At 62.1% G+C, this 115343-nt stretch carries 95 protein-coding genes and 1 pseudogene (2 of these 96 running past the window's edge); 47 read left to right on the top strand and 49 right to left on the bottom strand.

Going from position 1 to position 115343, the window contains the following annotated elements:
- Both ggt and FHX11_RS18440 read right to left on the bottom strand, forming a co-directional pair.
- A protein-coding gene (gene ggt / locus FHX11_RS18445; RefSeq protein ID WP_184359154.1) for a gamma-glutamyltransferase crosses the window boundary here: on the bottom strand, positions 1-73 show its 5' end (the start). It extends 1517 nt beyond the left edge of the window; 73 of the gene's 1590 nt are visible here — the first part of the coding sequence; the start codon lies at positions 71-73; the stop codon falls past the left edge of the window.
- A 60-nt stretch (positions 74-133) separates the two neighbouring features.
- A complete protein-coding gene (locus FHX11_RS18440) occupies positions 134-1336 on the bottom strand; it encodes an ROK family transcriptional regulator (RefSeq protein ID WP_184359152.1) in 1203 nt (400 codons plus the stop codon).
- 370 nt (positions 1337-1706) lie between these two features.
- On the opposite strand from FHX11_RS18440, the gene FHX11_RS18435 reads away from it, so the two are divergent.
- Positions 1707-2501 (top strand): aldolase/citrate lyase family protein, encoded by a 795-nt coding sequence (locus tag FHX11_RS18435; protein ID WP_184359150.1) that lies wholly within the window; start codon positions 1707-1709, stop codon positions 2499-2501.
- 96 nt (positions 2502-2597) lie between these two features.
- Here FHX11_RS18435 and FHX11_RS18430 read toward each other — a convergent pair whose 3' ends face one another.
- The 12 genes from FHX11_RS18430 to FHX11_RS18375 form a co-directional block, all read right to left on the bottom strand.
- Positions 2598-2747 (bottom strand): hypothetical protein, encoded by a 150-nt coding sequence (locus FHX11_RS18430; RefSeq protein WP_184359148.1) that lies wholly within the window; start codon positions 2745-2747, stop codon positions 2598-2600.
- Positions 2748-2927: 180 nt separating this feature from the next.
- The gene (locus FHX11_RS18425) at positions 2928-3989 is read right to left on the bottom strand and encodes a class I SAM-dependent methyltransferase (protein ID WP_184359146.1); all 1062 of its coding nucleotides are present in this window, start codon (positions 3987-3989) and stop codon (positions 2928-2930) included.
- 178 nt (positions 3990-4167) lie between these two features.
- Positions 4168-4719: a glutathione peroxidase gene (locus FHX11_RS18420; protein ID WP_184359144.1), complete on the bottom strand. Its 552-nt coding sequence runs from the start codon at positions 4717-4719 to the stop codon at positions 4168-4170.
- A 78-nt stretch (positions 4720-4797) separates the two neighbouring features.
- Complete coding sequence (locus tag FHX11_RS18415) at positions 4798-6648, bottom strand: ABC transporter ATP-binding protein (RefSeq protein ID WP_184359142.1); 1851 nt, start codon at positions 6646-6648, stop codon at positions 4798-4800.
- A gap of 48 nt (positions 6649-6696) precedes the next feature.
- Positions 6697-7455, bottom strand: coding sequence for a DUF1028 domain-containing protein (locus tag FHX11_RS18410; RefSeq protein WP_184359140.1), 759 nt, complete (start codon positions 7453-7455; stop codon positions 6697-6699).
- Positions 7456-7459: 4 nt separating this feature from the next.
- Positions 7460-9247: a gamma-glutamyltransferase family protein gene (locus FHX11_RS18405; RefSeq protein WP_184359138.1), complete on the bottom strand. Its 1788-nt coding sequence runs from the start codon at positions 9245-9247 to the stop codon at positions 7460-7462.
- 21 nt (positions 9248-9268) lie between these two features.
- Positions 9269-10147 carry an ABC transporter permease gene (locus FHX11_RS18400; protein ID WP_184359136.1) on the bottom strand — a complete coding sequence of 293 codons (879 nt, stop codon included), beginning with the start codon at positions 10145-10147 and terminating at the stop codon, positions 9269-9271.
- Positions 10144-11091: an ABC transporter permease gene (locus FHX11_RS18395; protein ID WP_184359134.1), complete on the bottom strand. Its 948-nt coding sequence runs from the start codon at positions 11089-11091 to the stop codon at positions 10144-10146. Before FHX11_RS18395 ends, FHX11_RS18400 begins: the two co-directional genes overlap by 4 nt.
- Positions 11092-11162: 71 nt before the next feature.
- Entirely contained in the window at positions 11163-12671 is a 1509-nt protein-coding gene (locus FHX11_RS18390) for an ABC transporter substrate-binding protein (protein WP_184359132.1), read from the bottom strand.
- Positions 12672-12747: 76 nt separating this feature from the next.
- Positions 12748-13485, bottom strand: a complete 738-nt coding sequence (locus FHX11_RS18385) for a FadR/GntR family transcriptional regulator (RefSeq protein ID WP_184359130.1) — start codon at positions 13483-13485, stop codon at positions 12748-12750.
- A gap of 140 nt (positions 13486-13625) precedes the next feature.
- Positions 13626-15068 carry a M81 family metallopeptidase gene (locus tag FHX11_RS18380; RefSeq protein ID WP_184359128.1) on the bottom strand — a complete coding sequence of 481 codons (1443 nt, stop codon included), beginning with the start codon at positions 15066-15068 and terminating at the stop codon, positions 13626-13628.
- Between the two features lie 230 nt (positions 15069-15298).
- Entirely contained in the window at positions 15299-15793 is a 495-nt protein-coding gene (locus tag FHX11_RS18375; RefSeq protein ID WP_184359126.1) for an Lrp/AsnC ligand binding domain-containing protein, read from the bottom strand.
- Between the two features lie 171 nt (positions 15794-15964).
- On the opposite strand from FHX11_RS18375, the gene putA reads away from it, so the two are divergent.
- Positions 15965-19669 carry a trifunctional transcriptional regulator/proline dehydrogenase/L-glutamate gamma-semialdehyde dehydrogenase gene (putA, locus tag FHX11_RS18370; RefSeq protein WP_184359124.1) on the top strand — a complete coding sequence of 1235 codons (3705 nt, stop codon included), beginning with the start codon at positions 15965-15967 and terminating at the stop codon, positions 19667-19669.
- Between the two features lie 61 nt (positions 19670-19730).
- On the opposite strand, the gene FHX11_RS18365 is transcribed toward putA, so the two are convergent.
- The 6 genes from FHX11_RS18365 to FHX11_RS18340 all read right to left on the bottom strand — a co-directional run bounded on the left by FHX11_RS18365 (position 19731) and on the right by FHX11_RS18340 (position 24739).
- The gene (locus tag FHX11_RS18365; protein ID WP_184359122.1) at positions 19731-20942 is read right to left on the bottom strand and encodes an MFS transporter; all 1212 of its coding nucleotides are present in this window, start codon (positions 20940-20942) and stop codon (positions 19731-19733) included.
- Between the two features lie 137 nt (positions 20943-21079).
- Positions 21080-22132: a hypothetical protein gene (locus FHX11_RS18360; RefSeq protein ID WP_184359120.1), complete on the bottom strand. Its 1053-nt coding sequence runs from the start codon at positions 22130-22132 to the stop codon at positions 21080-21082.
- A 5-nt stretch (positions 22133-22137) separates the two neighbouring features.
- On the bottom strand, positions 22138-23304 hold the full coding sequence (locus FHX11_RS18355) for a SagB/ThcOx family dehydrogenase (protein WP_184359119.1): 1167 nt from the start codon (positions 23302-23304) through the stop codon (positions 22138-22140).
- A gap of 88 nt (positions 23305-23392) precedes the next feature.
- Positions 23393-23734: a hypothetical protein gene (locus tag FHX11_RS18350; protein WP_184359118.1), complete on the bottom strand. Its 342-nt coding sequence runs from the start codon at positions 23732-23734 to the stop codon at positions 23393-23395.
- Positions 23735-24060: 326 nt separating this feature from the next.
- Positions 24061-24276 carry a DUF2945 domain-containing protein gene (locus FHX11_RS18345; RefSeq protein WP_184359115.1) on the bottom strand — a complete coding sequence of 72 codons (216 nt, stop codon included), beginning with the start codon at positions 24274-24276 and terminating at the stop codon, positions 24061-24063.
- Between the two features lie 148 nt (positions 24277-24424).
- A complete protein-coding gene (locus tag FHX11_RS18340; RefSeq protein WP_184359113.1) occupies positions 24425-24739 on the bottom strand; it encodes a hypothetical protein in 315 nt (104 codons plus the stop codon).
- A gap of 41 nt (positions 24740-24780) precedes the next feature.
- Here FHX11_RS18340 and FHX11_RS18335 point away from each other — a divergent pair, with 41 nt between their 5' ends.
- From FHX11_RS18335 to mqo, 8 genes are all read left to right on the top strand, one after another.
- Positions 24781-25005 carry a hypothetical protein gene (locus FHX11_RS18335; RefSeq protein ID WP_184359111.1) on the top strand — a complete coding sequence of 75 codons (225 nt, stop codon included), beginning with the start codon at positions 24781-24783 and terminating at the stop codon, positions 25003-25005.
- Positions 25006-25061: 56 nt separating this feature from the next.
- Positions 25062-25961, top strand: a complete 900-nt coding sequence (locus tag FHX11_RS18330; RefSeq protein ID WP_184359109.1) for a LysR family transcriptional regulator — start codon at positions 25062-25064, stop codon at positions 25959-25961.
- A gap of 51 nt (positions 25962-26012) precedes the next feature.
- Positions 26013-27134 (top strand): HPP family protein, encoded by a 1122-nt coding sequence (locus FHX11_RS18325; RefSeq protein WP_184359107.1) that lies wholly within the window; start codon positions 26013-26015, stop codon positions 27132-27134.
- Positions 27135-27666: 532 nt separating this feature from the next.
- Entirely contained in the window at positions 27667-33933 is a 6267-nt protein-coding gene (locus tag FHX11_RS18320) for an FG-GAP-like repeat-containing protein (RefSeq protein WP_246781067.1), read from the top strand.
- Positions 33934-33944: 11 nt separating this feature from the next.
- On the top strand, positions 33945-39257 hold the full coding sequence (locus tag FHX11_RS18315) for a type I polyketide synthase (RefSeq protein ID WP_184359103.1): 5313 nt from the start codon (positions 33945-33947) through the stop codon (positions 39255-39257).
- Between the two features lie 175 nt (positions 39258-39432).
- Positions 39433-40410 carry a hypothetical protein gene (locus FHX11_RS18310; RefSeq protein ID WP_184359101.1) on the top strand — a complete coding sequence of 326 codons (978 nt, stop codon included), beginning with the start codon at positions 39433-39435 and terminating at the stop codon, positions 40408-40410.
- A gap of 267 nt (positions 40411-40677) precedes the next feature.
- On the top strand, positions 40678-41160 hold the full coding sequence (gene greA, locus FHX11_RS18305; RefSeq protein ID WP_184359099.1) for a transcription elongation factor GreA: 483 nt from the start codon (positions 40678-40680) through the stop codon (positions 41158-41160).
- Between the two features lie 154 nt (positions 41161-41314).
- On the top strand, positions 41315-43027 hold the full coding sequence (mqo, locus tag FHX11_RS18300) for a malate dehydrogenase (quinone) (RefSeq protein WP_184359097.1): 1713 nt from the start codon (positions 41315-41317) through the stop codon (positions 43025-43027).
- A 162-nt stretch (positions 43028-43189) separates the two neighbouring features.
- On the opposite strand, the gene ugpC is transcribed toward mqo, so the two are convergent.
- The 6 genes from ugpC to FHX11_RS18270 form a co-directional block, all read right to left on the bottom strand.
- The gene (ugpC, locus tag FHX11_RS18295; protein WP_184359095.1) at positions 43190-44257 is read right to left on the bottom strand and encodes a sn-glycerol-3-phosphate ABC transporter ATP-binding protein UgpC; all 1068 of its coding nucleotides are present in this window, start codon (positions 44255-44257) and stop codon (positions 43190-43192) included.
- Positions 44258-44286: 29 nt separating this feature from the next.
- Positions 44287-45141, bottom strand: a complete 855-nt coding sequence (locus FHX11_RS18290; protein ID WP_184359093.1) for a carbohydrate ABC transporter permease — start codon at positions 45139-45141, stop codon at positions 44287-44289.
- Positions 45131-46060, bottom strand: coding sequence for a sugar ABC transporter permease (locus FHX11_RS18285; protein WP_184359092.1), 930 nt, complete (start codon positions 46058-46060; stop codon positions 45131-45133). The genes FHX11_RS18290 and FHX11_RS18285 overlap by 11 nt, the downstream gene beginning before the upstream one ends.
- Positions 46061-46137: 77 nt before the next feature.
- Positions 46138-47352 (bottom strand): sugar ABC transporter substrate-binding protein, encoded by a 1215-nt coding sequence (locus FHX11_RS18280; protein WP_184359091.1) that lies wholly within the window; start codon positions 47350-47352, stop codon positions 46138-46140.
- Positions 47353-47435: 83 nt separating this feature from the next.
- Positions 47436-48221, bottom strand: a complete 786-nt coding sequence (locus tag FHX11_RS18275) for a DUF4037 domain-containing protein (RefSeq protein WP_184359090.1) — start codon at positions 48219-48221, stop codon at positions 47436-47438.
- Between the two features lie 33 nt (positions 48222-48254).
- A complete protein-coding gene (locus FHX11_RS18270) occupies positions 48255-49577 on the bottom strand; it encodes an alpha-L-fucosidase (RefSeq protein WP_184359089.1) in 1323 nt (440 codons plus the stop codon).
- Between the two features lie 205 nt (positions 49578-49782).
- Here FHX11_RS18270 and FHX11_RS18265 point away from each other — a divergent pair, with 205 nt between their 5' ends.
- The 7 genes from FHX11_RS18265 to FHX11_RS18235 all read left to right on the top strand — a co-directional run bounded on the left by FHX11_RS18265 (position 49783) and on the right by FHX11_RS18235 (position 56450).
- Positions 49783-50790, top strand: a complete 1008-nt coding sequence (locus FHX11_RS18265) for a LacI family DNA-binding transcriptional regulator (RefSeq protein WP_184359088.1) — start codon at positions 49783-49785, stop codon at positions 50788-50790.
- 246 nt (positions 50791-51036) lie between these two features.
- Positions 51037-52002 carry a biotin synthase BioB gene (gene bioB / locus FHX11_RS18260; protein WP_184359443.1) on the top strand — a complete coding sequence of 322 codons (966 nt, stop codon included), beginning with the start codon at positions 51037-51039 and terminating at the stop codon, positions 52000-52002.
- The gene (locus FHX11_RS18255) at positions 51999-53144 is read left to right on the top strand and encodes an 8-amino-7-oxononanoate synthase (protein ID WP_184359087.1); all 1146 of its coding nucleotides are present in this window, start codon (positions 51999-52001) and stop codon (positions 53142-53144) included. Before bioB ends, FHX11_RS18255 begins: the two co-directional genes overlap by 4 nt.
- Positions 53141-53779, top strand: a complete 639-nt coding sequence (gene bioD, locus FHX11_RS18250) for a dethiobiotin synthase (protein WP_184359086.1) — start codon at positions 53141-53143, stop codon at positions 53777-53779. Before FHX11_RS18255 ends, bioD begins: the two co-directional genes overlap by 4 nt.
- Positions 53776-55044, top strand: coding sequence for an adenosylmethionine--8-amino-7-oxononanoate transaminase (locus FHX11_RS18245; RefSeq protein ID WP_184359085.1), 1269 nt, complete (start codon positions 53776-53778; stop codon positions 55042-55044). Before bioD ends, FHX11_RS18245 begins: the two co-directional genes overlap by 4 nt.
- The gene (locus FHX11_RS18240) at positions 55044-56030 is read left to right on the top strand and encodes a beta-ketoacyl-ACP synthase III (protein ID WP_184359441.1); all 987 of its coding nucleotides are present in this window, start codon (positions 55044-55046) and stop codon (positions 56028-56030) included. The genes FHX11_RS18245 and FHX11_RS18240 overlap by 1 nt, the downstream gene beginning before the upstream one ends.
- A gap of 162 nt (positions 56031-56192) precedes the next feature.
- Entirely contained in the window at positions 56193-56450 is a 258-nt protein-coding gene (locus FHX11_RS18235) for a DUF982 domain-containing protein (RefSeq protein ID WP_348649716.1), read from the top strand.
- Positions 56451-56489: 39 nt separating this feature from the next.
- Here FHX11_RS18235 and FHX11_RS18230 read toward each other — a convergent pair whose 3' ends face one another.
- The gene (locus FHX11_RS18230) at positions 56490-57092 is read right to left on the bottom strand and encodes a dimethylsulfoniopropionate lyase (protein ID WP_184359084.1); all 603 of its coding nucleotides are present in this window, start codon (positions 57090-57092) and stop codon (positions 56490-56492) included.
- A 48-nt stretch (positions 57093-57140) separates the two neighbouring features.
- Positions 57141-59177 carry an NADH:flavin oxidoreductase gene (locus FHX11_RS18225; protein WP_184359082.1) on the bottom strand — a complete coding sequence of 679 codons (2037 nt, stop codon included), beginning with the start codon at positions 59175-59177 and terminating at the stop codon, positions 57141-57143.
- Positions 59178-59323: 146 nt separating this feature from the next.
- On the opposite strand from FHX11_RS18225, the gene FHX11_RS18220 reads away from it, so the two are divergent.
- The 6 genes and pseudogenes from FHX11_RS18220 (at position 59324) to FHX11_RS18200 (ending at position 64099) form a co-directional block, all read left to right on the top strand.
- Positions 59324-59953 (top strand): TetR/AcrR family transcriptional regulator, encoded by a 630-nt coding sequence (locus tag FHX11_RS18220; RefSeq protein ID WP_184359080.1) that lies wholly within the window; start codon positions 59324-59326, stop codon positions 59951-59953.
- Between the two features lie 23 nt (positions 59954-59976).
- Positions 59977-60146, top strand: a pseudogene (locus tag FHX11_RS30140) (TetR/AcrR family transcriptional regulator); the annotation flags it as partial.
- 13 nt (positions 60147-60159) lie between these two features.
- Positions 60160-60954 carry a pyrroline-5-carboxylate reductase dimerization domain-containing protein gene (locus tag FHX11_RS18215; protein ID WP_184359078.1) on the top strand — a complete coding sequence of 265 codons (795 nt, stop codon included), beginning with the start codon at positions 60160-60162 and terminating at the stop codon, positions 60952-60954.
- 66 nt (positions 60955-61020) lie between these two features.
- Entirely contained in the window at positions 61021-62022 is a 1002-nt protein-coding gene (locus FHX11_RS18210) for an ABC transporter substrate-binding protein (protein WP_184359076.1), read from the top strand.
- A 93-nt stretch (positions 62023-62115) separates the two neighbouring features.
- The gene (locus FHX11_RS18205) at positions 62116-63003 is read left to right on the top strand and encodes a proline/glycine betaine ABC transporter permease (protein WP_184359074.1); all 888 of its coding nucleotides are present in this window, start codon (positions 62116-62118) and stop codon (positions 63001-63003) included.
- The gene (locus FHX11_RS18200) at positions 62996-64099 is read left to right on the top strand and encodes a glycine betaine/L-proline ABC transporter ATP-binding protein (protein WP_184359072.1); all 1104 of its coding nucleotides are present in this window, start codon (positions 62996-62998) and stop codon (positions 64097-64099) included. Before FHX11_RS18205 ends, FHX11_RS18200 begins: the two co-directional genes overlap by 8 nt.
- Before the next feature lie 162 nt (positions 64100-64261).
- On the opposite strand, the gene FHX11_RS18195 is transcribed toward FHX11_RS18200, so the two are convergent.
- From FHX11_RS18195 to FHX11_RS18185, 3 genes are all read right to left on the bottom strand, one after another.
- Positions 64262-65044, bottom strand: coding sequence for an isoprenylcysteine carboxylmethyltransferase family protein (locus tag FHX11_RS18195; protein WP_246781065.1), 783 nt, complete (start codon positions 65042-65044; stop codon positions 64262-64264).
- Between the two features lie 94 nt (positions 65045-65138).
- Entirely contained in the window at positions 65139-65672 is a 534-nt protein-coding gene (locus tag FHX11_RS18190) for a cytochrome b/b6 domain-containing protein (RefSeq protein WP_184359070.1), read from the bottom strand.
- On the bottom strand, positions 65659-66129 hold the full coding sequence (locus tag FHX11_RS18185) for a MarR family winged helix-turn-helix transcriptional regulator (protein ID WP_184359068.1): 471 nt from the start codon (positions 66127-66129) through the stop codon (positions 65659-65661). The genes FHX11_RS18190 and FHX11_RS18185 overlap by 14 nt, the downstream gene beginning before the upstream one ends.
- 97 nt (positions 66130-66226) lie before the next feature.
- On the opposite strand from FHX11_RS18185, the gene FHX11_RS18180 reads away from it, so the two are divergent.
- The gene (locus FHX11_RS18180; protein WP_184359066.1) at positions 66227-66595 is read left to right on the top strand and encodes an antibiotic biosynthesis monooxygenase family protein; all 369 of its coding nucleotides are present in this window, start codon (positions 66227-66229) and stop codon (positions 66593-66595) included.
- Between the two features lie 193 nt (positions 66596-66788).
- Positions 66789-68147 carry a polysaccharide pyruvyl transferase family protein gene (locus FHX11_RS18175; protein WP_184359064.1) on the top strand — a complete coding sequence of 453 codons (1359 nt, stop codon included), beginning with the start codon at positions 66789-66791 and terminating at the stop codon, positions 68145-68147.
- Here the strand turns inward: FHX11_RS18175 and FHX11_RS18170 are convergent.
- From FHX11_RS18170 to FHX11_RS18150, 5 genes are all read right to left on the bottom strand, one after another.
- On the bottom strand, positions 68053-69531 hold the full coding sequence (locus tag FHX11_RS18170) for a lipopolysaccharide biosynthesis protein (RefSeq protein ID WP_348649715.1): 1479 nt from the start codon (positions 69529-69531) through the stop codon (positions 68053-68055). The two genes, FHX11_RS18175 and FHX11_RS18170, sit on opposite strands and share 95 nt — an antisense overlap.
- A complete protein-coding gene (locus tag FHX11_RS18165) occupies positions 69528-70703 on the bottom strand; it encodes a glycosyltransferase (protein WP_184359063.1) in 1176 nt (391 codons plus the stop codon). The genes FHX11_RS18170 and FHX11_RS18165 overlap by 4 nt, the downstream gene beginning before the upstream one ends.
- 104 nt (positions 70704-70807) lie before the next feature.
- Positions 70808-71881 carry a glycosyltransferase gene (locus FHX11_RS18160; RefSeq protein WP_184359061.1) on the bottom strand — a complete coding sequence of 358 codons (1074 nt, stop codon included), beginning with the start codon at positions 71879-71881 and terminating at the stop codon, positions 70808-70810.
- 214 nt (positions 71882-72095) lie between these two features.
- Entirely contained in the window at positions 72096-73379 is a 1284-nt protein-coding gene (locus FHX11_RS18155; protein ID WP_184359059.1) for a cystathionine gamma-synthase family protein, read from the bottom strand.
- 163 nt (positions 73380-73542) lie between these two features.
- Entirely contained in the window at positions 73543-74172 is a 630-nt protein-coding gene (locus FHX11_RS18150) for a hypothetical protein (protein ID WP_184359057.1), read from the bottom strand.
- A 537-nt stretch (positions 74173-74709) separates the two neighbouring features.
- Here FHX11_RS18150 and FHX11_RS18145 point away from each other — a divergent pair.
- The 4 genes from FHX11_RS18145 (at position 74710) to FHX11_RS18130 (ending at position 78033) form a co-directional block, all read left to right on the top strand.
- Positions 74710-75690: a TerC family protein gene (locus FHX11_RS18145; RefSeq protein WP_184359055.1), complete on the top strand. Its 981-nt coding sequence runs from the start codon at positions 74710-74712 to the stop codon at positions 75688-75690.
- 52 nt (positions 75691-75742) lie between these two features.
- Positions 75743-76048: a hypothetical protein gene (locus tag FHX11_RS18140; RefSeq protein WP_184359053.1), complete on the top strand. Its 306-nt coding sequence runs from the start codon at positions 75743-75745 to the stop codon at positions 76046-76048.
- A gap of 53 nt (positions 76049-76101) precedes the next feature.
- Entirely contained in the window at positions 76102-76710 is a 609-nt protein-coding gene (locus tag FHX11_RS18135; protein ID WP_246781064.1) for an exopolysaccharide biosynthesis protein, read from the top strand.
- A gap of 93 nt (positions 76711-76803) precedes the next feature.
- Complete coding sequence (locus tag FHX11_RS18130; protein ID WP_348649721.1) at positions 76804-78033, top strand: MFS transporter; 1230 nt, start codon at positions 76804-76806, stop codon at positions 78031-78033.
- A 42-nt stretch (positions 78034-78075) separates the two neighbouring features.
- On the opposite strand, the gene FHX11_RS18125 is transcribed toward FHX11_RS18130, so the two are convergent.
- Complete coding sequence (locus FHX11_RS18125) at positions 78076-82119, bottom strand: Pls/PosA family non-ribosomal peptide synthetase (protein WP_184359047.1); 4044 nt, start codon at positions 82117-82119, stop codon at positions 78076-78078.
- A 231-nt stretch (positions 82120-82350) separates the two neighbouring features.
- Between FHX11_RS18125 and FHX11_RS18120 the strand changes: the two genes are divergently transcribed.
- Genes FHX11_RS18120 through FHX11_RS18110 form a run of 3 tightly spaced genes read left to right on the top strand, consistent with a single transcriptional unit; the run spans position 82351 to position 84676 of the window.
- A complete protein-coding gene (locus tag FHX11_RS18120; protein ID WP_184359046.1) occupies positions 82351-82614 on the top strand; it encodes a hypothetical protein in 264 nt (87 codons plus the stop codon).
- A 2-nt stretch (positions 82615-82616) separates the two neighbouring features.
- Entirely contained in the window at positions 82617-83288 is a 672-nt protein-coding gene (locus tag FHX11_RS18115; protein WP_184359044.1) for a response regulator transcription factor, read from the top strand.
- A complete protein-coding gene (locus FHX11_RS18110) occupies positions 83285-84676 on the top strand; it encodes a HAMP domain-containing sensor histidine kinase (RefSeq protein WP_184359042.1) in 1392 nt (463 codons plus the stop codon). Before FHX11_RS18115 ends, FHX11_RS18110 begins: the two co-directional genes overlap by 4 nt.
- 30 nt (positions 84677-84706) lie before the next feature.
- Here FHX11_RS18110 and FHX11_RS18105 read toward each other — a convergent pair whose 3' ends face one another.
- Positions 84707-85615: a LysR family transcriptional regulator gene (locus FHX11_RS18105; protein WP_184359041.1), complete on the bottom strand. Its 909-nt coding sequence runs from the start codon at positions 85613-85615 to the stop codon at positions 84707-84709.
- Positions 85616-85733: 118 nt separating this feature from the next.
- Between FHX11_RS18105 and FHX11_RS18100 the strand changes: the two genes are divergently transcribed.
- Positions 85734-86243 carry an SRPBCC domain-containing protein gene (locus FHX11_RS18100; RefSeq protein ID WP_184359040.1) on the top strand — a complete coding sequence of 170 codons (510 nt, stop codon included), beginning with the start codon at positions 85734-85736 and terminating at the stop codon, positions 86241-86243.
- Between the two features lie 36 nt (positions 86244-86279).
- Here FHX11_RS18100 and FHX11_RS18095 read toward each other — a convergent pair whose 3' ends face one another.
- Both FHX11_RS18095 and FHX11_RS18090 read right to left on the bottom strand, forming a co-directional pair.
- The gene (locus FHX11_RS18095) at positions 86280-86810 is read right to left on the bottom strand and encodes a chromate transporter (protein ID WP_184359039.1); all 531 of its coding nucleotides are present in this window, start codon (positions 86808-86810) and stop codon (positions 86280-86282) included.
- Positions 86807-87373: a chromate transporter gene (locus FHX11_RS18090; protein WP_184359038.1), complete on the bottom strand. Its 567-nt coding sequence runs from the start codon at positions 87371-87373 to the stop codon at positions 86807-86809. The genes FHX11_RS18095 and FHX11_RS18090 overlap by 4 nt, the downstream gene beginning before the upstream one ends.
- Positions 87374-87483: 110 nt before the next feature.
- On the opposite strand from FHX11_RS18090, the gene FHX11_RS18085 reads away from it, so the two are divergent.
- Entirely contained in the window at positions 87484-88422 is a 939-nt protein-coding gene (locus tag FHX11_RS18085) for a LysR family transcriptional regulator (RefSeq protein WP_184359037.1), read from the top strand.
- 90 nt (positions 88423-88512) lie between these two features.
- On the opposite strand, the gene FHX11_RS18080 is transcribed toward FHX11_RS18085, so the two are convergent.
- Positions 88513-89847, bottom strand: coding sequence for an aspartate aminotransferase family protein (locus tag FHX11_RS18080; protein ID WP_184359036.1), 1335 nt, complete (start codon positions 89845-89847; stop codon positions 88513-88515).
- A gap of 143 nt (positions 89848-89990) precedes the next feature.
- On the opposite strand from FHX11_RS18080, the gene FHX11_RS18075 reads away from it, so the two are divergent.
- On the top strand, positions 89991-90539 hold the full coding sequence (locus FHX11_RS18075) for a cupin domain-containing protein (protein WP_184359035.1): 549 nt from the start codon (positions 89991-89993) through the stop codon (positions 90537-90539).
- A 32-nt stretch (positions 90540-90571) separates the two neighbouring features.
- Here the strand turns inward: FHX11_RS18075 and FHX11_RS18070 are convergent, their stop codons facing one another.
- Both FHX11_RS18070 and FHX11_RS18065 read right to left on the bottom strand, forming a co-directional pair.
- Complete coding sequence (locus tag FHX11_RS18070) at positions 90572-91021, bottom strand: DUF1801 domain-containing protein (protein ID WP_246781063.1); 450 nt, start codon at positions 91019-91021, stop codon at positions 90572-90574.
- A 10-nt stretch (positions 91022-91031) separates the two neighbouring features.
- Positions 91032-91460: a DUF1801 domain-containing protein gene (locus FHX11_RS18065; protein WP_246781062.1), complete on the bottom strand. Its 429-nt coding sequence runs from the start codon at positions 91458-91460 to the stop codon at positions 91032-91034.
- 431 nt (positions 91461-91891) lie between these two features.
- Here FHX11_RS18065 and FHX11_RS18060 point away from each other — a divergent pair, with 431 nt between their 5' ends.
- From FHX11_RS18060 to FHX11_RS18040, 5 genes are all read left to right on the top strand, one after another.
- Positions 91892-92758 carry an ABC transporter ATP-binding protein gene (locus tag FHX11_RS18060; protein WP_246781061.1) on the top strand — a complete coding sequence of 289 codons (867 nt, stop codon included), beginning with the start codon at positions 91892-91894 and terminating at the stop codon, positions 92756-92758.
- Positions 92755-93522: an ABC transporter permease gene (locus FHX11_RS18055; RefSeq protein ID WP_184359033.1), complete on the top strand. Its 768-nt coding sequence runs from the start codon at positions 92755-92757 to the stop codon at positions 93520-93522. Before FHX11_RS18060 ends, FHX11_RS18055 begins: the two co-directional genes overlap by 4 nt.
- 24 nt (positions 93523-93546) lie before the next feature.
- Positions 93547-94578, top strand: a complete 1032-nt coding sequence (locus tag FHX11_RS18050) for an ABC transporter substrate-binding protein (protein WP_184359032.1) — start codon at positions 93547-93549, stop codon at positions 94576-94578.
- Between the two features lie 283 nt (positions 94579-94861).
- Positions 94862-96394 (top strand): aldehyde dehydrogenase family protein, encoded by a 1533-nt coding sequence (locus FHX11_RS18045; protein ID WP_184359031.1) that lies wholly within the window; start codon positions 94862-94864, stop codon positions 96392-96394.
- Positions 96395-96403: 9 nt separating this feature from the next.
- The gene (locus FHX11_RS18040; protein ID WP_184359030.1) at positions 96404-97642 is read left to right on the top strand and encodes a pyridoxal phosphate-dependent aminotransferase; all 1239 of its coding nucleotides are present in this window, start codon (positions 96404-96406) and stop codon (positions 97640-97642) included.
- A 178-nt stretch (positions 97643-97820) separates the two neighbouring features.
- On the opposite strand, the gene FHX11_RS18035 is transcribed toward FHX11_RS18040, so the two are convergent.
- The 3 genes from FHX11_RS18035 to FHX11_RS18025 all read right to left on the bottom strand — a co-directional run bounded on the left by FHX11_RS18035 (position 97821) and on the right by FHX11_RS18025 (position 103391).
- Complete coding sequence (locus tag FHX11_RS18035; protein WP_184359029.1) at positions 97821-99815, bottom strand: glycosyltransferase; 1995 nt, start codon at positions 99813-99815, stop codon at positions 97821-97823.
- Positions 99797-101029: an HlyD family efflux transporter periplasmic adaptor subunit gene (locus FHX11_RS18030; protein WP_184359429.1), complete on the bottom strand. Its 1233-nt coding sequence runs from the start codon at positions 101027-101029 to the stop codon at positions 99797-99799. The genes FHX11_RS18035 and FHX11_RS18030 overlap by 19 nt, the downstream gene beginning before the upstream one ends.
- Positions 101030-101456: 427 nt before the next feature.
- On the bottom strand, positions 101457-103391 hold the full coding sequence (locus FHX11_RS18025) for a methyl-accepting chemotaxis protein (protein ID WP_184359028.1): 1935 nt from the start codon (positions 103389-103391) through the stop codon (positions 101457-101459).
- A 275-nt stretch (positions 103392-103666) separates the two neighbouring features.
- Between FHX11_RS18025 and FHX11_RS18020 the strand changes: the two genes are divergently transcribed.
- Genes FHX11_RS18020 through FHX11_RS18000 form a run of 5 tightly spaced genes read left to right on the top strand, consistent with a single transcriptional unit; the run spans position 103667 to position 109593 of the window.
- Positions 103667-104653 (top strand): BMP family protein, encoded by a 987-nt coding sequence (locus FHX11_RS18020; protein ID WP_184359027.1) that lies wholly within the window; start codon positions 103667-103669, stop codon positions 104651-104653.
- A 15-nt stretch (positions 104654-104668) separates the two neighbouring features.
- Positions 104669-106093, top strand: coding sequence for an amidase (locus FHX11_RS18015; RefSeq protein WP_184359026.1), 1425 nt, complete (start codon positions 104669-104671; stop codon positions 106091-106093).
- Positions 106090-107616, top strand: coding sequence for an ABC transporter ATP-binding protein (locus tag FHX11_RS18010; RefSeq protein WP_184359025.1), 1527 nt, complete (start codon positions 106090-106092; stop codon positions 107614-107616). Before FHX11_RS18015 ends, FHX11_RS18010 begins: the two co-directional genes overlap by 4 nt.
- On the top strand, positions 107606-108655 hold the full coding sequence (locus FHX11_RS18005) for an ABC transporter permease (protein WP_184359024.1): 1050 nt from the start codon (positions 107606-107608) through the stop codon (positions 108653-108655). Before FHX11_RS18010 ends, FHX11_RS18005 begins: the two co-directional genes overlap by 11 nt.
- A complete protein-coding gene (locus FHX11_RS18000; RefSeq protein WP_184359023.1) occupies positions 108652-109593 on the top strand; it encodes an ABC transporter permease in 942 nt (313 codons plus the stop codon). The genes FHX11_RS18005 and FHX11_RS18000 overlap by 4 nt, the downstream gene beginning before the upstream one ends.
- Positions 109594-109620: 27 nt before the next feature.
- Here the strand turns inward: FHX11_RS18000 and FHX11_RS17995 are convergent, their stop codons facing one another.
- Entirely contained in the window at positions 109621-111702 is a 2082-nt protein-coding gene (locus tag FHX11_RS17995) for a carboxy terminal-processing peptidase (protein WP_184359022.1), read from the bottom strand.
- Positions 111703-111828: 126 nt separating this feature from the next.
- Positions 111829-112413 (bottom strand): YigZ family protein, encoded by a 585-nt coding sequence (locus FHX11_RS17990; protein ID WP_184359021.1) that lies wholly within the window; start codon positions 112411-112413, stop codon positions 111829-111831.
- A gap of 62 nt (positions 112414-112475) precedes the next feature.
- Between FHX11_RS17990 and FHX11_RS29850 the strand changes: the two genes are divergently transcribed.
- Positions 112476-112658 carry a hypothetical protein gene (locus FHX11_RS29850; RefSeq protein WP_210292502.1) on the top strand — a complete coding sequence of 61 codons (183 nt, stop codon included), beginning with the start codon at positions 112476-112478 and terminating at the stop codon, positions 112656-112658.
- Positions 112659-113100: 442 nt separating this feature from the next.
- Positions 113101-114162, top strand: coding sequence for a porin (locus tag FHX11_RS17985; RefSeq protein ID WP_184359020.1), 1062 nt, complete (start codon positions 113101-113103; stop codon positions 114160-114162).
- Between the two features lie 308 nt (positions 114163-114470).
- Here the strand turns inward: FHX11_RS17985 and FHX11_RS17980 are convergent, their stop codons facing one another.
- Positions 114471-115343, bottom strand: partial view of a LysR family transcriptional regulator gene (locus FHX11_RS17980; protein WP_184359019.1) — the 3' portion only. Its footprint extends 54 nt past the window's final position; 873 of the gene's 927 nt are visible here — the last part of the coding sequence; its start codon lies off the right edge, out of view — the gene reads right to left on this strand; it ends in the stop codon at positions 114471-114473.

Here is a 115343-nt window from a genome sequence, read left to right as displayed (position 1 = left end):
GCGAGGTTGCGGCCATGCCCTTGTCGGAAACGGCGACCGAACGGCCCGGTTTGAAAAAATCCCGCTGCTGCATGTCCTTCAGTATCCTCTGCCTGTCTTGTTCGCTTCCGCGACGATGCGCTCGGCTACCGTTTTACGATGTTTTTCCCGCCATGGAAGCCTTGGCGAGCTCACTGTGACCGGGAATTTCGAACAATGTCCGGCGGAAGCGGTCGAGCGCGGCGGCGATGGCGCCGTAGAGACCGGCCTTGCTGCCGAGCGGGCTGATGCTGCAGGCCGGCGGCGCCGGCATGCAGCGCGGAAGATGAGAGATAATGCGCTCGACGAGCTCCGGCCGGGCGCCGACGCTGCCGCCGAAGATGATCCTCTCCGGGTCGACCACGGCGGCGATGGCGACCAGCGATGTTGCGACGATGCGCGCTACCTCATCGATCACCATGAAAACGAGTGGGTCGTCCTTGCGCTCGAACATGTCCCGCACGGTGAGGCCCGGCGTTCCTCCGAGCGCTTCATAGCGCCCGCGGATGGCGACGCTGCCGATGGCCGATTCCAGGGCGCCAGCGGCAAAGCTGCGTGGGTCGAAAGGATCGGCGCCGAGCGGCAGCGTCGAGATCTCGCCGGCGCCGCCGCGTGCGCCATGGATCAGCCGGCCTTCATTGATGATCCCCATGCCGATGCCGGTGCCGAGCGCCACAAAGACGAAATTATCGATGTTGCGGCCGTCGCCGAGCCATTGCTCGCCGAGCGCGGCCAGGTTGACGTCGTTGTCGATCAGGATGTCGTGGCCCAGCCGGTCGCGCAGGCCGTCCTCCAGCGCCAGTTCGGTGAGGCCGGCGATGTTCGGCACCATGGTCAGGCGCCGGGTTTTCGGATGGATAGCGCCGGGAATGCCGATCACGCCCATTTCCACCGCGGTTTTCGCGATACCGGACTGCTGCAGCAATGCGGTCTCGATGCGGGCGAGCTGATCGGCGATATGCTCGCCGCCGCGCGGGTCGGTCGGTTCGATGGTCTCGGCAATGATGTCGCCGGCAAGATCGGCGAGCGCGGCGTGGATTTTCGTGCCACCGACATCGGCGCCGAAGACGAAGGCTCTATGCGGTTCCAGCTCGTAGGTGACGGCGCTGCGGCCGATGGCGCCCTGGGTTCGGCCGCTCACGCGCAGCCAGCCTTCGCTCTCCAACTGGCGCACGATCTCCGACATGCTTTGCTTGGAGAGGCCCGTCAGGCGCGCCAGTTCGGCGCGCGAGATGGGGCCGTGTTCGAAGATGGCGCGCAGGACCGTGCGCGTGATGATCTGTCGGGTGAAGGGTGCTGGGGTCGCAATATCCGTCATGGTCAATTCGTTACATTTGTGAACAAAGTATGCTAATATAAGCCGCGTATGCGATGCGAAAGAAAGGGATTTGGCTAAATATCAGCGATATTAGTTATTAAATGGAACGATCTTGGAGAAGTCAATGTTTTCAGCGGTTCTTCGTGAGATTCGCCGGAGTGTGAACATCGGGCAGGCGAGCTGTTGGCGGCAATTGCCTTGGGGTTCCATGGACAGCGGGGTCTCCGATGTAGGGAGAGTTGTATTTTTCGGGTAGCCGAAGCGCTGGAATTGAGTATTGTCGTCAGCGGTTGGGGGCCTGCTCACGCTGTTGGAGGAGGCCTGAAGGGAAATATCTTGCTCGTTTCGAGCTTGGTCGCTGAGGAACATCATGATGACGACTGATATTGACGATTTCGCCGGGCGCCTGAAGCGCCGGGAAAATGGCGGCATGATCTCCGCCTGGGTCGGGACGCCCGATCCGTTTCTCGTCAATCACCTGTCGCAGGAAGACTTCGATGCCGTCGTGCTCGACATGCAGCACGGCATGTGGGACATGACTGCCGCCGCCCAAGGCATCGCGCTGGTACGGCTGGCCGGCAAGCCGGCGATCGCGCGCATCCCCGTGGGCGATTTCGCGTCGGCGTCTCGGCTTCTGGATGCCGGCGCTTCGGCGATCATCGCGCCGATGATCAATTCCGCCGATGATGCCCGCGCCCTGGTGAAGGCGACGAAATATCCGCCGCTCGGCGAACGCAGCTGGGGTCCGTCGCTGGCCGTCAATCATTTCGCCATTGCGCCTGAAGACTACCTGCAGCGTGCCAACAGCCTGACGGTGACGCTCGCCATGATCGAAACCCGTCCGGCACTCGACGCCATCGACGAGATTCTCGCGGTTGACGGCATCGACGGTGTTTTCATCGGCCCGGCCGATCTGTCGATCGCGCTGTCGAACGGCGCCCGACTGGCGCCTGAAAGCGCCGCCATCGATCAGGCCCTGGAGCATGCGCTGACCCGCGCCCGCGCGCATGGCAAGCTGATCTGCGCCTTCGGCGGCGACGGCGATCGCGCCGGCCGATATTTGAAGCTCGGCCTGGATCTGGTCATTGCCGGCACTGAGACGGCGCAGCTTCGCTTCGGCGCCCGCACCGCGATCGCCGCCGCCCGCAAGCTCGCCGCGTCCTGACGGTTCGGTCAAATATCGAACTCATAGCTGGATCGAACTTGCCGCCAAACGGTGGCGGTCAGGCGCGTGGCGTCGCCCGACCCCGAGCCGCTTGCCTCATCGGGTGATCCGAACCCAGCAGGCATTGTAGTCCATGTCGCCGCAGGCTCCGCTGACAGCCTTGGCGGGGGTGATCGCGTTCTGCGTGGCAATGACGACGAGTGCAAATGCGATGACGGTCAAAACGGTTTTCGTGTATCTATCCATGTCGATTCTCTGAGGTGTATAGTTGTGCGATTAAATCTTATAGTTGAATTCAGGCAAGTCAATGCCCTCCCGAACAGTTGCGTTTTCGGGCGTGTCGGAGTGATAGCTGCGCGTAAGATCTATCCGGCAAAGGCGGTCGGAGCCTCTGCCGGATGAGTTCGGCGTTCACGATATGCGCGCTTATGCCCGTACTTCGAAAACCATGTTGAACGGCGTTTCCGTCGCCTTGCGGAAATGCGAATAGCCCGCATCCATGGCGACCTTGCGCAGTTTCAGCTCGCCGGCCTGCGCGCCCAGTCCCAACCCGACCTCCTGCGCCAGCGAGGCCGGCGTGCAGATCATCGTCGATGCGCCGTAGAAGACGCGGCCGACGGGGTTGAGGTTGTCCTTCAGGCAATCATGCGCAAAAGGTTCGACGATCATCCAGGTGCCGTCGTCGGCAAGGCTTTCCTTGACATGCTTGCCGGCGCCGACGGGATCGCCCATGTCGTGCAGGCAGTCGAACATCGCCACGAAATCGTAGCCGGCTGCCGGAAAATCCTTCGCTGTCGCCTGCTCGAAGGTGATGCGCCCGTCGACGCCCGCCTCCTTCGCTGCCGCGCGCGCGCGCTCGACGGAGGGCATGTGGTAGTCGAAGCCGAAAAATCTGGAGTTCGGATAGGCTTGCGCCATGAGGATCGTCGAGGCGCCATGGCCGCAGCCGACATCCGCGACGGTGGCGCCGGCCTGAAGCTTCTCATGCATGCCGTCCAGCGCCGGTATCCATTCCGAGACGAGGTGGCTGTTATAGCCCGGCCGGAAGAAGCGTTCCGTGCCGCGGAACAGGCAGGCGCTGTGTTCATGCCAGCCAAGGCCGCTGCCGGTCTTGAAGGCATTGGCGATCTTCGGTTCGTCGAGCCACATGGATTGAACGACATCGAAGGCGCCGGTGAAGAAAGCGGGGCTGTTTTCCTCGGCAAAGACCATTGCCTGTTCGGGCGTCAGATAGAAGCGTTCGGTCTTGTCGTCATAGCTGACATAGTCCGCGGCAGCCTGCGCCGAGAGCCATTCGCGGGCATAGCGCTCCTTCACGCCGGTCTTTTCGGCAAGTTCCGCCGAGGTCATCGGCGTTCCGTCCGCCATGGCCTTGAACAGGCCCAAATGGTCTCCGAGTGTGACCAGCACACCGGAAACCGCTGCGCCGAGATCGCCGACCAGGCGCCCGACCAGAGCATCGAGTTTCTGCATATTGGGTTCACGCATGACATCCTCCTCCCAGAATTGATGCAGCGTTCCGTCCGATAATTCGGAAACGCCAGAATACTCCTGGGCGAGGGGGCAAGCAATGACGCAGCGGGGCGACGCAAACTTCGCTCCGCCGGCAAAGACGATATTAAAGCATTGAATTAATGGAATTATCTGTCGAAAATCATCCGGCCGATCAGCCGGCGCGGGCCAGCTCTTTTTCCAGAACGGACAGCAGCCGGGGATCGTCGGCGGTCACATCCGGCGCGAAGCGGGCGGCGACCTCGCCATCGCGGCCGATCAGGAATTTTTCGAAGTTCCAGACGATACCGCCATCCTGGCCCGTCTCGAGACCATGCTTTGCGAGGCGCTCGCGCATCGGCCCGTCACCGGTCGTCTCGACGCCGGAAGCGATCAGGCCGTCATAGAGCGGATGGCGATCCTCGCCGGTGACGACGATCTTGGAAAACATCGGGAACTGCACATCGTAGGTCAATTGGCAGAAGCTCAGGATTTCCTCGTCGCTGCCGGGCTCCTGGCCCTTGAAGTCATTGGCGGGGAAACCGGCGATGACAAGGCCGTCACCGCGCTTGTCCTCATAGAGCTTTTCCAGCCCCTCATATTGCGCGGTCAACCCGCATTTGGAGGCGACGTTGACGACCATGATGACCTTGCCGCGATAGTCGCCGAGCGTCGTCTCGCTGCCGTCGATCGTCTTCACCGGAATATCAAGTACGCTGTCTGCCATCGCGGTCGCTCCAAATCATCTGAATGGGAGTGCGGATATCACGTCCAGCCTTTGCCGGTGTCAAGGTCACGAATCGGCCTATGCGGCCTCTTCCATCCGGACCAGATGGCCGTCGGCAACTTCGCGGTAGCGCCGCATCGGCGTGACGTAGCCGACCGGGCGCACCGGGCTCTTCAGCTCGTCGACCCCGAGATTGCGCCGAATGCCGCGTCTGGCCGGATCGGGCACGGGCACGGCCGCCATCAGCTTCCTGGTATAGGGATGCTGCGGGTTCTCGAACACGGAGGCGCGGGGCCCGATCTCGACGATCTCGCCGAGATACATCACCGCGACCCGATGGCTGACGCGCTCGACCACGGCCATGTCGTGCGAGATGAAGAGATAGGCGAGATTGAGGCTCTGCTGCAGATCCATCAGCAGGTTGCAGACCTGTGCCTTGATCGAGACGTCGAGCGCCGAGACGCTTTCATCGGCGACGATGACCTTCGGGTCGAGCGCCAGCGCGCGGGCGATGCAGATGCGCTGGCGCTGGCCGCCGGAAAACTCGTGCGGGTAGCGCGACATCATGTCCGCCTTCAGGCCGACGCGCTCCAGAAGATCGGCCGCCTTTTCTCGGGCCTGGGCGCGGGTGCCGAGATTGTGCTCGATGAAGGGCTCGGCAACGGCGGCGCCGATGGTCATGCGCGGGTTGAGGCTGGCGAAGGGGTCCTGGAAGATCATCTGGATGCTGCGGCGCATGCGGCGCAATTCGAGCGCATCGAGCTTCAGCACGTCATAACCATCGAGCCGGATCTGGCCGGCATTCGGATTGATGAGGCGCATGATCGAGCGGCCGGTGGTCGATTTGCCGCAGCCGGATTCGCCGACCAGCGACAGCGTTTCGCCCTGGGCGAGATCGAAGGAGACGTTCTCGACGGCGTGGATGGCACCGGTGGTGCGCCCCAGCAGTCCGCCATGAAGGTTGAAGCGGGTGACGAGGTTCTTCACCTCGAGGATCGGCGTCTTGCGGTGGTCGACCGTGTCGGTGAGGGCCACGGGCTCGCTGCGCTCGCCGGTGCGCACGTCGACGATCGGGAAGCGCAGCGGCTGCGGCTGGTCTTTCATCGAGCCGAGACGCGGCACGGCGGAAAGCAAGGCGCGGGTATAGGGATGCTTGCCGCGATGGAAGATATCGTCGGTGGTGCCGGTCTCTACCGCCTCGCCGCGATACATGACGATGGTGCGGTCGGAAATCTCCGCGACGACGCCCATGTCGTGGGTAATGAAGAGAACGGACATGCCTTCCTCTTCCTGCAGCACCTTGATGAGGTCGAGGATCTGTCCCTGGATCGTGACGTCGAGCGCTGTGGTGGGCTCGTCGGCAATCAGGAGCTTCGGACGCGAGGCGAGTGCCATGGCGATCATCACGCGCTGGCGCATGCCGCCGGAGAATTGATGCGGATATTCGTCGAAGCGCGAGGCGGCGTTGGGGATGCGCACCTTTTCGAGCAACCGGATCGTTTCGGCCTTGGCTTCCGCCTTGGAGATGTCGCCGTGGCAGGTGAGCGCTTCTGAGATCTGCCGGCCGATGGTGAAGATCGGGTTGAGGCTGGTCATCGGCTCCTGGAAGATCATGGCGATGTCCTTGCCACGCACCTTGCGCATCTCATTGTCGGAGAGCGACAGGATCTCGCGGCCATTAAGCTTGACCGAGCCTTCGATACGGCTACTGGCCTTGGCCAGCAGCCGCATGATCGACAGCGACGTGACGCTCTTGCCCGAGCCGGATTCGCCGACGATCGCCACCGTCTCGCCCGGCATCACGTCGAAGGAGATGTTCTTCACCACCGTGCGCCATTCGCCATCGGCCAGGAAGGATGTCGTCAGGTTGGAAACGGAGAGGACAGGCTTTGCGTCGGATTGCGTCTGCTGCGCGGCTGTGATCGTCATGAGTTCCCCTTTTTGGTTTTTCGCATCGTATCAGGCATCCGTCATCGCTCAAGATGCTTTCAGCGGCGTGGCGTAGGAGGCCGACGGGCGGCCCTCCGCTTGTCTTGCGGCCTCCAGCGCGGCGATCTTCTCGTCAATGTCGCGGCGATCGATCATGCCGCTCGGATTGCTCCGCGTCGGCATTGTCTCGGCAACATGGAGATAGCGCTCCTGCGCCACCGCGTAGAGCCGTTCGAGCTCGGTCAGCGGATCGGCGCTGTCGTCGACGCGGATGTTCAGCCAGGGATAATCCTCGGTGCGGTGGATCACCAGCGCAGCCGACTGCCTGCCGCGCTTGTCGCCGCCGGCATCCTCGCCGGCGCGCATGGCCTCGAGCAGCCGTTCGGCAAGCGGCTTGCCCGTGGTTTTCTGGAAGGTCGAAAGCGTTTCGGCGATCACCTGCGGGCCGGCCAGCATATTGCCGGCGACCGAGACATTGTCATCGATCAGATGACCGGCCCAGTCGATGCATTTGGCACCGGTGAAGGCGGCATTGTTGCCCTTGGCGTCGATCAGGTGGAGCTGGCGCTGTTCCCGGCCTTCGTCGCGCATCGTCAATGCCTTGATGATCTCGTCCGGCGTCTGGCCGGCGGCCAGCATCGCAACCCCGTCGACGCCATAGAGCGGGCTGACGAAGGCTTGCGTCGCGACCGCGCCGATGCCGCCGCGAATATGCGGCACCAGACTGCCGACCGCGAAGAAGCGGGTGGCGACGGCGATGGCGAGATGGCCGGTTTCAGGCTCGCGGGCAACGATCGACCAGGTCATCGTTCTATCTCCCGACCGCGTAGGCCTGCATCAGGCGCGGTGTGGCGGCGGCACGCAGGAGGCCGCTGGCGTCCCGCCGCGCGGCGGTCAGCCGTCCGACCGTCCATTCCGGCGCAACGGTCAGCTTGTGGCCTTTCCGACGCAAAGTATCGAGCATTTCGGGGCTGAAATTCGCCTCCGCCGTCAGGCCGCCGGGCTCGCGCGTACGAGGATAGAAGGAACTCGGGAAATGCGTGCTGTGGAACAGCGGCTTGTCGATCGCTTCCTGCAGGTTGAAGCCATGATGGACATAGCGCAGGAAGAAGGCGAGCTGCCATTGCTCCTGCTGGTCTCCGCCGGGTGTGCCGAAAGCGAGGGTCGGACGACCCTCATGCAGTGCCATCGTCGGGGTCAGCGTCGTGCGCGGCCGCTTGCCGGGGGCGAGCGACGAGGGCAGGCCGGGCTTCAGCCAGAACATCTGTGCGCGCGAATTCAGGCAGAAACCGAGGCCGGGAATGATCGGCGAGGATTGCAGCCAGCCGCCCGAGGGCGTCACTGAGACCATATTGCCTTCGCGGTCGATGACGTCGATATGCACGGTATCGCCACGCTTCTCGGTCAGGTGCGACATGGTGGGCTCATAGACGGCACCGGTCTTCGCTTCCGGTGCGTCCAGAATGTCCATGGTGAGGTCGTACTGGCTCTCGAAACCGGCGAGCTTGCCGGGACGAAGATCGAGCGAGGCTTCTGAGGTGATCAGCTTGCGGCGCTCGGCGGCATAGGCATCCGAGAGCAGGATATCGAGCGGCACTTGAGAGAATTTCGGATCACCGTAATAGACCTCGCGGTCGGCGAAGGCGAGCTTCATGGCTTCGGTGACGGTATGAACGAAATCGGCGCCGGCCGGGTCCATGGCGGCGATGTCGAAGCCCTTCAAGAGCGACAGCGTCTGCAGGAAGGCAGGTCCCTGGCCCCAGGGGCCGATCTTGGCGACGGTCCAGCCGTGATAATCGTAGGTCAACGGCTCCTCGATCGTCGCTGACCAGCCCGCCATGTCGTCGGCGGTCAGCACGCCCTTATGCTTGCTGCCGCTGGCATCCATCACCTCGGTCTTGCGGACGTAGCGATCGATCGCCTCGGCGACGAAGCCGCGATAATAGGCGTCACGCGCCGCCTCGACCTGCGCCTCGCGGCCGCTCTTCGCCTCTGCTTCGGAGACCACCCGCTTCCAGGTTTCGGCAAGGACCGGGTTCTTGAAATTCGACCAAGGCTCGGGCGCCGCGCCGCCGGGCAGCCAGGTCTCGTGAGACGTCGGCCATTCCTTGCGGTAGAAGTCGGCAAGGCCGGCAATGGTTGCGCAGACGCGGGGCAGGACGGGATGACCGTGCTCGGCATAGTGGATCGCCGGCTCCAGCACGTCGCGGACGGTGAGTTTGCCGTAGTCGCGCAGCATCAGCATCCAGCCGTCGAAGGCGCCGGGGATGACGGTGGCGAGCAGGCCGTCGCCAGGGATCAGCGACAGGCCCTCCTTCCTATAGTGCTCGATCGTCGCGCCGGCGGGGGCGGGGCCTTGGGCGCAGATGACCTCGACCTTGTCCTTCTTCTTCGAATAGATGATCGCCGGCATGTCGCCGCCGGGGCCGCAGAGATGCGGCTCGACGATCTGCAGCACGAAGCCGGTCGCCACCGCCGCGTCGAAGGCGTTGCCGCCTTTCTCGAGAATGCTCATGCCGACGGCCGAGGCGATCCAGTGCGTGGAGGTGACGACGCCGAAGGTGCCGAGGATTTCCGGGCGTGTCGTGAAGGCGGTCATTGCGGATGTCCTTTCAGATGATCATGCTTCGCGCGGATCGAGCGCGTCGCGCAGGCCGTCGCCGAGGAGATTGAAACCGATGACGACGAGAAAGATGGCGACGCCCGGCCACATGGCCATCCAGGGCGCCTGTTCGAGATAGTTCTTGGCGACATTCAGCATCGAGCCCCAGCTCGGGGCGGGCGGCTGCTGGCCGAGGCCGAGGAAGGAGAGGCTGGCCTCGGCGATGATTGCCGTGGCGATGGTGAGCGTTGCCTGTACCAGGATCGGCGCGAAGACGTTCGGCAGGATGTAACGGGTGATGATGCTGATATGGCGCAGACCGATCGAGCGGGCGCCCTCAACATAATCCTCCATCTTCACCGCCAGCACCTGGCCGCGCGTCAGGCGTACGAAGACGGGCGTCGCCGAAAGCCCGATGGCGATCATCGCATTGGTGAGGCTCGGGCCGAGGAAGGCGGCGAGTGCGATGGCGGTAATCAGGAAGGGCATCGCCAAAAAGGCTTCGGTGATGCGCGAAATGATCTGGTCGATCCAACCGCCGTAATAGCCGGAGATGAGGCCGAGGGGCACGCCGATCGCCACGGCGATGGCGACCGAGAAGATGCCGGCCATCAATGATGCCCGCGCGCCCCAGATCATGCGGGAGAGAACGTCGCGGCCGATATCGTCGGTGCCGAACCAGTGGGCCGCCGAGGGCGCCTTGCGGATCGCCGACCAGCTGGTGGCCACCGGATCGGGTATCGGCAGGATCGGGGCGAGGATGGCAGCCAAGGTAAAGAACAGGATGATGGAAACGCCGGCGAGCGCACCCCTGTTGGCCTTGAACTTGCGCCAGGCGCGGTTCGGCGCGCGCTTGGCCGGGGTGGGGGCAACAGCCGCCTGTACGATCGCGTTCATAGGGCTGCCCTCAGACGTGGGTTGAGGAGGACATAGAGGATGTCCGCGATCAGGTTCATGGCGATGAAGCCGAAGGCGGTGCAGAGCACGACGCCCTGGACGACGGCATAGTCGCGGTTGAACACCGCATCGACGATGAGCTTGCCGAAGCCGGGAATGGTGAAGATCTGCTCGGTGAGCACCGCGCCGGCCAGAAGCTCGCCGAAGAGCAGCGCGCTGACGGTAACGACGGGCAGGATGGCGTTGCGGAAACTGTGCTGCAGGATGACGACTTTTTCCGACAGGCCCTTGGCGCGCGCCGTACGGATGTAATCGGCGCTGAGCACGCTCAGCATGGAGGAACGGGTGTGGCGCATCAGCGTGGCGGCAAGTGCGTTGCCCAGCACGAAGGAAGGCATCAGCATGGTCTGGATCGAGCGCCAGGGATCGTCGAAGAAAGGCTGGTAGCCGGAGGCCGGAAGCCAATGGAGTTTGACCGAAACCAGCAGGATCAGCATGATCCCGAGCCAGAAATTCGGCACCGACAATCCGCAGAGCGCGATGATATTGGCGAGGAAGTCGACCACGGTGTTCTTCTTCACCGCCGCCAATATGCCCATGGGAATGCCGATGACGAAAGCGAAGATCATCGACATGACGGCAAGCTGGACGGTCACCGGCAGCTTTTCTGCGACCAGCGTCAGCACCGGCTGGTTGGTGCGCAGCGACGTGCCGAGATCACCTTTCAGCACACCCTGCAGCCAGTAGCCATATTGATAGATGACAGGGTCATTGAGGCGGTATTTCTCACGCAGGAATTCGATGACCTGCGGGTCGCGCTCCTCGCCGGCCATCGCCAGCACCGGATCGCCCGGCAGGAGCTTTTGCAGCGAGAACACGAAGACGGAGATGATCAGCAGCGTCGGTACAGCGACCAGCAGCCTTTTTGCGATGTAGGTGTACATGAGCGCATCCCGATGTCGTCACGCCGCAACCGGTGGCCCGCGGGGGAGATCCTCCCGCGGGCCGTTTCGAACTAGCTGCCCTTCTTCACCCCGGCGAGGCGGATCATGCCGTCAGGCGAGGCCGTGAAGCCGCTGACTTTCTTGTTGTAGGCCCAGATCCAGGCTTGATGGCCGAGGAAGACGATCGGCAGGTCTTCGTTGAGAATGGTCATGGCCGCATCGTATTTCTGCCTGCGCACCGCGTCGTCCTGCGACTGGCGAGCCTCCAGCAGCAGCTTGTCGACCTCGGGATTGCTGTATTTGGAATCGTTGAGGCCGGCGCCGGTCGTCACGAATTGCTGGATATTGCCATCCGGATCGGGACGGCCGGACCAGTCGGAGCGGCTGAGCTGATAGTTGCCGGCGGTTTGGGCGTCGAGCAGCGTGGCGAATTCCGTGGTTTTCAGCGATACGTCGAAGCCGGCCTCGGCGACCATGGACTGGATGATCTGCATCATCTGCATCGAGACAGGATTGTTGGCGACGGCCAGTTCGACGGGGATGCGGTCGTAGCCCGCCTCCTTGATCAGCGCCTTGGCCTTGTCGACGTCGCGGGTCGGCACAGGAATGTCCTTGTCGTACCAGGGGCTATTCGGCGCGAAGGGCTGGTTGCCGGCAAGACCGGTGCCGTCATAGACGACCTGCATGGCCGCGTCGCGGTCGATGGCGAGCGAAAAGGCCTGGCGCAGGCGCTTGTCCTTGCCGAGCGGATTGTCGGCGCGCGCGCCATTGCCGATATTGGCATAGATCCCCAGCCAGCCGGTGCCGACAGCATCGGCATAGACAAGGTTGCTGTCGTTCTTCACCGTGGCGGCGTCGGAGGCGGCGAGGCGCTCTATCATGTCGAGATCGCCCGAGCGCAGATTGGCGAGGCGCACTGTCGTGTCGGGGATCGGCAGGTAGGTCACCTTGTCGATGAAGATATTGTCCTTGTTCCAGTAGTCCTGGAATTTCTCCAGCACGATGCGGTCCTGCTGCACGCGTTCGACAAACTTGAACGGACCAGAGCAGACGGGGTGATCGCCGAATTTGGCGCCTGCCGCCTTGGCCGCCGTCGGCGAGACCATCATGCCGGAGCGGTCGGAAAGCTGAGCGAGCAGCGTAACGTCCGGCGCCTTCAGCGTGAAGGTGACTTCATATTCGCCCGATGCCTCGACCTTGGCGACGGAAGAAAGCTCGCTCTTGCGGCGCGATTCCGGCAAGGTCTGGTAACGCTGGATATTGTCGACCACCGCTTGCGCGTTGAACGGCGTCTCGTCCTGGAACTTGACGCCCTGGCGCAACTCCATCGTCAGCTGTTTGCCGTCTGCCGACCATTTCCAGGAGGTGGCGAGCTGCGGCACGAATTTGAGATCCGGTGTCACATCGACCAGCTTGTCGCAGAGCGCGGTATAGACGATGCGGCCGACGAAGGTGCGCGATTGCGCGGGATCGAGCACATCGGCATCGTCCTGCAGGCCGATCTTGAGTTCGACGGCGAAAGCGGGCAGGGCGATCAGCGCGCCGGCGGCCAGAGATGTCAGAAATTTGGCGATCTTCATCCTGTTCTCCTGATTATATTTTTATCTTCAATGCAGTTCCGGCCGGTTTCCCCTCCGGTCGGTCAGTCTTGATGCGTCAGCCGAGTTCTTCGGCCATTTCCTTTCGAGGCTGCTCGGCATCGAGCGAAGTGACGCGGATCAGGCTCTCCTGCAGCATCAGCAGATGCTGACGCATGGCCTCGGCCGCCTTCATCGGATCGTGCGCCGCGATTGCGTCGATGATCGCCATGTGCTGAGCATAGGAAGCCGGGCGCGTATTGTTGGTGCTGCGGGCCAATTCGCGAATGGTTTGCCAAGCCTCGTCCTGGCGAACGTGGTTGATCACGTCGAAAATGGTCAGGAAGAACTGGTTGCCGGCGCTTTGCGCGATCAGGCGATGCAGCGCCCCGTCCCATAATTCGCGGCTGTCGGCATCGTCGCTGGCGACGATTTTCTTCGTCAGCTCATACATGCGCTCGATGTCGTCGGACCTGGCGCGCATGGCCGCCAGCTGGGCAAGCTGCGGCTCGACGCGCAGGCGCACCTCCATGATCTCCATGAAATTGGTGCCAGCGACCATCGATCCGACATGCTGGCTCCAGTCGTCCGGACGCTGGCCGGCATAGGTGCCTGAGCCCTGGCGCCGCCAGATGCGGCCCTCGGCTTCCAAGACCTCCAATGCCCGGCGAATGGCGCGGCGGCTGACGCCGAACATCTCCGACAAGGTCCGCTCGGTCGGCAGCTTCCCATCCGGCGGCAGTCCGTTCGAACCGAGCAGGCCCCGGAGCTTCTCCAGGGCATAGGTCGAATTTTCAGGAAGGCCGCTGGTTGCCATGGGGCGAATGGTCCGAACCAATTTCAGATTGGTTCAATACAAGTTCAACTCCATGGCAGCGTCAAGCTCTTTTTTGAGCAGTCTGTCGCAGTGCATAATGTTTGTGCGATTGCGTGGTCGCTCGGCTCTCGTGCCGCAGATTAGCGGCCGGTCGAGCGCGCCGAGAGCGCCACTTGCGGCGTGAAGGCGAAGTCCTTGTCGAAGGGATAGGTCGGCTTCTGCTTGCGCAGCCGCGGCAGCCGCTCGACGAACTGGTCGACCACGCCGGGCGACAGCGCCATCAGGTTCGGATTGGCGATGGGGGCGAGGTCGGGCGAGAGGTAGCCGGACTTTACGACGATGATCTTTGCCCGATGCGGATCGAGGCCCAGGCGGGTGAAGTCGGCGATGTTGTGATAGGGGCGGCGCTTGGCCGACAGGACGAGATCGATGCCGCCGACCGTAACCACGGCCTGAGCGTCGCTCTCGTCGGTAGTCTCCAGCAGGAACTTGACGGTGAACTGACCCTTGACCGGCTTGCTGCCCTGGGTGTCCAGCGAGGCGCCGACCGTAAGATCGAGCCGGGCGCCGGCGCCGGCGGCATAGCAGGCCTTGGTCGCCGCCTTGTCGGCGATCCCGGCGAAGACGACGCCGCGCGCATCCTTGGCGATCAGCTCGGCCAGGACATCGGCGCGGTCGCCGACTCCGCCGCCGGTGGGATTGTCGCCGGATTCGGCGAGCACCACGGGCGCCGTCGGGCTGGCGATCGCCTTGGCGACGCAGTCCTCGATCGAGCCGGTCTCGCAGCCGAAGACGAAATCATGGCGGGCATCCCAATAGGCCTGCGCCAGTCGTTTCGCCTCGCGCTCCAATACGGCGCGGTCCGTGCCGGTCATGATGGCGGCGGCGGTGGCGCGCGGTTCGTCGGCCCAGACATAGCCGACCATCAAAGAGGCATCCCAGACGCCGTCGATGGCGTCGATGCCGGGCAAGAGGTCGTAGAGGCTCTTGGCCGGCTCGTCGACCGTGCTGGTACGCTCACCCGGCAGCAACACCGGGATCGGCGCCCAGAGCAGGATCGGCTTCACGCCGGTCTTCAGGCTCTGGGTCAGCATTTTCACCGCGCGGCGCATGGTTTCCTCGACATCGATATGCGGCGCGGTGCGGTAGGTGGAATACATGTCGAGTGCGTCGATGATGCGCTGGGTGACGTTGCCGTGCAGGTCGTAGCTGGCTGAGACCGTGCAGTCGTCGCCGACGACGGCGCGGGCGGCCGCGATCCAGTCGCCCTCGGCGTCTTCCATGCCCTCGACATACATTGCGCCGTGCATGGCGAGATAGAGTCCGTCGAGCGGCAAGAGCGCTTTCAGCCGTTCCAGAAATTCCGCCTTGAAAGCCTCGTAGGTATGGCGGGCGACCGGGCCGCCTGCGATGGCCCGTGCATGGATCGTCGGCAGGAACTCGACGTCGTAATCCTTCAGAAAGGCGAAATAGGGGGATGCGGTCAGCGCCTCGCCGCGCAGGATGCGGAAATCCTTTTCTTCGGCCAGGACCGGATTATACGTGCTGCATTCGGTATGAATGCCTCCGACGGCGATGCGCATGGGAAACCTCAATTCGGGTTGGGAGCAATTCAGGAAAGGATGGGCGGCATGGCGCGACAGCCCATTGGCTTCGACCGGTCGGATTGGTTGATGATGCGCAGGAGCTGACGCTGCGGGGAGCTAAGCAATGCGATGATCCGCCGGGCTATGGGGTTATCTCGGCGGACGTTAAGTTTAGAACCTGAACAAATCAATCGGAATAAATAACACACGGGCTTCGGCTTTCGCCGTCACGCGCCGCCTGTGCTGAAGCCGCCCCGCGCTTCCTTCACGGTCTCCATCGCGACGCTTGTCGAGGTGCTGGCCACATAAGGCAGGGTGGAGATCCTCTCGCCCAGCACATGGCGATAGCGCCGGATGTCGCGTGTGCGTATTTTCAGGAGATAGTCGAACCGGCCGGCGATCATGTGGCATTCCTCCACCTCCTTGATCTTTCGGACGGCCAGGTTGAAGCTACGAAGCGCATCTTCCTGGGTGCTCGACAATTTCACCTCCGCGAAGGCGATATGATCCAGTCCGAGCTTTGCGGGATTGAGAATGGCGGAAAAGCCTTCAATATATCCTTCGTCCACGAGCCTTTTCAGGCGAAGCTGGCAGGGCGTTTTGGACAATCCGATCCGGGCGGCAAGATCTGTGATCGATATGCGCCCGTCCTCGGTGACGACTTCGAGGATCTTGAGATCGAAATGGTCCAAATCACCATGGGATGGCTTTTCTGTAGTCATTATGCGCATTCTTTCGAGAAAAATAAGTCGATGTGGAAATGATTACATGCAAATGAAGTCTGAATGCAATGCACTCGTGATTTATGATTGAGCCGATGCAATACCACGACGGGGACGAGCCTCGTCATTGCCTTGATCCGCCAACACGCACGTCATTCCAGAGGCTAATAGATGCTGAACATAGTGGCCGATACCCATCCGCAAGAAGACGGCGGTGCCTCGCCATTTTCCGCTTTCGCTCCCCCGGTCCGCCCCCAGAGCGAGCTTCGGCAGGCCATAACCGCCGCCTACCGCCGGTCGGAGACCGAATGCCTGCCGCCGCTGGTGGCGGCGGCGCGCGTATCGGAGGCGAAGCGCTACGATATCCGGATGACGGCCCGTACGCTGATCGAGGCGCTGCGCGCCAAGCACAAGGGTACCGGCGTCGAAGGGCTGGTCCAGGAATATTCGCTGTCGAGCCAGGAAGGCGTGGCGTTGATGTGCCTGGCCGAGGCGCTGCTGCGGATACCGGATGTCGCGACGCGTGACGCCCTGATCCGTGACAAGATCGCTGAGGGCGACTGGTCGTCCCATATCGGTGGCGGCAAATCGCTCTTCGTCAACGCCGCCACCTGGGGGCTGGTGGTGACCGGGAAGCTAACCTCCACCGTCAATGACAGGGGGCTTTCCGCCGCGTTGTCGCGGCTCATCGCGCGGGCCGGCGAACCGGTGATCCGTCGCGGCGTCGACATGGCGATGCGGATGATGGGCGAGCAGTTCGTCACCGGCGAAACCATCAAGGAGGCGCTGGAACGTGCCCGGCCGCTGGAGGCCAGGGGCTTCCGCTATTCCTACGACATGCTCGGAGAGGCGGCGACGACGGCCGCCGACGCGGAGCGCTATTACAAGGATTACGAAAAGGCGATCCATGCCATCGGCAAGGCGGCCGGCGGCCGTGGGATCTATGAAGGTCCGGGCATTTCGATCAAGCTTTCCGCACTCCATCCACGCTACAGCCGCGTGCAATTGCAGCGGGTGATGGGTGAGCTGCTGCCGAAGGTGAGAGCTTTGGCGCTGATCGCCAAGGCTTACGATATCGGGCTCAACATCGACGCCGAGGAAGCCGACCGGCTGGAGCTCTCGCTCGATCTCCTGGAGGAGCTTTGCTTCGATCCGGCATTGGCGGGCTGGAACGGCCTCGGTTTCGTCGTGCAGGCCTATGGCAAGCGCTGCCCCTTCGTGCTCGACTACATCATCGATCTCGCGCGCCGATCCGGCCGGCGCATGATGGTGCGCCTGGTCAAGGGCGCCTATTGGGATGCGGAAATCAAGCGCGCCCAGCTCGACGGTCTGGAGGGCTATCCGGTCTATACCCGCAAAATCTATACCGACGTCGCCTATATCGCTTGCGCGCGTAAGCTGCTGGCCGCCCCGGACGCAGTCTTTCCGCAATTCGCTACCCATAATGCGCAGACCGCCGCCGCCATCTACCATCTGGCGGGGCCGGATTTTCAGGTCGGCAAATATGAGTTCCAGTGCTTGCACGGGATGGGCGAACCGCTCTACGACGAGGTGGTCGGCAAGGACAAGCTCGATCGCCCCTGCCGGATATACGCGCCGGTCGGAACCCATGAGACCCTGCTTGCCTATCTCGTCCGGCGGCTGCTGGAGAACGGCGCCAATTCCTCCTTCGTCAACCGCATCTCCGATCCCGGCGTATCGGTCGACGCGCTGATCGCCGACCCGGCCGAGGTCGTCGCGGCCATGCCGGTCGTGGGTGCGCCGCACGATCAGATCGCTCTGCCGAAGGCCATATATGGCAATGCGAGGCAGAATTCGGATGGGCTCGATCTTTCCAGCGAGTCGACGCTTACCGGGCTTTCGGCCGCGTTGATCGGTTCCACCAAAACGCAATGGCATGCGTTCCCCATCCTCGCGGACGGCCCCGTGGATGGCGACACGCGCCCCGTTCCAAATCCGGCTGATCATGGCGATAGCGTCGGCCTCGTCACGGAATTGAAGGTGGAGGATGCGGACAGGATCGTGGAAATGGCCGCGGCCTTTGCGCCGGAATGGGCCGCCGTCGCCCCGGCCGATCGCGCCGCCTGCCTCGACCGGGCGGCGGACATCATGCAATCGCGCATTGAAACCCTGATGGGGATCATCATTCGCGAGGCGGGCAAATCTGCCGCCAATGCGATCGGCGAGGTGCGCGAGGCAATCGACTTCCTGCGCTATTATGCCGAGCAGGCGAGACGGACGCTCGGACCGTCCCATGCTCCTCTGGGACCGATCGTCTGCATCAGCCCGTGGAATTTCCCGCTTGCCATTTTCACCGGGCAGGTCGCCGCGGCTCTGGTCGCGGGCAATCCTGTCCTGGCAAAGCCCGCCGGCGTGACGCCGATCATTGCCGCGGAGAGCGTGAAAATCCTGCATGAGGCAGGCGTGCCCGTCGGGGCGCTTCAATTCGTTCCCGGAAGCGGCCGGCTCGGCGCCGCGCTGGTCGGCGCGCCGCAGACTGCCGGCGTGATGTTTACCGGCTCGACCGAGGTTGCCCGCCTCATTCAGGCGCAATTGGCCGAACGCCTCTCGGTAACCGGAAAGCCGATACCGCTGATCGCCGAAACCGGCGGCCAGAACGGCATGATCGTGGATTCCTCGGCTCTCTCCGAACAGGTCGTCGCCGATGTCATCGCCTCGGCCTTCGACAGTGCCGGCCAGCGTTGCTCGGCGCTCCGCGTCCTCTGCCTGCAGGAGGAGGTTGCGGACAAGACCATCACCATGCTCAAGGGTGCGCTGCGGGAACTGACACTTGGACGCACCGACGCGCTCAGCGTCGATATCGGTCCGGTTATCAATGACGGCGCGATGCGCGAGATAAACGGGCACATCGAGAAAATGCGCGGGCTCGGATGCGGGATCGAGCAATTGCCGCTGCCGGCCGACGCGGACAAAGGCACCTTCGTCCCGCCGACCCTGATCGAGATCAAATCCCTGTCCAGTTTGACGCGCGAGGTCTTCGGGCCGGTGCTGCACGTCATCCGCTACCGCAGGAACGATCTCGATCGCCTGATCGATGAGATCAACGCATCCGGATATGGCCTCACCTTCGGCCTGCATACGCGCCTGGATGAGACCATCGCGCATGTCACCAGCCGCATCAAGGCCGGCAATCTCTACGTCAATCGCAACATCATCGGCGCCGTGGTCGGCGTGCAGCCATTCGGTGGCCGTGGCCTGTCGGGAACCGGCCCGAAGGCCGGTGGGCCGCTCTATATCGGCCGCCTCGTCCAGCAGGCGCCGGTGCCGCCGCATCAGGATTCCGTCCACACCGATCCTGTGCTGCGCGAATTCATCCAGTGGCTCGATGGCAAGGGCCTGGTCGCGGAAGGCGAGGCGGCACGCAGCTTTGCCGGCCGCTCGGCGCTTGGACTGGAGAGGGAGCTGGTAGGCCCGGTTGGCGAGCGCAACCTCTATGCTCTGCATCCGCGCGGCAAAATTCTGCTCGTGCCCGAGACCGAGCAGGGCCTGTATCGGCAGATCGCCGCTGCCTTGTCGACCGGCAATAGCATCGCGCTCGATGCATCGGAGGCCATGCGAACGGCGCTGGCGGACCTGCCCTCGACCGTCAGGACGCGCATTGCCTGGACCTCCGATTGGGAAAAGGATGGCCCGTTCTCCGGTGCGTTGGTGGAAGGCGATCACGACACGGTCCTTGCCGCCAATCGCAGACTCGCGGCTCTTCCGGGCCCGTTGGTCCTTGTGCAGGCGGCAACGACCGATGAACTCATCGGCAATCCCGAAGCCTATTGCCTCAACTGGCTGCTGGAGGAAGTGTCGACATCGATCAACACCGCTGCCGCCGGCGGCAACGCGAGCCTGATGACGATCGGATGAGGCGGTGCTGCGCGGAGGACGCCGCCGGCGTCCTCCGCCTGTCCCGGCGGCCCGGCTTTGCCTACGGCCGGCTCTCGGATACGATCTGGCGGGCTGCCATTTTTCCGAGGCCGAGGACGAGCGCGGTGATGATCGTGAGCGCGGCGCTGCCGAGCCATAGTGCTTCCGGGCTGGCTTGAACATAAATGAAGGTTCCGACGATCGGCGCGGCGACGCCGGCAACCGCCTGCATCGTTCGATAGAAGCCCATATAGGCCCCGCTCTTCCCGTCATTCTGCGCGGCCTGCCCCATGACGATCGCCATGATGGCGGGGTAGAACAGCAGCTGTCCGAACGTGATCAGCATGTAGAGCATCACGAGCGTCGCGACACTCGATCCGAACGGCAGGGCCCCAAATCCGAGCGCGACGACGCCCATGCCCAGGATTGCCATGTTCAGCTGGTTTTTCGACTTCACCCAGTTCGAAAGCGGGAGAATGGCGGCGGCGAAGGCGATATGGCCGACGGTCAGGAGATTGCCGAAGGCCTGTGGCGTCATGCCATAGTCCGAACTGACATAAAGCGGCAATGTCGACGACGATTGCTTGCCGATCGCCTCCAATATGCAGGCCGCCAGGCATACGATGAGAAACGATGCGCTCCTGTAGGGCGCCTGGGACGGCTTCGCCGCCTTGCCGACATCGGCGGCGGCGGTCTGGCGCAGTGCATCGCGATCGAGAAGCAAGAACACCGCCGCGGCGGCAAGCAGCGATGTCAGCGCGTCGACATAGAAGATCATGCTGGGATTGAACCCGTAGAGGTGCCCGCCGATGGCGGCGGCAATGCCGGCGCCGATATTGATGGCGACGACATAAACAGCATAGGCGCGCGGGCGTTCCTCCTGCGGGCACAGACGCACCACGCAGGCATCATAGGCCGGGCGAAAGGCGCCGTTGGCAAAGGCGAGCACGAAGAGAACGCATCCGACGGACACGGCCCCCGAGAGAGCCGGTATGGCCGACAGGAACACCGCGCTCGCGGTGAAGCTCGCGATCAGCACATTGGCCGGGCCGATCCTGTCGCTGAGCTGTCCACCGATCCACGCTCCCAGAATGTTGCCGGCACCGAAGAGGGCGAGCATCACGCCGGCTGTCTCGACGGAGAAACCGGTCACCTGGGTCAGATAGAGAACCAGGAAAGGCATGACCATGAAGCCGAGGAAGTTCACGAAAGCGGCGGCCGCCAATAGCCAAAGCTGTCGCGGCAGTTGTGGAACGACGGTGCTCCAGCTCATTCAAACCTCTTTTCTGTTGGCAGGCCCTCGAAGGAGGCTAAAGCGCGTCGCGATCCTTCGGATTCGCCTCTCGCGCTTTAGCTCTTTGATTTTGCGCATGTCGCGCAAAACCGCTGCACACTTTTGCGCGCCATGCGCTAGACCTTGGCGAGCGTTGGCCAGCGGGTTGTCCGGCAAAACCATTCGGCAAGTATAAGCAGGCGAGCGGTCAGCTGGACGGGCGCTGCAATCGTCAGGCCCATGGGCAGGCCTTCGGCCGAATAACCGTTGGGGACCGTGACCATGGCATAGTTGCCGAGGACCACCGGCATGATCGTCTCGAAGGGGTCCGGATCATAGCGGCCGACGGAAAGCGGCCAGTCCCTGATCGCCGGCGCCGGAAGTCCGCTGGTGGGAAGCAGGATGATCCCATCGTCGACCGGCAGTCGGTAGGTGGCCCGGATCTCCTGGAACTTCTGTTGGGCGGCACCGTCAGGCCGGGTCTGCGCCGCAAGCAGCGCTGCCTCGCGGCATTCGTCGGTAATGACGTCTTCGGTTGGGATGATCTCGATCCCCGCCTTCTCGAATTCGCGGATGGCCAGGGCGTAGTTGGTGCGGGCATCGAAATGGACGGTGTCCCAGAACCTGCCCTTGACGAGATGAGCGCGCGGCACGATGTCCGCGATCGCGGCGCGAAGATCAAAATCGTCGTCCGCCTCGTACAGCTCCAGGATCGCGTCGCCGATCTCGAGGCTCTTCATCCAGGAATGCCTGATGTCCCGGACATCGTGGCCAAGAAAGCAGAGACGTCCGCGCCCGACCGTTTCGGCCGTCCGCGGCGCATAAAATCCAATGACGCCCGACATGGAGGCGGCGACCAGCAGCTGGCCGTTTCTGTCCTCGCCGAGGCCGACGACCTCCGGCCACGTCGAAATGGCATGCGCCAGCGGCGAGCCCAAGGGCCCGGCGATGCAGCTCGGATTCCACGCATTCGGCAGGACGGTCCCGTCCGCGCTTTCAGTGACCGCACCGGCAATATGGGCGGCATTGTTTTCAAGCTGGCGCAGGGCCTGATATAGGATCTCGTCGTCCGATGTTTCGAACGATTTTTCAGGGCTTTTCTCGTAGCGAAGATAGATGATCGCCCTGCTTGGTATCAGATGCGGCGGCACCAAAGTTTCGTGCTCGGATTCCGTGTCGAACTCTTCCATCCGTGTCACCCTTGGAACTTTTGATCTCGGATCATGGCGAGTAGTTCGTCGCGAATCTTGAACTCCGGCGCAAGCCAGGAAACGGAATCGTCCTCCCTGTCCGGATAGCCGACGGCAAGGGCGTAGACGACGCTGTGGGTCAGCTCGTTTTCACCGATCGCCCGCTCGATCAGCGAATGGGAGATTGCGCCAGCGGGGTTCACGACCAGCCCATGCTCGCTCAAGATCAACATCATGTTCTGGGCAATATGCCCTGCCTCGACAAAGACATGCGCATAGGCGCTTCCATTGATGTATTTCCACATCACGCGTTCGAAATGCGCCACGAGAAAGACGAGGAGGCTCGCCTTTTTCACCCATGGCTGATTTTCCGCGAACATCGCGTCCATCGATGGCAACGGATCGTCTGAATCGACGGGCTCCAGCCGATGCTCGTAGGCGGCATAGTGATAGAACTTGTTTTCAGCCAGACCCGGCACGTTCCGCGCGAAAATATAGGCCTCAAAGGCATTGCGCGCGCCGGGCGAAGGGGTCATGCGAAGCGGGTGGTCGCCGATTTCGGTCGATACGATGCCGGTAACACCCAGTCCGGCATATAGCGCATCGGCAATGGGCGGCAATTCGACGGGGTGATCCAGAAAGGCCCGGATGGTGCGCCGCGTGCGCATGACGGCCTTGAGCTCGCTGTCCATCCTGAACGGCGGGAGCGCGACGCCATCCTTTGGGTCGCCATGCCTGATCAGCTGCGGCGAGGGCTGGTCTTTTGCGCGGAGAATCTGGATTTCCGCGGCCATCTGATCGCTGACCGTCAGATTGTCCTGCGAGGAAAAATGAAGTTGGGCCGTGACCGAACCCCATTCCCACGTATCGGCATATTCGGTGTCCTTCGTCGCGATCAGGTCTCCCTCGACCACAAGGGCGGTCAGCGAGAAGAGCTGGGCGATTTCCTCCACGAGCGATGAGGTGCGATGCTCCTCGGTCATCGCAAACAGGTCTTCCAGCGGTCTCCAGTCCTCCGATTGCATCAGGACATCCAGACAGCGGGCATTGCAGGCGAAGGAGCGGTTGGTCAGGAAATTGAAGACGACGATTTCGCCATCCGAAATGAAATAGGAAAGCGCGCGGGCCCTGCGATAGCGGTAGGCGCCGTTGGCTTTGGGGTGGACGTTCATCGAGCTCTACCCAAACGATGGTCTTGCCATGCGACGCAACAACGACCGACATGACGGCCGTTGTTGCGGATAATTATGCGGATGAAGACTATTCTTCGCCGGCGGAATGAACGCGCAATGCGGGTTTGACGAAGGGCATGCTCTTGTTCATGCCGAGGGCGCAATAAACGATTTCCTGGGCGGCTTGGTCGATCTTGGAAATGGCAAAGACCGCCTCGTTGCGCGCCGCGCCTTCCGGCAATTCAGCGGCAAGATTACGCAGGGTCTGCTGAACCTCGGAGAGGAGCTGGTCGCCGACCTGGTAGCGAGCGATCGCGCTCTTGTCGATTTCGGCCGAAAGTTCATCTTCGGTCATCGGAATGGATTTGGCCTTGTGGTATTGCAGCATCTTCGATTTCAACTCAGCAGGCGTAACGCGTGAGGATTGCATCCTAACCTCCAAAGGCTGTGAGATTTTCTACCAAAAGTGGTTTTCGTGTCGGATTATCACCGGCAGTTTAGGGTAGCAAAATGAGTGGAGGAGTAAATGCTCCTTCCGTATTTCACATGCATATTGTTTCCAGAATATGTGCAATTCGGAAAATGCCCCGACGTTTGAGAGGGGCGATCGGCGATCTCGCCACCGGTCGATTGCCGGGCATTTGAAGGCGCTGATGCTGGTAGTCTCAGATCGGCGAATGGTTCGCGCCTTGTGTCGGAGCGTTGGCCTGTGCCAGAAGCAAACGGTGCGCAGCTCGCCCTGAAATATCCGCGACTTCAATTCGGCAGCCTGTGAAGCGCATGCCCCTTGTGGGCGGCGATGTGTTCCGTCTTGTCGCTCTTGATTTCATATTGCGGATCGTCGGCGCTGGCGCGATGCGTATGGCCTTTATAATCGAAATCATGGGTGTGGATTTTGATGATCGTTCCGCTGACCCGGCCTGCTTCGGAGTTCCAGCTGACATGATCGCCAATCTTGAATGTGCTTCCCATCGTGCTGCCCTTCCTTGCCATCGCTGTTAACGCAGACCGGGGTTCTTTTGTTCAGCGAATGGGAAAGCCGCGCTGAAAAGTGACGGATGCGCGGATCGTGATCGGGGCAGTTGGACTGCGTCTTCAGGCGTAGCGGCTGGAAGGGCCACTAGGACAGATGCATGCTGACATGCACATAGGCGGCGAGGCTGAGGGCCGATAGTCCGACGATGACAGCGGGACGGGAGAGGCCCTTGCTGATGACGGCGAGCGCCAGGCCGAGCAAGACGATCGCCCCTCCCAGCAATGGTCCTTTGTCGGCGACCGACAGCGCAAGAGCGGACAGGCTGACGGCAGCAGCGACCATCGTCACCGGCATCTGGTTTTGCAGACTGTCGCCTTTACTCGAAAATGTGAGCAGGAACCTGTTCCAGCTCAGTCCGAGGGCAATGCTCAGGAGCAAGGAGGGCAGAACTTGCAGCATGGATATCCATCTCTTCTAGCGTCGGCTTGGAGAAGCAATCCATGTGCCAATGGCAAAGCGACGATCCGCGTGACGAAATCGAGGTGCCGCTATCCATCATTGCCGGTTTGAAGGGCGATTTGCCCTTCTGTTCGGCACTCAGACCAGCCGACGCGTGCATGAAGCGCGCAGGCAAGGCGGATATTCTTGTGAAGATATCAGCAGCTGACCGGATGTTCCCCCCAATGATGGATTCGATGAGGCAAAACCCGCTTGAGCAGCGGTGATGATTTTTATATAGAGAACGAAATGTCCATTTTATTCCAAAATTGAGATCTTTTCCTTGGACCTTTCATCGATCGAGATATTTCTTGCCGTCGCCGCCGACCGCAGCGTGACCAAGGCGGCGAAAGCCGTCGGGCGCGTGCCGTCGAACGTGACGACACGCATCCAGCAGCTTGAGGATTATCTTGGTGTCCTGCTCTTCAGCCGCGACGGCAAGAAGATGACGTTGACGCGGGAAGGCGAGACGTTTCTCACCTATGCCGATCGCCTTGCCGCGCTGGCGCTCGAAGCGCGGCAAGCGGTCAGGCCTATGCGCCCATCGGGCACATTGCGCGTCGGAACGATGGAAAGCACCGCGGCGAGCCGGCTGCCGGCCGCGCTCAGCCGGTTCAATCAAATGTGGCCGGACGTGTCTCTTCAGTTGAGCTTGGGTGCTTCCCGTGACCTTGCCCGGGATGTCCTGCGCGAGGCGCTGGACTGCGCGCTGATCGCCCGCCCTCCCGGGACCATGCTGGACGAGGATGCCGGTTTCGAGGCTGAACTCATGGAGTTGGAGGCCGAGCCCGTCTTCGTCGAGGATCTGGTGCTCGTCCTGCCGCCCGGCCATCCATCGATCCGCTCCGCCGCAGACTTGCGGGTCGGGTCGCTCGCCGCCCTGGAGCCGGGATGCACCTATCGACGGATCGCCGAAAGCTGGGCACGCAAGTCGAGCGCCCTGCACACGACCGAGCTTGGCTCCTACCATGCGATCCTGGCAAGCGTGGCGACAGGGAATGCAGCAGGTGTCATGCCGAAATCGGTTCTCGATCTCATGCATTGGCCGGTGGCTTCGCCTACCCATCCGCTGGCAAAGGTCGAGACGATCCTCATCTACCGAAAAAGCGACCGCTCGGGCGCCTTCGATGTGTTCCATGAGGTTCTCGAGGCCAGCAAGGGCTCACGGCTGATGGCGAGCTAGCTGGCCGCCCTCCGATCACTCCCGAAACATTCGTCTCAAACTGGTTTCATCATGCAGCATCCAGACTTCCAGAAGGCAGGCTCGAACCGCTTCCGCTTGTTTTCCCCGATTCTTGCCGGAGCAACCCTGCGCGAGCGATTGATTGCCTGCCTCGGCGCCTTGATCGGCATCGTGCTGACCGGCGTCATCAGCGGCTATCTTTTCGGGCAGGGGCCTCATCTTCCGCTGATCGTCGCGCCGATGGGGGCATCGGCGGTGCTTCTTTTCGCGGTTCCGGCAAGCCCGCTCGCGCAGCCCTGGTCCATTGTCGGCGGCAATACGATTTCCGCGATGATGGGCATCATCGCAGCCTATTTCATTCACGATCCGATCATCGCGATCGGGGTCGGCGTTTCGCTGGCGATCGGCGCGATGTCCTTCACGCGGTGCCTTCATCCGCCCGGCGGCGCGGCGGCCCTGACGGCCGTGCTTGGCGGCCCGGCCGTTGCAAGCTGGGGCTTCTTCTTTCCCTTCGTGCCCGTGGCCCTGAACTCCTGCATCCTTGTCGGCCTCGGCCTGCTGTTTCACAGGCTTTCCAAGCGCAACTATCCGCATGTCGCGGCAAAGCCCGTGGAGAATACGCATCAGACACGCGACCTGCCGCCGCCCTTGCGACTGGGCTTCCGGGAGGAAGACGTCGATGCGGCTCTCGAGGCGCTCGATGAGACCTTCGATATCGACCGGGCGGACCTCAGCCGCCTGTTGCGGCAGGTCGAGTTGCAGGCGGCCGTGCGGTCGCATGGAGACATAAGCTGCGCCGACATCATGTCGCGCGACGTCATCGCCATCGACGAGGACGCCGCGCCGGATCATGCGCGGCATCTTCTGTTGAAGCACAATATTCGCACCTTGCCGGTAAAGGATCGGGAAGGCCGCCTGATCGGCACGGTCGGTTTACGCGAATTGTCGCAAGACACCGACACGATCGCACGGTCGATATCGAAACCGGCCCTGGCCGTTGCCGCCGATCCGGCCCTGTCGCTGCTGCCGGTCCTGACCGATGGGCGCACCCATGCGGTCATCGTCGTGGATGCCGACCATCGCATCCTCGGCCTGATATCGCAGACGGATCTTTTGAGCGCGATGGCGCGCCTCCTGCCAGGCCAAGGTGTCACGGCGTTGGTGAAGGCTTGAAGCGGAGAGCGTGAGCCTCGTTGCGCGCGGGGAAAGGCCGCTCGCGATCACTATCGACCGTCTTTCACAATCTTGCCGTGGGGGCATCCGGAACGTAGGCCGTTGTGATTTCGCACGGCTGACCTTCTGGCGCATTCGTACATTTCAAAACATAAGATGTTGCTAATTTAACTGGCGCCGTATACACTCCGCAATTGTATCGGCATATTCACTCTCTTTTGCCACGGAGCTGTTTTATTGCGGCCCGCGCCTCGTAAAAGCGTGTCTTGACGCGTGCACAGAATGCCGCCCAGACAGACGAATTGGCAGCTTGTCGTTCGATTTTTCACGCCTTTGCTCATTCAATTTCTGTTCCACATGCCAAATTGTCGAATAGCGGCGCGGCCTTAGCGTCTCACTACGGAAACGCGCCTGTAAAGGTCAATAATTTTGCACCTCAAAATAGCATTTTTTCGTTGACACTGAGTTGTTATTAAAATATTAGTACTACTTAATATTGAGGAGTAAGGCAGCACTCTCAGGGGAGGGCGGGATGTTCAGGTCCGCAATCAATGATGATTTGCCTTTTGATTTCGTGCTCTTTCAATTCAAGCTCCAGAAAAGATATTTCAGTCATAAATGGCTGAATATATTGAATTTTCTGTTGACTCTCTCGCTGTTCTCCGTTTTCGGATTCGACCTGCCGGCAGCCGCGCAGTCGTCAGTTCCCGGGACGTTGAAGGAGAGGGCAGGCGTCGATCAGAATGGCGCCTTCAATTTTGTCGTGCCGATCGATCTGCCGCCAGGGATTAACGGATCACAACCAAGGATTACTATTTCTTACAATAGCCAGCAGTTGAGCGGAATCCTGGGTGTTGGATGGACGCTGACCGGATTGCCGACCATCGAACGCACCAAGCGAATTGAAGTGATCGACGGGGTAAACGGCACGATTGCCTATGACAGCAACGATCGTTTTGCCCTCCAGGGCCAACGGCTTATCGTGACGGGTGGGGATTATGGCGCCGATCTGAGCATCTATCGGACCGAGGTGGAGAGCTGGCAGGTTACGACGGCGAGTGGGACGGCGGGAAGCGGACCGGAATCCTTTTCCGTGCAGGCGTCCGACGGCAGCGTGATGCAGTTCGGTGCCACCAGCGACAGCCGTATTCTTGCCCAGGGTCGGGACGACGTGCGCTCCTGGGCCATCAACCGCAAGACCGATCCGAATGGCAATATCGTCGATTTCACCTACACGACCGATCCGCTGAACAGCGGCAACTCCGACTACAGGGCCTATCCGCTGCAGATCGCCTACACGTCGAACGGCTCCCATCAGGCGGACCGCTTCGTTCGGTTCCTCTATGAGGCAAATCCGGAGGCGCAGCGTATCTATATCGGCGGCTCGGTGGTGTTGATGAACGCCCGCGTCAGCCACATACAGACCTTCGTGGGGGAAAGTCTCGTCAGCGACTATCGGCTGACCTACGATACCAGCGCCGCGACCAATCGCTCCCGGCTGACGTCGGTTACCCGCTACTCGTCGACGTCAACGAATGCCGTGCCGCTGTCTCCGGCGACATTTACCTACAGCAATGGGGCTCTCGCCTATACCGGCAAGCAAAACTGGCTCAGCAACGCCTTCAGCAAGTCGCAGGGCTGGAACGGCACATCGGTGCCGTTCACCGTCGCCGACGTCAACGGCGACGGTTTCCTCGATATCGTCGGCTTCAGTTTTTCCAGCGGTGTGCAGGTGTCGCTTGGCAGCGCATCCTCCTTCGGCGCACCGACGCAGTGGATCGATAATTTTTCGGCCAGTCAGGGCTGGTCGAGCAACCAGCGGATGGTCGCCGACATCAATGGCGACGGCCTCGCCGATATCGTCGCGATCTCGAGCAAGGGCGTGGTGACAGCTCTATCCGATGGCACGAAATTTACAGAGACAGGCTCGACCCTACCGTATTTCAGCTCGTCCCAGGGCTGGAGTTCAAGCGATCCGGTGATGCTGGCCGACGTCAACGGCGACCACATCATGGATATCGTCGGCATCAAGAACGAAACGGCATGGGTGGCCCTCGGGGTCGGCGATGGGACATTTGCCGCGCAGCAGAGCTGGATCACCGGTTTCGGGGTGTCCGGCGGCAATTACAAGCTGACGGATATGAACGGGGACGGCAGCGCCGATCTGCTCGTCGTCGGCAACGACCAGGCCATCCAGGTCGCGCTGTCCACGGGCAGCAGCTTCGATATCAACAGCTGGGGAAGCCAGAGCTACAAGGCATTATGCGGTCAGCAGCCTGTTACGTCGACCACACCGCTGATGATCTCCGATGCCAATGGCGACGGCCTCTCCGACGTCATCGCCTTTTGCGACAAGGTCTATGTGACATTGTCCACCGGCGCGGCCTTCGACAGCACGGAACCCTGGAACACCACCTTTGCCGGCGGGACCTGGAGCGCCTCCAATCAGCGCATGCTCGCTGACGTCAACGGCGACGGACTGGCCGATCTCGTCGGCGTCACCGCAAACGGCGTCATCGCCGCTCTGTCGAACGGTCATGGCTTCATCGACAATCTCTGGAACGATACGTCGTTGCCCTGGCCGAACACCGGCGGCGGGGCGGCAGCGACCACCACCCGCCTTCTGGGCGACGCCAATGCCGACGGGCTGAGCGACATGGTCGGCATAGGCGATACGAACGTCTATGTCGGGGTCGCGGGCGGTCCGATGCCGGATATGATGACGGGCGCGGTGCGCTCCGCCGGCGGCAGCTATACGGTCGCCTATGCGCCCCTGTCGGATGCCTCGGTCTATCAGGAAACGCAACCGACCGCGCTCAGCCAGTTCCAGAACTATCCGCCGATCCAGCAGGGCGGCACGGTTCCGACCTTCCGGTCGGCCGCGCAGCTCGGTGGCTTCTATCACGTCGTCAAGACGATGCAGGTAACGGACAATCCGGCCGTGCCGAGCAATCTCGCATTCAGCTACGCGCACCAGTTTTCCTATCGCGACGGGCTTTTCGATACCGGCGGCCGTGGCTGGATGGGCTTTGCCAGCACGGTGGTCGATAGCGGCTCGGGCAATCGGCGCAAGGTGCATTCCTATCTGCAGGCCTTCCCGTTCACGGGCAAGAGCGCGGGCATGACGATCTACGATCATAGCTCCACCACCTGTGGCTCCGATGGGACACCATTCGGCGGCGGCGCAAGCGCCTACCAGCAGGTCCAGACCGCCACCAGCACCTCGCCCCAGGCCACGCCGATCTGGCTGATCAACAAGACCAGCGATCAGAAGATCGCCTATAGTCAATGCGCGGCCGCGAACCGGGTCGGCACGGCCTATACCTATGACGATTACGGCAACGTCACGGTCAAGACCCAGCAAAATCTGGTCGATGCCAACAACAACCCGCTGGATTCCACCAAGGTCGTCTATACGCTCGGCGCCTACATCAACGATACCGACAATTGGCATCTGGGGGTGCTCACCTATCTCAAGGTATCGTCGGCCAACGATCTGACCACGATCAGCGAGTTCAATGGCAATACCGACTTCTCCCTGTCCAGCAGAACATATGATGCGAACTACAATCTCCTGTCCTTGGGGAAGTGGGACAATCAGAACAACGTCTTTCTCACCAACAGCTATACGTATGACGGGTTCGGTAACCAGCTGACGGCGACGACGCCGGCCGGTGCAGTGACCACGACGACCTATGATACGACCTATCAGACCTATCCGATCACCAAGGCGACGACGACAAGCACCACCGGCTCCCTGACCTGGCAGTACGGTTACGATCCCCGCTTCGGCAAGGTCTCGGTCAGCACCGATCCCAATAATGTCACCAGGGTGACCTGCCTCGACGACTTCGGGCGGCAATCCGCCGAACAGGGACCTTATCCCGACAATCGGACGACCGGCAATTTCGATACTGCGTGCGCCTCGTCCCTGGTGGTCGGTCAGGCGCCTTCGAACAACCTCTTGACATTGCGGTCATATGCCTACGCCTGGTCCGGCGGATTGCCCGCACTGACGGTGAGCCAGCTCAGCGCCTGGCCGGCGGGCAGCGAGCGCAACATGCTTTCCAGCAGCTGGTCCTTCGACGGCTTGGCACGCAAGAGCGTCGGCGTCACGACCAATCCGGGCGAATCCGAGACGATCATCGGCGCCTTGGCCTATTCCGAGGGCAACAAGATCCGCAAGGCCGCGGTTCCCTATTTCGAAGGGGATACGGCCCCGTTCGTCGACAACGAGTATGACGTGCTGGGAAGGCCGTCGAAGACCATCCAGCCCTTCGGCGAGGACGGCAGCGACCAGGTGGTGACGACCAAGAACTATACCGCCACGGCCACCGGCTCTCAGGTTGTGACCACCTCGGCTGCCGGAACCTCGGACGCCAATGCCGTAACCGTCGGCTACGGCTACGCCAAGAACAAGCTGCTGCCGATGACGGCGGCGTTCCAGGGGATCACGAGCCAGGCGACGTTCCAGTACAATCTGATAGGCCAGCAGACGGGGATGACATCGCCGCTGACACAGGACGGCACGGCGCTCAGCTATAGCGCCGGCTATGATTCACTGGGTCGCGTGCTCACCCAGACCGATCCGACGCGCGGCACGACGACCAGCTCCTATCTGACATCGGGCTTTCTCGGGGGGCAGACGCAGCCGAGCGGAAGCTTCACCTATTCCTATGACCTGATCGGCCGGCTGCAGACAACCGTCGATTCCGACGGGCAGCAGCGATCCTATACCTATGACGATTCCGCGGTTGCCTTCGGCCAGAATCGCCTCACCAGCGCCCTGCTGCAAAACGATCAGAAGGTGACCGAAAGCCAATATGATTATGCCTACACAGCCTATGGAAAGCGGGCCGCGACCAAGTTGCAGGTGGCGGGCGTCTCCAGCAGCTACGAGACGGATCAGGTCTATGATCCGATCGGGCGGCTCACTCAGATCACCAATCCGGACAGCAGCGTGGTGAACCGCAGTTTCTCGGGACTGCGATTGTCAGGCGTCGGTCTCGTGGATGGGGCGGGAGCGACCTTCTCCGATTACACGGCTTCCGGAGGGGTGGGCACGGCGACCTATGGCAATGGCGTGACGACCAGTTACACCCGCAACATCGACAATTCCCTCCGTTCGTTGACCGTCACGGATGCCGATAAGAACGTCTTGCTCGGACGCGGCTTCGAATGGAACAAGCTCGGTCAATTGACGGCGGCCAACGATACGAGTAGCGGCCAGGCGAAGTCCCTGCTTTCCTATCAATATACCGGCCTTCGCCTGACCGGCGTCACCGATGCCGCAAGCAGCAATACGACAAGCTTGTCCTACGACGATGCCGGTAACATGACGGGTTACGAGGGCAATAGCTACAGCTATTCGGGCAGCAAGGCGCTATCGGCGCAAGGTACGAACGGCTTTGCCGCCACCTATGACGATATGGGGAACATGAAGACGCTGACCCCTTCGGGCCAGTCGGCCATGACCATGACATTCGACATGCGCGGGCAGATGACCGGCGCGCTCAAGGACGGAGACCAGACGGGTACCGCCTATAGCTATGATTATGCCGGCCGGCATCTGACGTCGACGCTCTCCGACGGCACGGAGAAAGTCTACGTGTCGCCCTGGTATACGGATGTCATCACGAACGGATCGTCGTCGCCGGTGAGGACGCTGTCGGTCAAGCAAGCCGCTTTTGCACAATGGTCGACCAGCTCGGATCAGGACGGGCAGGTCTATCTGCATACCGACGACCAGCGCAGCACGCTCCTGACGTCGGACGGATCGGGCAAGGCGGTGTCCAGCTTCACCTATTCGCCGCTCGGAGAGGTTACCGCCTCCGGCAGCGCCAACCTGCCGTTCTATCTCTATACCGGCAAGGAGCTGGATTCCTATACCGGCCTTTACTGGATGGGCAGCCGCAGCTTCCATCCGGTTTACGGGCGCTTCAACAGTGCCGACGACAGGCTGGCGGGGTCGCCTTCGCGGCAGGATGCGCTGAACGACAATGCCTATGTGTTGAACAGCCCGGCGAGCTATATCGACCCGAGCGGACATGTCCCGGTCGGCGTGGCCGGCGGGGTGTGCTGGATGCTCTCGGGCGTTGCGGCGACAGCCAGCGTCACCCTTTCGGCGGTTGACAGCAGCTCCGGTGCCAAAACGGCCTCCACCTATCTTGGCATTGCCGCAGGGGGCGCCACCATTGCCTGCGGCGCCATGAATGTCCGTGAAGCCTATCAAAATGCGGCGGCGGCAAATAATAACCCTCCGGCTCCCAACCCCAATAACGGCAATCCTGCAAACCAACCCCCGCCCGGTGACAATAACCCCAATCCGGGAGCTGATCAGAACCCCGAACCCGGTCCGCAGCCCAACGGCGATCAGAACCCTGATCCCGCGCCGCAGCCCAACGAGGATCAGGGCGCGCCGAACCTCGACGCCAACGCCAATCCTAATCCCGCTGCCGACCTCAATCCTAATCCCAATCCCAATCCCAATCCCGATTTGCTCGCGCAGGATATCAACGCCGCGGAGAATCCAGCCGGGAGCTCCGGTTCCAGCAATGTCGCTTCGATCGATACGGTCATGAACCAATCAACCACGACTGAGATTGTCGCGACGGAAAATGGTTTGGTTCCCGCCAGCACGAGCGCATCGACGTCGACTGTCGCGACGACCAGCAGCGTCACCACCGGAGTGGGCGCGGAAAGCACGACGGCCTTGACGACCGAGGTGGCGACCACAACCACCGTTACCGCGGCGGAAGACGAATTATTGCTGCTATTACCACTCGTATTGGTGCCGTAGCGAGGTCAACCATGACAAGGATCGCCATTCTCGCCATGGCTGGACGTTTTCCGGCCGAGGCGCATGATCTCGGGGCGTTCTGGGCCGCGCTGGAACAGGGGCGCGACCTGATCCGGCCCGTTCCGGCGGATCGCTGGCGCGCCGAGCGTTATCAACATGCCGGCGCGGTCCGTGGTTTGACGCATCTGTCCGCCTGGGGCGGGTTTCTGGATGATGTCGACCTCTTCGATCCGGTGGCGTTCGGCATATCACCCCGCGAGGCGCAGACGATGGACCCGGCGCAGCGGCTCCTGCTGGAGGCGGCGCAGCGTTGCTGGGAGGGAGCGGGATTCCGGCCCTCCCGATGGGCGGGGCGTCCTGTCGGCGTTTTCGTCGGTGCTTTCACCCAGGATTATCTTCTGCTGCAGCTCGGCGACCGGGAAAGCAGCGTTGCGACCGCCCATACCGCCACGGGTACGACCCAGACGCTGCTGTCGAACCGGCTGTCCTATTGCTGGCGGCTGACGGGGCCGAGCATGACGGTGGATACCGCCTGCTCGTCGTCGCTGGTTGCCGTTCATCTGGCAATCAACAGCCTGGCGGCCGGCGAGAGCGAGCTGGCCTTTGCCGGCGGGGTGCAGCTGCAGCTTTCACCCTATTACACGGCGTTCGAGAGCCGTGGCGGATTTCTGTCGCCGGATGGCCGCTGCCGTGCCTTCGATCATCGCGCCAACGGCTATGTTCGGTCCGAGGCGGCGGGCCTTATCCTGCTGGCGCCTCTGGAGAGAGCGCTCGCGCAGGGGTGGCCGGTGCTTGCCGTCGTCGAGGCGACAGCGGTCAACCAGAACGGCGGATCGGTCGGCGTCACCTTCCCGAGCACCGAGGCGCAGGCGGCCCTGATCACCACCAGCCTCGATCGATCCGGAGTGTCCCCGGATGCCATCGGCTTTGCCGAGGCTCACGGAACCGGAACCAGGGCGGGGGATCGGGCGGAGCTTCTGGCGCTCGGCAAGACCCTCGGCCAGCCGCGCCGCAATGGACCGCTTCTGGTCGGCTCGGTCAAAACCAATATGGGGCATGCCGAAGCCGCCGCGGGGATTTCCGGCCTGATGAAATCGGTTCTCAGCATGCGCCGCGGCATGGTTCCGCGTCATTTGCATTGGGAATGCAGCCCCGACGATCTAGCCTTGGGCGATCTTGGTCTGCGACTGCCGCTGGAGGCGGCGGCGTGGCCGCAGGGCCAGCCCTATGCGAGCGTCAGCGCCTTCGGCTTCGGCGGCACCAACGCCCATGTCATTCTCGGCCCGGCGCCGGTGCGACATGCTTCCGTATCACATCGGCCGTCCGCTTCGGCGCCTGAGCGAGGCGCGGCATTGCCGCTTGTCGCGCTCCTGTCGGGGCCGACGCAGGAACATCTTCCGTTGCAGGCCGCCGCCTTTGCCGATTTTCTCGAGGCACAGTCCGAAGCCTTCGATGCCGCCGCGGCCTGTTCGGCCATGGCCGTCCAGCGCGATTGGGGCCGTTCCGGTCTTGCCATCGCCGCCGAAACCCCTCTGGAGCTGGGTGCAAAGCTGCGGGACTATTGCCGCCGTCCCCAGGCGAAGGCCTGGATACAGGGCGATCGCGACCTTTCGGCGACGGGCGGAATGGCTTGGGTCTTTTCCGGTATGGGGCCGCAATGGCGCGACATGGGGGCCGCACTTGCGCAGACCTTCCCGGTATTCGCCGAAACCCTCGAAGAATGCGACGACGTTTATCGGCGGATCGGCGGGCGATCGCTTTTCGCCGAGATAGCGGCACTTCCCGAAGATGCGGAAGGGTTGCCGGCGCGTCTCGCCCAGCCGATCAACCTGTTTTTCCAGATCGCGCTGACCCGCCTTCTCATCTCCTTCGGCCTGCGTCCGGACCATGGTGTCTGCGGGCACAGCGTCGGCGAAATCGCGGCCTTTCATGTCGCCGGCGCGATCGATCTGGAGACGGCCGTCACCCTGATCTTTCATCGCGCCCGCCTGCTCGGTCAGCTTTCCGGCCACGGCCGCATGGCGGCAGTCAGCGCCGGGCAGGAGGTGGTCGCCCCGTTCGCTGAGGCGCGCGGCGTGTGTCTTGCCGCGATCAACAGCGCATCGGCTGTCACGGTATCAGGAGGGAGTTCCGAACTTTCCGCCTTGCTGGATGACCTGCAGCAGGCGGGCATCCATACGCGGATACTCGATGTCGATGTACCCTATCACAGCACGCTGACCGCGCCGCTGGAGGCGGAGTTCCGCGCCGCGATTGCGGATCTTCGTTTCAAGCCCGCGCGTCTGCCGCTCTATTCCAGCGTGACGGGAGGTGCGATCGAGGCGGTGGAGACTCTGGAGTTCGGACATTATTGGTGGCGAAATCTTCGCGAGACGGTGGCCTTTCTTCCGGCGTTCCGTCAGCTGGTGGCCGAGGACGTGTCGGCCGTGCTGGAAATCAGCGCGCATCCGGTTCTCGCCGCCTATCTGCAGGAAACATTGGCCGGTTCGAACGTCAGCTTGATCCGCACGCTGCGCCGCAACTATCCCGAAGCTCTGGCTTTCGCCGAATGCCTGGGGCGCGTCCAGGTCAGTGGTGCAGCCCAGCCGGATTGGCCGGCCTTGTTCGGCAGTCCGACCGCGCCGGACGCACTTTCGCCGCCGCTTCCGGGGCTTCAATGGCTGAAGGCGCGCTATTGGAGCGAAAGCAATGACAAACAGCGGCTGCGGCTGGCGGTACCGACCTCCGCCTTTCTCGGTTATGCGCGGCCGGGAAGCGCCGATATCTGGGATGTCGATGACGTCGATCTGACGCGCTTTGCCCTTGCGGATCATGTTGTCCTGGGGCGGCCGCGCATGCCGATGGCGGCATTCGTCGAGATGATGCATGCGGCGTTGCGGCAAGCCATGCCGGAGGGAACGGTTGGCCTGTCGCAGCTGCGCCTGTATCGCGGCGTCATCCTGTCGGAAGAGGCCGATGTCAGGCTGACGACCCGGCTCGACGCGAAGAGGGGCGTGATCGGCATCCAGAACGGCGAGGATGAGCTGATCGCCGAGGCGCATTGCGTCGCGTTGCGGCCTCGTATTGCAGGCAATGGCCAGGGCATGGAGCGGTTCGCCGGCCTTGCGGGGACCGAGAATTGGGCAACGCAGGATGCCGGCGAATATTACCAAACCCTGGCGGCGCTCGGATTTGAATATGGTCCGGCCTTCCGCCGGCTGCGCTGGGTGAAAACCGGACCGGCCGGCGCCATCGGATCGATTGATGGTACTGCGGCCGTCGATTGCTTCATTCCCCCGGCGGTTCTGGATGCCGCCTTCCAGGTCATGCTGGCCCTGGAGCTGGCTCGCGGAAATGCTGAGGGGCAGGAAGGTTATGAGCGTCTTCCCGTCGCGATCGCGGAGGTGACCTTGAACCGGGCGTTGCGCGATACCGATTTTCCGCTCACGGCAGTGGCCAGCCTGCTGCGCCGGGATGAGCGCGAATCCGTCGCCGATCTGGAGCTGCGGGCCGTCGATGGCACGCTTGTCGCCCGGTTTCGCGCCGTCACCATGCAGACCGTTCCGATGCCGTCGGCGCTTCGCGGCGGAAAGAGGCCGGCGGATCTCGCCTTCTGCATCGAATGGAAGCCGGTGGACGAACGCTCGTTCCCGCCGCCAGTCGTCAAACCGAGGCGATGGCTGATCTGGCGGGATCGCCAAGGCGCGGCGGCGGCGTTTGCCGATTATCTGAGGGCAGAGGGAGAGGACGTCTTTCTGGCCGACGCGGCCGCCTCCCGCGCCGATGCCATCAGGCAGCTCGATGCTTCGGATCACGCCAGGACCCTGACGGTGCTGGATTTCCAGGCACTCGACTGGCGCGGGCTCGCGCTGGCCGATGAGCTTCAGGTCTTGACCTCGTTTGGGCAGCATTGTGCCGAACAGGCGGAGATAGCCGCCGCCGATGCCGAATTCTGGCTGATCACACGGGGCGCCTATGATCCGGCCGCTCCGGAGCCCGCCCAGTCCGGCTTGTGGGGACTTGGCCGGACGCTGATCGATGCCGAAGGAAACGGCCGCTGGCGGGGCCTCGTCGATCTCGAGGACGGGGATGCCGCTTCCTGGTCGCAGGCGCTTTTCAACCTCGTGAACACACGGACCGGGCAGACACAGTTCCTGCGGCGGAAGGGGTTCTGGTGGCGACCCGAGTTGGTGCGGGCGCCGGCCACGGAGGGTGGCGGTCCGGTCTGGCTGCGGCCCGATGCGAGCTATCTGGTCACGGGCGCCTTCGGCGCGCTCGGCCGGCTGAGCGCGGAATATCTCATCGACCGCGGCGCCCGCTTCCTGGTGTTGTGCGGACAGACGCCGTTTCCGCCGCGCTCCGGCTGGCGAGAGGAAACCGATCCCGTCTTGCGTGAGCGCATCGACTGGCTGACGGAATGGGAAGCCCGCGGGGTCAGAATAGCGCCGCTGGGCTTTGACCTCGCCGATACCGTCGCGTGCAGGGCCGCCTTGCTCGATGTCTCGCAAGCGGAGTTTCCCGCCGTTCGCGGCGTGGTGCATGCCGCCGCCGCCATCGCCGATCGTCCGCTTCGCGAGATGCGCCGCCGCGATTTCTCCCATGTCTTCGGCGCCAAGGTGCTGGGTCTTTCGAATCTGATCGACGCTCTCGACGCGGTTGAGCCCGCGGGCGCGGCACTCGATCTTTGCCTGGTGCATTCCTCGATTTCCGGACTGTTCCCGGCCTATGGGCAGTCGGCCTATGCGGCTGCGAACTGCTATCTCGACGCGTTTGTCCGACGGCTGGAAATGCGGGGCATTCCGGCTCTCAGCATCGGCTGGGGGCCGTGGTCGGTCGGCATGGCCGCCGACGACCGTCTCGCGCATGTCTTTTCCCTGCAAGGCCTGCTGCCCATCACGCCCGAGGAGGGAAAGCCTCTTTTGGCGGACCTGATCAGCCGTCCGCAAGACATGCTGTATTGCGCTGGCATCGATTGGGCAAAATTCGCACGGAGTCATCGGCGGCATGCCTGGATGTTTCCGACGCTGGCGCCCGACGATCGTACCCTGCAGCCGACGGCGGCTGCGATCTCGATCGATGACCGGGCGGCTCTGAGCCGGGAGGAGCGCTCTCGGCTTGCGTTTCGCGACCTTGCCGATTGCGCGGCGCAGATCCTGGGTCTGCCGGCCACCGCCTTTGCAGAGCAGGACGTGCTGGTGCGCAAGGGTATCGATTCACTCATGGCGGTCGAGTTGCAGCTGCTCCTGCGGGAGCGCTGGGGACGGGAGCTCCCTCTGGCGGAGCTTCTCGGGCGTTCCAGCCTTGGCGAACTTGCCGGCCGGATCGCAGTCGACACCAAGGGATAGTCTCCCGGCGAGACCGGGAGGATGCAGTCGCAAATACCGACGGAAGGGCGCCGCTCCGGTCGGGAGAGCTGGTTTCAGCTATCGAGGCGATCGATCCATATATGAGGAGGCTATCATGTCAGAGAATATGCAGTGCCACATGAATCTCCAGAACAATTCTGGTGGAATCCTTACCTTGACCAGCAGCTCCCTTTCCTGGGGAAAGTGGGCCACCAATCCACCCACTCAGATTGGGAACGGCAATACCGCGAACTTCTATGCCGAAGGGGCGAAGGGGTCCGCCACTGGAACCCAAGGATCTGTCGTCTACTATTTCAGCGACAATCAGACCTATCTGACGATCAGTTTCGACATCCCTTATACCGGAGCGAATTCCGGAGGGCTCACCCTGGACGGTACGGGGATGAGCAATTATACCGCCCAGGAAACGGATGACAGCTATTCGACCGTCGTTTCCTTTCCCAGTTCCGGCAGCTCCGTCACCACCTATTTTGCCATCGGCCAGGCTTCGAGCAACGCCGCATTCGCGGAGACGGATTTCTCGGCGTCTATCAGACGCCGTCTCACACTGCCGAAGGCTGCCGCGCTGCCATCGGTCGATATTGCCACCGCGGCGAGGGCGATCTCCTGCGGCGCCATCCCCGGTCCCGAGCTGGTCAAGCTCTTCGACGGGAAGACAGAAGCCACCGCGCTCGACGTGCTGACGTCGGCGCCGCCGAACGTCGACAAGGCCGATGTCATCCGTTTCGTGGCCCTTTCCAATATCGTGCCGACCCAGACGGCATTCTCGGTATCGGTCGATTTTGCCAACCATGTCGTGGATGTTCTCGAGCCCAATCCCGAGGCCTATGGTGCGGCGTTGGACATCATCGACGACCTGAAAAAATATCCCGGCGGCGGTTCCGGCAACTTGACCAAGCTGGTGGACGAATTGGAGAGGGTGAAGGCGACGATGCTGGTCAGCCGGACGGCGGCGGCAAACGCGCCGAAAATAGCCGCGATCGAGGCCGTTCTGGCCTGCGTTCATATGGGCACGGGCGCCGCATTGGCGCAATCGGCTTCCTGCGCCCAATTGGCGGTCGAAGGGACCGACGAGGAAAAAACGATCGTGAAGTGGGAGTATGATTATCTCCTGGAAGCCCTGAAGGTGTAAGCCTTCAGCCGTTTGCGCATGGTTGGCCGCCGGACCCTTGGAGGTGCGGCGGCCAGGCCAAATCGAAGGAGACGGCGCGCGGACGAAGCGGGGCCTTCGTGATCAAGACAGGCTCTCTCCTCGACATGGATCCGGAGCGGCACTGGCCGCCGATGGCAGAATATTGCCGGTTGATCCATTGTTACCTTATATTGGGTTCTGACAGACGCGAGGCCGCCGTCCGATCATGGGCCGCCGGAGCGCATCACCCCCAAACGGAGTTTGAGATTGGCCGTTGCCTTCACCAAGGAAGAGAGTTTCGAAACCGCTTCGGAAACCCTGATACCTGACCGCCCGATTTCGCCTCATCCGAACCTTGTGACGGAAGCGGGATTGAAGGATCTCGAGGCGCAGCTTCAACACGCGCGCGAAGCCTATCATGCCGCAAGCGCGATCGAAGACGTGAACGAACGCCGGCGTCAGGCCGCACCTTCCTTGCGCGATCTGCGCTATTTCGCCGAAAGGGCGCGCACCGCCCAGCTCGTTGCGGACCCTAGTTCATCCGACGTCGTGGCGTTTGGCAATACGGTCACCTTCAGCCGCGACGATGGCCGCGTGCAGACCTATCGCATCGTCGGAGAGGACGAGGCCGATCCCAAGGCAGGGTCGATTTCCTACGTGTCTCCGGTCGCAAGGGTCTTGATGGGCAAGGCTGTCGGGGATGTCGTCAGCGTCGGCGCGCAGGAACTTGAGATCATCGCGATCTCGTAGAGCCCGATCAAGCATCATGATTGCCTCAAACATGGGCGGCCGAGCCCGCATGTCGCGTCTGGGCATAATGTCGCATGCCGCCTTGTCACAGTATGACGGATAGCTTATAGGCCTGCGCCGGGAGGATCGACAGCCGAATGATTTGAGGTTTGCGATGCCTAGCAATCACAAGAACATCCACACGTCTTCCGAACGCTCTCTCAACATTGCGATCAGCCGGCGCCAGCTTCTCGGTTCCGCAGCGACCAGCGTGGCTGTTCTCAGCCTTCCCGCATTGCCCAGTTGGGCGGCTCCCGCCGAAAAGGCGGTCGATGTCCTTCTCGTTGGCGGCGGTATCATGAGCGCTACGCTTGGCGTTCTGCTGACCGAGCTGGAGCCTTCCTGGACCATTGAAATGATCGAGCGGCTCGACGATGTCGCGATGGAAAGCTCCAACGGCTGGAACAATGCCGGGACCGGCCATTCAGCCCTGGCTGAGCTCAACTACACGCCCGAGGACGACAAGGGCAATGTCCATATCAGCAAGGCGGTCGAGATCAACGAATCCTTCCAGATCTCGCGCCAGTTCTTCGCCCATCAGGTGAATGCCGGTGTCCTGAAGAACCCGCGCTCCTTCATCAATTCCACCCCCCATATGAGCTTCGTCTGGGGCGACAAGAACACGGACTTCCTGGAAAAGCGCCATCAGGCGCTGAAGGCGAGCCCGCTCTTTTCCGGCATGCAGTTCTCGCGCGATCACGATGAGATCGCGAAATGGGTTCCGCTGATGATGGAAGGCCGAGACCGCTCGCAGAAGATCGCGGCCACCTGGTGCCCGCTCGGGACTGATGTGAACTTCGGCGAGATCACCCGGCAATATGTCGCCCATCTCAAGAGCCATCCGACCTTCAAGCTGCACACCTCTTCGGAGGTGCATGCGATCGAGCGCAACGAGGACGGCACCTGGCGCGTCACCTATGCGAACACCAAGGACGGCACCAGCAAGGGCACGATCAACGCGAAGTTCCTGTTCCTCGGCGCCGGCGGCGCTGCGCTGCCGCTGCTGCAGATGTCGGGCATTCCCGAGGGCGACGATTATGCCGGCTTCCCGGTCGGCGGCTCGTTCCTCGTTTGCGACAATCCCGAGGTGGTGAACCAGCATCTGGCAAAGGCCTATGGCCAGGCGTCGACCGGTGCGCCGCCGATGTCGGTGCCGCATCTCGACACCCGCATGCTGGACGGGAAGCGGGTGGTTCTGTTCGGACCGTTCGCCACCTTCTCCACCAAGTTCCTGAAGGAAGGCTCCTATTTCGACCTTCCGGCCTCGGTGACGCTCGACAATATCTGGCCGATGATCCGGGTGGCCCTGGATGAATTCAGCCTTGTCGAATATCTGGCGGGTCAGCTCATGCTGTCCGACGAGGACCGGCTGGCGGCGTTGCGCGAATATTTCCCGCAGGCCAAGGCGGAAGACTGGCGTCTCTGGCAGGCAGGCCAGCGCGTTCAGATCATCAAGCGCGACGAGGAAAAGGGCGGCGTCCTGAAGCTCGGGACCGAGATCGTCGCCTCGCAGGACGGCAGCATCGCCGCGCTGCTCGGCGCTTCGCCGGGTGCGTCCACCGCGCCGCCCATCATGCTCGATCTCCTCAAGAAGGTGTTCGCCGAGCGGCTCGCGACGCCTGAATGGCAGGAGAAGGTCCGCAAGATCGTGCCGAGTTACGGCATGAAGCTCAACGAGAATCCTGAGGCGCTTGCCCAGGAATGGGCCGCCACGGCCGAGCGGCTACAATTGGCGATCGCGTCTCCGGCGATCGATCCGTCCGTGCTTGCAAAGCCCGATGGCACTGGCAACGGTACGGTCCGCAAAGTTCCGGACATGGCGCTCTAATACACGGACGGATTGCTTTCGACGGCGTGAGAGGCTGGCGGTTCGTGCCAGCCACGGAAACATGATCGACGGCGGGTTGCGGGAATGCGCAACCCGCCGTCATTCGCTGATCGTTCGATATCGTGTCGGGCGCAAGCATGCATGCGCCGCCGGAGAGGCTGCTCAATGCAGCCGCTTGCCGCTCGCGGGATCGAATAGATGTGCTTTCCTGGCATCGATGCCGAGTGTGACCGATTGGCCTGGTGACACGGATGGGCGGTCTCGGACGGCGGCGACGATCGGCTGCGAGCCTGCCTGCAATTGCAGATGCGTTTCGGAACCCGTCGGCTCGATGATGGTTACCTTGGCTTTTACGCCGTCCGCACCGACGGTGATATGTTCGGGCCGAATGCCGAGTTGGACGGGCTGGCCGATATGGGGGCGGGCACTTTCCGGCAGGGGCCAGTCGATACCTTCCGCGGTTGCCAGTTTGAGCGTGCCCTCTCGTTCCACGACACGGCCGTCGATGAAATTCATCGACGGCGATCCGATAAAGCCGGCGACGAAGCTATTGGCGGGAGTGTCGTAGATTTCAAGGGGAGAGCCGACCTGTTCGATATGGCCGGCGCGCATCACGACGATACGGTCGGCCATGGTCATCGCCTCCATCTGATCATGGGTGACATAGACCATGGTGGTGCCCAGGCGCTGGTGCAGGGTCTTGATCTCGGTGCGCATCTGAACGCGCAGCTTGGCATCGAGATTGGAGAGCGGCTCGTCGAACAGAAACACCGAGGGATCGCGCACGATGGCGCGGCCCATCGCCACGCGCTGGCGCTGTCCGCCCGACAATTGGCGCGGATAGCGATCGAGGAGCGTGGTCAGGTCGAGAATGCTGGCGGCATCGTTCACCTTCCGCTCGATCTCCTGCCGGCTTCTGCGTGCGAGCTTCAGCGAAAAGGCCATGTTGTCGCGGACGCTCATATGCGGATAGAGCGCGTAGGACTGGAAGACCATGGCGATATCGCGCTCATTGGGTTCGAGGTCGTTGACGATGCCGTCACCGATTTCGATCTCGCCGTCGCTGATGCTTTCCAGCCCGGCGATCATCCGCAGCAGGGTGGATTTGCCGCAGCCGGACGGGCCGACGAGCACCACGAATTCTCCGTCCTCGGCGGCGACGGAGACGCCATGCAGCACTTCGAGCGCACCGTATCGTTTGACGGCGTTGCGGATCGTCAGTTTTGCCATATCTCTAGCTCCCCCGAGTCTGCAGGCGCTTAGCGCCCGCCCATGCCCGCATTGAGGGCGATGCTGTTGTAGATGAGCTTCTGGAGAATGATTGCGAGGAATATCCCCGGAAGCATCGATAGGGTGGCGCCGGCCATCAGATAGTTCCATTGCGTGCCCTGCTGCGTCTGGAACATGGTGAGACCGACCGGCAGGGTGGCATTGTCGGCGCCGGTCATGACGATCAGCGGCCAGAGGAAATTGTTCCACTGCCCCATGAAGGTGAACAGCGACAGAAGTCCGATCGCCGGCATCGACAGCGGCACGATGATGCTGACCAGGATGCGCAGCCGCGAGGCGCCGTCGATCCTCGCAGCCTCTTCCAGCTCCATCGGGATGGAGAGAAAGAACTGCCGCATCAGGAAGGCGCCGAAGGTGCCGAAGGAGATCGGCAGGATCACGCCCGGAAAGCTATTGACCATGCCCAGCCGATTGACGATCAGGAACAGCGGAATGATCAGCATCAGCGGCGGCACCATCAGCGTGCCGATATAGCCGAGCAGCAACATCTCGCGCGCCCGGAATTTCAGCCGCGCGAAGGCATAGCCGGACAGGCAGGACACCACGACGGTGATCGCAGTGACGCAGACGGCGATGATGGCACTGTTGAGGAAGAAACGGCCGAAGGGCAGTCTCGTCCAGGCGGCCGCGAAATTCCCCCATTCGAAGACCTCGGGCAGGATATGCACCGGTATGGCCGTCACCTCGGCATTGGAGCGCACCGCGTTCGAAACCATCCAGAAGAACGGGAACAGGAAGGCAAGCGCCACGAGGCCAAGCGCGGCGTGATTGAGTATGTCGAGCGCCAGCTTCCGGCGCGCCCTGGCGTTGGATTTAGCTGTCATAATGCACCCATTTGCGCTGAAGCCAGAATTGCAATGCCGTCAGCGCCATGATCAGCGCGAACATCACCCAGGCGATGGCCGAGGCGTAACCCATCTGGAAGTTCTGGAAACCGCGCTGGTAGATGGCATAGCCAAGCGTCGCGGTCGATGAGCCGGGTCCACCCTTGGTCATGACGTAGATCTGGTCGAAGACCTGCAACGAGGTGATCGCCGTCATCACCGTGCCGAAGAACAGGGTCGGCGAGATCAGCGGCAGGCGGATTTTCCAGAAGCGGTCCCAGGCCGTCGCGCCGTCGATGCGCGCGGCTTCCAGATAGCTCACCGGCACCATGTCGAGCGCGGCATTGAAGAGCACGGTATTATATCCGACCCCGGCCCAGAGCGAGGTGACGATCACGGCCTGCATGGCAAGCGTCCGATTGTTGAGGACGCCCGAAAACGGCAGCGAGAGCTGCGCCATCAGGCTGTCGAAAAGACCGCCGCTGCTGAAGATCAGCATCCAGACGATGGCGACCGCAATCAGCGGCGTGAAGGTGGGCAGGAAGAAGATCACCCGGAACCATCGCTGCCCGATCTTCAGGCTGGAGATCCATGTCGCCAATCCCAGTGACAGCACGATGTTGAGGATCAGATATTCGATCGTGAAGAAGATGGTGTTGCGCATGACCGTCCAGAATTGCGGATCGGTCGTAAACAGCCGCGCATAGTTGGAAAGGCCGACGAAACGCGGCGTGCCGAGCAATTGCCAATTGGTGAAGCTGAGCACGATCGACGCCAGGATCGGCAGGACGAGAAACAGCACGATGCCGATCAGGCCCGGCAGCAGAAAGAACAAAGCCGTCCACCCTTCGCCCCTGAACCATCTCGTCGCGTGCGGCTTTGCTCTCTTGGCCACGTCGGTGTCTTTGCCCGATATCATCAGGCTCCTCCTTTCCGGCGAGGGGCGCTGCGACCGGACCGATGGGCCCGGCCGCGGGCCGGCAATGCGCGCCGGGATCATGGAAGCTGGCTCTGAATGTCGGAAAGCACGCCTTCGGGCGTCGAATCTCCCGTCAGCGCCAGCGGCACATATTGCATCACCAGGTTCTCGAACTGGTTCCATTTCTCGTTGATGCGGAAGGGAGTGGTGTGGGCGAACATATATTGCAGCGTATCGCGGGTGCCACTGACATTCTTGGCTGCCCCGTCATACCAGGAGGTTTGCTGGGCTAGCCGCGCCGGTAGGGCGCGACCGGCCGAGCCCAGGATTTCGGCCGCCTTCGGACCGCTCAGCACCTGCAGCGCCTTGAAAGCCGCGTCCTTGTGCTGGCTGGCGGCGGAGATGCCCCAGCCCGAGCCGGCGGTGATGAAGCGTGACGCGCCGCTGCCGCGCGGCAGCGGCGCGATGCCGATCTTGAAGTTGACGTTGGCCTGCGCCGAGATCAGCGTCCATGGACCGTCGATATACATGGCGACGTTGCCGGAGGCGAAACGGCCGCTGGCCGCCGACGCGTCGGCGGCCGATGCAAAGACGGGGGAGAGCTTGTCCTTGGCGGTGAGATCGGCATATTTGCCGAAGGCTTCGGCAAAGCCCGCATTGGTCAGGTCGAATTCATTGTCGGAATTGAAATATTCCGCGCCCAAGGCAACCGGGCCGGCGATGAAGTCGAAGGCCTGCGTTCCGTAACCGTAGGTCCCGTCCTTGGTCAGTGCCTTGGCATCCGCCTTGAAATCGTCGAATGTCCAATCCTTGGCGGGCTCCTTCAGGCCGGCCGCGGCGAATTTGTCGCGATTGTAGAACACCATCCACGGGCCGACGTCATAGGGCAGCGCATAGAGTTTGCCGTCATAGGAAAGGCCCGACATGATCGAGGTTTCGAAGTCCGCGACTTTCACGTCGCTGGCCTTCACATAGCCGTCGAGCGGCTCGAGGAGCGAATAGAAATTCGGCATGCGCATGGACTGCATCGAGACGATATCGGCGACCTGGCCCGATGCCGCCAGAACCGGCAGGCGGGTCCAGTAATCCGTCCAGCCGGAAAGCTGCAGCTTGACCTTGATATCGGGATATTGCTGCGTGACGAGATCGGCCAGCTGCTGCCAGAGCTGGGCGTCGTTCGGCTCACCCCACATCTGCCATGTAACGGTGACCGGCGCGTCCTGCGCCTGGGCGCCGATGCCGGACAGGGAACTTGCCGCCAGAGCGGCCGCAAAAATCAGCGAACGGTTCATGATGGTTCCTCCTCCTTAAAGACTTTGGTTGCGTGCGGTCTTCAGTGCCCGGATCTCCCCTCCGGTTTGGTCTTGCAGCCGCCTCAGGCTGCGATCATGGCCTCCAGGTCGGCGATCATCCCGATCAGTTCGCTTCGCTGGCGCCGCCAGGCATCGGGATCGTGTCCCGGTTCCAGGATTGCGGTCATCCGCTGGAGGAAGTCGGGTGGCAGCCGGTCGAGTTCGCCCGCCATGGGCAGGTTCCAGCCGTCGCCCGGATAGTAGACCCGGTTGAAGGCAAAAACCGTCTGCAGAATGGCATTGGCAAGCTTTCCGGTCAGGCCCACCAGAAAGACGAGATCGCGGCGAACGACCTTGCTCTCATAGTGATAGTCCTTGGCCCAGTAGTGCAGGATCTCCATGTGCTGGCGCAGGACCGAGGCCCGGAGCGCCTCGGGATATTGCGCCAGCTGCTGTTTCCAACCGGCCAGCAGGCCGCGTGGATCGGCGATGATCTGCTGGCTGGCAAGGTCCGTCGGCAAATGATAGCCCCAGATCGTCCATTCGAAATTCTTCGGGACGGCGATGCCGGCAAGCCAGGCGTCCAAATCCTGCTGCACGCCGGCATAGCGCCGCATCCACACCCCGTCCATGCGGATGCCCTGCGCCTGCCAGCCGCGCATGGCGTCCTCGAAGCGTTTCCATGAGCCGGTTTGCCGGAGCTCCGGCCCACGATAGGCATCGGCATAGACGCGGAAGTCGAAATCCGATTGCGCGTCGGATCGTCCCTTGCCGCGCGAACCGGCCAGCGCGACGGCACCATCGCCGTCTTCGGCCAGATCGGCGATCAAGGGCGCCATCGCGGCAATGAGTTCGGCTTCGCGGTTCATGACGGCACCGGGCGGCTGGGCTTTGCTATCTCCTCAGTCCTTGAGGATCAGTTCGATGACCGGCGTCACGACATCCGGCTTGAGCACGGGCAGTTCCAGGCTCAGCATGCCGTCACCGACGGCAACACCGATATTGGAATCGACGTCGGCATCCGGGTCGAGCCAATGGATCTCGCTGGCGTCATGCAGGAACTGCGCATACTTCACCTTGCGGCCCAGCCCTTCGATATGGATGTGGCGGAATGGCCAGGTCTGGATGTGGAGATAGAGCCGATTGCCCTTCTGGGTGAAGCGGCAGCCGTTCGGAGCCTTGTATGTCGAGGGGCCGGCGCCGTAGATCGCCCGACCGTTCAGCCGCATCCAGTCCCCATAGGTGTCGAGCGCCTTGATCGCGCGGGCATCGAAGGTGCCGCGTCCCGTCGGGCCGACATTCATCAACAGGTTGCCGCCGAGCGAGACCGTGTCGATGAGGATGTTGATGAGCTGGCCGGCATCCTTCCAGCTCGTCTCGTCGCGATAATAGCCCCAGGAGCCGCTGAAGGTATGGCAAGCCTCCCAGCGGACGGGCAACCCGGCAACGGTCGGCGCGACGCGCGGCGTATATTGCTCCGGTGTCACCAGATCGGGCATGTGGTCCGCATCGCGTGGCAAGTCGAGCCGGTCGCCGACGATGATGTCGGGCTGCAATTCGCGCACCAGCTTGATCAGGCTCTCGCTCTCCCAATCGGCGCGGCCCTTGCCGGCAAGTCCCTTATATTCCCGGCGCGGGTAGCTGAAATCGAACCAGATCACATCGATCTTACCGAAATCCGTCAAAAGCTCGGTCACCTGATCGCGCATATATTGGGCATAGCGCCTGACGTCGCGGCCCTCGTTGAGCTTGGCGGCGTCGGGATGGTTGCGCTGCGGGTGATGTCCGTCGATCGGGAAATCCGGGTGGTGCCAGTCCAGCAGCGAATAATAGAACCCGACCTTGAGCCCTTCGGCGCGAAGCGCTTCGACATAGGGGCCGATCAGATCCTTGCCGTAGGGTGTGTTGGTGACCTTGTAGTCCGTGACCTTGCTGTCCCAAAGGCAGAAGCCTTCGTGATGCTTGGCGGTGAGGACCACATATTTCATGCCGGCGGCGCGGGCGCGGCGCGCCCACTCGCGGGCGTCATAGAGGTCGGGATCGAAATTGTCGAAATATTTCTGATAGGCCTCGGTGGTGAATTCCTCGCGGTTTTTCAGCCATTCGTGCCGCGCGCCGAGCGCATAAAGCCCGAAGTGGATGAACATGCCGAAGCGGTCGTGCGTAAACCATGCCTTGCCGCCGGCTGCCTCGCGGCCGCCGCTGATCATTCCTGCGTCGCTCATACTATCCTCCCAGGATCTCCAGTTTGATCGAACCGGTTCGATTTAATCATTGAATCTCCCATCCAGGATGTCAAGCGTGCTGTTGAAATCATTCGCCGGCATATTGCTTGAATTCCTGTAGATGTTAGATATGTGACAAAGGGTTGCATTGAGAATGCGTCTTCGCTACGCCGGCGGAAGGCGATAGAAACGGTTCGAAAGTCTGATGGCCACAATTCGCGATGTCGCCAAACTCGCCGATGTATCCGTATCGACGGTGTCGCTGGCCCTGAGCAATCCGGCTCGCGTCAGCCCGAAGACGCTGGAAAAAATCCGCCAGGCCGTGGCGGCGGTCGGCTATGTTGCCGACCCGCTGGCCCAGAGCCTGGCGCGTGGCCGCAGCCGCATGATCGGCTTCGTCGTCGGCAATGTCGGCAACCCGTTCTTCGGCGATATCCGGCGCGAGCTGGAAAACTATGCGCTCGATCACCAGCACTTCGTCGTGGTGACCGATTCTTCCGGCAAGACGGATCGCGAGAGGGCGATGGTCGAGCACCTGATTGGCCTCAAGGCCGCGGGTCTGGCGCTTGCGCCCTCCGGTTACGATCGGGACTATATCGACTTCATCGGTGGATTGAATGTGCCGATCGTCTGCTTCGACCAGAAGGTGGCTGGCATCGAGCGCGACTTCGTCGGCTCCGACAACCATCTGGCGGGAGCGATGCTGACCGAGCATCTTCTGCAGCTCGGCCACCGGCGCATCGCCTTCATCGCCGGCCCGAGCCATATGCATACGGCGACCGAGCGCTATCGCGGTTTCGTGGATACGATGGCGAATGCCGGCGTCGAGGTGAATCCGAATTTCGTCGTCGACGGACAGTTCACCCGCACCGCCGGCTACGAGGCGGCGATGCGCCTGCTGATTCAGCCCGAGCGCCCCACCGCCATCCTCGGCGCCAACAATGCCGTGGCCTTGTCCGCGCTGCAGGCGATGCAGGAGCTGGGCTTCCGTTGTCCCGACGACATTTCACTTGCCATGATCGACAATGTGCAATGGAGCTCGGTCATCACGCCGCGCATCACCATGGTGGTTCAGGATACCCTGGCTTTGGGCGGCATTATTGCCCGCCGCCTCATGCATCGGATCACCAGTCCGCAAAGTGCTGTCGAGCCACCGCAGGATTTCGTGCTGACCCCCAAGTTTGTCCCCGGCAATTCCTGTCGAAGGATCTGAATTTTCCGTCTGGTCTCGGTTGCTATGGCGTTGGGGTTTGATGCGCCCTGCGAGTGCGCGTGGCTGCATTTTCGATAGCCTCGCGGCAGGCGGAGTTCCCGATTTCGCGTCCGATGTTTCACGCCAGGATTGTTGGATCTTCCGATCTTCGCCGACTGGTTTGTTGCCAGAGGCTTGCTCTTATAAATTATAGATAATTAGATTCTATAATCTATCTAATGATGAGGATGAGATCATATGAAACCAATGAATGTTGCAAATGATGCCAAAATGACGATTCATGAGGCAAAAATTATCTATAATTTGCCATTCAACGATCTCATCTTCCGGGCGCAGCAGGTTCATCGCGAGAATTTCGATCCCAATGCCATTCAGATGAGCCGTCTCCTGTCCATCAAGACAGGCGGCTGCGCCGAGGATTGCGGCTATTGCAGCCAGTCTGCCCACTATCCCACCGGGCTCAAGGCCTCGAAGCTGATGGAAGTGGAGCGCGTTCTGGCGGAAGCGCGCAAAGCCAGGGATGGCGGTGCGACGCGCTACTGTATGGGGGCCGCTTGGCGCAATCCGAAGGAGCGCGACATGGAGGCTCTGGCGGCCATGGTCGAGGGCGTCAAGGCGCTGGGCATGGAGACTTGCATGACGCTCGGCATGCTGACGCCGGCGCAATCGGAGAGGCTCGCCGACGCCGGTCTCGATTATTACAACCACAACATCGATACGTCGGAACGCTATTATTCCGAGATCATCACTACCCGCACCTTCGAGGACCGGCTGGAGACGCTCGCGAATGTTCGTGACGCCGGCATCAAGGTCTGTGCCGGCGGCATTCTCGGCATGGGCGAGACGGTCGAGGATCGCATCTCGATGCTGGTGACGCTCGCCAATCTGCCCACGCCGCCCGAAAGCGTGCCGATCAACATGCTGATCCCGATCCCCGGCTCCAAGCTCGCGGATGCCGCCGCCATCGATCCGATCGAATTCGTGCGCACCATCGCGCTGGCACGCATCCTGATGCCGGGCTCCCATGTGCGGCTGTCCGCCGGCCGTACCGACATGAGCGATGAAATGCAGGCCCTCTGTTTCTTTGCGGGCGCCAATTCCATTTTCGTCGGCGAAACATTGCTGACGGCAGACAATCCCGGCGAGGATCACGACGCCGCGCTCTTCCGCCGGCTCGGTCTTCAGCCGATGGCGCTGGAATCCGCCCGTTGAGTTCGCCGGCACTTGCCCGCTACGAGGCCAAGCTCGCCGGTCTGCAGCGCAGGGGGAGGGCGCGAGCGCTCTTGCCACAGCAGGGAGTGGATTTCACCTCCAACGACTATCTCGGGCTTGCGAATGCGCCGCGCGTGAAGGCGGCGATATCGGCTGCCATCGAAAGAGGCGTTCCGGCCGGGGCCGGGGGCTCGCGACTGTTGCGCGGCAATCACGCCGAGCATGAAGCGCTCGAAGAGGAAGCGGCATCGTTCTTCGGCGCCGGCAAGGTGCTCTACTTCGGCAGCGGCTATGCCGCGAATGCGGCGACCTTTTCGACCCTGCCGCAGCGCGACGATCTGATCGTCCACGATGCTCTCATCCATGCCAGCGCACATGAGGGCATATCGGCGAGCAAGGCGCTATCGGTGGCCGTTCCGCATAATGATGTCGAGGCCTTCGACCAGGCGATCGGCCGCTGGCGGCAGGCCGGCGGCAAGGGACATCCCTGGATCGCGGTGGAGAGCCTCTATTCTATGGATGGAGACCAGGCGCCGCTCACGGCGCTTGCCGATATCGCCGACCGGCATGAGGGCTTTCTGGTCGTCGACGAGGCGCACGCGACCGGAATATATGGGCCTGATGGTCGCGGCCTTGCCGCTGGTCTGGAAGGCCGCGGCAATGTCGTGGTGCTGCATACCTGCGGCAAGGCGCTGGGCGTTTCCGGCGCGCTTCTGGCGCTGCCGGCCGTGCTTGCGGATCATCTCGTCAACCGCGCCCGCAATTTCATCTATTCGACCGCGCCGTCTCCTCTGATGGCAGCGGCGGTGCGCGAGGCGCTGCGCATGATCGCGGATGAACCAGAGCGCCGCGTGCGGCTCGAAGCGCTGATTAGCCATGCCGGCGAAGAGCTCCGGTCGCGGCTCGGCCTGAGCCCCAGCGGTTCGCAGATCCTGCCCGTCATGATCGGCGACAATGCCCGCGCGCTGCGGATCGCCGAGCGCATGCGTGCCGGAGGTTTCGATGTCAGGGCGATCCGGCCGCCGACGGTGCCGGAGGGCACGGCGCGTCTGAGGATTTCCATCACGCTCAATGTCGATGAAGGCCAGATTTCGGCGATGTCGGAGCGGCTTGCGATGGCAATAGAGGAGGATCGGGCATGAGCCCTTGCTTCGTCGTCTCCGGCACCGATACCGGCATCGGCAAGACGGTCTTTGCCGCGGCGCTCGCCGGCGCTCTGAACGGATATTACTGGAAGCCGGTGCAATCCGGGCTCGATGAGGAGACCGACAGCGAGCTCGTGGCGCGTCTCAGCGGGGTTGCGCGCGACCGCATCCTGCCGGAAGCCTATCGCCTGTCGATGCCGGCTTCGCCGCATCTGTCGGCCCGGCTCGATGGCATCGAAATCGAGCCCGATCGGCTCGTGGTGCCGAAAACGGATGGGCCGCTGGTGATCGAGGGGGCGGGGGGGCTTCTGGTGCCGCTCTCGGAGCGATTGGTATTCGCCGATATTTTCGCCCATTGGCAAATTCCGGTCATCCTTTGTGCCAGGACGTCGCTGGGCACGATCAACCATACGCTGCTGTCGCTGGAGGCCATGCGGCATCGCGCCATTCCCGTCTTCGGCATCGTCTTCATCGGTGATGAAAACCCGGAGAGCCAGAGGATCATCGTCGAAATGAGCGGTGTCCGCTCGCTCGGCCGGTTTCCGATCCTGCCGGATGTCACGCCGGATGAGGTTCGCCGGGCCTTTCGGGATAGCTTTGACCTGACCTCCTTCACGGAGGTAGCGGCATGACCAGCTCGTCCGTCTGGCACCCCTTCACCCAGCATGCGCTGGAGCCGCCGATCACACGGATCGCCTCGACCGACGGCGCCTATTTGATCGATGAGGACGGCAATCGCATTCTCGACGCCATCTCGTCATGGTGGGTCATCACCCATGGTCATCGGCATCCCGCCATCATGACGGCGATCCGGGAGGCGAGCGAAGCCTATGACCAGATCATCTTCGCCGAATTTTCGCACGCGCCGGCGGAAAAGCTGGCGGAAGGATTGATCCGCATCGCGCCGCCCGGATTGAAGCACGTCTTCTATTCCGACAGCGGCTCGACTGCCGTCGAAGTGGCCCTGAAGATGGCGCTCGGCTATTTCCACAACATCGGGCAGTCGCGCGACCGTATCGTCGTGATGGAACACGGCTATCACGGCGACACGATCGGGACGATGTCGGCCGGCGAGCGGGGGATCTTCAACGCCGCCTATGAGCCGCTGCTGTTCGGCGTGGACAGGCTTCCCTTTCCGGAGACGGGCATGGAGCAGCGCACGCTCGACGCTTTCGAAGCGTCCTGCCGCTCCGGCCGCGTGGCGGCCCTTGTCATCGAGCCGCTGGTGCTTGGTGCCGGCGGCATGAAGATGTACGAGCCCCAGGTGCTCTCGGGGCTGAAGGCGATCGCCGAGCGTTATGACTGCCTGTTCGTCGCCGACGAGGTGATGACCGGCTGGGGGCGGACCGGGCCATTGTTTGCCTGCGAACAGGCCGGCATAAGCCCCGATATCCTGTGTACCTCCAAGGGGCTGACGGGCGGCGCCCTACCGCTTGCCGCGACGCTCTGCACGGCCAGGATATTCGATGCGCATCTTTCCACCGACCGGCGCAAGACCTTCTTCCATTCCAGTTCCTATACGGCCAACCCGATCGCCTGCGCGGCGGCCGTCGCCAATCTCGAAATCTGGCGCGACGAGGCTGTGACGGAGCGCATTCAGGGCCTCGAAGCGATGCACCGGCAGCATCTGGCGAGCTTCGAAGGAGATGAGCGCTTTACCGGCATCCGTCAGGCCGGAACGATCGCTGCCCTCGATCTCGTCGTGCCGACCGGCGGCTATCTCGCCGATGTCGGTCCGCGCATGCGGCGCCTGTTTCGCGAACGCGGACTGCTCATCCGGCCGCTCGGCAACGTCATCTATCTGATGCCGCCCTATTGCGTGACTGCCGGCGAGGTCGCTCGTGCCTATGATGCCATCGACGAGGTGGCCTCCATCGTTCTCGGAAAGCCCCAATGATAGGGCCACTCTCATCCCGCATGAAGGGTTTCGGACATGCCGTTCCGGCCCGGTGTGTCGACAATGCCGAGATAGAGATGCAACTCGGCCTCGAGCGGGGATGGATATGGCGGCGCACCGGCATCCGGACGCGCCATTGGGCAAGCGACAGCGACACGCTGACGGACCTTGCCGCACGAGCCGGGCGGATGGCGCTGGACGATGCCGGAACCGCGCCGGCGGATATCGCGTTGACGCTGCTTGCAACCTCGACGCCGGATCATCTCCTGCCGCCGTCGGCTCCCTTGCTCGCGCATCGCCTGGGTCTTCCGCGATCCGGGGCGATCGATCTTGCCGGCGCCTGTTCCGGCTTTCTCTACGCGCTGACCCTGGCCGATGCCTTCGTGCGCGTGCATGGGCGTTCGGTCCTGGTGGTTGCGGCCAATATTCTGAGCCGCCGCATCAATCCGGCCGAGCGGGCCGGCGCCATCCTTTTCGCGGATGCCGCCGGCGCGGTCGTGCTGTCGCCGTCGCAAGACAGCGCGACCGGGCTCAAGGCGGCCGAGCTGGTGTCGGATGGCAGCGGTTATGATCTCATCTCGATTGCGGCGGGTGGAAGCAATCGGCCATTCGCGCCCGATATCGCCGCCGAGGACTATCTGATGTCGATGCGAAACGGGAAGGAGGTGTTTTCGCGCGCCGTCGACATCATGACCGATTGCTCACGCAAGGTGCTTGCGGAGGCCGGGGTGACGGCCGGGGATCTCGACCGTTTCATTCCGCATCAGGCCAATGCGCGCATTTTCGACGCTGTTTGCGGCAATCTCGGGATCGATCCGGCCAAGACCTCGCGCACGATCGAAACCTTCGGCAATTCGTCCGCCGCGACAATCCCGCTGTCCCTGTCGGTCGCCAATGCGCAGAGGCGCTTCGCGGAGGGCGAAACGCTGTTGCTGAGCGCAGCCGGCGCGGGCATGATCGGCGGCGCGGTGGTCATCGTCACATAATCCATCTACGGCTCGGAAAGCGCCAGACATTCGCCGTGATAGGCTGTTTGCATCCGTGGATCTTGAGTCGCCGACAATCCGGCGACGGCGGCTGCGGGCAGGAGGATTTTCCGGAACGCATTTTGCAAGGTTACCGAAGTATATGTGCTTTGGAGGTAATGCGTGTTGAAACGGGATACTTTGCGGCCGTTCCCGGCGGTAACATTGGTGATGCAGAGCACCGGGGAATATCGGCGTGTCAATTCGGTACAGGCCGCCACCGAGACCTTGCTGGAACATTGGCCGATCGACGACGGCGAGGAATACCTGACAGCGATCCGGATATGCCTCGATGCGATGATGGGCACGATCCGCCCGGATGCCGTGCGAGAGGCCTTGATCAAGGCGGCGGAAGAGGCAGGCGTGCCGGTGATGCAATAGGCCGCTCCACCGGGAGCGAAGCCTTTGACTGCCGGTCGCCTAATCCGGGCGATCGGCGAGCAGCGCCCAGAAGGCGAAGAGGGGCGTGTCGAGGGATCTCATCGCATGCCTGATCTCCGGCACGTTGTAGAATGACCCGCCGATGCCGGGTGAGAACCATTCTCCTTCCCCCTGCTGAAACTGCCCGTCCGAAAGAACCAGATAGACCTCTTCCGGCGCATGGTCATGGTCCGGATAGCGGACATTCGGCGCCATCAGCGTCACACCCAGCCAAATATCCTTGCGCTCCTCAAGCCCGCCCGGACCGAGGAGCATCGCGTTGGCATGTCCATCGGCAAAATTGGCGCTCGCCGTTCCCCCGCCGTCGGTCCGGCGCCACCATTCGAGCGCGGGCTCGATCGCCTTGAAGCATTCGATCAGGCGCCTGAGGCAGGGGTCGGAGGCTTCGACGGAAAGCGCCGTGTCGAGATGGGCGCAGATGGGCAAGCGGCTCCCCGGTCCCGGCCGCTGCGATGCGGGCGTTTCCAATGCCGCGAAAATCTGCCGGATCGACCGGCGAGCCTCCGGCGCCTGCGCGAACCGGTCGAATGCCAGGTGTGCGGCATCCACGAACGATTGTAAGCCTTCCCTGCGCTCCGTCATGATCTTTCCCTAATGACGATGGCGACGGCTTTGCCCGACGCCTATGGCTCAGATGTCCTTTGCGAGGCGAAGCCCGTCATAGATGGCGGCGTGGGTGTTGCGCGCCGCGACAGCATCGCCGATGCGGAAGAGCTGGAATTTGCCCTGCGGATTGCGCAGGACCGACTGAGGCTCGCCGGCGACCAACTGGTCGTGGGAGATTTCGCCGAGATTTTTCGAACGCGGCTTCAGCTCGAAATAAAGCTCATCGAGCGGAATGGTGCCGTGATTGATGACGACCTGATCGAAGCTGCGCTGCTTCGAAACGCCGCCATAGTCGCTGCCGACATGCGCGACGAGCTCATTGCCGCTTTTTTCGACGGAATCGAGCCGGTAAGTGACGGTGAAGGTCACATCGTGTTTCTGAAGCGAGCGCATATAGGGGACGAGGTTCATCGCCATGACTTCCGGTGCGAAAGAGCGATCCGGCGTCATGATTTCGACCTTGGCGCCGGCCTTGGCTAGGAATTCCGCCGCCTGCAGGCCGGCATGATCGCCGGCATCGTCGAAGATCAGCACGTTGGAACCCGGCTTGACGTCGCCCGAGATGATGTCCCAGGCCGAGACGACCAGGTCATTGCCCTTGGAGAGGACTTCGGTGTGCGGCATGCCGCCGGTGGCGATGATCACGACGTCGGGATTTTCCGCCTCGACGGTGCCGGCTTCCGCCCATGTGTTGAAATGGAAGGTCACGCCATGCTTTTCGCATTGGCTCATGCGCCAGTCGATGATGCTGATCATCTCTCTGCGGCGTTCGCTTTGCGCGGTGAGCCTTATCTGGCCGCCCGGATCGTTGGCCGCCTCGAAGACGACGACCTCATGCCCACGCTCGGCGGCGACGCGCGCGGCTTCAAGCCCAGCCGGGCCTGCGCCGACGATGACGACCTTCTTGCGGGTTGCGGCCTTGTCGATCGCATGCGGCATGGTCAGCTCGCGACCGGTGGCCGCATTGTGGATGCAGTAGGCGGCGCCACCCTGGTAGATGCGGTCAAGACAGTAATTGGCGCCGACGCAGGGACGGATGTCGTCCTCGCGCTTTTCGATGATCTTGCGGGCGATATGCGGGTCCGTCATGTGGGCGCGCGTCATGCCGACCATATCGACCTTGCCCGAGGCAATGGCGTGGCGGGCTGTCGCGACGTCGGGGATCTTGGCGGCATGGAACGTCGGGAAGCTTGTCGCCGCGCGGATTTCGCCGGCGAAATCCAGATGCGGCGAGTTCGCCATGCCCTGGATCGGGATCACATCCGTCAGGCCGGGATCGGTGTCGATATGGCCGCGGATCACATTCAGGTAGTCGATGAGGCCGCTGTCCCTGAGGCGCCTCGAAATCTCGATGCCCTCGGTCCTGCTGGTGCCGCCGGGAAGACATTCGTCGGCCGTATAGCGTACGCCCAGAATGAAATCCTCCCCAACCCTTTGCCGGATCGCCTTGAATACATCGAGACAGAAGCGCATCCGGTTGTCGAGGGAGCCGCCATAGGGTTCATCGAGCTCATTGGTGAGCGGCGACATGCATTGGTCGATCAGATGGCCATAGGCTTCCAGCTCGACGCCGTCCATGCCGCCCGCCTTCATGCGTTCGGCGGCATCGGCGAAATCCTTGATGATACGTTCGAAGTCCCAGTCTTCCATTTTCTTAGGGAAGGCGCGGTGAGCGGCCTCGCGCTGATGCGATGGCGCGACGACGGGAAGCCAATCGCCCTTGTCCCAGCGGGTGCGGCGCCCGAGATGGGTGAGCTGGATCATGATGGCGGCGCCCTGTTCGTGCACGGCGTCCGTCATGTCCCTGATCCACGGCACGATCTCGTCCTTGTAGGCGAGCAGGTTGTTGAATACCGGCGGGCTGTCCTTGGACACGGCGGCGGAGCCTGCCGTCATCGTCATCGCCACGCCTCCCTTGGCCCGCTCGACCGTATAGGCGCGGTAACGCTCCTTCGGCATGCCGTCTTCCGGGTAGGCCGGCTCGTGCGATGTGACGATGATGCGGTTGCGAAGTGTCAGGTGCTTGAGCTGGAAAGGCTGGAGCAGGGGATCGTTTTGCATCTGTCGGATTCCGGTTGGGGCTGTCATGGCCGAGGCTATGCGGAAATGTACATAAGTGTCAACGTCGAAAACAGTATGGTCATGTTTGTTGACATAAGTGTACATTCTCCTTGTGCGATGGAGTGCTTTTTGCTACGAGGTCAGGTATGGATCAGGCTTTGAACGACAGCGGCTGGCGCGGATCACAGGAGGGATGGCTGGAAGCAGCCTATGAGTCCCTGCTGGAATCGGGCGTCGATTCCGTCAAGATCCTTCCTCTTGCGAAGAAGCTCAACCTTTCGCGAACGAGTTTCTATTGGTTCTTCAAGGATCGCGAGGAATTGCTGAGCACGCTGATCGGCCGCTGGCGGGAAAAGAATACCGGTAATATCGTCAAGCAGACGGAGGCCTATGCGGAAACGCTCGCCGAGGCCATGCTCAATGTCTTCGACTGCTGGCTCGACAAGGACCTGTTCGATTCCAAGTTCGAATTCGCCGTGCGCAGCTGGGCGCTGCAATCGGAGGAAATTTTAGCGGAGGTGCGAGAGGCCGATCAGGTGCGGCTGGAGGCCCTGAAGCGCATGTTCATCCGTTTCGGGTTCGACGACGCGGCCGCCGATGTCCGTGCGCGGACGACCTATCTGGTGCAGATCGGCTATATTTCCATGCAATCCCAGGAGGAAATTGCGCTGCGAATGAAGCGCATTCCGGAATATATCGCGATCTATACCGGTCAGGTGCCGCAACAAAGAGAGCTCGACCGCTTCTTTGCCCGGCACGACTACAAGTCGCAATAAGACGCTGCCATGATGATAGATGCCGTGCTCGGACAACTTATCTGGTTCGGATCGACTATAGTTCCAGCTGTCCCATAGAGAGATTGCCGTGCGAATGAAGCGTATACCTGAGCATATCGCGATCCGCGCCGGCAGGGTGCCTCGACGACGAGCGCTCCGCCTCCGTGCCGTTCACGGCTGCAGGCCAGAGTAAGAGGGCGCCACCTATGCAGGACCCAATGAGGATCGGTGTGATCGGTGGCGCAGGCTGGCTTGGCGGGGCTCTCGCCGGATCGATCCTCAGGGCCGGGATCGCGCGGCCGGAAGGCCTTTCGCTGTCCTATCGGCGCGAAAGGCCGGCGCGGTTCCCGGACGTTCACTGGACACGCGACAATCAGGAACTCGTCGATCGGTCGGACATCGTCATCGTTTCCGTTCGGCCGGCCGACTGGCCCGCCCTTTCCGTCGATGTCGGCGGCAGGCTCGTCATTTCCGTCATGGCCGGCATTCGCCTGGAACAACTCGGGGAGTGTCATCGCACCAAAAGGGTCGTGCGTGCCCTGCCGAATGCGGCCGCCGAGGTCGGCAAGTCCTATACGCCCTGGATCGCCGCCGGCGGATTGGATGAGAGCGACCGGGCCATCGTACGGCGCATCTTCGGCGCTTGCGGCGTCGAGGACGAGTTCGGCCGCGAGAGCGACATCGACTATCTGACCGGGCTCACCGGCTCGGGACCGGCCTTTCCGGCGCTGCTTGCCGCAGCCATGATGAAGGATGCCGTCGGACGTGGTTTACCTATGGATGTTGCCAGGCGGGCGGTAAACACTATGCTGGTGGGTGCCGGGCGTTTGCTGGAACTTCGCGACGACTGTCCGAACGACATCGTCAATTCCTTTCTCGACTATCGCGGCACCATCGCGGCGGCGATCGAAGCCATGCGCGCCTCAGGATTGGAGAAATCGATCTCGGAAGGACTTTCGGCAGCATTCAGGAAATCGGTAAGTATGGGAGAGGCCTCCTGACGACCGCTTGAGCGGGCTAATGCGGCACCCCGCTTCGATAAGACGCCGCAAACAGAGGGAACGACAATGAACAAACTACTTGCATCGACATGCCTGCTGTTCGGCCTGCTTGGCGGAGCCTCCATGGCAAGCGCCGCCGAATGCGGAAGCCTGACGATCGCCAGCATGAACTGGCAGAGCGCCGAGGTGCTCTCGAATCTCGACAAGATCATCCTGAACGAAGGCTATGGTTGCAGCGCCGAGATTACGGTTGGCGACACCGTTCCGACGATCACCTCGATGGCCGAGAAGGGCCAGCCCGACATCGCGCCGGAGGCCTGGATCGATCTTCTGCCGGAGGTGGTGAAGAAGGGTACGGATGAAGGCCGGCTCGTGATTGCCGGCACCTCGCTGCCGGATGGCGGCGTCCAGGGATGGTGGATTCCGAAATATATCGCCGATGCCCATCCGGACATCAAGACGATCCCGGACGTGCTGAAGCATCCGGAACTCTTCCCCGATCCGGAGGATTCGAAGAAGGGCGCGATCGTCAACGGTCCGCAGGGCTGGGGCGGCACGGTGGTCACCTCGCAGCTCTATAAGGCCTTCGGTGCCGAGAAGGCGGGCTTCACGCTCGTCGACACCGGCTCGGCGGCCGGCCTGGATGGTTCCATCGCCAAGGCATACGAGCGCAAGCAGGGCTGGGTCGGCTATTACTGGGCCCCGACCGCGTTGCTCGGCAAGTACCAGATGGTCAAGCTCGACGCCGGCGTACCGGCCGATGCGGCCGAATGGAAGCGCTGCAACACTGTCGCCGATTGCCCCGATCCGAAGCCGAACGCATGGCCGGTCGACCGTGTCGTGACGCTGGTTGCAAAGACCTTCGCCGACAAGGCCGGAGCGGACGTGATGGACTATCTGAAGAAGCGCTCCTGGTCGAACGACACGGTCAACAAGCTGATGGCCTGGATGACCGACAACCAGGCCACCGGTGAAGACGGCGCCAAGCACTTCCTGAAGGAGAACAAGGACCTTTGGTCGAAGTGGGTCTCGCCGGAAGCTGCCAAGAAGATCGAAGCCTCGCTTTGAGCTTGAGATGCGGTGCGTCCCTGACGCACCGCATCACCCAACGCCAAAAATAAAAAGGGATATTGGCCGGCTTCTTTTGAAAAGGGGAACCGAATGGAATGGTTTTACAAATTCCCGCATATGGACGACGACCTTCTTCGCAATCTGAAGAAAGCGATCGATGACGGGTTTCGGGGATTCACCCGCGCTTATGGCGATGCGATCGAGAGTTTTTTCTCTCCGCTGCAACATTTTCTGATCGCTTCCGAGCGTTTCATGACCCAGACGCCATGGCCGATCATCATATTGATCATTCTCGCGATCGCCTGGGCCGCCAGCAGGAGCCTGAAAATCGTCCTCGGCTGTCTCGTGACGCTGCTGCTGATCGGCTATTTCGACATGTGGGAAGACACCATGCGCACGGTGTCGATGATCTTCGTCTGCACGGTGCTGTCGATCGCCATCGGCATTCCGATCGGGATCTTGATGTCGCGGTCCGATAGGGTGCAGAGGGTCGTCAATCCGATCCTCGACGTCATGCAGACCATGCCGAGCTTCGTCTATCTCATCCCGGTGGTCATGCTTCTGGGCATCGGCAAGGTGCCGGGACTGATCGCGGTCGTCATCTACGCCATTCCGCCGATGATCAGGCTTACCGATCTTGGCATTCGGCTCGTCGACAAGGACGTGCTGGAAGCGGCAGACGCCTTCGGCTCGTCGAATTCGCAGAAGCTGTTCAAGGTGCAGTTGCCGCTGGCATTGCCCACCATCATGGCCGGCATCAACCAGACCATCATGATGGCGCTCGCCATGGTGGTCGTCGCCTCGATGATCGGCGTCCAGGGCCTCGGCCAGCCGGTTCTCAAGGCCATCGCCAACCAGTATTTCACGCTGGGCATCTTCAACGGTCTTGCCATCGTCGGCATCGCCATCATCTTCGACCGGGTCAGCCAGGCCTACGGCAAGAGACTCCAGAAGCACCGGGAGACCGTCCATGGCTGATCGTCATTTCGGCGGCATCAAGATCCGTCACCTCTACAAGATCTTCGGCCCCAATCCGCAAGCCTATATCGAGGCCGTCCAGAACGGGCTGTCGAAGGCGGAGCTCAATGAAAAGCACGGTCATGTGCTGGGGCTGAGGGACATCAACATCGAAATCCCCTCGGGCGGTATCCAGGTCATCATGGGCCTGTCGGGCTCGGGCAAGTCGACGCTGATCCGGCACGTCAATCGCCTGATCGATCCGACGGCCGGCGAAGTGCTGGTCGATGGCGTCGATATCGTGAAGATGAGCACGGACGAGCTTCGTGAATTCCGCCGGCATCAGACCGCGATGGTGTTCCAGAAGTTCGCGCTGCTACCGCATCGCAACGTTCTCGAAAACACCGTCTATGGTCTCGAGGTTCAAGGCGTCGCGCGCTCCAAAAGCGCCGATATCGCGATGAAGTGGCTGGAGCGGGTGGGGCTGAAAGGTTTCGAACAGAAATATCCGAACCAGCTTTCGGGCGGCATGCAGCAGCGCGTCGGCCTGGCGCGTGCGCTGGCCAACGATGCCCCGGTGCTGCTGATGGACGAGGCCTATTCCGCCCTCGATCCGCTGATCCGCATGGACATGCAGACCGTTCTTCTCGATCTGCAGAAGGAGATCAAGAAAACGATCGTCTTCATCACTCACGATCTCGACGAGGCGCTGCGGCTGGGAGACCAGATCGCCATCCTGCGCGATGGGCAGGTTATCCAGCAGGGCACCAGCCAGGACATCGTGCTGCGGCCGGCCGATGAGTACGTTGCGAACTTCGTCAAGGAGGTCAATCGGGGCCGCGTCGTGCATGTCGAAGCGGTGATGGTGCCGCTGCAGGGCAATGCTGCCCCCGCCGGTGCCAAGATTGCGGCGGGAACCACGATCGAGGAAGCCGTGCGTATCCTGGCCTCAGTGCCCGACGGCGACGTCACCGTCGTGGAATCGACCGGCAAGCCCATCGGCACCGTCAACTTCCGCCGGCTTGCGGTCGCAATGGTCAATTCGCACAGCTTGAGCGGACAGCCTGCCAATGCTGCAACGAAGGAGCAGTCCACGACGGATGCGATCGGCTTCTGAGCACCCTGTCTTCCTTGCCCTCCGTATCGTGCGGATACGGAGGGTTTTTGCTATCCCCGGATCGGACTTGCCAGCGGCCAAGGCTCGCTTCGCGGCAATATCGGCAGGAAAGCCGGCCGGGCCAGGGCAAGATGGAATGGCGTCGATATCGACCCATCCGCATCAGGGAACGGTGATTGCCGCCGGCAGAAAACCGCTTGCGTGCAGATATTCCACGAATTCGGCGATCGGAATGATGGCCAGAATGAACAGGGCGTCTCTCGATGTCACCGACAGCGCATAGGGGGAGAAGGCGCGCCCTTGTCCCCAGTGCAGATTTGAGAATGCCGGCCAGAACAGCGGCGTGCGACGGGCATAGGTGTCATATTGCTCGCCGAAGAGATGAGACAGGTATTGTGCCTCCCGCTTCGCCGTATAGAAGAACACGAGATAGGCCAGCAATGTGAAGATCGCCGCGGCGAGAAAGCTTCCGAATATCAGGCAAATGCCGAGGATCGCCATCAGGGACGAGACGTAGAGAGGATTGCGGGTGACGGAATATGGTCCATCCGTCACCAGTTCGGAATTCTTGCGTCCGCCGACATAAATGATCGACCATATGCGTCCGATGATACCGAGCATGATCAGCAGAATCCCGGCCTGCTCGAGAATGCCGAGCACCAGGCCCTCAGGGGGAAAGCCGGAGCGCGTAAACAGCTGGAACGTAATAAACGCTGCTGTCAGGACCCAAAGTGCCCAAATTCGTCTCTTTTGTCGGAACGGGCGGTTGGAAGATGTGGCGAGGGAGGTCATGTATGTCTTGGGCTCCATAAATATGCGGCTGACCGGGACTGAGCCAAGGATGTCGATGGCTTGGCATCGCACTCTGTTTTCGGATGGGTCGTCCTGGTTTGATGCTCCCCCGTCCCGAATCGCTCCTATTTCGATAGCGACCAAATTCGACATAATAATATCGATATCGAGCTATGGATGTATGGGCGCGCGGGGGTGAGGCTGTGATGAGGGGAGGGGCTTGCCGGTCTATGTCCAGCCCGGTCGGTCAGTCGCCATACCACATCCGGCGGAGAAGGCCGTCGCCACGGAAGAATTGGTGATAGAAGGCCGCGCCGGCGTGAAACGCCAGCAATGCGAGCAGCAGCAGCGCGCCTAGACCGTGCGCCCCTCTCGGCGGATAGTCGGTAAAGTTCGGCAGGGTTGCCGCCGGTGCACCGAAGATCGCCGGTCCGGCACCGCTGAGGGCAATCGTTCCTATGCCGCTCGCGATCATGCCGATGATGATCAAGTAGAAGGCGACATGGACGCCGCGCGCGATGCGTTCCTGCCATAACGGAGCCCCCTGTACGGCAGGTGGCTTGTTGTCGAAACGCCACCACCAGACAATGCGAAGGAGGGTGAGAAGCAGCACTGCGATTGCTATCGGGATGTGAAAGCGCAGGATTTCGGCTTTCACCATCGCATCCATGGCATTCGCCGCCCGGAAACCGGAGCCGAGCAGCGCCAGGATCATGATGGCGCTCAGCCAGTGAACGGAAATCGCTACCGCACCATAGCGGTCGGCGCTACTCTTCAGCATCTGCATGTCCTTCCAGTTTCCCGCGCAAGGCCGTCATGACCCGGCGCATGGTTTCGATATCCTCGAGCGGAAGCCCGTCGGAGAGATCATTGACCCAAGGCGCCTGCAGGCGCATGGCGGCATCGAATATCTGCCTGCCCTTGTCGCTCAGCACGACGAGTTGTGCCCGCCGATGGTGCGGATTGGGCTGGAACGAGACCAGGCCTTCCTTCTCCAGATCGTTGACGATGCGCTGCACATTCTGGCGGTTGGCGCCCATGTCGCGCGCGAGCCACGCGACCGGTTGCGGTCGCTCGGCGGCCACGATGCTGCCGAGCACCTGCCAGCGGGCGCTGGTCAGGCCGAGGTCGGCAACCAGCCTGTCTCCAGAGGAGAGAATGCGATTGTTCAGCCTGAACAGGTCAAGAAAAAGAGCGGTCAGTGCCGTTCCCGCGGGCGTTCGTTCGGTCTCGTTCATATGTCACCGTGTAATTCATTTGACATTATGGTGTCAAGTTACTATGTATGCGTCATTCCAATTTGACATCATAATACCAAATTGAATGGTGATCACAATGTCACACATGCGTCCGCTGGACCCGGCCTTCCCGATCGAACGTCAGATTGCCGTCGATGCTTCCCCCGTCGTGCTGGTCAATATCTTCACCCTGGACAAGGCCGATGAGGACCTATTCCTCAAGGCCTGGCAGGACGACGCCCAATTCATGAAGCGTCAGCCGGGCTTTATCTCGACCCAGCTTCATCGGGCGGTCGGCGACAGTCCGACCTATCTTAACTATGCCGTCTGGGACACGATGGCCGATTTCCGCGCGGCATTCTCGCATCCGGAATTCCGGGCGAAGATCTCGGAGTATCCGTCATCGGCGGTGGCCTCTCCGCATCTGTTCCAGAAAGTCGCCGTACCGGGCGTCTGCGTGGCTTGAGCAAGCGGGAACGGCCAGGCACCTGTGCCGTTTGCTCTCCCATTCGTCTCCGGTCTTGCCGGCGCGCCCACGGCCCCTATATTGCTGCGTTGCACCATGACTTTCGTCAGGCTATGGTGCGCACAGGCGTCGGTGGGGCGGTGCCTCGGCGGTCGATTGAGACAATGGGGCCCACGGGATCGAGGAAATATCGGTGAAAGTGGTCGTTGAAAATACCGTATGTCTGAATACCGGCGATGCGGCCATCCTGTTGGCCATTCGCCATATCCTGCAGTCGGCATTTGGCGAGGGACTGCAGTTTTCCGTCTTCGACACGCAGCCGAAGGTGGCCGAGAGGCTTTACCCCGCCAATCACTATCCCGACCTTGCCTTCCGGCAATTGCTGTCGGACGTCGTTTTTAAATACCGGCACGATGGCAACACCGCCAAAAATGCGCTGAAGCAGCTTTACAACCGGCTGGTCTTTCGCGCGCTTCGTCGGTTTCAGCAGACCGGTGCAGCGAAGAGCCGCTTCCTGTCCGCGAGCGATCAGCAGAGTCTCGGTCTCTATCGCGACGCGGATATGGTGATCACCACGGGCGGAACCTATCTCGTCGAGACCTATGATCTCGAGCGGCGCATCAACCAGTTCAGGATCGATCGGATTTTCGGAAAGACGCCCGTCTTCTTCACCCAGTCCCTCGGACCGTTCGCCAAAGACGACAATCGCCGCAGCCTGAAGCCGATATTCGACCAGAGCCCGCTGATCCTGCTTCGCGACGCGCATTCGCGCGACAATCTCGTCGGCCTGGTCGATGATCTCGGTAAGTGCCATGTCGTGGCCGATGCGGTCTTCGCGCTGGCCGACGCCGCACGGATCAAGACGATCCTGGCGGGTGGCAAGCCGTCTACCGGGCGGGTGGGCATTTCCGTGCGCCATTGGGGCTACGTCAAGGACGGTGAAGGCGGAATGGGCCGCTATATCGACAGCATCTGCCGGATGGCGACGGAACTGGTGCGGACCTATGGCAAGCAGGTCGTCTTCATTTCGACATGCCAGGGCGTGCCGGAATATGCGCATGACGATTCCAAGACCGCCAGGAAGATCGTCGAAAAGCTCGAGCCAGATGTCGCCGCCTCGACTTCGGTCGACGCGGGCTTCCATTCGCCCGAACAGCTGATGACCATCGTCAAGGACTTCGATTTCGTGATCGCCACGCGCATGCACATGATGATCATGTCGCTCTGCGTCGGCACGCCGGTCTTGCCGATCGCCTACGAATTCAAGACCAAGGAACTGTCGAAGCGGATCGGCGTCGCCGATCTGCTGCTCGATATCGACAGCGTCACCGAAGAGACGGCAAGCCGTAATCTCGCGTCTTTTGTCGCCGACCTCGATCGCTACCGCGATCTCAGCCTTCGCGCCGTGCTCGACGAACATGCCTCGGCAATGTCCGCCGTCGCGCCTCTTCAGGCGCTTATGCGGACGGCGAGCCCGGCGCGGTCTTCCAAAGCGTCGACGGAAGGGATGAAAACACCTTTCGCGACGACGGAAGCAGCATCGCAAGAATGAAGCCTATGCCGTAGTTCAGGACGAGCGAGGCAGCGATGGCGACGATGCCGGACGAAAGCTGTCCGTTTTGCTCGAGCCAATGATAGCCGAGCCAGGCCAGGAGCGACGAGACAAGGAACAGCACCTGCATCGACAGGAAATCCATGGCCGATACCGGGCCGACCCGTTGCAGCATCACCGCAAGTACCGGAACTCTCAGAATATAGCCGCTGATCGCATAGGCCGCGGCAACGCCGATGGCGCCCCATTTCAGCCCGATGACGAAGGCGGCGACTGTCGTCAGGGATGAATAGATGCCCCAGTGGAACATCGCCTTGGTTTCCCCCTGGCAGATGAAGATCCATCCGGTGGTGCTGCCGACCGGCTGGATGAGCCCGGCAATTCCAAGCCAGACGAAGATCGGGGCAACCGGAAGCCATTGCTGGCCGAAAAGCAGGCTGACGACCGGCTCGGCGCTGCAGGTGACGGCGGCGATCCCCGGCATGGTGCAGGCGGCCAGCAGCCAGTTCGTGCGCATATAGACGTCCCGAAACCGGACCTTGTCATCCTGTATCCGGCTCATCAGCGGGATCATGACCCTCGTCAGCGGCTGGGTGATGTTCTGCAGCGGGAAGAGCAGCAGCTTGTAGGCGCGATCGTAATAGCCCAATTCGACCGCGCCGGAATATTTGCCGACGAGGATGTTATCGAGGTTACGGGAGAAGAAATTGACGAGGTTGAATCCCGTGAGATTGGCGCCGAAGGAGATGATGTCGCGGTCGACGCGCAGGACCGGTCTGCCCGGCAGCCAGCGGGTGGTCCACCAGGCGGCGATCAGCGTCACGGCCGCGGTGACCGCCGGCCCGATCGCCAGCGACCAATAGCCGAGGCCCTTCCAGGCGGCGAAGGCGGTCGCCAGGAAGCCGGCGGCGGCGGATATCACGTCGTTGAGCGCCAATTGTCCGAACTGAAGATGACGGTTCATCAGCGCCAGCGGAAGGGCGGCAAGGCTGCCGAGAAAGAGCGGCAGCGCGGTCGCGACCGTGATCGCCGTCATGCGCGGATCGCCGTAAAAGGCCGCGACGGCCGGTGCCGCGACGGTCAGGACCGCCGTGCAGCCGATGCCGATGAAGGTACTGGCCCAGAAGACCTGGTTGAGCTGATGCCCGGAGATCTCCTTGCGCTGAATGACCGCCTGCTGCAGGCCGAGATTCTGGAACAGCCCGACAAAGGCGGCGATCGGGCTCACGGACGCGATCAGGCCGAAATCCTCGGGGATGAGCAAGCGCGCGAGCACCACCACCGAGAGGAACTGGATAATGATCTTCAGAACCTGGGCCGCGGCGGTAATGAATCCGCCGCGCAACGCAAGACGCCCCATCGAATGTTTCTGCGTGTTCGTCACACATGGCTCCTTGATGCCGCCAGCGTCGTCACCATCGCCGCGAGTTGATCATTGAGACGATCGGTATTGTAGTCCGCTTCGATCGTGCGTCGCGCGGCATCCGCGATATCGTCGCAGGGGAGTGGATTTTCGATGATCCAGGCGATCCTCTCGGCAAGCGCGTCGACATCCCTTTCCGCGGCCAGGAAGCCTGTCCTGCCATCCTCGATCAGTTCCGGTATGCCCGAATGATAGGAACTGACGACTGTCAGGCCGGAGGCCATCGCTTCCATGAGGGCGACCGGGATGCCCTCCACGTCGCCGTTGGCGGCCGTCACGCTCGGCAGGATGAAGGCGTGCGATTTTGACAGCCATTGCTTGACTTCCTGATGGGGGCGGCTGCCGAGGAAGGTCACCTGCCGCAAGAGTCCCAGTTCCTTGGCGAGATGTTCGAGGTCTTTGCGCTGCGGCCCGTCTCCGATGATCGTATAGTGCCAATCGCCATGGGATGCGCCAAGCTTCGCCAAAGCGCGCAGCGCGAATTCGATGCCCTTCTTCTCGATGAGCCTACACACCGAAATGAGCTGAAGCGTCGCGCCGTCGCGCTTGCGCCGATCGTATGGAATCTGTCCCACATCGATGCCCATATGGTGCACTGCCGTATGTTCGCAAGGTGCCCCGCCTTCGATCAGCATGTCGCGGAAGCGGTTGTTGACGGTCAGATTGAGCGCACCCAGTTTGAAGAGATCGCGATACTGAGCGAGGCCGTTTTCACGAAAGGGCACGCCGACGTCGAAGCCGTGGAAGATGGTGACGATGGGCGGCCTGATCTCGCATCGCTTTTTCAGGCGTGCGACCCGCGCTCCGTTCTGGCCGAAATGGGCGATGACGGCATCGAAATCGTTGATCCTGCGGACGGAGAGCATGTCCAAGGCGGTCGACACCTTGTCCTTCAAGGCATGCGGCAGACGCTCGATCTGCGGTCTCAGCGCCCCGATCCTGCCCCACCAGTCGCGGGCATGCGGCATCAGGCTCGCGACCGGCTCTTTTCCCCGCTGCTGGTCGCTGGTGCCGGCTATGCCGTCGCAGACGATTCCAACCTCGAAACCGCGCTCCACCATTCCGGCCATCTGGCTGATGACGAAAGTTTCCGACAGAGTGGGAAACCGGCCGACGACGAAACCGATATGCATGAAGGGCCTTCTCTGATGTCTGTCATTGTGCGGAGAGCGTTTGCCCGATGAAAGGCCGCTCTCTGTCGGTTCGGGAAAGCGTCCGCCGCCGGCAAGACCGGCCGTCACTGCAGGGCGTGGCCGACGGCCGCGCTCGAAAGTACTTTCGTAAAAAGTTCGAATTGCACGGACGGCTGCATCTGGGGACGCTGGGAGAATTCAAGCGCCGCTGCCGAAAGCTGTCCATAAAACGCCTGATCGCTCCACAATCTCTTGATCGCCTGCACCCAGTCGGCAAGGGGTGCATCGTAGTCGAGAACCATGCCGCCCTGGCCGATGGCTTCGGGAAGTCCGCCGCGCTGCGAGCCGACGACCGGGATGCCGCTGCAATGAGCCTCCGAGGCGACGCGTCCCCAGGCCTCTTCCCACTTGCTGGGGGCAAGCAGGATCTTCGTTCGTCCATAAATGGTCTTCATGTCGCTTGTGCGGCTTTTCAGATGAATGTTCCTGAAAGGCGCGATCGCTTTTTCGACCTGGCTGCGATGGGCTGGGGTCAGCGTCCAGCTCTCGACGAAGAGAAACGGGATTTCCGGGCATTCTCCCGCAATGCGCACGGCGAGTTCGAAGCCTTTTTCATTATAGGGATTGATGAAGGTGACATATTCGGCACTGCTGTTGGTTCTGTAGAGCGTGGGGTCGATCGTCGGCGGTATGACGACGGCGCTGATGCCGAATTTGTCCTTGTAGGTTCTTGCGGTGAATTCCGAATTTGCGATGTAGCGGGCGGATTGCAGCTCCCGCAAATCGCCGGCGAGCTCATGGAATTCGATGTTTCTGAGATAGATGACCACCGGGATATCGTGGGCTTGCAGCGCCTTTGCGATCGGGACCGATTTGTGACATTGCACGACGGCAACGTCGGGCTTCAGCTTCTCGACGGCGTATGCGGCCGCTTCCCATGGAAACCATGCGCGCAAGACCGGATAGCCCGGAAACGTGTCCATCACCGCGGGCTGTCGAAGCAGCTTCATTTTCGCCCGGGCCTTGAAGCCGAAAACGCCACCACCGAACAGGGCCGCCAAGACCGCCGGTCTATGGCCTTCCGAGCGCAATTGCTCGACAAGATGATGGGTGCTGGATTGAACACCCCCGCTAAATTCCGGATAATAACCGTTGCCACTGGCGAAAAGAACATTCATTCGCGCGATCCCCTTGGGCGCAAATCCCGGCGCATCCCCTTAATAGTTCCGTGCGATCGCACGACGAAGCATCCCATTCCCAAACGGATAGTGCCTGTCCATGACGCATTGCACAAACGTTTTTTCATGAAAATTTAGGAATGCGGAAGCTAAGGCCGGCTTCGATGCCGAGCGATGGCCGAGCTGGGGCAATACAGCACGTCGAAAATCCGCGTCATGCACTGTCGAGGGCCGATGCCAGGTCGGCGATCAGATCGTCGGGATGCTCGATGCCGATGGAGAGCCGGATCGTCGATTCCAGCACGCCTATGCGGTGACGCACCTCCTCCGGAACGCCCGAATGCGTCGTCGTCGCGGGATGGGAGGCGAGCGATTCCGTGCCGCCCAGGCTGACGGCCAGCTTGAAGATCTGCAGCGCGTTCAGGAACTTGAACGAGGCCGCCTGACCGCCCTTGATATCGAAGGAGAAGGTGGAGCCGGCCCCGCTGCATTGGGCGGCGAACGTCCGGCCGACGGCCGATGCCGGATCGGCATAGGCGAGATAGTGGATCGTCTCGACCTTAGGATGATCGCGCAGGAAATCGGCGACCGCCCTCGCATTGCTGTTGGCCCGCTCCATGCGGATCTGCAGCGTTTCCAGCGAGCGGCCGAGCATCCAGCAGGAATGCGGATCGAGCTGTGTGCCGATCGCCCCTCGCAGCGCCTTGACCTGCTTCATCACCGCCTTCGAACCGAGGGCGGCGCCCGCAATCAGATCGGAATGGCCGCCGACATATTTGGTCAGCGAATAGAGGGAAATATCTGCGCCATGCTCGATCGGCCGCTGGAAGACGGGGCCCAGCAGGGTGTTGTCGCAGGCGACGATCGGCACATGGCCCTGCCTTTTGCCGATGGCATCGGCCACCCGCCGGATCATAGCGATATCGACAAGGCTATTCGTCGGATTGGCCGGTGTTTCCAGAAGGATGAGCGAGACGCGGCCCTTCGCCATCGCCTCCTCGGCGCCGGCCATCACCGATGCCTCGCTGACGCCATCGGCGAAGCCGACAGCGGAGACGCCGAGATTGAGGAACGTCTTCGCGATCAGCGTCTCCGTGCCGCCGTACAGCGGCTGCGAATGCAAGACCGCGTCGCCGGGGCGGACAAAGGCCAGCAGGGTCGTGGCGATCGCCGACATGCCCGACGAGAACAGCGCGCAGCTCTCCGTTCGCTCGTAGACGGCGAGGCGATCCTCGACGATCTCGCTGTTGGGGTGATTGAAGCGCGAATAGACGAGGCCCACGCCCGTGCCCGCCGGCGGCTCAGTGCGGCCGGAAATGTAGTTGAAGAAATCGCGCCCGTCCTCGGCCGACTTGAAGACAAAGGTCGATGTCAGGAAGACGGGAGGCTTGACCGCGCCCTCCGACAATTCCGGGTCATAACCGTAATTCAGCATCTGTGTTTCAGGATGCAGGGGGTGGTTGCCGATATGGGTTTTTGACGGATGTGGCGCTGTCATGACGGTCTCCTCAGTCGACGGCATGATTCTCAGGGGCACATTATACGCTACTAAAATGAAACCTCGCCATGTGTTGCAATCCGGGCGATGAGAGCGACGCGCCAGGTGGCTTGCCGCAGCCGTCAATGAATTGGCTGGCATCGGCGTGCGACGAAAAAGGCAGTCATCGCCGATAGGTGCCGTTCATGTCGCTGGCGAATTGACAGACGCCGGACTGTTTCGTGCGCCAGGTCGACGCGTCGAGGCGATTGAAATCGATGGTGCAATGCTTGACGACAAGCCGCCCATGCCCGTTCCTCAGGGAGATGAGGCCGCTGGTACTGTCCGCATAGATGTCGCCGGCTTGCCCTCCTTGGGCGCCGATGCGGATCGTGGACAGCTCGACCGCCAGAAAGCCGTTGACCGGTCCAAAAATCGTAAGATCGCCCTGATCCCCGTCGTCATTACGGTCCATGAAGTGCTTCGACAGGCTCAAACCGCCCTTGGTGCCCAGAAGATTGCCGATCTGGACATCGTAGAGCTCCTGGAGGCAGGCAGCATCGCCGCATGTCGGCAACTGTTGCACCCATTCCCGCTGTTGCGCGCGGATCTTGTTTTCATCGTCTTGCTTCAAGGCCGCCGCATAGAGATCCTGCATGATCCTGTCCCGCACCATCAGCGCCGGGCTCCGGCAGATCATATGGTCCGTCGCAGAAGAGGGTTTTGCGCAATCGATGCCCGCGGCGTTTGCGGGCGGCATGGAAAAGGCAAGGATGAGAATCGCAATCGCGAGAGCAGATTTGGAAATCGCCATCGGGTGCTCCTGTTCAGGATACGCTAAACCATACATATGCCGCCCGGCGGCCGCGTAAAGGGCGGACCGGCAGAGATGACGAAGGGGAGGATCGGCCCTCGTCTCATTTGAAGATTGTGTCCGCTATCCTAGTTCTGCGCGGGTGTATCGGTCGGAGAATGTCGGGGAAGACGATGCCAGGCGAAACGCGATTTTCGGGCCGGATGACCGTTCTCATCGATGGATCGGCCTGTACCTCTTCGGCCATCGCCGGCTGGATCTCGTCGGATGCGGCCTGTTTGTCGTGGTCACCATCTACATCGCGAACTGGGCTAGGCATGCCTGGCCGCGCAGGGAGCCGGATATCACCGAACCAAAACGGCGGCCGGAATGATATCGGCGGGTCGAGCGAATAAGTTACGGCCCGCCACTTGACCAGGGAAAACCGGCACCCCATCTGGGGCATAACCCGCTGGTCCGGGCCCCTCTGGCGAGAGCCTCGGCACTCTTGCGATGTCGGACCTTTTTCCGACAATCCGTGCCGACAGGGGATTCTCCTTGGATTTTTCGTTTCTGCTCGTCGAGTGGCTGGGCAAGCCGCTCTGGATGTGGGCAAGCTTTCTCGCCCTCGTCATCGCCATCCTGTCCTTCGATCTCGGCATTCTGCATAAGCAGAACAAGGAGATCGGCGTTCGCGAAAGCGTAAAACTTTCCGCGCTCTATATTACGCTCGGCATCGCCTTCGGCGGCTGGGTTTGGTGGTATCTCGGTGCTGACGCCGGCCTTGCCTATATGACGGGCTTCGTCGTCGAGAAGACGCTGGCGCTGGATAACGTCTTCGTCATCGCCCTGATCTTCTCCTTCTTCGCCGTTCCGCGTCTCTATCAGCATCGCGTGCTCTTCTGGGGCATTCTCGGCGTCATCGTGCTACGCGCGATCATGATCGGCGTCGGCGCGACCCTGGTCGCCGAGTTCGGCTGGATTCTCTATCTCTTCGCCGCTTTCCTGATCGTGACCGGCATCAAGATGCTCGTCATGAAAGAGGCAGAGCCGGATGTTTCCAAGAATGCGCTCGTCCGCTTCATGCGCAGCCGCTTCAACGTCACAGACGAGCATCATGGCGAGCGCTTCTTCGTCAAGCAGGCCGACCCGAAGACCGGCAAGCTCGCCCTGTTCATCACGCCGCTCTTCATGGCGCTGGTGATGATCGAAGTGGCCGACGTGATCTTCGCCGTGGACTCCGTCCCCGCGATTTTCGCGATCACCACCGATCCCTTCATCGTCTACACCTCAAACATCTTCGCCATCCTCGGCCTTCGCGCCCTTTATTTCGCTCTGGCCGCGATGATCCATCGCTTCCAGTATCTGAAGCCGGCGCTTGCCGTGGTCCTCATCTTCATCGGCTCGAAGATCTTTGCCGCCGACCTCCTGGGTCTGGAAAAATTCCCGGCCGCGCTTTCGCTCGGCATCACCTTCGCGATCATCGCCGCCGGCGTGATCTGGAGCCTCCTCAAGACCCGCGACCGGCAGTCGGTGTAACCGAAACGGTTGGACGCAGCCGCGTTAGCAACAGAACACGAAGGAAACAGATATGATTTCGGATATCGTCGCTTGGCTTTTTGCCTTTTTTATCTTCGATCCGCTTCAGGCCCAGATGCAGGAGCAGGCCGAGCGCGCGAGGCTGCCCGTGGAGATCGTTCGCCAGTCCCAGGCTTGTCTGACGACCCAAGGCCCGCTGCTGATCGAGCGCGCCGCCGGCGACTATGGCTGGGCGGCAGGCACCCTCGTCAATCTCGCGATCGGGCGCACCGCGCCGGCCGATCTCCTGGATCGCCGGGACCCGCAATGCGCGGCCCTCGTCCGTGTGCTGAACGGCAACGATGGCGAGAGCGTGTAACGACGGATTTCGGCTGAAACGGATTGCACGACATGTCCGAAGCGGATGAAAGCATGAGCCGAGAACAGCCGCGCGGCGTCGCAACCGCGCGGCTCGCGGAAATGCGGGAGCTCGCCCGCGCAAGGGGCGGGCTTTCCATCGGCGAGGCCCTGGAGATCATGGGGTCGACGGGCATCGCCTTTACCGTGCTGTTTCTGGCGATCCCGGCCCTGACGCCGATCCCCGGTCCGTTCGGCATGGTCTTCGGCACAGCCCTTGCCTTGATCTCTCTTCAGATCATCGCCGGCAGCCGCACTCTCTGGCTGCCGGCCATGGTCAGAAACCGCCACGTATCGCCGGCGACCTTCGATCTCATTGTCCGTCACTCCATTCCGATGATCGCCAGGGTGGAGAAGATCATGCGCGCCGGTCGGCTCAAGGCCCTTACAGGCCCAATCGTGCAGACCCTGCTCGGCATCCCGATCTTCCTGCTGGCCGTGGTGATCGCCTTGCCGATCCCCTTCGGCAATATCCTGCCGGTATTTTCACTGGTGGTGCTGGCGGTCGCGCTGATGGAGCGCGACGGTCTGGTCGCCCTGGTCGGACTGCTGTTTGCCGCGGCGACAATTGCCGTGACCACGGCCCTGCTGCATGTGAGCGTCTCCATGATCTTCACGAGCTGAGATCGGCGTTAGTGCTGGCGTCGCGAATATTTCGCTTTGGCAGTTTCGGCTTCGTCGAAACCTGCTACAACTCCGTCGCCCGCTTGCCGGGCGATTTCGCCACCCCCTCGACGCCCGCCGATGACCCGCCTCATTCCAGAAGTCTTTCGCGACCCGACGATCCGGGTGAGCATGCTGGCCGTTTTTGCCTTCGGCTTTGCCGGAGCCGCGACGGCTCCCTATCAATCGGTCGTGGGTATTCGCGAGCTCGGCCTCAGCAACGGGCTCTATTCGGCGCTGATTTTTTGCGCGGCCGCCGTCAATGTCGTCGTCAGCATCCTGCTCGGAAATCTGGCGGACAGGCTCGGCGAATATCGCAGGATGATGCTGCCGGTCGCCGTTTTCGGCATTCTGGGTTATGGGGCTGTCTATGCCGTTCCGTCGCAGGTGACCTTCATTCTCAGCGCATTGTGTTTGCTGCCGGTCTACGGCTCTCTCAATTCGCTGCTTTTCGCCAATGTGAGGGCGACGACCAAGGGAATGGAGCGGAATGTCGTCGCCAGCGTCAACTCCGGCGTCCGGGCGATGATCTCGCTATCGTGGATTCTCGTGCCCGGCATCACCGGCGCGCTGCTGGCAAGCTCTAAGACCATGCTGCCCGCCTATCTGTTCGCGAGCCTGGCCTGCGCGGTCTGCCTTGGGCTGATCGGGCTGTTTCTGCCGCGCCGCACACCTGCCGACACCGCGCCGCCGCGCCATCTGTCCTACCTGGCAGCGCTCGGCGAGGTCGTCTCGCCGCCGGTCTTCCTGCGCGTGCTCGCGGTGGCGCTGATCACCAGCACGCTTCACGTCAACGACGCCATTCTGCCCCTCATCGTCACCGGCGCGGCCCATGGGACGGTCGCCGATATCGGCGTGCTCGTGGGGATCGTGGCGCTTCTCGAAGTCATCTTCATTATCGTGTGGGGACGCGCCCAACGGATGATGAACCATGTCACGGCACTGGCGATCGGCACGATCATCTATATCGTTTATCTGCTGCTGCTCGGGCATGCATCCGCGCCCTGGCACCTTTATGCGCTGACGCTCATCAGCGGGGTCGGAGCGGCCGCCCTCATCAGCATTCCCATCACCTATCTGCAGGATCTGATCGCCGAGCGCCCCGGCCTCGGTAGCGCCCTGATATCGGTGAACATCTTCCTGAGCGCCGGGCTCAGCGCCCTGATCTTTGCGATCGGAACGGGCACGAGCAGTTATTCGGGAACGGCGATCGTCGGCGCTGTTGCCGGCTTCGCCGGGCTTGCGATGCTGCTCTTCTTTGAACGGGCGAGACGGCGCAGATAATCCGCCCGGAGCCGGGCGGACAAGCATCGCCGTGACCCATGCTTATGCTGCTGCGGACGGCAGGGGCTCGGTCGCAATCGCCGGAGCAGGCTCCTTTGCCACCTGGACGGCCTGGGCGGGCGTGCCGGCCCAGGATGTGCCGGCCGGAATGGACTCGCCTTTCATGACCAGGGTCAGCGGCCCGATCTCGGCGAAATCGCCGACATTGGCTTCGTAGAGCACGGTGCTGCCGGAGCCCACCGACACACCCTTGCCGATCCGGATGCGACCGACCTTCATGATGCGGTCTTCATAGAGATGGGTCTGGGGGCAGGAGCCCATGTTGAGGACGGCATGGTCGCCGATATGAGTGCAGTCGAATTCGCAGATATCGGTGGTGTTGATCCAGGTGCCGCTGCCGATTTTGGTGCCGAAGGGCCGCAGCAGCCAGGGCAGGAAGGGCGTGCCGCGCAGATAGTCGAGCAGCATCTTGCTGGCGAGCCCGCCATAGAAGACCGCGACCGCTTCGGTGCGCATGGCCCACCAGGACCACATGGGCCGGTTCATCGGCCTGTAGATGCCGATGAGGGTCCATTTGAACGCGACGGCGACCAGATAGAGGATGCCGGAGGTCGCCAGTCCTGTCGCCATGAGCATCCAGAACAGCCGGCCCCAGGCGCCGTCGTCGATCGCGCTCGCCAGCAGATCGGAGGTCGCAAGCGCCATGACGATGAGGATGGCGGTCGGCAGCGAGGTGTGCATGGCCTCGAAGGCGATGCGCACGAGGCGCATGCGCAGCGGCGGCGCATAGGTGCTGGCGGCTGCCGCCTGCAGTCTTTCGCGCGTCGGGAACTGGAAGGCCGGGCTGCCGCACCAGGTTTCGCCTTCCTTGACATGCAGGCTGTCGGGCAGGCGCGTCTTGATGCCGACCAGCGCGTCGTTCTCGATCACGGCGCCCTGAGAGATGACGGAGGAATTGCCGAAGAAGCAGCGGTCGCCGGTCTTCAGGCGCTTGAGAATCATCCAGCCGTTCTGGATCTCCTCGTCGCCGAAGATGGTCTCGTCACCGATGAAATTGTCGCGGCCCATCTCGATCAGATCGTAGCGGCCGGCGAAATTCGCCGAGATTTCCGTACCCTTGCCGATCTTGGCGCCCATCAGGCGATACCAGTTGCGCATGAAGACGGTGGCATAGAGCGAGTTCAGCGTCTCCAGCATGGCTTCCGTGGTCAGACCGACGACCCATTTGCGGAAATAGAGATTGCCGAAGATGGAGTAGCGGCCCGGCACGACGCGCGGCAGCAGCACCCAGCGCAGCACGACCACGACGGCCATGGATACGACGATCAGCACCAAAGCGGCCGGCCAGGAGAGCGCGGAGATCATCCACCAGGACAGCGGCTCGTCGCTATCCGGCGACAGCATCTTCTGGACAGCCGAGAACAGGAAGAAGGCCGGGAAGATCGGCAGCAGGCCAACGACGAGGCTCAGATTGTAGGCGGCGAAATAGCTTGCGAACTGCAATAGGCGTCCCGCTGTTCCAAGTTCCGGATGGGCCGGCACCTCGGCGGGTTCGGCCTCGCCCGTCTGGCGGGCCGGGGAGCCGTCCCAGCGCGTATGGGCGGGGACATGCGTGCCGGCGGCAATCGCCGTCAGGTCGCCGATGATGGCGCCATCGCCGATCTTGACGTTGTGACCGATCACGCTGCCGTTGCCGATCTGGACATTGTCGCCGATGTCGATGGTGCCGACATGGATCTGGTTGCCGATGACCTCGACATTGGCGAGCTTCAGCTTGACGCCGAGGCTTGAGCGGGCGCCGATGCGCACCAGATCGATCGCGCCCTCTTCGAATTCGTCGAGCATCGTGTCCCTGCCGACCTTGGCTCCCAGCGCGCGCATATAGACGCGCATCAGCGGCGAACCCTTGAGGAATTTCGGCGCGGTGAGCTGGACGATGCGCTGCATCAGCCAGATGCGGAAATAGTAGGCGCCCCACAAGGGATAGACGCCGGGGCGGGTGCGGCCGATCACCAGCCATTTCAGCGCGACGACCACCAGCTTTTCACCGAGGTTGAGGCCGATATAGATGGCCCCGAGGATGAGCAGCTCATCCCACATCGGCACACCGTCGTCGATGAGGAGAATGGATGCCAGCAGCAGGCCGATCCATTGCAGCGTGGCAAGCGCGATGATGAAGGGCAGCACGATGGCCTGGGCCAGGCCGCAGAAGAAGCGGCGGCGCAGCGGAACCGGCTCGAAATCGATGCGCTCCTGTCCGGAGGCCTGTTCGGCGTTCGCTTCCAGGATCGCGGCGATGCCCCGCAGGGTGCGGCCGGCATAGACGTCGCGCAAGGCGATGCCCGCCAGAAGCGGGATCTTGCGGACTTCGGACACGAAACGGGCCGCCAGCATGGAATGGCCGCCGAGCTCGGTGAAGAAGTCGGCTTCGAAGCCGATGGCGCGCAGACGGAACACTTCGCTTGCCGCCTTCAGAAGCTGGGCTTCGGTCCAGGTGCGTGGCGTCTCCTGAACCTGGGTCGGCTGATCGTTTGCCAGCGGGATCGCCGCAAGCGTCTTGCGGTCGATCTTGCCGGAGGCCAGTCGCGGCAGCGATACATGGCTCTGCCAGGCGGCGGGAACCATGTAGGGCGGCAGCTTGGTCGCGATGGCGGCGCGCGCCTTGTCGCGGTCGAAGGCGTTGCCCGCCGTCACGACATGGGCCACCAGCATGTCCTCGCCATCGGGCGTGCGATGCACCACCACCGAGGCGGCCTTCACGTCGGGAAGCTCGCCGACGACGATTTCGATTTCGCCGAGCTCGATGCGATAGCCGCGTATCTTGACCTGATCGTCGATGCGGCCAAGGAAATGGAGCTGTCCCTCTTCGTCCATCAGCACGGCGTCGCCGCTGCGGTAGAGCACGGGGTCGCCATGCGGGGCGAAGGGGTTGGCCACGAATTTGGCGGCGGTCAACTGCGGCAGGTTCCGGTATCCGGCCGCCACGCCCGGCCCGCCGATCAGCAGTTCGCCGGCATCGCCGCGCGCAACGAGCTCCAGCTTCTCGTCGACGACGTAGGCCGTGGTATTGGCGATCGGTCCGCCGATGGTGATCGGCCGCGACGGGTCGAGCTCGGCGTAGGTCGCCACGACCGTCGTTTCGGTGGGGCCGTAGGTGTTGATCAGGCGTCGGCCGGGCCGCGAAAAGCGGCTGACGATCGCCGGCGGGCATGCTTCGCCCCCAACGATGATGATGCGCAGGCTCTCGACGTCGCGCTCCAGCATGGTGAGCAGCGTCGGCACGGTGTCGATCGCCGTGATCTTTTCCGCGTCCAGCACGTCGGCGAGCCGGTCCAGCTCGGCCATGACCGAAGCCGTCGCCACCTTGAGGGTCGCGCCGACCAGATAGGGGATGAAGATTTCCTCGAGCGACAGATCGAAGGCGACCGAGGCCTGCTGGAGAACCACGTCCGATCCATCGAGCCCGATCGCTTCGTTGCCTGCCCGCAGGTAGTGGCAGATGTTGCGATGGGAAATCACGATGCCCTTCGGCTTGCCGGTGGAGCCGGAGGTATAGATCGCGTAGGCGGGCTCGTCCTGCGTTGCGGGACGCGGGGCAATATCCGCGTTGTCTTCCGCAAGCAGCGCCGGCAGCAGAAGGGTCTGGCCGTCGAAGGCGGGCGCGAGTGCTGCCATCTCGGCATGGGTCAGCAGCCAGCGCGCGCCGCAATCGGCAAGGCTGGTCTCAATGCGCTCGGCGGGTGCCGCGGCATCGAAGGGGACATAGGCCGCGCCTGCCTTGAGGATCGCCAGAAGCGCGACGTGGAGTTCGAGCGAGCGTTGAAACCAGAGGCCGACGAAATCGCCGGGGCCGATGCCGCGCGCCGCCAGCGCGCAGGCGGCGGTATCGGACAAGCGGTCGAGTTCGGCATAGGTCAGCGCCTGATCGGTTCCGATCAGGGCAAGCGCCGTCTTGTCTGGGCTGCGGGCGGCCGTCGCCCTGAATATGTCCACCAGCGTCTCGTCGCGGATGAGGTCGGGCCGCATGGCGCCGGAGAACACGGAGAGGCTGGCATTGGAGGCAATCGACGACATCTGGATAGTCATGGTAACTTCTGCGAATCTGGTGTTGGCACAATCGGTGCGCGATCTACCAATGCTTATATACCTTTCAATTTGCAGCTCTCTTACGGGCGATGTCAGGGAATTGTAATGTTGGGACGGCTATGCTTGAGCTGCTGCGGATTTGGCCCGCATGCGGCCTCGAAGGAAGGATGAACAGCGTTGCGCATATTCGGGCAGAGAGCCGATTGGCCCCGCCGGTCGTCCGTTATTTTGATGACGGCTTTGCTGAGTTGCCTGGGCATGGATGCGTCGGCCCGCTCGCACAGTACGGTCCTTGTGGATGATGCGGGTCCCTTGCGGCCGCTGCCTGACATCTATGCCGTCGTCGCCCGCGAAATGCCGGGACGCGTGTTGCGGATCAAGCGGGTGCGCCGGGCCGGGCGTCCGGCTTATGCGGTGCGCGTGCTGAAGCCCGATGGCAAGCGCGGCGACATCGTGCTCGATGGATCGACGCTCGCCGTGCTAGAGAGACGTTGACGATGCGTATCCTGATTGCCGAGGATGAGCCCAGCATCGTCGCCGACATGCGCCGCTGCCTGGAGGATCAGCACTATATCGTCTCCAGCGTGAGCGATGGCGAAGAGGCGTGGTATCGCGGCGACATTGAGCATTTCGACCTGGTCATCCTCGATCTCGGGCTTCCGAAGCTCGACGGATTGACGGTGCTGCGGCGCTGGCGCGCCGAGCGGCGCAGCATGCCGGTGATCATATTGACGGCCCGCGACGGCTGGCGCGACAAGGTCGACGGCATGGACGCCGGCGCCGACGATTATCTCACCAAGCCCTTCCGCATGGAGGAGCTGCTGGCGCGGGTGCGCGCCCTGATGCGCCGCGCGGCCGGCCAGTCTTCCCCGATCCTCTCCAACGGCGTACTCGAACTCGATACCCGTCAGCGCACGGTCTCGTTTCGCGGGCAGCCGGTGCAGGTCACCGCGCTCGAATATCGCCTGCTCGCCTATCTCCTGCACAATGCCGGCACGGTCCTGTCGCGTTCGCAGATCGCCGACAGCATCTATGACGAGGAGACGGAGCTTCTGTCGAATGCCCTTGAGGTCGTCGTCGCGCGGCTGCGGCGCAAGTTCGACGGCACCGTCATCGAAACCCGCCGTGGCCAGGGCTACATCATTCCGCGCGAGGCGCCGCCGTCATGACGCCATTCTCGCTGCGGGGGCGGCTGTTGCTGGGATCGGCGGTGGCGATCGTCGTTGCCACCTTCCTCGCGGGCGTCGGCATCAACGCCATTTCCGGGCTTGCGGTGCGGGCTTTGGCGCTATCCGAAATCGACGAGGAATTGCGCGTGCTGCTGGCCGCCGTCGATATCAATACGTCCAACCAGCTTTTCCTCGACGACACGCCGACGGACCCTCGCTTCGGCGTTCCGAATGGCGGCTTTTATTGGCAGGTCGGCCGCAATGGAACCGTCGAGCTGCGCTCGCAATCGCTCTGGGAGCAGAACCTGCCCTGGCTTCGCTCCCGCCCGCGCGATGCCGGACGGGAGACGGACATGAAGGGGCCGAACGGCAGCCATCTTCTCGCCGTCGAGCGCTCGGTCTCCATCCCCTCGGCAACGGGCGACCAGATCGTCGATATCGTCATGGCGCTCGACAATAGCGAGCTTGCGCCGGCGCGCTGGCGCTTCTTCTATGCCATGGCGCCGTCTCTCGGTGTGCTGTCGGTCGCCCTGATCGGCGCGGTCGTGGTATTCCTGCGATACGGGCTGCGGCCGCTGCACGATCTGCGCAATGCATTGATGGCGGTGCAGGAGCGATCCGCGCGGCAAATCACCGGTCAGTTCCCGCATGAAGTCCAGCCGCTGGTCGATGATCTGAATGGCCTGCTGACGTCGCGCGAGACGCAACTGGCGCAGGCCCGCGCCCGCGCTGGCGATCTGGCGCATGGCCTCAAGACCCCGCTAGCGGCTCTCGAGGCAACGGCGCGCACATTGGCGGAAGAGGGCATGTCGGAGCGCGCGGCGGCGATCCGGACCGAGATCGGCCGCATGGAGGCGCAGATCAAGCGCACGCTGGCGCAGACCCGCGCGAGCCTGGCCGCCGCCCATACGGTCGGCGTCTTGGATGCCAGCGCCGATCTGAAGAAGATCATTTCGGTCATGCAGCGCCTGTCGGTCGACCGGGATATCAAGTTCAAGCTCTTTGCTCCGCCCGAGATGTGGCTGGCGATCGACGAGGCGGATTTTGCCGATATCACCGGCAATCTGATCGACAATGCCAGGAAATGGGCGAAGGGAAAGGTCAAGGTCCGGCTGTCGGTATCGCCGGTGCATGATGGGGTGCAACTGCTCATCGAGGACGATGGACCCGGCTTGCCGGAGGATACTGAAAAGGCCTTCATCCGCCGTGGCCGGCGCCTCGATGAAAGCATCGCCGGAACGGGTTTCGGCCTTGCGATCGCCAAGGATCTGGTGGAGGCCTATGACGGTCAGATGACGCTGGCCCGCTCGGCCCTTGGTGGTCTGTCCGTCACCGTCAACCTGCCGGCGCGGCTCGTCAAGGACCGGCAGGCAGCGCCGGACGTCTAAGCCAGCATACGCCACAACGCGGGCTTGTCTTCAGGTCGTCAAGCCGCCGCATGTCTCCACCAGGAGCGAGCGGAGCCAGCGATGGCCGGGGTCCCGATGCGTTCGTTCGTGCCAGACCGCGAGCTTGGTGAAGCCGGGAATGTCGACCGGCGGTTCACACATGACAAGACCGGCCGCGCCCTCGACCAATCGGCGTGGGACGACGGCGATGAGATCGGTGGTGCGCAGGACCTCGGCCAGGACTAGGAAGCTGGTGAGGGTCAGGACCACCCGCCGCTGACGGCCGATCTTGGTCAGCGCATCGTCCGTCACACCCCAGAAGCGCTCGCCGGTATAGGAGATAAGCGCGTGATCCAGGGCGCAGAAGCGATCGATGGAGATGACGCCGGCGGCGATATCGAGATGATCGGCGCGCATGGCGCAGACATAGCTCTCGTCGAAAAGACGACGCGCATGCAGGTCCGGCAGCGCCGTCTCGGGCGTCATCAGGGCCAGGTCGAGATCGCCGCGCTCGAACTGCGCCTGAATGCGATCGTCCTCGACCGGGCGTACGGCGACACGGATGCCGGGCGCCTGGCGGCGCAGCTCGGCAAGGAACGGCACCACGACGGCGCGTAGCGCATAATCTGTGGCGGCGAGCGATATCGTGAACTCGGCCGTTGCCGGATCGAATGCCGCGGGCCGAAGCAGGCTCTCGACCTCGCCGAGGATCTGCTTGACGGGTTCCGCCAGCTGCATGGCCCTGAGCGTCGGCACGATGCCGCGCTGGGTGCGCACGAAGAGCGGATCGCCGAAGCTTTCGCGCAGCCGCGTCAGCATGCCGCTCACCGCCGGCTGCGTCAGGCCGAGCCGTTCGGCCGCTCGCGTCACGCTGCGTTCGTCCAGCAATGCATCGAGTGTCTTCAGCAGATTGAGATCGAGTGCTCTGATATCTTTCATTCTTATGGCTGTGATCCCGAATCCTAATTTGCCTTATGTCTGCACAGGAGCGATGTAAACGCAAGGCCAATGCCGGCCATCACGGCCGCGGGCGTCATCGACAAGGAGATATATGCAAATGAACGAGATCATCTGGCCGGAAGGATATATCCCCGGCTTCAGCGATAATTTCTGCTCGAACGAGGTCATCGTCGCCGGGCTTGCGACTGCCGATGTGTGGCCATTTCTGAGCAAAGCGCCTCTGTGGCCAAGCTACTATGCCAACTCCGCCAATATCCGCTTCCATGATGGCAAGGGTCCGGAACTGGAAGAGGGCGTTCGGTTCTATTTCGAGACTTTTGGCTTCCCCGTCGAGGCGCAGGTGGTGGAATATGTGCCGCCGGCGGATGGCAAGCCCGGCCGTGTGGCCTGGCACGGTTGGGCAGGGGAAGGCGATACCCGGCTCGACGTTCATCATGCCTGGCTGATCGAGGATCTGTCCGGCGGCCGGGTGCGCATCCTCACGCAGGAAACCCAGAACGGCAAGCCGGCCATGGACCTCGCCAGGGCGAAGCCCAATCCGATGATCAACGGTCATCAGGACTGGCTCGACGGACTGGTTGCCGCCGCGCGCAGCAAAGCCGCCTAGTCCCGCCGACCCATCATCCGCACCGCGCAGCGCCCCCTATATTTGCCCGATGCCGCTCAGGCCGATCACTGCGCCGGCGGCCAGCACCAGCAGCGGATGAATGCGTGTCGCGGTCGTCGCCAGCGCGGCGATGGCGACGATGACGGCCAGTATCCATTCCTGTGCCGATGCCTCGGTGATGACGGCGGCGCTGGCGGTCACCAGCCCCGCCGTCATCGGCGCGAGACCGGCCTGCACGATGCGGCGCCAGGGGCGGTCCTTGAAGCGTTCCCAGAGATGCAGCGCGACCCCGGTCAGAATTGACGACGGGCCGAATTTCGCGATCGAGGTCACCAGCACGCCGGCCCCGCCGGCGACATGCCAGCCGACCAGCGGCACCACCATCATGTTCGGGCCGGGTGCGGCCTGGGCGAGGGCAAACAGAGCGCCGAATTGCTGCGCCGACATCCAGTGGTGGATATCGACGACCTGCCGCTGCATTTCCGGCAGGATGGTATTGCCACCGCCGAAGGCCAGCAGCGAGAGCTGGGTGAAGATTATGGTGAGAGCGATAAGCGTCGCCATCATGATTGCAGCCTCCAGGTCAAAAGGATGCTCAGCGGCGCAAGCACGAGCATGGTCGGCAGCAGCGGCAGTCGCAGGACCGCGATAGCAATGAAGCAGAGCGCGACGATGGCGATCGCGACGGGCTTGCGGCGCAGCGGCAGCATGATCTTGATCGCCATGGAAACCAGAAGGCCCGCCGCCGCTGCGGCCAGTCCGGCGAAGAGGTGGCGGATATGCGGATCGTCGTGGAAACGGTCGTAGAGCATGCCCAGCGCGATGACGATGACCGTCGGCGCGGCGATCAGCCCGAGAAGGGCCGCGAAGGCGCCGGCGACGCCGCGGAACTTCAGGCCGATGGCGACCGACATGTTGATGATGTTGCCGCCCGGCAGGAACTGACAGAGACCGAGAAGGTCGGTGAATTCCTCGCCGCTCAGCCAGCGGCGCTCCTCGACCACCATGCGCCGGGCGAGCGGCAGGACGCCGCCAAATCCGATGAGGCCGAGGAAGAGGAAACCGGTGAACAGCTCTGCCGAGGTCGGCGCCTCGCGCTCGACCACATCGGGTGGAGCAGAAATTGCCATGATCGATCCTGCACTTTCTTCATCTTGGAATGATGGCCGAAGAATAGACGACGCCAAGATCAAGGTCCAATATATGGATGAAGCATAATCCATATGTTATGGATATGGATATGATCGAACTTCGCCATTTGCGCTATGCCGTCGCCGTTGCCGATGCGGGACATATGACGCGGGCCGCCGTGCAGCTCGGCATCCAGCAACCGCCGCTCAGCCAGCAGATCCGCGCGCTGGAGACCATGCTCGGCACGCCATTGTTCCACCGCCTGCCGCGCGGGGTCGCATTGACCGCGGCCGGCGAGGTTTTCGTGGAAAGAGCACGCCTCATCCTCGGCGATGTGGATCTGGCGGTTGAGGCGACGCAGCGCTCGGCGCGCGGCGAGCAGGGAAACCTTGCCGTCGGTTTCACCAGTTCGGCCGCCTTTCATCCGCTGGTGTCCTCGATGGTCCGTTCTCTCAAGCAATCGGCGCCGGATGTATCGCTCGTCCTTGAGGAGGCCAGCACCGGCGATCTGATCGAAGCCTTGCGGGCCGGGCGGCTTGACGTCGCCTTTGTCCGTTCGCCGGTCGATGCCTCGGCGGGACTGATCATCGAGCCCATTCTTGTCGAGGAGATGCTGGTGGCGCTGCCCGATCAGCATCCGCTGGTGACGGGAGCCCCATCACGACGCAAGCATGGCATATCACCGCGACGTCTTCCGCTTCTCGGCCTGGCAAACGAGACCTTCATCCTCTACCGCCGCCCATCCGGTCCGGGATTGTATGACAGCATTATCGCGGCCTGCCGCGCGGCCGGCTTCAGCCCGCGGATCGGCCAGGAAGCGCCGCGCATGCTGTCGACGCTGAGCCTTGTCGCCGCGAGCCTCGGGATCTCGGTCGTTCCCGAATCCATGGCGCGTCTCGAAGCCAATGGCGTCGCCTATTTCCGGATCGAGACATCGGCGGGCCTGATCGCGCCGTTGCATCTCGCCTATCGCGATGAGACCCCGTCCGGGGTCGTCCAGCGCTTCATCGAGAGCGTACGACGGCATCGCAAGGACGGGGCGGTGTGATCGTTCCCGACGAGCCGTTGGGGGGGATGGCGCCCATGCTAGTTCTGACCGGCGAGGGTCCGCCGGTCAGATACTTTGGAGTTTAGCGGCTTACTGCGCGCGCTTCAGCGCATCGGCGAGGATCGACACGATCTTTCCGATCTCGTCGGCCTCGATGATCAAGGGCGGCGACAGCGCGATAATATCGCCGGTGACGCGGATCAGCAGGCCATTGCGGAAGCAATCGACGAAAACGTCGTAGGCGCGCGTGCCGGGAGCGCCGTCGCGCGGCGCAAGTTCGATCGCGCCGACGAGCCCGAGGTTACGGATATCGACCACATGCGGCAGGTCCTTCAGCGAATGCAGCGCCTCCTGCCAGGTTTCGGCAAGCGCCGCACCGCGCGTCAGCAGGCCTTCTTCCTCATAGATCTCCAGCGTGGCGATGCCGGCGGCGCTCGCCACCGGATGGCCGGAATAGGTATAGCCGTGGAAGAGCTCGATCTGGTTTTCCGGGCCGGTCATCAGGGCGTCGTATACCTTGCGGCTGGCAAAGACCGCGCCCATCGGAATGGCGCCGTTGGTGAGGCCCTTCGCCGCCGTGACGAGATCGGGCACGACGCCGAAATAATCGGTGGCGAAAGGCGTGCCCAGACGACCGAAGCCGGTGATGACTTCGTCGAAGATCAGCAGGATGCCGTATTTGTCGGCGATGGCGCGCAGGCGCTCCAGATAACCCTTCGGCGGCAGGATCACGCCGGCCGAACCGGACATCGGCTCGACGATGACGGCGGCGATGGTTTCGGCGCCATGCAGGGCGACGAGGCGCTCGAGATCCTCGGCCAGCTCGACGCCATGCTGCGGCAGCCCCTTGGAGAAGCCGTTGCGCTCGATGTCGAGCGTATGGCGCATATGATCGGCGGGGATCTGCGGGAAGACACGGCGGTTGTTGACGAGGCCGCCGACGGAAATGCCGCCGAAGCCAACGCCGTGATAGCCCTTCTCGCGGCCGATGACGCGGGTGCGCGTGCCCTGGCCGATGGAGCGCTGATAGGCGATGGCGATCTTCAGCGCCGTGTCCACGGATTCGGAACCGGAACCTGTGAAGAAGACCCGATCCAGCTTGGCGCCCGGCCCGCCGGGGGCGATCTTCGCCAGCTTCTCGGCAAAGTCGAAGGCGATCGGATGGCCCATCTGGAAGGTCGGCGCGAAATCCATCTCCAGAAGCTGATGGGCAACGGCGTCGGCGATGCGCTTGCGTCCGTGACCGGCATTGACGCACCAGAGACCCGAGGTTCCGTCCAGCACCTTGTTGCCGTCGACATCGGTGTAATACATCCCCTCGGCCGAGGCGAGCAGGCGGGGTGCTGCCTTGAATTGCCGGTTCGCCGTGAACGGCATCCAGAAATTATCCAGGGACGGCCGGTTGGACATGTTGATCTGGTCCATCGCTATATCTCCTTATGAAGCGTGCGCGGAGTTTCGGCGATTTTCAAAATCCAACAAGTCCTTTTCTGGCTTTCTGCAACCTATTGATTCTAATCATCACAGTTTTGTATTGTTCGATATTCGCAACAGGTGAAACGCATCGCATGACCGTCGATATCGGCAATCGCCTGCGTCATCTCCGGATGATGCACAATCTTTCGCAGCGCGAGCTCGCCAAACGGGCTGGCGTGACCAATTCGACGATCTCGCTGATCGAATCGAATTCCTCCAATCCGTCGGTCGGTGCGCTGAAGCGGATCCTCGACGGCATCCCCATCGGTCTTGCCGAATTCTTCGCCTTCGAGCCCGAGCGCCCGAGGCGGGCCTTTTATGCGGCCGAAGAGCTTGTCGAGATCGGCAAGGGCGCGATCTCCTATCGGCAGGTCGGCGAAAGCCTGTTCGGCCGCAGCCTGCAAATGCTCCGGGAGTGCTACCAGCCCGGCGCCGACACCGGCAAGGTGCCGCTCGTGCACGAGGGTGAGGAGGGAGGCATCATCCTGTCGGGGCGGCTGGAGGTCACCGTCGACGACGAGCGGCGCATTCTGGGGCCGGGTGACGCCTATTATTTCGAGAGCCGGCGACCGCACCGGTTTCGCTGCGTCGGTCCTGTTCCTTGCGAAGTCATCAGCGCCTGCACGCCGCCGACCTTCTGATCGGCGGGGCGCTTCTGGCTTGGCAGATGCGGTCAGGCGCTTTTGGATCTGCGGGCAGCGGAGGGTGGCCGCGACCCGTTCAGCGCGACAGCGGCACGAATGAGTGCCTTCAATGCCTCTTCATCGATCACGTCGCCCCTGTGGAAGTCGATGGCGCGCCTTGTGTTGCCGTCGAGGCTGGAATTGAACAGGCCGGATGGGTCCGGCAGGGCGGCACCCTTGGCGAAGGTCAGTTTTACGACGGCCTTGTAGGTCTCGCCGGTGCAGATGATGCCGGCATGCGACCACACCGGAACGCCGCGCCATTTCCACTCTTCGGCCACCTCCGGATCGGCTTGCTTGATGAGCGCTCGGACGCGCGCGAGCATCGCGCCGCGCCAGTCGCCCAGTTCCTTGATCCTCGCATCGATCAGCAAAGAGGGAGAAACCTCTCCTTCCTCGGAGCCGCTTTTCGTCATGGTCGCCGTCGCCTCCCTCGCCATTGTCGCCTCCTCACATGCGCTCGCCCGGTAATCGGCTGGCTTGCCGCACCCAATCGACGAACTGGCCCTCGTCGAGCCGATCTGTCTCGCGGATGTTGAGGTAGCGCGTCTGCGCAGTCTTGGATTCGCCGGGCGGGACCGGATGCAGCGACGCGCCGCGGAAGAAGGCTACCTTGATGTATGTCGTGAAGCAATGGATGCCGAGGAACCAGCCCTGATCCTCCATGCCATAAAGCGGCGAGTTCCATTTGACCGCCTTGCGCACGTCGGGGACAGCGTGCACGATCAGGGCGTCGATATGGCGGCCGGCATCGCTCTTCCAGCCCGGCATGGCCGCGATATAGGCCTGCACCGGAGCATCGCCATGGGCCTTGGCGATCTGAGGATTGCCGCCGGACAGGAGGGGCGGCGTCGGCGTGTCGGATGTCTTGCCGGTCATTGCCTTTCGCTCCGTTGATGGACGCAATGGTGGCCAAGGATACCCCATTTGGCGACGCACGGACCATGCAAATGTCCATTTTTCGCTTTCAACGCGAACCACGCCTTGCCACATCGAAGTGAGCGACGGCCGCTGCCGAAAACATCGTCTGCGGGGTTCGGCGATCGATTTGCGACGAAAATCCTATGGAAAAATAATTCGCATGATGCCAGATTGGCGACGTTCCGGTCTGCTTGGAGGAGGAAGCAAGGCGGCCAGCTCGATCCTGTCATCGTGAAGGCGGTTTAGCGGTATTGGCCGGTCTTATGGTCGTGCTGGCGTTTGCGAATGGTCAAGACGCGGGTTGGATCGCGATCGATGGCGGCGCGCTGCCGCGCGATCCTGCTTGTGTGTTCTCCGATATGCCCGGCCCCTTGATGTCTACATGTTGAATGACGGGTTCTGAAGAGTTGAAGAATTTTGGATCGCAGGCCGAGACCGCGGGCACAGCGGTTCGTCGGGCCGTTCGCTTGGACAAGGTGTCGATTTCTTTCGGGATCGCCGGCGGCAAGCGCTTCGACGCGGTCGCCGACACCGATCTCGATGTGGCGGACGATGAGTTCCTGGCCATCGTCGGGCCGACGGGTTGCGGCAAGTCGACGCTGCTCAATGTGGCGGCAGGATTGCTGGAGCCCGCCTCCGGGACAGTCGAGATTTTCGGGCGTCCGCTGAAGGGGCTGAACCGCGAAGCTGGCTATCTGTTTCAGCAGGATTCCCTGATGCCCTGGAAGACCGTGCTTGAAAATGTCGCCATCGGCCTGGAAGTGTCCGGGGTGCGGGCGGACGAAGCGCGGGTATCGGCGCAGCAATGGCTAGACCGCGTCGGTCTTGGTGGCTTTGGTGACCGTTATCCGCGCATGCTGTCCGGCGGCCAGCGCAAGCGGGTCGGATTGGCGCAGGTGCTCATTCGCAATCCGAAACTGCTGCTGATGGATGAACCGTTCGGTCCGCTCGATGCGCAGACACGCCTTATCATGGGCGATCTTCTGCTGAAACTCTGGTCGGAGGACAAGAAGGCGGTGATGTTCGTCACGCATGACCTCGACGAGGCGATCGCGCTTGCCGACCGCATCGTCATCATGTCGGCGGGGCCGAGATCGGAGATCATCGGCGATTTCCGCGTTTCCATTCCGAGACCGCGCGATATCGCCGAAATCCGCCATGACCCGGCCTTTACCGAGCTGCACAGGAGCATCTGGCATGCGCTGCGCCAGGAAGTCATGACCGCCTATCAGCAGACCAACGTGGTCGCCCAATGACCAGACCGAAGCTCCTTGCCTGCCAATTGCTGGTGGCGATCGTCATCGTCGTCGCCTGGTATCTCGCGACCTCGACGCATCTCTTCGGTAACCCGCGAACCGCCGCCTTCTTCTTCGCCGATCCGCTCAGCGTCGCCAAGCGGGTCGGCAAATGGTTCACCGATGGCTCGATCTGGTATCATCTATGGGTGACGCTGTCGGAATCCCTGCTGGCATTTGCCATCGGCGCGATCGGCGGCGTGGTCTTCGGCTTCTGGTTCGCGCGGCGTCCTATCGTCGCCGCCGTTTTCGATCCCTATGTCAAGGCCGCCAATGCCCTGCCGCGCGTCGTGCTCGCGCCGATCTTCGCGCTGTGGTTCGGCCTCGGTATCTGGTCGAAGGTGGCGCTCGGCGTCACGCTGGTCTTCTTCATCGTCTTCTTCAACGTCTATCAGGGCGTGAAGGAAGTGAGCCCGACGGTGCTGGCCAATGCCCGCATGCTCGGCATGAACGAGCGGCAGCTGCTGCGCCATGTCTATATTCCCTCGGCGCTCTCCTGGATGTTTTCGAGCCTGCATACTTCGGTCGGCTTTGCCGTCGTCGGCGCGGTGGTCGGCGAATATCTGGGATCCGCCGCAGGGCTGGGCTATCTCATCCAGCAGGCCGAAGGCGTGTTCGACGTGACCGGCGTCTTTGCCGGCATGTTCGTGCTGATGGTCTTCGTTCTCGTCGTCGACTGGCTGATGACGAAGGTGGAGCAGCATATGCTGCGATGGCGGCATTAGACGATCTCAATCTTGGAGGAAAACATGGAACGCAGGACATTCTTGATCGGCACGGCCAGCATCGGCGCTGCCGCCTTTCTTCAGGCGAGCGGGCCGGCGATCGCCGACGACGCGAAGCCGGAAAAGCCGGATCTGACGCTGGCCGTGGGCGGCAAGCCGCTGCTCTATTATCTGCCGCTGACGATTGCGGAGAAGAAGGGCTTCTTCAAGGAGGAGGGGTTGAACGTCACCATCAATGATTTTGCCGGCGGTGCCAAGTCGTTGCAGGCTCTGATCGGCGGTTCGGTCGATGTCGTTGCCGGCGCCTACGAGCATACGATCCGCATGCAGAACAAGGGGCAGGACATCGTCGCCATTTGCGGCCTGGGGCGTTTTCCCGGCATCGTGATCGCCGTGCGCAAGGAGCTCGCCGGCGAGATCAAGTCGGTGGCCGATCTCAAGGGCCGCAAGATCGGCGTGACGGCGCCGGGCTCCTCGACCGCGCTGATGCTGCAATATGCGCTGCAGAAGAACGGGCTTGCGGCCACCGATGCCGCCCTGATCGGGATCGGCGGCGGCGCCAGTGCCGTCGCGGCGATCAAGAACGGCGAAGTGGACGGCCTGTCGCATCTCGATCCTGTGATCGCCCAGCTTCAATATGAGGATCAGGTCTCCGTCCTGATCGACACGCGCACCGAGGCCGGAACACGGGCGCTCTTCGGTGGCCCCAATCCTGCCGCGACGGTCTATATCCAGCGCAGTTTCGCCGAGGCCAATCCGGTGACGACGCAGCGCGTCACCAATGCCTTCCTGAAGGCGTTGAAATGGATCGGGCAGGCCAAGCCGGAAGATGTGGCCGACACCGTGCCCGAAGAATACCTGCTCGGAAACCGCGATCTCTATATCCAGACCTTCAAGAATTCGACGGAGATGTATTCGCCCGATGGCATGATCAGCGAGGAAGGCTACACGTCGATGATGAGCGTCTTGAAAACGCTCGATCCGGAATTGGCCTCTGCCGACGTGCCCTATGCCAAGACCTTCGATCCGACCTTCGTCAAGGCCGCCAAGATATAAAGCCTGAGCGCTGTTGATTCCGCCCGGTTGAAGAAGAGGCCGGGCGGGGGCGCCTCGGGCCATCCGGTGGGTGGCTGACCAGTTCATTCCCGCTTCGCATCAACAAAGCCGCTTATCTCATAAGACAAGCGGTTTTCCAGTCTATATCATGCGTGATTGGAACCATCTTGCTTCAGGTGTGAGGGCGGATGGCTGACGGATCGCAGCCCGGGCGGCTGCAGTTTGGATCGGTTTCGGATGGCTAGTTCGGACCGCCGCAAGCGTTGAGAACGGGAAGCAGGACATGAACGTTTCGATCAAGACCACAAACGTCGCGCAGCAGGCAGCGGTGCTGCTCGAGAAGATGGGCGTTGCGCGCGACCTTTATACCGGCGGCGACATGGCGTCCTACAGCCCGGTGACGGGGGAGCGGATCGCGAGCCTCAAGACCGTTTCCGCCGCCGACGCGGCGGTGAAGATCGCCAAGGCCGATGATGCCTTCCGCGCCTGGCGGCTGGTGCCGGCGCCGAAGCGCGGCGAACTGATCCGCCTGTTCGGCGAGGAGCTGCGTGCCTTCAAGGCCGATCTCGGCCTTCTCGTCTCCATCGAGGCCGGCAAGATTCCTTCGGAAGGTCTCGGCGAAGTGCAGGAGATGATCGACATCTGCGATTTCGCCGTCGGCCTGTCCCGCCAGCTCTACGGCCTGACCATCGCCACCGAGCGCCCCGGCCACCGCATGATGGAAACCTGGCATCCGCTCGGCGTGGTCGGCGTGATCTCCGCCTTCAACTTCCCGGTTGCCGTCTGGGCGTGGAATGCGGCGCTTGCCATCGTCTGCGGCAATTCCGTCGTCTGGAAGCCATCGGAGAAGACGCCGCTGACCGCGCTTGCCTCGCAGGCGCTTTTCGAGCGCGCGCTCGCCCGTTTCGGTGACGCGCCCGAAGGATTGTCGCAGGTGCTCGTCGGCGATCGCGCCATCGGCGAAGTTCTGGTCGATCATCCGAAGGTGCCGCTCGTTTCCGCCACGGGATCGACGCGTATGGGCCGCGACGTCGGCCCGCGTCTTGCCAAGCGTTTCGCGCGCGCCATTCTCGAACTCGGCGGCAACAATGCCGGCATCGTCTGCCCGTCGGCCGATCTCGACATGGCGCTGCGGGCCATCGCCTTCGGAGCGATGGGAACGGCCGGCCAACGCTGCACGACCCTGCGTCGCCTCTTCGTGCATGAGAGCGTTTACGATCAGCTGGTGCCGCGCCTGAAGAAGGCCTATTCCTCGGTTTCGGTCGGCAATCCCCTTGAAACCTCGGCCCTCGTCGGCCCGCTCATCGACAAGCCCGCCTTCGACAACATGCAGAAGGCGCTTTCGGCAGCTGCGCGCGAGGGCGGCAGCATCACCGGCGGCGAACGCGTCGATGCCGGCCATGAGAACGGCTATTACGTCAAGCCGGCCCTGGTCGAGATGGCAAGCCAGGTCGGCCCCGTGCTGGAGGAGACCTTCGCGCCCATCCTCTACGTGATGAAATACAGCGATTTCGACGATGTCATCGTGCAGCACAATGCCGTGGCGGCCGGCCTGTCCTCGTCGATCTTTACCCTCGACATGCGCGAGGCCGAGCGCTTCCTTGCGGCCGACGGCTCGGATTGCGGCATCGCCAACGTCAATATCGGCACGTCCGGCGCGGAAATCGGCGGCGCCTTCGGTGGCGAGAAGGAAACCGGTGGCGGTCGTGAATCCGGCTCCGATGCCTGGAAGGCCTACATGCGCCGCGCCACCAACACCGTCAACTATTCGAAGGCTCTGCCGCTGGCGCAGGGCGTTTCCTTCGATATCGAATAGGATCGGGCGATGACGATCGATGTCACGATCAAGGAGGCGGCGTTTTCCGCCGCCTCGCGGATTTCCTCCATCGGCGTCTCCGAGATTCTGAAGATCGGCGCGCGGGCGCAGGCGATGAAACGGGAAGGCAAGCCGGTCATCATCCTCGGCGCGGGTGAGCCCGATTTCGATACGCCCGACCATATAAAGGAGGCGGCCTGCGAGGCGATCCGACGCGGCGAGACCAAGTATACGGCGCTGGACGGAACGCCGGAGCTTAAGGCGGCGATCCGCGAAAAGTTCCGGCGGGAAAACGGCCTCGTCTACGAACAGGACGAAGTGACGGTTGCGACCGGTGCCAAGCAGATCCTGTTCAACGCGCTCATGGCGACGGTCGATCCGGGCGATGAGGTCATTATTCCGACGCCCTATTGGACCTCCTATTCCGATATCGTGCAGATCTGCGAGGGCAGGCCGGTTCTGATCGCCTGCGATGCCTCCTCCGGCTTTCGCCTGACGGCGGAAAAGCTCGAGGCGGCGATCACGCCGAGGACCCGCTGGGTCCTGCTGAACTCGCCGTCCAATCCCTCCGGCGCCGCCTATAGCGCAGAGGACTACAAGCCTCTGCTGGAGGTATTGCTGCGCCATCCGCATGTCTGGCTGCTGGTCGACGACATGTATGAGCATATTGTCTATGACGGTTTCGCCTTCGTGACGCCCGCCCAGATCGAGCCGCGGCTGAAGAACCGGACGCTCACCGTCAACGGCGTTTCCAAAGCCTATGCCATGACTGGCTGGCGCATCGGCTATGCCGGCGGCCCACGCGACCTGATCAAGGCCATGGCCGTCGTCCAGAGCCAGGCGACCTCATGCCCCTCATCGGTCAGTCAGGCGGCTTCCGTTGCCGCACTGACCGGTCCGCAGGCTTTCCTGAAGGAGCGCGCCGCGAGCTTCCAGCAGCGGCGCGACCTCGTCGTGCGCCGGCTGAACGCCATCGACGGTATCGATTGCCGCACACCGGAAGGCGCCTTCTACACCTTTTCCAGCTGCGCCGGTCTCCTCGGCCGCATCGCACCCTCGGGCAAAAGGATCGAGACGGATGCGGATTTCTGCGTCTATCTGCTGGAAGAGGCGCATGTCGCCGTCGTGCCCGGTTCGGCTTTCGGTCTCAGCCCCTATTTCCGCATTTCCTATGCGACATCCGTCACGGAACTCGAGGAGGCGCTGTCGCGCATCGAGCGCGCCTGTGCCGCTCTATCGGTGAGATGAGCGGGTAGCCTTGCAGCCTCCGCAAAGCATGGCCACGGTGAAGCCGGAGGTCGGGTCGCGGAAGATTGTAAAGACCGATCCGAGGTCGGCCACGTCCAGATGCCAGGAGGGATTGCAGCGGTTACGCAGATGCTGGTGGGCTGAAGGCGGAAGCGGCAGGCAACCCACTCAGTATCGCCTACAATGTGCGCGTTCGCCCGAATGATCTGAGCAGAAGATTGACCGAGACGGCGACCTTGTCGATGTCGCGAATGTCCTGCGAATATTCTCCGGTATAGAGCTTCACGATCATTCTATCGCGATCGGCTGTGCCGAGCTCGAAATGCAGATGCAGATAGTAGGCTTGCCGATCGCCGCCGCGGCTGATGCTTCGCCGCCGTTGAGTCACCTGTCTGAGTTCTGTTTTGAATGGCGCGAAGCCGTCCAGCTTCAGCAGGACCGAGCTGGACTGAAAACGGGTCTCGGGGGGCACCGCGACGACGGCCTTGTCCAGAGCAAGGCTGACGACCTGGCCAGGAACATCGTCGACCGCGGCAGTCTCCTCGAGCCTGAACGCATGAAACAATCGCCGCGGCTTTTCAAAGCAGATGAGGGAGGCGATGACCAGGACGACGATGTTGATGCCCGCCCATAGGGCCGCGATCGGGGAAAACTGGCCCTGAACATTGCTCGTTTCCGGCACGATGTTGATCAGAAGGCCGACGGCGGTGATGGTGATCAGGCTGGCGATCCAGGCAAAGCTGTATCTGTCGAATTGGTTGGCTTCGTTGCCGCTGCCCTTGGGCGTCACCCTGAACGGCTTGCCGAATGGCCGCACCAGGCTCGACACCACGGTCGGCAGCATCCGGAAGGTGGCAAAAGTTCCGACCGCGCTGGAAATCACCGGCAGGTAACGCGTCGGCGTTATCCACAGCATGAGAAGGAAATAGGCCGTCAGCAGCGGCACCTGATAGGAAACATAGTCGGCGATGTCGGTGAAATAGAGCGGTAGCAGGCCGAACCAGAGATAGACGATCGGCACGATCAATATCATGAAGCGCACGAGATATTGCACCAGCCATGAGGCCGGCAGGAACATGATCCGCTGGAAGGGGGACAGTCCCGGACCGCGCAGTGGGCCGTTGTGCAGATAAAGCGTCTGAATGCCCCCCTGACACCAGCGCTCGCGCTGCACGAAATAGCCGGTCAGATTCTCGGCCGCCAGGCCCATCGATAGGCGTTCGTTCAGATAGCGCGTCTTGTAGCCCCTGTTGAGCATGGAGAGCGTCGTCAGCAGATCCTCGGTGATCGACTCCGTTGGAAAGCCGCCGATGGCATCGACGGCCTTGCGACGGGCGATGGAGCACGAGCCGCAGCAAAAGCTGACGTCCCAGGTGTCCCTGCTGGGGGCGATCTCGTCGAAGAACAGGCGCTGCTCGTCCGGCCAGATATTCTCCAGACCCAGGTTCGACTGCACCGGATCGACGTTGAAGAAATGTTGCGGCGTCTGCACGATGCCGATGCTTTCATCGGAAAAGAAGGGCAGGGTTCGGCGCAGGAAATGCCGATAGGGCACGAAATCCGCGTCGAAGACGGCAACGAATTCGCCCGAGCTGACCTTCAACCCGTTGTTCATGTTGCCCGCCTTGGCGTGCGAATTATCGCCGCGCGTGACGTGGATGGCGTTCTTTTCCTCGCAAAAGCGCTTGAGCCAGTCGCGGCGCTGGTCGTCGAGCACGTAGACTTTCAGCTTGTCGGCGGGATAATCGAGCGAGAGCGCCCCGACGATGGTTCTTTCGAGCACGTCGAGCGGCTCGTTGTAGGTGGGAATGAAGACATCCACCGTCGGCAGTTCGGCCTCATCGCGGGCAAAGAAGCTTTTCGCCAGCCGGTCGGCCTCCGCACTGCGATCGACATAGCGGCTCATCAGAACGAGAAAAAGCACGACCTCCGTGAAGGCCAGCAACTCGACGATGAAGACGAACCAGACCCAATAGAAATTGAAGCCGTCATAGGGATAGGGAAGAACGGTTTCCGTCAGCCGCCAGAGCATGTAGCGCAGTGCGACCGCCCCGACGAGCGCACAGGTAATGGCACGGGTCCAGGTATGATGGCGCGACCAATTGAACGGCCCCAGAAGAAAAAGGGCAGCAACCAGAAAGGTTGGTGCCAGTGCTAGAAGATACTGAACCACAGGTTTTTGACCCAATTCGACAAGCCGACGCTATGTTTGGGAAACCGGACCTGGACCGTTCGGCCCACCTGGCAGAAATTGGCAAAGTCGCTGTTCATGAAGGACGGTTCGAGGCGAACCCGAATGCGGGCGTTCCGCTGCGACGATACCGGCAGGCTGGCCGCAAAGGAATCGCTCTCGAGCGCCGCTGAGCTGCCTTTTACCGAGGTGACCGTACCCTTGAAGACGTCGCTACGTCCGAACAGCCGCACCTGCGCATCAAGTCCCGGATAAATCTCGTCATAGTCGACTTCGGGAACGAGAATATCGACAAACAGTTCCCGGCAATCGAGCAGGCGTACGAGTTCGTTGTTGAGCACGACATTGGAGCCGTTGACGATGTTTCTGCTCCAGACCACGCCATCGAACGGCGCCGTCGCTGCTGCCGATTCAAGACTGCTGACGCGGCTGCCTTCTTCGGTCAGCTGCTTTTCCACCTCGGCGGCCCGTGTCTCGTTTTCCGCGATGCGTGAGTTCAGGTCGCCGATGCGGACAATGACCTCGTCTTCGCGTTGACGCGAATAGGGAACATCATTCTGCCCGTCGCCGGAAACGAAGATCCCCTGGCGAAGCGCATTGAGCCGCTGTTCCAGCTGGTCGACGGTCAGATTGCTGATTTCGACCTCGCCGCCCGTCGCAGCACCGGCGGCGCGCGCCGCGTCAACCATCCTTTGGGTGAGAATACCCTTTGATTCCAGGTCCATCCGGCGGTTCAGGTCGACCTGTGCGGCAAGATCTTGGGCTTGCGAGACTTCGACTTTCTTCCGCAGGATTTCGACCTCGCGTTCCAAATTGGAAATCGTCGCCTGCTTGAAGATTTCCATCCGGCCCGATAGCTGCCCACGAAGCTGTGAAAGTTCGTCGCGCTCCTTCTTCAGGGCCGTGACGCGGTCGCGCGCTGTATTGCGATCCGCCTCGAGCGAGGCAAGGATCGCACGGTTCACGCGCGGATTGCTGATTTCCGCGAGCGTCTGGCCCTCTTTGACAGGGGCGCCGACCTTGGCGGGCTCTCCGGCGATGACGCCGTCGATGGGCGCGTTGATGATGGCGAAGCGGGCGTTGACGGTGCCGTCGCGACTGGTGAAGCCCGTAATTGTCGGCAGCGACACGATAATTGCGATTGCCAACAGCAGCAGGCCGACGGTGATACGTGTAATGCGATGGTTCCAGATCATATCGGCAAAGATCGCGTTAACAGTTATCGAGGCGGCCAAATCGAATCTCGGTGACAAGAGATTCAACTAAGCCTTGAATAATTTAGCGCGATGAAAATTAGCAAGCAAGCCGCGACTGCGGAAGATGGATAATGAAAGACGGATCAAGGTATGGATCTGTTCACCATTGGGCGCATCTTTCGAACCGGGAACCCGATCGATTGGGCCAGGTTTCGCCGCTGGTGCCCGTCCTGACCGGTCCAGGAATGAGACGCCAGGGCGGACGGCCGGTCATCCGAGATCATCGGTTTCACTATTACAGAATGCCTGGAATTGCTGCGCCCGGCCGTTCGTAACGCATCGGCGGCCATTCCGGCGACAGATGCTTTGTCGATGAAGCTCTTCGATGTGACGTGACGACACCTCGGCGAGGATGTCGTTTGGCGCCTTAGAACTCTTCCCAAGATGCAGCGGCGCCTGCCGTGGCCGTCCGGCCAGCGAGGGCGCCTGCCAGCTTCTGCGTAAGTCTGCGTGCCGGCGACGCCACGGGCTTATGCTGCTCAGCTACTGCCGGGACGGGGGCCGCGACCGTTTGGTTGGCCGTGCCGATCCGGAAGCGGCTGAGGAGATTGAAGAGAGCCTCGGCCTCTTTCGCAAGGCTGTGACTGGCGGCGTTGGATTCCACGACTACGGACGTATTGTGCTGCGTGCCTTGATCTATGGTGTTGACCGCCTGGTTGATTTCCTTGAGGCCCGTCGCCTGCTCGCGCGACGCGTCGACGATGGCGGCGACATTGACATTGATGGCTTCCACCTGCCGGCCGATTTGATCGAGCGCCTGGCCGGTTTGCCCGACCAGGGTCACGCCGTTCTTCACCTGCTCGCCGGAGGTGTTGATCAACGTCTTGATCTCCTTGGCGGCGCCGGCCGAGCGTTGTGCCAGCTCGCGAACCTCCTGGGCGACCACGGCAAAGCCTTTGCCGGCTTCGCCGGCACGCGCGGCTTCGACACCCGCATTCAGCGCCAGAAGGTTGGTCTGGAAAGCGATATCGTCAATGACGCCGATGATGTTTGAAATCTCGCTCGAGGATGCCTCGATCTCACCCATCGCGGTGATCGCCCGGCGAACGATATCACCGGATTTTTCGGCATTTTCACGCGCCGTTACGACCAGCCGGCCGGCTTCATCGGCGCGGCGGCTGGAATCCGTGACAGTCGTGGTGATCTGCTCCAGCGCCGCCGCGGTCTCTTCAACCGAAGCCGCTTGCTGTTCGGTCCGCTTGGAGAGGTCGTCGGTCGCCGACCTGACCTGATTGGAGCCGGCCGCGATTATCTGTGCATTCTGGCCAACCTTGCGCAGGGCATCCTCAAGCTGTTCCACCGCGGTGTTGAAGTCCCGGCGTACGAGGTCGAGCGCTGGCGCGAAGGCAGTGTCTATCCGATGGGTAAGATTGCCGTTCGCGAGTTGGCCCAGACCGCCGGCGAGCGCATCGACGGCGAACTTGATATCCTTCGCCTCGCGCGCGCGAACCTGTTCCTGCTCCATGCGCTGCTGCTCGGAAAGCGCGCGATTGGCCTCGGTCTCGGCCTCGAGCCGCTGGTGCTCCTGAGCTTTCGCCTTGAACACGGCAACCGACTTCGCCATCGCGCCGATTTCGTCGGAGCGCCCGGAATGCGGCACATCCCTTGTGTAATCGCCGCCGGCGAGCACACCCATATAGGCCCTCATGCTTTCCAGCGGCACGATCGCCCGCCGCCGCAAAAGGATTGTCCCGCCGATCAGCAGCAATATCGATCCGCCGGCGGCCGACAGCGAGAATATCGTCCAGCGATCGATCTCGTCTCGGGCGCCCGCTTCCTGACCCGAGAGGAAATCGTTCGAACTCTTCACCAGTTCCTCGACCGCATCCTGATGCCGGTGAAACGTGCCTCTGAGGTGAACGAGCAGATCCTTGACCTTTGCCGTATCCTTGGCGGCCAGTGCCGGAAGGACATCGCCATTCATTTCCTGCCAGAAGATATCGGATTTGGTCAGCACCGCATTGGCCAGCTGATCCTTCAAAGTCTGTGGCAAGGTCGAGGTTTGCCAATAGGCACGGCGCTCGTTGTAGTCGAGTTGCAGCTTGGCGATCTTGGCCGCATTCGCCTCGGCAACCTCGGGAAAATCGCCGGCCTCCAGCGCCAGCATATAGGATTCCACCACGAAGAGCGGCGGCGGCAGGATATCGGCAACGAGATCTTTTCCGTTGACGACCTGCTCGTAGATCGGTCCGTTTACTTTGAGCCGGTTCAAGGCGATTTGCTGGAGCCCTAACGAGCCGGCAAGCCCTATGGTCACCACCACACCGAAAGCAACAAGGCTTTTTGCAATACTGATGCTCATAATGTTGTCCTAATAACAAATGGATATTATTTTGGATAATCTGCGTAAATTGAGTTTAATAATCGTTTAATTCGCAGCGTATTTGCGTAATGCGGATATATTCGGCGCTTTTTGTTGTGAGCTGGACGAAGACTTGGAGTGTGCGTTGACGACTGGCCCGCATTTCAGGTCGCTGCCGGTTGCGCGCATATTATTTGGGCATGTCGATTGCTTGACACTTTTTTGGCCTCCTCCTATGATTTTTACCAAATGATCAAAAAGCAGGGGAACGAAAAATGACCAATGAAATCATGCTGTCACGCCGTACCGTCATCGCCTCCGGCATCGCGCTCGGCGTCAGCGCTCTCGCGCCGGCGGCGCGCGCCGCCGCACCGCTCAAAGTTGCCGGCATTCACGCCTCGCCGGTCGAAAATGCCTGGAATTCCTGTCTGCACAAGGCGCTTCAGGATGCGGCCAAGGAAGGCGTCATCGAATATGTCTTTTCCGAAGGCGTTTCGGGCACGGATTATCCCCGCGCCATGCGCGAATATGCCGAGCAGGGCAACAAGCTGATCATCGGCGAGGCCTATGCCGTGGAGAAGGAAGCGCGCCAGGTCGCCGCCGACTATCCGGATACGGCTTTCGTGCTCGGCTCCAGCGGCGAAGCCGCGGGTGATAATTTCGGCGTCTTCGGCACCTGGAACCATGACGGCGCCTATCTTGCCGGCATGCTGGCGGGCAAGATGACCAAGTCGAATGTCGTCGGCTCCGTCGGCGCCATCCCGATCCCCGAAGTCAACATGCTGATCAATGCCTTCGCCGCGGGCGTCAAGGCGGTCAATCCCGACTGCAAACATCTGGTCTCGTTCATCGGCACCTTCTTCGATCCGCCGAAGGCGCGCGAGGCGGGTCTCGCGCAGATCGATGCCGGCGCCGACGTTCTCTTCGGCGAGCGCATCGGCACCGCCGACGCCGCCAAGGAGCGCCACATCAAATCCGTGGGATCGCTGATCGACTACACGCCGCGCTATCCCGATACGGTCTTTGCCAATGCCATGTGGTACTTCCGTCCCATTCTCAATGCCGCGATCGCCGATGTTGCCGCCGGCAAGCCGGTCGGCCGCAACTACACGGCCTATGGCCTGATGAAGGATGGCGGCAGCGACATCGTCTATGTCAAGGGCGTGGCGCCGGCGGAAGCGGAAGCTGCGATGGAGAAGGTTCGTGCCGATATCAAGGCTGGCACCTTCGAAGTGCCGAAGATGATGGACCAACCGAAATAATCAGCCGGCCTGGTCATGAGCAGCCCGACCCGCGCCGATGCCACGGACCTGGCCGGCGCCATCAAATCCGGAAAGCTTGCCTGCGGCGATGCCATGCAGGCATCGCTTACGTCCTGTGCGACGCATGAAGGGATCGGCGCCATCGCCTATCTCGATCCCGAACTGGGTCTTGCCGCCGCGCAAGCCATGGATCGGGAAGCAGCGGATGAGCCCGAGCGCTTCGCAAGGCGGCCGTTTGCCGGTGTGCCGACGGTCGCCAAGGATCTTGGCGGTCCCTTTGCGGGATTGCCGGTGGCGGCCGGGTCGCGTCTGTTCCGGCGCGAGGGCAAAGGTGCTGACAGCGATCTGGCGCGCCGTTTTCGCGATGCCGGCCTTTGTGCATTCGGCTTGAGCACCAGCCCGGAATTCGGCTTCTCACTTGCCTCCGAGCCAGCGACGGGCCCGATCTGCCGCAATCCCTTGGATCAAACCCGCACGGCGGGCGGCTCCTCCGGCGGCGCGGCGGCGGCCGTCGCCGCCGGCATCGTCGCGATTGCGCATGCGACGGATGCGGGCGGTTCGATCCGCGTGCCGGCCGCCTGTTGCGGTCTGGTTGGGTTGAAGCCGAGCCGTGGCGCCGTGCCGGCGGGTCCCTCCTTCGGTAATCATCTCGGCGGCATCGCCAGCGAACTCGCCGTCACGCGGTCGGTGCGCGATACCGCGCGGATTTTCGCCGCCGTTTCCGGCGATACGCGCGGACCTTTCGCCGATATCCTGCAGCCTCCCGCGCAAGCCGTTTCGCTTCGCATTGGTCTGCTGACCGATGCGGGCGAGCGCTATCCGATCGCCAGCGACCGGCTGCAGGCCGTGGAAGTGGCCGCCCGGTATCTCGAAGGGCAGGGGCATCGGCTTATTTCACTGGGCTGGTCCCAGTTCCGGGAGGCGGTCGTGGCCAGCGCCCGCGCTTTCGGCGACATCATTTCCGTCAATATCGCCGGCTTGGTGGACGGCCTCGAACTGGATATCGTGGCGGCCGAAGCAATGACGCAGGCTTTCATCATGCGTGGACGCGCCATGCCGGCAACGGTTCTCTGGAATTCCCTGAATGGCGCGGTCCAGGCCAGCCGTGCGCTGTGGGAGATCTTCGACACGGTCGACACCATCGTCATGCCGATGCTGGCGACGGCCCCGCCGCCGATCGGGTCTTTCCCGACCGATCATTCCGATACGGAGCTGCATCTCGAGCGCATGGCGGCTTTCGCCCCCTTGGCATCGCTCGCCAATGTCTCGGGCTTTCCGGCGATCACGCTTCCCTTCGGTGCGGATGGCGACGGCCTGCCCCTGCCGGTCCAGATCATGGCGCCGATGGGTGAGGAGGCGCTGTTGCTGTCGCTTTCGGCCAATCTCGAAGCGGAGGGCCGCTGGCAACATCGCTATCCGATCGCGGGACTTGCGGCATGAATGCGCCTGTCCTTGCGATCGAAGGTGTCAGCAAGCGGTTCGGCGGCACCGTCGCCAACGACGATATCTCGCTGACCCTGGCCAAGGGCGAGATCGTCGCCTTGCTTGGCGAGAACGGTGCCGGCAAGACGACGCTGATGAGCATCCTCTTCGGCCATTATGTGCCCGATGCCGGCCGCATCCTCGTCGACGATGCGGAGCTGCCGCCGGGCAAGCCCCGCGCCGCCATCCGCGCCGGCGTCGGCATGGTCCACCAGCATTTTTCCCTCGCGCCCAATTTGACCGTGCTCGAAAACGTCATGACCGGCACTGAGACGCTGTGGTCGCCGCGGTCGCAGACAACGGCGGCCCGCAAGAAGCTGCTTGATCTCGCCGAGCGCTTCGGCCTCAAGGTCGATCCTGACGCCCGCCTGGGCGACCTCTCCGTCGGCGAGCAGCAGCGCGTGGAAATCCTGAAAGCGCTCTACAATGATGCGCGTATCCTGATCCTCGACGAGCCGACGGCCGTTCTGACGCAGGTCGAGGCTGAAAGGCTGTTCTCGACGCTGAAGCAGATGGCGGCGCAGGGACTGTCGCTGATCTTCATCTCCCACAAGCTCGACGAGGTGATGGCGACCGCCGACCGCATCGTCGTGCTGCGCGGCGGCAAGGTCGCGGCCGAGCGGCTGGCATCGCAGACCAGCAAGGCCGAGCTTGCCGAACTCATGGTCGGCCATCGCGTGACGCGGCCTGTCCGCGAGGCGAGCATGCCGGGCGAGATCGCGCTGGAGGCGCGCGACGTCACGGTCAAGATCGGTGGTGTCGAGCGGCTGAAACGCGTGAGCTTCCATCTTCGCGCCGGCGAGGTTCTCGGCATTATCGGCGTATCGGGCAACGGGCAGGCGGCCTTGGGGCAGATCCTGTCCGGCACGCTGCCGCGCTCCTCGGGCGAGCTGTTGCTGTTCGGCGAGCCCATGGGCGATCCGGACGTGGCCGCCATCATCGCCGCCGGCATCGGACGCATTCCCGAGGATCGCAATCGCGACGGCGCCATCGGTGAGATGGCGATCTGGGAAAACGCCATCCTCGAGCGCCTGTCGTTCTTCTCGAAAAACGGGCTGGTCGACCGTAAGGCGGGCATGGGCTTCGCGCAGGAGATCATCGACACGTTCGACGTGCGCGGCGGAACACCCGCCAGCCGCACCCGGCTACTGTCCGGCGGCAACATGCAAAAGCTGATCCTCGGCCGCAATCTCCATGAGCATCCGCGCATCCTCATCGCCGCCCAGCCGGCGCGCGGGCTGGATGAAGGGGCCGTTGCCGCCGTTCACGGACGCATCCTGGATGCCCGCCGGCAGGGGACCGCCGTACTGCTGATCTCGGAGGATCTGGATGAAGTCATCGCACTCGCCGATCGCATACAGGCGATCGTCGGCGGCCGCCTCTCGGCGCCGGTGGATGCGGACCGGGCGGATGCGTGTCTGCTGGGGCTGATGATGGCCGGAGAATGGAAAGACGAAAGTGGGACCGGGCATGCGATTTGAACGGCGCGAACACCGCCCCCTCACCATGATGGTGCTTGCCCCGCTGGTCGCGATCATTGCCGCGCTTGCCATTGCCGGCATCCTGATCGCCATTGCCGGCGCACCGGTCTTCGAAGCGTACCGGCGCATCCTGCTGGGCGCCTTCGGCTCGCGACTGTCCGCCACGGAAACGCTGACCCGCGCAACGCCGCTGATCCTGACGGGACTGGCGGCGGCGGTCGCCTTTCGTGCCCGGCTCTGGAACATCGGCGCCGAGGGGCAATTCTATTTCGGCGCGATTGCCGTCGCAGCCTTCGGCTCGAAAATGCTTGCCGGCCTGCCCGCTCCGATCCTGATCCCGCTCTTGCTCGTCATCGGCGCCATCGCCGGGATGATATTGATCCTCGTCCCGCTGTGGCTGCGGCTGCGCTTCTCCGTCGACGAAGTCGTCACCAGCCTCATCCTCAATTTCATCGCGGTGCTCTTCGTTTCCATGCTGATCGACGGCGTGCTGAAGGACCCGACGGCCTTCGGCTGGCCGCAATCGCAAGGCGTTGTCGATCACGCCATGCTGCCGAAGCTGATCGCCCGGTCGCGCCTGCATATCGGCTTTGCCATCGCGATCGCCCTTGCCGCCGTTGTCTATTTCATCCAGTCGCGCACGGTCTTCGGCATGCAGTCGCGGGCGGCCGGGCTCAATCCGTCCGGCGCGGTCTTCGCCGGCGTCCGGCTCGGAAAGACGCTCGTGAAAGTTGCCTGTCTTTCCGGCGGGCTTGCGGGCCTTGCCGGCGCGATCGAAGTATTGGGCGTCAAGGGTTATGTGACGACGGACCTGTCGCCGGGTTTCGGTTATGCCGGCATCGTCGTCGCCATGCTCGCCAACCTCAATCCGCTCGGTGTCGTGCTGGCGGCGATCTTCACCGCGACCATGTTCGTCGGCGCCGATGGCATGAGCCGCAGCCTGGGCATCCCCACCTATATCGCCGACGTCACGGTCGCCCTGTCGCTCTTGACCATGCTGATCGCGCTATTCTTCACGCAATACAGGGTCCGCCGATGAACACGCTGATCGACATCATCGCTTCCGCCGGACTCTGGGCCGCCGTGCTGCGCATCGCCACGCCGCTGATCTTCGGCACGCTGGGCGCGCTTCTGTGCGAGCGAGCGGGCGTCCTCAATCTCGGCATCGAAGGCATCATGACGTTCGGCGCGATGATCGGCTGGCTGTCGGTCTATCACGGTGCCGATCTCTGGACGGGACTGCTGGTCGCAGCATTCGCCGGCGGCATCTTCGGCCTCCTGCATTCGGCGTTGACGGTGACGCTCGGCCTGTCGCAGCATGTCTCCGGCCTCGGCGTGACGCTGTTCGCCTCCAGCTTCAGCTACTATCTTTTCCGGCTCATCGTTCCCGTCGCGGGAACGCCGCCGACGATCATGCCTTTCCAGCCGATTGCCGTTCCGGGAGTTTCGACCCTTCCCTTCATCGGTCCCGCCTTGTTCACGCAGACCGCGCCGACCTATCTGGCGATCGTCGTCGCGCTCGTCCTGGCCTATATCCTCTTCCGCACGCCTGTCGGGCTTGCGATCCGCATGACCGGCGAAAATCCGCATGCTGCCGAGGCTCAGGGCCTCAATCCGATGCGGGTTCGTTACGGCGCCGTCATCGCCGGTAGCGCGCTGATGGGCATGGGCGGCGCCTTCCTGACGCTTTCGGCCTTCAACAGCTTCTTTCCGACCATGGTGCAAGGTCGCGGCTGGATCTGCATCGCGCTTGTCGTCTTTGCTTCCTGGCGGCCGGGCCGAGCCTTGTTCGGAGCGCTGCTCTTTGCCTTTTTCGATGCCTTCCAGCTGCGGCTGCAAACGGCCGTGCAAGGCGTTCCCTACCAGATCTTCCTGATGACGCCTTACATCCTGTCCATCGTCGCGCTCGCCGTCATGAGCCGGCGCGCCCGCGTGCCTCAGGCGCTCATGCAGCCCTATCGCCGCGGCGAAAGATGAGTTCCGTGCCCGACCGGAGCGCCGCCTTCAGCGCATCCCTGTCTGCAGATCGGCCTCGTCGGCGAGAATGGAGGCGGCCTCGTTCAGCAGGACGTCCTTTGCGTTCTTGCGGGCTTTTTCAAGGGCGATATCGGCGCTCAGACTGCGCTCGTTCGCCTGCAGGCCATCGTCTTCGCCCGTGTCCACGCCATCGTTGATCTGTTCGCGCGACTTCAAACGCTTTGCCTGGGCGGCCAATTCATCGCGGCGTTCCGTCTCGTTGAGGGAGATCGTCCGTTTCTCGCGCTGCGCCTTCAGCTCGGCGGCGTCTTCGACAAAGCGCTGGAAATTCGGATCGCTCTGCACCCGGGCATCGTGGCGGCCTTGCAGTTGCGGCAGCAGCGCCTTGATGTCGCCGGCGGGCGTATAGGTCGCCGGCGGGACCTGCGTCCAGGGCAGGGCATTGTCATAGCTCGCTTCACCAAAGCTCTTGGGGTCCGAAAGACCCGGCAGGGTGATGTCGGGTGTTACGCCGCGCAACTGCGTCGTCCCGCCATTGACGCGGAAAAACTGGGCAACCGTCAGCTTCAACTCGCCGAATTTCGGCTTACTGTTGTGTGTCACCTGGTCGAGATTGACCACGGTTTGCACGGTGCCCTTGCCGAAACTGGGCTCGCCGACGATCACGCCGCGGCCATAATCCTGAATCGCCGCGGCAAAAATCTCCGATGCCGAGGCCGAGCCGCGATTGATCAGGACACCTACCGGGCCAGTCCAGGCGGGCGTGGAAAGATCATCGCTTTCCACATCGACCTTGCCGTCGGCATCGCGTTGCTGGACCACCGGACCCTTGCCGACAAACAGGCCCGTCAAATCGATCGCTTCGGCCAGCGAACCGCCGCCATTGTTGCGCAAGTCGATCAGAACGCCGTCGACCTTGTCTTCCTTCAGTTCACCGAGGAGCTTGGCAACGTCGCGGCTGGCGCTCCTGTAATCCTTGTCGCCTTTCCGCCGGGCTTCAAAGTCCTCGTAGAAGGCGGGCAGGGTAATCACTCCGATCTTGCGCGTTGCGTCGCCGTCCTTGACGGACAGGAGCGTCTTCTTGGCTGCCTGCTTGTCGAGGCTGATCTTGTCGCGCACCAGGCTGATGATGTGGTGCTTGCCATCCGGACCGGCATCCGCCGGCAGGATGTCCAGACGCACGACGGAACCCTTTGCGCCGCGTATCATCTGCACGATCTCATCGAGGCGCGTGCCCACGACTTCCTTGATGACGCCGTTTTCGCCCTGGCCGACGCCGGTAATGCGGTCTCCGACCGCAAGTTTGCCAGACAGCTGCGCCGGGCCGCCCGCCACGAGCTCGCGGATCGTCGTGTAGTCGTCCCGTTCCTGCAGCACCGCGCCGATACCCACCAGCGAAAGCTTCATGGAAATATCGAATTCGGCCGAAGCGGTCGCGCCGAAATAATCGGTGTGCGGATCGACCGAGGTCGTATAGGCGTCCATGAACGACTGGAATACATCGTCGCTTTTGTACTTGTAGGCGCGCTCGAGGGAGTTTTCGTAGCGCTTGTCGAGCGTGTCGCGAATGGCCGCGTCCGTCCGTCCTGCCAGTTTCAGCCGCAGCCAGTCGTTCTTGACGCGCTTGCGCCAGAGATCATTGCTTTCCGCTTGCGATTGCGGCCAGGGCTCCTTGTCGCGCTGCAGCGGATAGTCTTCCTGGACACTGAAATCGAATTTCTGGTCGAGCAGGCTGCGGGCATAGCTCATGCGATCGGCAACGCGCTGCTCATAGACGTTGAAAATGGAAAACGGGATGTTCAGGTCTTCCTGCTTGATGGCGTCATCGATCTTGGTGCTGCCGGCCATGAACGTATCGATATCGCTCTGCAGGAAGATGACCCGGTCCGGATCGAGCGACTTGATGAACTTGTTCATGATCCTGGCCGACAAGGCGTCATCGAGCGGCACAGGCCTATAGTGGTAGCGCGAGAGGAATTCCGCGCTCAGATGAGCGGCCTGCGCCTGTTGCTCCAGCGGCGTCAAAACCGGCGGGGAACCGGTTTCCAGAGCATATGCCGAGGGCGCAATTGCCAGGAACATAGCGAGGAAACCATAGTGTATACGCATTGAGCTTTGATCCGATTCACAACGTTGAGTGTCTGATGCTTGATGTTGGTGGAACAATTATGGTTTTTTGGCAACCGAACGAAGGCGTTCTTTTCGGAAGATTTCCCAAAAGACCACGCGTAACCGTCATTCCGGCCTCACCGCGGCACGACCCCTTGTCATATCCCGGATGCTGCCGACAACATCATCGGCGATCGACGCGGTGATGGTCACGCCGAGAACAGCTCCAGAATCCGTAAAGCGTTCTTCGCGGATTTCGACCCCTTCTTGCGCCTGAAGCCGTGCCTTCAGCAGCGGCAGGTCGGAAAACTGCACGTCGATCGCAACCGCGACGGTCGGAAGAATGGGGCGTTTTTCCGCGCCCTGCAGACAGAGGGCGGCAGTGCCGCCATAGGCGCGGATCAGGCCGCCACTGCCCAGAAGAGTGCCGCCGAACCAGCGCGTCACCACTACGGCCACCATGTCGAATTTGGAACCGTCGATGGCCTGGAGGATCGGCTTGCCGGCGGTGCCACTCGGCTCTCCGTCATCGCTAAACCGGTAGTTCTGCCCGATGCGCCAGGCCCAGCAGTTGTGATTTGCATTGGCGACCGAGTGTCGTGCGACGAATTCCTTCGCCATCTCGGCATTCGCGACAGGGGCCGCCGTCGCGACAAACCGGCTTCGCTTGATCTCCTGATTGGCGGTTGTGCTCGAAACGAGCGCGAACATGGCGGTCTCTCAGCTGATGGCGTGGCGTGCAAAGAGACGTCATAGCCTCAGGACAAGGCGTTGTGCAAACAGGTTCGACGAAGGCGCGGGACCGACAGGGGCGTGTGCGCAGTGCAGCCCATAGAACATTGGTGTCGCGGCGTGCCATGGGCGATCAGCTTGTCGGCATGAAGAGCGGCCAGACGCCGATGCTTTTCGGGCTGCGGGTATTCGGCATTCTGCACCATCGCAATGGCTATCCGTGAGCGCTGACGCTCGTCAATAAGAGGGTGTTTTACAGCCTGTGGATGCGGGCCGGTTCGGTTTAGCCGTATGTTTTGCTGATTACCTTGCGTCCAGATTATTTTTCTGTCTTTTTATTATTGCACAAATAATAATTAAGACTTATTATGCCTGTGCAATTGATTCGATCAGTTGTTGTCCAATTGTTTCTGAATGTTTCTGATTTTTATATTTATGTTAAATTACGATAACCAATGTGTTTTGTTGGTGCATTTGGGCAACAACCGCCAATTATGGCGATGAATATTTGGTGTTGTTTCAAATATTCAGTTCCGGCGCAGGCTGCTGCATCGCTAGCCTGCGTATGAGAGCTATTGGCTTCTCATCAACAGGGAACAGCCGGATGGATGAACGCGGCGGGGTTACGCAGCATTCTTTTGATCAGGCATATCGATTGGAGTTATTATGAACATCAAGAGCCTTCTTCTCGGCTCCGCTGCTGCGCTTGCAGCAGTTTCCGGTGCGCACGCGGCTGACGCTGTTGTTGCCGCTGAGCCGGAGCCGCTCGAATACGTCCGCATCTGCGACGCATACGGCGCTGGCTACTTCTTCATTCCAGGCACCGAAACCTGCCTCAAGATCGGTGGCAAGGTCCGTACCGAAGGTCAGTGGTATGATGCGTACAACCCGCAGCATGTCACCGGTACGCTCTGGCACACCCGCGCCGAACTGCAGCTGCAGACGGCAACGGATACCGAATATGGCGCTCTGAAGACCAACACCGAGCTGCGTTGGGACTGGAATGACGGCAATTCGACGTCCACCAATTTCCTGCATGGCAGCATCAGCCTCGGCGGCTTCACCATCGGTAAGGAAGACTCGCAGTTCAATGTCTTCACCGGTTACGCTGGCGACGTCATCAACGACGACGTTGTCTATGACGGCCCGTACGAACTCAACCAGATCACCTACAACTACGACGCCGGCAACGGCTTCACGGCTGTGATCTCGGTCGAAGACACCAATTCCGGTTCCGGCGCCACCGGTTCCAACGGTGAAGACAGCTCCGATCATTACGCTCCGGACGTCGTCGCCGGTGTTGGCTACAAGGCTGGCAACTTCGGCTTCAAGGTCGTCGGCGGCTACGACTCGATCGTTGAAGAAGGCGCCATCAAGGCCCGCGTCGATGCTGACTTCGGCGTCTTCTCGGCCTTCGTCATGGGCGGCTACAACACCGATGGCAGCAAGCTGAACAAGTACGCTGGCGCGAACGGTGGCGGCGACGCTGCTGGTATCGGCTGGGGCGACTGGGCAGTTTGGGGCGGCGCGAGCGTTCCGATCAACGAAAAGCTGAAGTGGAACTTCCAGGTCGCTTACACCGACTCGAAGATCTTCTCCGCGACCACGAACGTCAAGTTCAACCCGGTTAAGAACCTGCTCATCGAGCCGGAAGTCACCTACACCAACTGGGATTCGATCAACGAAGACCAGTGGGCTGGTATCCTCCGCTTCGAGCGGAGCTTCTAATCTGATCTGAATTTGACCTCCGATCAGAGAAGGGAGAAGGTCCGGTTTCCCTCCGGACCTTCTTTCCTTTATGCCTATGTGAGATCTTCTGAACCGGAATAAAGAGCCGAACTATTCGTTCATTGGCTATACTGTGATAGTTGCCGTTGCGGCAATTCTACTGTTTGCATTGCGTGTTCGGACCTGACGGCCCATTACCTCACGCGTGGATGTGCACTTTCCCGAAGACATTTGCCTTGGAATGGCCGGCACCGGCTATAGGTGTGACGGCTGGTTCGCCACGGTCGGTGCATGCCATCCCGTTCGGATCACGTTGCCTCGGCCGCGGGCTCGTCCGCTCCCGAGCAAAGATTTTTCCTTGAAGCGAGGAAATCGATGAAGGTGCGAACCTTGGCGGAGAGATATTTCCGGCTGGGATAAACCGCGTGCAGGGTTGCGGTGAACCTTGCCGTTTCGGGGAGGACGATCTCCAGCCTGCCTTCGGCAATGTCGGCTTGCGTCATCCATACGGGCAGGAAGACGAGGCCCATGCCCTCGAGCGCTGCCAGATGCAGCATGATCTCGTTTTCGCTTTGCATGATCGGCCGAAGGGTCACCGTTTCAGGACCGTCCGGCCCGTCCATGGTCATGGTGCCGCTTCCATTCATGCCGCTATAGAGCAGCAGCGCGTGACCGTTGAGGTCGGCCAGCCGGGTCGGGCGACCGGTGCGCGACAGATAGGCAGGAGATCCGGCGAGGTGAAAGGCGACCTTCATCAACGGGCGCGCGATCAGGCTGGGGTCCAGCCGTTCGGGTGCCGTCGCGCGCAAAGCGAGATCAAATCCCTCGTCAACGAGATTGACGATCCGGCCGCTCAGATCCATGTCGAAGCGCACGTCGGGATAGCGTTGGTGATATTCGGCCAGTGTTTGGGCGATGAGCGTGTTGGCCGCCCATACCGGGGCGCTGAGCTTTAGAACCCCGCGCGGCATGACGGTCACATTGCTGACGGCGGCCTCCACCTCGTCCAGCCCGTCGAGCATCTGCTTGGTCTGATTGAAGTAGAGCGTGCCGGTTTCGGTCATGCTGACATGGCGGCTGGTCCGGTTCAGCAATCGGGTTCCGAGCCGGTTTTCCAGATGCATGACATGCTTGCTGGCCATTGCCGGCGAAAGGCCAAGGCGCTCGGCCGCCGCCGTAAA

The sequence above is a fragment of the Rhizobium sp. BK602 genome, from assembly GCF_014195095.1.
Lineage (GTDB): Bacteria > Pseudomonadota > Alphaproteobacteria > Rhizobiales > Rhizobiaceae > Rhizobium.
This window is presented reverse-complemented; position numbering and strand designations above follow the sequence as displayed.

Coding starts and splice junctions, on each gene's coding strand:
- FHX11_RS18190 (WP_184359070.1), bottom strand. CDS start 65,672: ATGCTGAAGAGTAGCGCCGACCGCTATGGTGCGGTAGCGATTTCCGTT.
- FHX11_RS18080 (WP_184359036.1), bottom strand. CDS start 89,847: ATGGACCAGATCAACATGTCCAACCGGCCGTCCCTGGATAATTTCTGG.
- FHX11_RS17985 (WP_184359020.1), top strand. CDS start 113,101: ATGAACATCAAGAGCCTTCTTCTCGGCTCCGCTGCTGCGCTTGCAGCA.
- bioD (WP_184359086.1), top strand. CDS start 53,141: ATGAGCCCTTGCTTCGTCGTCTCCGGCACCGATACCGGCATCGGCAAG.
- FHX11_RS18290 (WP_184359093.1), bottom strand. CDS start 45,141: ATGACAGCTAAATCCAACGCCAGGGCGCGCCGGAAGCTGGCGCTCGAC.
- putA (WP_184359124.1), top strand. CDS start 15,965: ATGCTGAACATAGTGGCCGATACCCATCCGCAAGAAGACGGCGGTGCC.
- FHX11_RS18405 (WP_184359138.1), bottom strand. CDS start 9,247: ATGACCGCCTTCACGACACGCCCGGAAATCCTCGGCACCTTCGGCGTC.
- FHX11_RS18105 (WP_184359041.1), bottom strand. CDS start 85,615: ATGAAAGATATCAGAGCACTCGATCTCAATCTGCTGAAGACACTCGAT.
- mqo (WP_184359097.1), top strand. CDS start 41,315: ATGCCTAGCAATCACAAGAACATCCACACGTCTTCCGAACGCTCTCTC.
- FHX11_RS18430 (WP_184359148.1), bottom strand. CDS start 2,747: ATGGATAGATACACGAAAACCGTTTTGACCGTCATCGCATTTGCACTC.
- FHX11_RS18425 (WP_184359146.1), bottom strand. CDS start 3,989: ATGCGTGAACCCAATATGCAGAAACTCGATGCTCTGGTCGGGCGCCTG.
- FHX11_RS18400 (WP_184359136.1), bottom strand. CDS start 10,147: ATGAACGCGATCGTACAGGCGGCTGTTGCCCCCACCCCGGCCAAGCGC.
- FHX11_RS18230 (WP_184359084.1), bottom strand. CDS start 57,092: ATGACGGAGCGCAGGGAAGGCTTACAATCGTTCGTGGATGCCGCACAC.
- FHX11_RS18055 (WP_184359033.1), top strand. CDS start 92,755: ATGACCAGACCGAAGCTCCTTGCCTGCCAATTGCTGGTGGCGATCGTC.
- FHX11_RS18020 (WP_184359027.1), top strand. CDS start 103,667: ATGACCAATGAAATCATGCTGTCACGCCGTACCGTCATCGCCTCCGGC.
- FHX11_RS18030 (WP_184359429.1), bottom strand. CDS start 101,029: ATGATCTGGAACCATCGCATTACACGTATCACCGTCGGCCTGCTGCTG.
- FHX11_RS18335 (WP_184359111.1), top strand. CDS start 24,781: ATGTGCCAATGGCAAAGCGACGATCCGCGTGACGAAATCGAGGTGCCG.
- FHX11_RS18095 (WP_184359039.1), bottom strand. CDS start 86,810: ATGATGGCGACGCTTATCGCTCTCACCATAATCTTCACCCAGCTCTCG.
- FHX11_RS18115 (WP_184359044.1), top strand. CDS start 82,617: ATGCGTATCCTGATTGCCGAGGATGAGCCCAGCATCGTCGCCGACATG.
- FHX11_RS18225 (WP_184359082.1), bottom strand. CDS start 59,177: ATGCAAAACGATCCCCTGCTCCAGCCTTTCCAGCTCAAGCACCTGACA.
- FHX11_RS18420 (WP_184359144.1), bottom strand. CDS start 4,719: ATGGCAGACAGCGTACTTGATATTCCGGTGAAGACGATCGACGGCAGC.
- bioB (WP_184359443.1), top strand. CDS start 51,037: ATGAATGTTGCAAATGATGCCAAAATGACGATTCATGAGGCAAAAATT.
- FHX11_RS18155 (WP_184359059.1), bottom strand. CDS start 73,379: ATGACAGCGCCACATCCGTCAAAAACCCATATCGGCAACCACCCCCTG.
- FHX11_RS18365 (WP_184359122.1), bottom strand. CDS start 20,942: ATGAGCTGGAGCACCGTCGTTCCACAACTGCCGCGACAGCTTTGGCTA.
- FHX11_RS18220 (WP_184359080.1), top strand. CDS start 59,324: ATGGATCAGGCTTTGAACGACAGCGGCTGGCGCGGATCACAGGAGGGA.
- FHX11_RS17995 (WP_184359022.1), bottom strand. CDS start 111,702: ATGCGTATACACTATGGTTTCCTCGCTATGTTCCTGGCAATTGCGCCC.
- FHX11_RS18355 (WP_184359119.1), bottom strand. CDS start 23,304: ATGAACGTCCACCCCAAAGCCAACGGCGCCTACCGCTATCGCAGGGCC.
- FHX11_RS18410 (WP_184359140.1), bottom strand. CDS start 7,455: ATGACCTGGTCGATCGTTGCCCGCGAGCCTGAAACCGGCCATCTCGCC.
- FHX11_RS18125 (WP_184359047.1), bottom strand. CDS start 82,119: ATGACTATCCAGATGTCGTCGATTGCCTCCAATGCCAGCCTCTCCGTG.
- FHX11_RS18150 (WP_184359057.1), bottom strand. CDS start 74,172: ATGGCGATTTCCAAATCTGCTCTCGCGATTGCGATTCTCATCCTTGCC.
- FHX11_RS18005 (WP_184359024.1), top strand. CDS start 107,606: ATGCGATTTGAACGGCGCGAACACCGCCCCCTCACCATGATGGTGCTT.
- FHX11_RS18345 (WP_184359115.1), bottom strand. CDS start 24,276: ATGGGAAGCACATTCAAGATTGGCGATCATGTCAGCTGGAACTCCGAA.
- FHX11_RS18215 (WP_184359078.1), top strand. CDS start 60,160: ATGCAGGACCCAATGAGGATCGGTGTGATCGGTGGCGCAGGCTGGCTT.
- FHX11_RS18120 (WP_184359046.1), top strand. CDS start 82,351: ATGACGGCTTTGCTGAGTTGCCTGGGCATGGATGCGTCGGCCCGCTCG.
- FHX11_RS17990 (WP_184359021.1), bottom strand. CDS start 112,413: ATGTTCGCGCTCGTTTCGAGCACAACCGCCAATCAGGAGATCAAGCGA.
- FHX11_RS18050 (WP_184359032.1), top strand. CDS start 93,547: ATGGAACGCAGGACATTCTTGATCGGCACGGCCAGCATCGGCGCTGCC.
- FHX11_RS18435 (WP_184359150.1), top strand. CDS start 1,707: ATGATGACGACTGATATTGACGATTTCGCCGGGCGCCTGAAGCGCCGG.
- FHX11_RS18245 (WP_184359085.1), top strand. CDS start 53,776: ATGACCAGCTCGTCCGTCTGGCACCCCTTCACCCAGCATGCGCTGGAG.
- FHX11_RS18275 (WP_184359090.1), bottom strand. CDS start 48,221: ATGAACCGCGAAGCCGAACTCATTGCCGCGATGGCGCCCTTGATCGCC.
- FHX11_RS18375 (WP_184359126.1), bottom strand. CDS start 15,793: ATGACTACAGAAAAGCCATCCCATGGTGATTTGGACCATTTCGATCTC.
- FHX11_RS18010 (WP_184359025.1), top strand. CDS start 106,090: ATGAATGCGCCTGTCCTTGCGATCGAAGGTGTCAGCAAGCGGTTCGGC.
- FHX11_RS18075 (WP_184359035.1), top strand. CDS start 89,991: ATGACCGTCGATATCGGCAATCGCCTGCGTCATCTCCGGATGATGCAC.
- FHX11_RS18085 (WP_184359037.1), top strand. CDS start 87,484: ATGATCGAACTTCGCCATTTGCGCTATGCCGTCGCCGTTGCCGATGCG.
- FHX11_RS18380 (WP_184359128.1), bottom strand. CDS start 15,068: ATGCGCATCGCCGTCGGAGGCATTCATACCGAATGCAGCACGTATAAT.
- FHX11_RS18060 (WP_246781061.1), top strand. CDS start 91,892: ATGACGGGTTCTGAAGAGTTGAAGAATTTTGGATCGCAGGCCGAGACC.
- FHX11_RS18440 (WP_184359152.1), bottom strand. CDS start 1,336: ATGACGGATATTGCGACCCCAGCACCCTTCACCCGACAGATCATCACG.
- FHX11_RS18205 (WP_184359074.1), top strand. CDS start 62,116: ATGGAATGGTTTTACAAATTCCCGCATATGGACGACGACCTTCTTCGC.
- FHX11_RS18065 (WP_246781062.1), bottom strand. CDS start 91,460: ATGACCGGCAAGACATCCGACACGCCGACGCCGCCCCTCCTGTCCGGC.
- FHX11_RS18325 (WP_184359107.1), top strand. CDS start 26,013: ATGCAGCATCCAGACTTCCAGAAGGCAGGCTCGAACCGCTTCCGCTTG.
- FHX11_RS18200 (WP_184359072.1), top strand. CDS start 62,996: ATGGCTGATCGTCATTTCGGCGGCATCAAGATCCGTCACCTCTACAAG.
- FHX11_RS18390 (WP_184359132.1), bottom strand. CDS start 12,671: ATGAAGATCGCCAAATTTCTGACATCTCTGGCCGCCGGCGCGCTGATC.
- FHX11_RS18415 (WP_184359142.1), bottom strand. CDS start 6,648: ATGACGATCACAGCCGCGCAGCAGACGCAATCCGACGCAAAGCCTGTC.
- FHX11_RS18135 (WP_246781064.1), top strand. CDS start 76,102: ATGAGCCGAGAACAGCCGCGCGGCGTCGCAACCGCGCGGCTCGCGGAA.
- FHX11_RS18070 (WP_246781063.1), bottom strand. CDS start 91,021: ATGGCGAGGGAGGCGACGGCGACCATGACGAAAAGCGGCTCCGAGGAA.
- FHX11_RS18265 (WP_184359088.1), top strand. CDS start 49,783: ATGGCCACAATTCGCGATGTCGCCAAACTCGCCGATGTATCCGTATCG.
- FHX11_RS18385 (WP_184359130.1), bottom strand. CDS start 13,485: ATGGCAACCAGCGGCCTTCCTGAAAATTCGACCTATGCCCTGGAGAAG.
- FHX11_RS18025 (WP_184359028.1), bottom strand. CDS start 103,391: ATGAGCATCAGTATTGCAAAAAGCCTTGTTGCTTTCGGTGTGGTGGTG.
- FHX11_RS18110 (WP_184359042.1), top strand. CDS start 83,285: ATGACGCCATTCTCGCTGCGGGGGCGGCTGTTGCTGGGATCGGCGGTG.
- FHX11_RS18015 (WP_184359026.1), top strand. CDS start 104,669: ATGAGCAGCCCGACCCGCGCCGATGCCACGGACCTGGCCGGCGCCATC.
- FHX11_RS18160 (WP_184359061.1), bottom strand. CDS start 71,881: ATGAATGTTCTTTTCGCCAGTGGCAACGGTTATTATCCGGAATTTAGC.
- FHX11_RS18270 (WP_184359089.1), bottom strand. CDS start 49,577: ATGAGCGACGCAGGAATGATCAGCGGCGGCCGCGAGGCAGCCGGCGGC.
- FHX11_RS18185 (WP_184359068.1), bottom strand. CDS start 66,129: ATGAACGAGACCGAACGAACGCCCGCGGGAACGGCACTGACCGCTCTT.
- FHX11_RS18285 (WP_184359092.1), bottom strand. CDS start 46,060: ATGATATCGGGCAAAGACACCGACGTGGCCAAGAGAGCAAAGCCGCAC.
- FHX11_RS18090 (WP_184359038.1), bottom strand. CDS start 87,373: ATGGCAATTTCTGCTCCACCCGATGTGGTCGAGCGCGAGGCGCCGACC.
- FHX11_RS18195 (WP_246781065.1), bottom strand. CDS start 65,044: ATGTCGAATTTGGTCGCTATCGAAATAGGAGCGATTCGGGACGGGGGA.
- FHX11_RS18395 (WP_184359134.1), bottom strand. CDS start 11,091: ATGTACACCTACATCGCAAAAAGGCTGCTGGTCGCTGTACCGACGCTG.
- FHX11_RS18165 (WP_184359063.1), bottom strand. CDS start 70,703: ATGCATATCGGTTTCGTCGTCGGCCGGTTTCCCACTCTGTCGGAAACT.
- FHX11_RS18280 (WP_184359091.1), bottom strand. CDS start 47,352: ATGAACCGTTCGCTGATTTTTGCGGCCGCTCTGGCGGCAAGTTCCCTG.
- FHX11_RS18360 (WP_184359120.1), bottom strand. CDS start 22,132: ATGGAAGAGTTCGACACGGAATCCGAGCACGAAACTTTGGTGCCGCCG.
- FHX11_RS18210 (WP_184359076.1), top strand. CDS start 61,021: ATGAACAAACTACTTGCATCGACATGCCTGCTGTTCGGCCTGCTTGGC.
- FHX11_RS18320 (WP_246781067.1), top strand. CDS start 27,667: ATGTTCAGGTCCGCAATCAATGATGATTTGCCTTTTGATTTCGTGCTC.
- FHX11_RS18140 (WP_184359053.1), top strand. CDS start 75,743: ATGATTTCGGATATCGTCGCTTGGCTTTTTGCCTTTTTTATCTTCGAT.
- FHX11_RS18100 (WP_184359040.1), top strand. CDS start 85,734: ATGAACGAGATCATCTGGCCGGAAGGATATATCCCCGGCTTCAGCGAT.
- ugpC (WP_184359095.1), bottom strand. CDS start 44,257: ATGGCAAAACTGACGATCCGCAACGCCGTCAAACGATACGGTGCGCTC.
- FHX11_RS18045 (WP_184359031.1), top strand. CDS start 94,862: ATGAACGTTTCGATCAAGACCACAAACGTCGCGCAGCAGGCAGCGGTG.
- FHX11_RS18000 (WP_184359023.1), top strand. CDS start 108,652: ATGAACACGCTGATCGACATCATCGCTTCCGCCGGACTCTGGGCCGCC.
- FHX11_RS18350 (WP_184359118.1), bottom strand. CDS start 23,734: ATGCAATCCTCACGCGTTACGCCTGCTGAGTTGAAATCGAAGATGCTG.
- FHX11_RS18315 (WP_184359103.1), top strand. CDS start 33,945: ATGACAAGGATCGCCATTCTCGCCATGGCTGGACGTTTTCCGGCCGAG.
- FHX11_RS18340 (WP_184359113.1), bottom strand. CDS start 24,739: ATGCTGCAAGTTCTGCCCTCCTTGCTCCTGAGCATTGCCCTCGGACTG.
- FHX11_RS18040 (WP_184359030.1), top strand. CDS start 96,404: ATGACGATCGATGTCACGATCAAGGAGGCGGCGTTTTCCGCCGCCTCG.
- FHX11_RS18180 (WP_184359066.1), top strand. CDS start 66,227: ATGTCACACATGCGTCCGCTGGACCCGGCCTTCCCGATCGAACGTCAG.